At 71.8% G+C, this 115,343-nt stretch carries 100 protein-coding genes and 1 tRNA gene (2 of these 101 only partly in view); 31 read left to right on the top strand and 70 right to left on the bottom strand.

Features of this window, described 5'->3' with window-relative positions; translation table 11 throughout:
- Positions 1 to 764: the 5' portion of a 2-hydroxyacid dehydrogenase gene (locus tag AB0316_RS11500; protein WP_366273147.1), read on the bottom strand. Its footprint begins 193 nt before the window's first position; 764 of the gene's 957 nt are visible here — the first part of the coding sequence; its start codon is at positions 762 to 764; its stop codon lies off the left edge, out of view.
- A gap of 72 nt (positions 765 to 836) precedes the next feature.
- Here AB0316_RS11500 and AB0316_RS11495 point away from each other — a divergent pair, with 72 nt between their 5' ends.
- The gene (locus AB0316_RS11495) at positions 837 to 1,499 is read left to right on the top strand and encodes an MOSC domain-containing protein (RefSeq protein ID WP_366273146.1); all 663 of its coding nucleotides are present in this window, start codon (positions 837 to 839) and stop codon (positions 1,497 to 1,499) included.
- A 55-nt stretch (positions 1,500 to 1,554) separates the two neighbouring features.
- Entirely contained in the window at positions 1,555 to 2,823 is a 1,269-nt protein-coding gene (locus AB0316_RS11490; protein ID WP_366273145.1) for a PQQ-dependent sugar dehydrogenase, read from the top strand.
- Between the two features lie 145 nt (positions 2,824 to 2,968).
- Here the strand turns inward: AB0316_RS11490 and gatB are convergent, their stop codons facing one another.
- From gatB to gatC, 3 genes are all read right to left on the bottom strand, one after another.
- Entirely contained in the window at positions 2,969 to 4,516 is a 1,548-nt protein-coding gene (gene gatB / locus AB0316_RS11485) for an Asp-tRNA(Asn)/Glu-tRNA(Gln) amidotransferase subunit GatB (protein WP_366273144.1), read from the bottom strand.
- 1 nt (position 4,517) lies between these two features.
- Positions 4,518 to 6,059 carry an Asp-tRNA(Asn)/Glu-tRNA(Gln) amidotransferase subunit GatA gene (gene gatA, locus AB0316_RS11480; protein WP_366273344.1) on the bottom strand — a complete coding sequence of 514 codons (1,542 nt, stop codon included), beginning with the start codon at positions 6,057 to 6,059 and terminating at the stop codon, positions 4,518 to 4,520.
- A gap of 120 nt (positions 6,060 to 6,179) precedes the next feature.
- Positions 6,180 to 6,476 carry an Asp-tRNA(Asn)/Glu-tRNA(Gln) amidotransferase subunit GatC gene (gatC, locus tag AB0316_RS11475; protein WP_366273143.1) on the bottom strand — a complete coding sequence of 99 codons (297 nt, stop codon included), beginning with the start codon at positions 6,474 to 6,476 and terminating at the stop codon, positions 6,180 to 6,182.
- A 144-nt stretch (positions 6,477 to 6,620) separates the two neighbouring features.
- Between gatC and AB0316_RS11470 the strand changes: the two genes are divergently transcribed.
- The gene (locus tag AB0316_RS11470) at positions 6,621 to 7,139 is read left to right on the top strand and encodes a hypothetical protein (RefSeq protein ID WP_366273142.1); all 519 of its coding nucleotides are present in this window, start codon (positions 6,621 to 6,623) and stop codon (positions 7,137 to 7,139) included.
- Between the two features lie 39 nt (positions 7,140 to 7,178).
- Here the strand turns inward: AB0316_RS11470 and AB0316_RS11465 are convergent, their stop codons facing one another.
- The 6 genes from AB0316_RS11465 to ligA form a co-directional block, all read right to left on the bottom strand.
- Complete coding sequence (locus AB0316_RS11465) at positions 7,179 to 8,198, bottom strand: branched-chain amino acid ABC transporter permease (RefSeq protein WP_366273141.1); 1,020 nt, start codon at positions 8,196 to 8,198, stop codon at positions 7,179 to 7,181.
- A complete protein-coding gene (locus AB0316_RS11460; protein ID WP_366273140.1) occupies positions 8,195 to 9,064 on the bottom strand; it encodes a branched-chain amino acid ABC transporter permease in 870 nt (289 codons plus the stop codon). The genes AB0316_RS11465 and AB0316_RS11460 overlap by 4 nt, the downstream gene beginning before the upstream one ends.
- Positions 9,065 to 9,187: 123 nt before the next feature.
- Entirely contained in the window at positions 9,188 to 10,432 is a 1,245-nt protein-coding gene (locus AB0316_RS11455; protein ID WP_366273139.1) for an ABC transporter substrate-binding protein, read from the bottom strand.
- Between the two features lie 203 nt (positions 10,433 to 10,635).
- The gene (locus AB0316_RS11450; RefSeq protein WP_366273138.1) at positions 10,636 to 11,403 is read right to left on the bottom strand and encodes an ABC transporter ATP-binding protein; all 768 of its coding nucleotides are present in this window, start codon (positions 11,401 to 11,403) and stop codon (positions 10,636 to 10,638) included.
- On the bottom strand, positions 11,396 to 12,136 hold the full coding sequence (locus AB0316_RS11445) for an ABC transporter ATP-binding protein (RefSeq protein ID WP_366273137.1): 741 nt from the start codon (positions 12,134 to 12,136) through the stop codon (positions 11,396 to 11,398). Before AB0316_RS11445 ends, AB0316_RS11450 begins: the two co-directional genes overlap by 8 nt.
- Before the next feature lie 169 nt (positions 12,137 to 12,305).
- Positions 12,306 to 14,438, bottom strand: a complete 2,133-nt coding sequence (ligA, locus tag AB0316_RS11440) for an NAD-dependent DNA ligase LigA (protein ID WP_366273343.1) — start codon at positions 14,436 to 14,438, stop codon at positions 12,306 to 12,308.
- 199 nt (positions 14,439 to 14,637) lie between these two features.
- Between ligA and AB0316_RS11435 the strand changes: the two genes are divergently transcribed.
- Positions 14,638 to 16,149, top strand: coding sequence for a long-chain fatty acid--CoA ligase (locus tag AB0316_RS11435; RefSeq protein ID WP_366273135.1), 1,512 nt, complete (start codon positions 14,638 to 14,640; stop codon positions 16,147 to 16,149).
- Between the two features lie 157 nt (positions 16,150 to 16,306).
- A complete protein-coding gene (locus AB0316_RS11430; RefSeq protein ID WP_366273134.1) occupies positions 16,307 to 17,545 on the top strand; it encodes an Ig-like domain-containing protein in 1,239 nt (412 codons plus the stop codon).
- Between the two features lie 76 nt (positions 17,546 to 17,621).
- Here the strand turns inward: AB0316_RS11430 and AB0316_RS11425 are convergent, their stop codons facing one another.
- On the bottom strand, positions 17,622 to 18,602 hold the full coding sequence (locus AB0316_RS11425) for a methionine synthase (protein ID WP_366273133.1): 981 nt from the start codon (positions 18,600 to 18,602) through the stop codon (positions 17,622 to 17,624).
- Between the two features lie 54 nt (positions 18,603 to 18,656).
- On the opposite strand from AB0316_RS11425, the gene AB0316_RS11420 reads away from it, so the two are divergent.
- Positions 18,657 to 19,547, top strand: coding sequence for a GNAT family N-acetyltransferase (locus AB0316_RS11420; protein WP_366273132.1), 891 nt, complete (start codon positions 18,657 to 18,659; stop codon positions 19,545 to 19,547).
- Positions 19,548 to 19,555: 8 nt separating this feature from the next.
- Here the strand turns inward: AB0316_RS11420 and mnmA are convergent, their stop codons facing one another.
- The 7 genes from mnmA to AB0316_RS11385 all read right to left on the bottom strand — a co-directional run bounded on the left by mnmA (position 19,556) and on the right by AB0316_RS11385 (position 25,601).
- Positions 19,556 to 20,662: a tRNA 2-thiouridine(34) synthase MnmA gene (gene mnmA, locus AB0316_RS11415; protein ID WP_366273131.1), complete on the bottom strand. Its 1,107-nt coding sequence runs from the start codon at positions 20,660 to 20,662 to the stop codon at positions 19,556 to 19,558.
- Positions 20,659 to 21,849 carry a cysteine desulfurase family protein gene (locus AB0316_RS11410; RefSeq protein WP_366273130.1) on the bottom strand — a complete coding sequence of 397 codons (1,191 nt, stop codon included), beginning with the start codon at positions 21,847 to 21,849 and terminating at the stop codon, positions 20,659 to 20,661. The genes mnmA and AB0316_RS11410 overlap by 4 nt, the downstream gene beginning before the upstream one ends.
- 144 nt (positions 21,850 to 21,993) lie before the next feature.
- Positions 21,994 to 22,950 carry an electron transfer flavoprotein subunit alpha/FixB family protein gene (locus tag AB0316_RS11405; protein ID WP_366273129.1) on the bottom strand — a complete coding sequence of 319 codons (957 nt, stop codon included), beginning with the start codon at positions 22,948 to 22,950 and terminating at the stop codon, positions 21,994 to 21,996.
- Positions 22,951 to 22,992: 42 nt separating this feature from the next.
- Positions 22,993 to 23,775: an electron transfer flavoprotein subunit beta/FixA family protein gene (locus AB0316_RS11400; RefSeq protein WP_366273128.1), complete on the bottom strand. Its 783-nt coding sequence runs from the start codon at positions 23,773 to 23,775 to the stop codon at positions 22,993 to 22,995.
- Between the two features lie 194 nt (positions 23,776 to 23,969).
- Positions 23,970 to 24,302, bottom strand: a complete 333-nt coding sequence (locus AB0316_RS11395; RefSeq protein WP_366273127.1) for a hypothetical protein — start codon at positions 24,300 to 24,302, stop codon at positions 23,970 to 23,972.
- A gap of 7 nt (positions 24,303 to 24,309) precedes the next feature.
- Positions 24,310 to 25,089: an enoyl-CoA hydratase-related protein gene (locus AB0316_RS11390; RefSeq protein WP_366273126.1), complete on the bottom strand. Its 780-nt coding sequence runs from the start codon at positions 25,087 to 25,089 to the stop codon at positions 24,310 to 24,312.
- A complete protein-coding gene (locus AB0316_RS11385) occupies positions 25,089 to 25,601 on the bottom strand; it encodes a hypothetical protein (protein WP_366273125.1) in 513 nt (170 codons plus the stop codon). The genes AB0316_RS11390 and AB0316_RS11385 overlap by 1 nt, the downstream gene beginning before the upstream one ends.
- A 73-nt stretch (positions 25,602 to 25,674) precedes the next feature.
- Between AB0316_RS11385 and glgX the strand changes: the two genes are divergently transcribed.
- On the top strand, positions 25,675 to 27,831 hold the full coding sequence (glgX, locus tag AB0316_RS11380) for a glycogen debranching protein GlgX (RefSeq protein WP_366273124.1): 2,157 nt from the start codon (positions 25,675 to 25,677) through the stop codon (positions 27,829 to 27,831).
- Positions 27,832 to 27,925: 94 nt separating this feature from the next.
- On the opposite strand, the gene glgP is transcribed toward glgX, so the two are convergent.
- Positions 27,926 to 30,514 (bottom strand): alpha-glucan family phosphorylase, encoded by a 2,589-nt coding sequence (gene glgP / locus AB0316_RS11375; RefSeq protein ID WP_366273123.1) that lies wholly within the window; start codon positions 30,512 to 30,514, stop codon positions 27,926 to 27,928.
- A gap of 120 nt (positions 30,515 to 30,634) precedes the next feature.
- Here glgP and AB0316_RS11370 point away from each other — a divergent pair, with 120 nt between their 5' ends.
- Genes AB0316_RS11370 through AB0316_RS11345 form a run of 6 tightly spaced genes read left to right on the top strand, consistent with a single transcriptional unit; the run spans position 30,635 to position 40,486 of the window.
- Positions 30,635 to 32,830: an alpha-1,4-glucan--maltose-1-phosphate maltosyltransferase gene (locus AB0316_RS11370; RefSeq protein ID WP_366273122.1), complete on the top strand. Its 2,196-nt coding sequence runs from the start codon at positions 30,635 to 30,637 to the stop codon at positions 32,828 to 32,830.
- Positions 32,831 to 32,834: 4 nt separating this feature from the next.
- Entirely contained in the window at positions 32,835 to 34,541 is a 1,707-nt protein-coding gene (gene treS / locus AB0316_RS11365) for a maltose alpha-D-glucosyltransferase (RefSeq protein WP_366273121.1), read from the top strand.
- Positions 34,541 to 35,968, top strand: coding sequence for an aminoglycoside phosphotransferase (locus AB0316_RS11360; RefSeq protein WP_366273120.1), 1,428 nt, complete (start codon positions 34,541 to 34,543; stop codon positions 35,966 to 35,968). Before treS ends, AB0316_RS11360 begins: the two co-directional genes overlap by 1 nt.
- Entirely contained in the window at positions 35,965 to 38,340 is a 2,376-nt protein-coding gene (gene glgB / locus AB0316_RS11355; protein WP_366273119.1) for a 1,4-alpha-glucan branching protein GlgB, read from the top strand. Before AB0316_RS11360 ends, glgB begins: the two co-directional genes overlap by 4 nt.
- Complete coding sequence (gene pgm / locus AB0316_RS11350) at positions 38,337 to 39,983, top strand: phosphoglucomutase (alpha-D-glucose-1,6-bisphosphate-dependent) (RefSeq protein WP_366273118.1); 1,647 nt, start codon at positions 38,337 to 38,339, stop codon at positions 39,981 to 39,983. Before glgB ends, pgm begins: the two co-directional genes overlap by 4 nt.
- Positions 39,980 to 40,486, top strand: a complete 507-nt coding sequence (locus AB0316_RS11345) for a hypothetical protein (protein WP_366273117.1) — start codon at positions 39,980 to 39,982, stop codon at positions 40,484 to 40,486. Before pgm ends, AB0316_RS11345 begins: the two co-directional genes overlap by 4 nt.
- A gap of 120 nt (positions 40,487 to 40,606) precedes the next feature.
- Here the strand turns inward: AB0316_RS11345 and AB0316_RS11340 are convergent, their stop codons facing one another.
- From AB0316_RS11340 to AB0316_RS11300, 9 genes are all read right to left on the bottom strand, one after another.
- Positions 40,607 to 41,551 carry a tetratricopeptide repeat protein gene (locus tag AB0316_RS11340; protein ID WP_366273116.1) on the bottom strand — a complete coding sequence of 315 codons (945 nt, stop codon included), beginning with the start codon at positions 41,549 to 41,551 and terminating at the stop codon, positions 40,607 to 40,609.
- 14 nt (positions 41,552 to 41,565) lie between these two features.
- A complete protein-coding gene (locus tag AB0316_RS11335) occupies positions 41,566 to 42,549 on the bottom strand; it encodes a hypothetical protein (RefSeq protein WP_366273115.1) in 984 nt (327 codons plus the stop codon).
- A 225-nt stretch (positions 42,550 to 42,774) separates the two neighbouring features.
- Complete coding sequence (locus AB0316_RS11330; protein WP_366273114.1) at positions 42,775 to 43,530, bottom strand: ATP-binding cassette domain-containing protein; 756 nt, start codon at positions 43,528 to 43,530, stop codon at positions 42,775 to 42,777.
- A complete protein-coding gene (locus AB0316_RS11325) occupies positions 43,527 to 44,429 on the bottom strand; it encodes an ATP-binding cassette domain-containing protein (protein WP_366273113.1) in 903 nt (300 codons plus the stop codon). Before AB0316_RS11325 ends, AB0316_RS11330 begins: the two co-directional genes overlap by 4 nt.
- 38 nt (positions 44,430 to 44,467) lie before the next feature.
- Positions 44,468 to 47,659, bottom strand: coding sequence for an FtsX-like permease family protein (locus AB0316_RS11320; RefSeq protein ID WP_366273112.1), 3,192 nt, complete (start codon positions 47,657 to 47,659; stop codon positions 44,468 to 44,470).
- A gap of 232 nt (positions 47,660 to 47,891) precedes the next feature.
- Positions 47,892 to 48,401: a GNAT family N-acetyltransferase gene (locus AB0316_RS11315; protein WP_366273111.1), complete on the bottom strand. Its 510-nt coding sequence runs from the start codon at positions 48,399 to 48,401 to the stop codon at positions 47,892 to 47,894.
- On the bottom strand, positions 48,394 to 48,708 hold the full coding sequence (locus AB0316_RS11310; protein WP_366273110.1) for a thiamine-binding protein: 315 nt from the start codon (positions 48,706 to 48,708) through the stop codon (positions 48,394 to 48,396). The genes AB0316_RS11315 and AB0316_RS11310 overlap by 8 nt, the downstream gene beginning before the upstream one ends.
- A 185-nt stretch (positions 48,709 to 48,893) precedes the next feature.
- Positions 48,894 to 49,871 (bottom strand): methylmalonyl Co-A mutase-associated GTPase MeaB, encoded by a 978-nt coding sequence (gene meaB, locus AB0316_RS11305; RefSeq protein ID WP_366273109.1) that lies wholly within the window; start codon positions 49,869 to 49,871, stop codon positions 48,894 to 48,896.
- 20 nt (positions 49,872 to 49,891) lie between these two features.
- Positions 49,892 to 51,097, bottom strand: coding sequence for an acetyl-CoA C-acetyltransferase (locus AB0316_RS11300; RefSeq protein WP_366273108.1), 1,206 nt, complete (start codon positions 51,095 to 51,097; stop codon positions 49,892 to 49,894).
- Between the two features lie 138 nt (positions 51,098 to 51,235).
- On the opposite strand from AB0316_RS11300, the gene mce reads away from it, so the two are divergent.
- Positions 51,236 to 51,670, top strand: a complete 435-nt coding sequence (gene mce / locus AB0316_RS11295) for a methylmalonyl-CoA epimerase (RefSeq protein WP_366273107.1) — start codon at positions 51,236 to 51,238, stop codon at positions 51,668 to 51,670.
- On the opposite strand, the gene AB0316_RS11290 is transcribed toward mce, so the two are convergent.
- Complete coding sequence (locus AB0316_RS11290; RefSeq protein ID WP_366273106.1) at positions 51,650 to 52,900, bottom strand: glycoside hydrolase family 15; 1,251 nt, start codon at positions 52,898 to 52,900, stop codon at positions 51,650 to 51,652. The two genes, mce and AB0316_RS11290, sit on opposite strands and share 21 nt — an antisense overlap.
- Before the next feature lie 110 nt (positions 52,901 to 53,010).
- Here AB0316_RS11290 and AB0316_RS11285 point away from each other — a divergent pair, with 110 nt between their 5' ends.
- The gene (locus AB0316_RS11285) at positions 53,011 to 53,826 is read left to right on the top strand and encodes a polysaccharide deacetylase family protein (RefSeq protein WP_366273105.1); all 816 of its coding nucleotides are present in this window, start codon (positions 53,011 to 53,013) and stop codon (positions 53,824 to 53,826) included.
- On the opposite strand, the gene AB0316_RS11280 is transcribed toward AB0316_RS11285, so the two are convergent.
- On the bottom strand, positions 53,754 to 54,068 hold the full coding sequence (locus tag AB0316_RS11280) for a hypothetical protein (protein WP_366273104.1): 315 nt from the start codon (positions 54,066 to 54,068) through the stop codon (positions 53,754 to 53,756). The two genes, AB0316_RS11285 and AB0316_RS11280, sit on opposite strands and share 73 nt — an antisense overlap.
- 605 nt (positions 54,069 to 54,673) lie before the next feature.
- On the opposite strand from AB0316_RS11280, the gene ccrA reads away from it, so the two are divergent.
- The 3 genes from ccrA to AB0316_RS11265 all read left to right on the top strand — a co-directional run bounded on the left by ccrA (position 54,674) and on the right by AB0316_RS11265 (position 58,093).
- On the top strand, positions 54,674 to 56,014 hold the full coding sequence (ccrA, locus tag AB0316_RS11275; RefSeq protein WP_366273103.1) for a crotonyl-CoA carboxylase/reductase: 1,341 nt from the start codon (positions 54,674 to 54,676) through the stop codon (positions 56,012 to 56,014).
- Positions 56,015 to 56,074: 60 nt separating this feature from the next.
- Positions 56,075 to 57,520 (top strand): AI-2E family transporter, encoded by a 1,446-nt coding sequence (locus AB0316_RS11270; protein WP_366273102.1) that lies wholly within the window; start codon positions 56,075 to 56,077, stop codon positions 57,518 to 57,520.
- Between the two features lie 66 nt (positions 57,521 to 57,586).
- Positions 57,587 to 58,093: a DinB family protein gene (locus AB0316_RS11265; protein WP_366273101.1), complete on the top strand. Its 507-nt coding sequence runs from the start codon at positions 57,587 to 57,589 to the stop codon at positions 58,091 to 58,093.
- Here the strand turns inward: AB0316_RS11265 and AB0316_RS11260 are convergent.
- Entirely contained in the window at positions 58,090 to 59,004 is a 915-nt protein-coding gene (locus AB0316_RS11260) for an NAD(P)-dependent oxidoreductase (RefSeq protein WP_366273100.1), read from the bottom strand. The two genes, AB0316_RS11265 and AB0316_RS11260, sit on opposite strands and share 4 nt — an antisense overlap.
- Positions 59,005 to 59,113: 109 nt before the next feature.
- Here AB0316_RS11260 and AB0316_RS11255 point away from each other — a divergent pair, with 109 nt between their 5' ends.
- Positions 59,114 to 59,692 carry a TetR/AcrR family transcriptional regulator gene (locus tag AB0316_RS11255; RefSeq protein WP_366273099.1) on the top strand — a complete coding sequence of 193 codons (579 nt, stop codon included), beginning with the start codon at positions 59,114 to 59,116 and terminating at the stop codon, positions 59,690 to 59,692.
- A gap of 22 nt (positions 59,693 to 59,714) precedes the next feature.
- Here AB0316_RS11255 and AB0316_RS11250 read toward each other — a convergent pair whose 3' ends face one another.
- Both AB0316_RS11250 and AB0316_RS11245 read right to left on the bottom strand, forming a co-directional pair.
- The gene (locus AB0316_RS11250) at positions 59,715 to 60,023 is read right to left on the bottom strand and encodes a hypothetical protein (RefSeq protein WP_366273098.1); all 309 of its coding nucleotides are present in this window, start codon (positions 60,021 to 60,023) and stop codon (positions 59,715 to 59,717) included.
- A 16-nt stretch (positions 60,024 to 60,039) separates the two neighbouring features.
- Positions 60,040 to 61,818, bottom strand: coding sequence for a 3-hydroxybutyryl-CoA dehydrogenase (locus tag AB0316_RS11245; protein ID WP_366273097.1), 1,779 nt, complete (start codon positions 61,816 to 61,818; stop codon positions 60,040 to 60,042).
- Between the two features lie 98 nt (positions 61,819 to 61,916).
- On the opposite strand from AB0316_RS11245, the gene nucS reads away from it, so the two are divergent.
- Positions 61,917 to 62,612, top strand: a complete 696-nt coding sequence (nucS, locus tag AB0316_RS11240; RefSeq protein ID WP_366273096.1) for an endonuclease NucS — start codon at positions 61,917 to 61,919, stop codon at positions 62,610 to 62,612.
- 48 nt (positions 62,613 to 62,660) lie between these two features.
- Here the strand turns inward: nucS and AB0316_RS11235 are convergent, their stop codons facing one another.
- The 4 genes from AB0316_RS11235 to murA all read right to left on the bottom strand — a co-directional run bounded on the left by AB0316_RS11235 (position 62,661) and on the right by murA (position 66,986).
- A complete protein-coding gene (locus AB0316_RS11235) occupies positions 62,661 to 63,008 on the bottom strand; it encodes a hypothetical protein (protein WP_366273095.1) in 348 nt (115 codons plus the stop codon).
- A gap of 20 nt (positions 63,009 to 63,028) precedes the next feature.
- Positions 63,029 to 65,047, bottom strand: coding sequence for a protein meaA (locus AB0316_RS11230; protein ID WP_366273342.1), 2,019 nt, complete (start codon positions 65,045 to 65,047; stop codon positions 63,029 to 63,031).
- A 103-nt stretch (positions 65,048 to 65,150) separates the two neighbouring features.
- Positions 65,151 to 65,531 (bottom strand): STAS domain-containing protein, encoded by a 381-nt coding sequence (locus tag AB0316_RS11225; RefSeq protein WP_366273094.1) that lies wholly within the window; start codon positions 65,529 to 65,531, stop codon positions 65,151 to 65,153.
- Between the two features lie 168 nt (positions 65,532 to 65,699).
- Positions 65,700 to 66,986 carry a UDP-N-acetylglucosamine 1-carboxyvinyltransferase gene (gene murA / locus AB0316_RS11220; RefSeq protein WP_366273093.1) on the bottom strand — a complete coding sequence of 429 codons (1,287 nt, stop codon included), beginning with the start codon at positions 66,984 to 66,986 and terminating at the stop codon, positions 65,700 to 65,702.
- A gap of 87 nt (positions 66,987 to 67,073) precedes the next feature.
- On the opposite strand from murA, the gene AB0316_RS11215 reads away from it, so the two are divergent.
- Positions 67,074 to 67,718 (top strand): cob(I)yrinic acid a,c-diamide adenosyltransferase, encoded by a 645-nt coding sequence (locus AB0316_RS11215; protein ID WP_366273092.1) that lies wholly within the window; start codon positions 67,074 to 67,076, stop codon positions 67,716 to 67,718.
- A 40-nt stretch (positions 67,719 to 67,758) separates the two neighbouring features.
- On the opposite strand, the gene AB0316_RS11210 is transcribed toward AB0316_RS11215, so the two are convergent.
- Together AB0316_RS11210 and AB0316_RS11205 are read right to left on the bottom strand one after the other, a co-directional pair.
- Positions 67,759 to 68,196, bottom strand: coding sequence for a DUF2550 domain-containing protein (locus AB0316_RS11210; RefSeq protein ID WP_366273091.1), 438 nt, complete (start codon positions 68,194 to 68,196; stop codon positions 67,759 to 67,761).
- Between the two features lie 9 nt (positions 68,197 to 68,205).
- Entirely contained in the window at positions 68,206 to 68,481 is a 276-nt protein-coding gene (locus AB0316_RS11205; RefSeq protein ID WP_366273090.1) for a F0F1 ATP synthase subunit epsilon, read from the bottom strand.
- A gap of 118 nt (positions 68,482 to 68,599) precedes the next feature.
- On the opposite strand from AB0316_RS11205, the gene AB0316_RS11200 reads away from it, so the two are divergent.
- Positions 68,600 to 69,037, top strand: coding sequence for a hypothetical protein (locus AB0316_RS11200; protein WP_366273089.1), 438 nt, complete (start codon positions 68,600 to 68,602; stop codon positions 69,035 to 69,037).
- A gap of 67 nt (positions 69,038 to 69,104) precedes the next feature.
- On the opposite strand, the gene AB0316_RS11195 is transcribed toward AB0316_RS11200, so the two are convergent.
- From AB0316_RS11195 to AB0316_RS11135, 13 genes are all read right to left on the bottom strand, one after another.
- A complete protein-coding gene (locus tag AB0316_RS11195) occupies positions 69,105 to 70,463 on the bottom strand; it encodes an NAD(P)/FAD-dependent oxidoreductase (RefSeq protein WP_366273088.1) in 1,359 nt (452 codons plus the stop codon).
- Positions 70,464 to 70,675: 212 nt separating this feature from the next.
- Positions 70,676 to 72,136 carry a F0F1 ATP synthase subunit beta gene (gene atpD / locus AB0316_RS11190; RefSeq protein WP_366273087.1) on the bottom strand — a complete coding sequence of 487 codons (1,461 nt, stop codon included), beginning with the start codon at positions 72,134 to 72,136 and terminating at the stop codon, positions 70,676 to 70,678.
- Between the two features lie 30 nt (positions 72,137 to 72,166).
- A complete protein-coding gene (locus AB0316_RS11185; RefSeq protein WP_366273086.1) occupies positions 72,167 to 73,105 on the bottom strand; it encodes a F0F1 ATP synthase subunit gamma in 939 nt (312 codons plus the stop codon).
- 143 nt (positions 73,106 to 73,248) lie between these two features.
- Positions 73,249 to 74,880 (bottom strand): F0F1 ATP synthase subunit alpha, encoded by a 1,632-nt coding sequence (gene atpA / locus AB0316_RS11180; protein ID WP_366273085.1) that lies wholly within the window; start codon positions 74,878 to 74,880, stop codon positions 73,249 to 73,251.
- 66 nt (positions 74,881 to 74,946) lie between these two features.
- Complete coding sequence (locus AB0316_RS11175) at positions 74,947 to 75,759, bottom strand: F0F1 ATP synthase subunit delta (protein ID WP_366273084.1); 813 nt, start codon at positions 75,757 to 75,759, stop codon at positions 74,947 to 74,949.
- The gene (locus AB0316_RS11170; RefSeq protein WP_366273083.1) at positions 75,759 to 76,337 is read right to left on the bottom strand and encodes a F0F1 ATP synthase subunit B; all 579 of its coding nucleotides are present in this window, start codon (positions 76,335 to 76,337) and stop codon (positions 75,759 to 75,761) included. Before AB0316_RS11170 ends, AB0316_RS11175 begins: the two co-directional genes overlap by 1 nt.
- A gap of 51 nt (positions 76,338 to 76,388) precedes the next feature.
- Complete coding sequence (gene atpE / locus AB0316_RS11165) at positions 76,389 to 76,598, bottom strand: ATP synthase F0 subunit C (RefSeq protein WP_366273082.1); 210 nt, start codon at positions 76,596 to 76,598, stop codon at positions 76,389 to 76,391.
- Positions 76,599 to 76,693: 95 nt separating this feature from the next.
- Positions 76,694 to 77,476, bottom strand: coding sequence for a F0F1 ATP synthase subunit A (atpB, locus tag AB0316_RS11160; protein ID WP_366273081.1), 783 nt, complete (start codon positions 77,474 to 77,476; stop codon positions 76,694 to 76,696).
- 172 nt (positions 77,477 to 77,648) lie between these two features.
- Entirely contained in the window at positions 77,649 to 77,936 is a 288-nt protein-coding gene (locus tag AB0316_RS11155; RefSeq protein WP_366273080.1) for an AtpZ/AtpI family protein, read from the bottom strand.
- A 14-nt stretch (positions 77,937 to 77,950) separates the two neighbouring features.
- Positions 77,951 to 78,424 (bottom strand): hypothetical protein, encoded by a 474-nt coding sequence (locus AB0316_RS11150; RefSeq protein ID WP_366273079.1) that lies wholly within the window; start codon positions 78,422 to 78,424, stop codon positions 77,951 to 77,953.
- 152 nt (positions 78,425 to 78,576) lie between these two features.
- Complete coding sequence (locus AB0316_RS11145; RefSeq protein WP_366273078.1) at positions 78,577 to 79,674, bottom strand: MraY family glycosyltransferase; 1,098 nt, start codon at positions 79,672 to 79,674, stop codon at positions 78,577 to 78,579.
- Positions 79,675 to 79,719: 45 nt separating this feature from the next.
- A complete protein-coding gene (gene glyA, locus AB0316_RS11140; RefSeq protein WP_366273077.1) occupies positions 79,720 to 80,997 on the bottom strand; it encodes a serine hydroxymethyltransferase in 1,278 nt (425 codons plus the stop codon).
- A gap of 48 nt (positions 80,998 to 81,045) precedes the next feature.
- On the bottom strand, positions 81,046 to 81,873 hold the full coding sequence (locus AB0316_RS11135; protein ID WP_366273076.1) for an L-threonylcarbamoyladenylate synthase: 828 nt from the start codon (positions 81,871 to 81,873) through the stop codon (positions 81,046 to 81,048).
- A gap of 136 nt (positions 81,874 to 82,009) precedes the next feature.
- Between AB0316_RS11135 and AB0316_RS11130 the strand changes: the two genes are divergently transcribed.
- On the top strand, positions 82,010 to 82,330 hold the full coding sequence (locus AB0316_RS11130) for a hypothetical protein (RefSeq protein WP_366273075.1): 321 nt from the start codon (positions 82,010 to 82,012) through the stop codon (positions 82,328 to 82,330).
- 29 nt (positions 82,331 to 82,359) lie between these two features.
- On the opposite strand, the gene prmC is transcribed toward AB0316_RS11130, so the two are convergent.
- From prmC to AB0316_RS11065, 13 genes are all read right to left on the bottom strand, one after another.
- Positions 82,360 to 83,244, bottom strand: a complete 885-nt coding sequence (prmC, locus tag AB0316_RS11125) for a peptide chain release factor N(5)-glutamine methyltransferase (RefSeq protein WP_366273074.1) — start codon at positions 83,242 to 83,244, stop codon at positions 82,360 to 82,362.
- Positions 83,241 to 84,329: a peptide chain release factor 1 gene (gene prfA, locus AB0316_RS11120; RefSeq protein ID WP_366273073.1), complete on the bottom strand. Its 1,089-nt coding sequence runs from the start codon at positions 84,327 to 84,329 to the stop codon at positions 83,241 to 83,243. Before prfA ends, prmC begins: the two co-directional genes overlap by 4 nt.
- A 95-nt stretch (positions 84,330 to 84,424) precedes the next feature.
- Positions 84,425 to 84,640, bottom strand: coding sequence for a 50S ribosomal protein L31 (rpmE, locus tag AB0316_RS11115; RefSeq protein ID WP_344058045.1), 216 nt, complete (start codon positions 84,638 to 84,640; stop codon positions 84,425 to 84,427).
- Positions 84,641 to 84,810: 170 nt separating this feature from the next.
- Positions 84,811 to 86,907, bottom strand: a complete 2,097-nt coding sequence (locus AB0316_RS11110; protein WP_366273072.1) for an ATP-binding protein — start codon at positions 86,905 to 86,907, stop codon at positions 84,811 to 84,813.
- Positions 86,904 to 88,352, bottom strand: coding sequence for a glycosyltransferase family 2 protein (locus AB0316_RS11105; RefSeq protein WP_366273071.1), 1,449 nt, complete (start codon positions 88,350 to 88,352; stop codon positions 86,904 to 86,906). Before AB0316_RS11105 ends, AB0316_RS11110 begins: the two co-directional genes overlap by 4 nt.
- Positions 88,349 to 89,407 (bottom strand): HEAT repeat domain-containing protein, encoded by a 1,059-nt coding sequence (locus AB0316_RS11100; protein ID WP_366273070.1) that lies wholly within the window; start codon positions 89,405 to 89,407, stop codon positions 88,349 to 88,351. Before AB0316_RS11100 ends, AB0316_RS11105 begins: the two co-directional genes overlap by 4 nt.
- A 12-nt stretch (positions 89,408 to 89,419) precedes the next feature.
- Entirely contained in the window at positions 89,420 to 89,821 is a 402-nt protein-coding gene (locus AB0316_RS11095; protein WP_366273069.1) for a response regulator, read from the bottom strand.
- Positions 89,822 to 89,952: 131 nt separating this feature from the next.
- Entirely contained in the window at positions 89,953 to 92,145 is a 2,193-nt protein-coding gene (rho, locus tag AB0316_RS11090) for a transcription termination factor Rho (protein ID WP_366273068.1), read from the bottom strand.
- Between the two features lie 238 nt (positions 92,146 to 92,383).
- A complete protein-coding gene (locus AB0316_RS11085; RefSeq protein ID WP_366273067.1) occupies positions 92,384 to 93,367 on the bottom strand; it encodes a homoserine kinase in 984 nt (327 codons plus the stop codon).
- Between the two features lie 4 nt (positions 93,368 to 93,371).
- Complete coding sequence (gene thrC, locus AB0316_RS11080; RefSeq protein ID WP_366273341.1) at positions 93,372 to 94,466, bottom strand: threonine synthase; 1,095 nt, start codon at positions 94,464 to 94,466, stop codon at positions 93,372 to 93,374.
- A complete protein-coding gene (locus AB0316_RS11075; protein WP_366273066.1) occupies positions 94,466 to 95,770 on the bottom strand; it encodes a homoserine dehydrogenase in 1,305 nt (434 codons plus the stop codon). The genes thrC and AB0316_RS11075 overlap by 1 nt, the downstream gene beginning before the upstream one ends.
- A 107-nt stretch (positions 95,771 to 95,877) precedes the next feature.
- Positions 95,878 to 97,296, bottom strand: a complete 1,419-nt coding sequence (gene lysA, locus AB0316_RS11070; RefSeq protein ID WP_366273065.1) for a diaminopimelate decarboxylase — start codon at positions 97,294 to 97,296, stop codon at positions 95,878 to 95,880.
- A gap of 2 nt (positions 97,297 to 97,298) precedes the next feature.
- Positions 97,299 to 98,093 carry a DALR anticodon-binding domain-containing protein gene (locus tag AB0316_RS11065; RefSeq protein WP_366273064.1) on the bottom strand — a complete coding sequence of 265 codons (795 nt, stop codon included), beginning with the start codon at positions 98,091 to 98,093 and terminating at the stop codon, positions 97,299 to 97,301.
- Between the two features lie 124 nt (positions 98,094 to 98,217).
- On the opposite strand from AB0316_RS11065, the gene AB0316_RS11060 reads away from it, so the two are divergent.
- A tRNA-Arg gene (locus AB0316_RS11060) sits at positions 98,218 to 98,289 on the top strand.
- A 241-nt stretch (positions 98,290 to 98,530) separates the two neighbouring features.
- Positions 98,531 to 99,148: an ASCH domain-containing protein gene (locus AB0316_RS11055; RefSeq protein WP_366273063.1), complete on the top strand. Its 618-nt coding sequence runs from the start codon at positions 98,531 to 98,533 to the stop codon at positions 99,146 to 99,148.
- Positions 99,149 to 99,154: 6 nt separating this feature from the next.
- On the opposite strand, the gene AB0316_RS11050 is transcribed toward AB0316_RS11055, so the two are convergent.
- Together AB0316_RS11050 and AB0316_RS11045 are read right to left on the bottom strand one after the other, a co-directional pair.
- Positions 99,155 to 100,192: a hemolysin family protein gene (locus AB0316_RS11050; protein WP_366273062.1), complete on the bottom strand. Its 1,038-nt coding sequence runs from the start codon at positions 100,190 to 100,192 to the stop codon at positions 99,155 to 99,157.
- Complete coding sequence (locus AB0316_RS11045; RefSeq protein ID WP_366273061.1) at positions 100,189 to 101,580, bottom strand: hemolysin family protein; 1,392 nt, start codon at positions 101,578 to 101,580, stop codon at positions 100,189 to 100,191. The genes AB0316_RS11050 and AB0316_RS11045 overlap by 4 nt, the downstream gene beginning before the upstream one ends.
- A gap of 224 nt (positions 101,581 to 101,804) precedes the next feature.
- Between AB0316_RS11045 and AB0316_RS11040 the strand changes: the two genes are divergently transcribed.
- From AB0316_RS11040 to AB0316_RS11020, 5 genes are all read left to right on the top strand, one after another.
- Positions 101,805 to 102,848, top strand: coding sequence for an ABC transporter ATP-binding protein (locus AB0316_RS11040; RefSeq protein ID WP_366273060.1), 1,044 nt, complete (start codon positions 101,805 to 101,807; stop codon positions 102,846 to 102,848).
- Entirely contained in the window at positions 102,845 to 103,648 is an 804-nt protein-coding gene (locus AB0316_RS11035; RefSeq protein WP_366273059.1) for an ABC transporter permease, read from the top strand. Before AB0316_RS11040 ends, AB0316_RS11035 begins: the two co-directional genes overlap by 4 nt.
- 225 nt (positions 103,649 to 103,873) lie before the next feature.
- Complete coding sequence (locus tag AB0316_RS11030; RefSeq protein WP_366273058.1) at positions 103,874 to 107,716, top strand: multifunctional oxoglutarate decarboxylase/oxoglutarate dehydrogenase thiamine pyrophosphate-binding subunit/dihydrolipoyllysine-residue succinyltransferase subunit; 3,843 nt, start codon at positions 103,874 to 103,876, stop codon at positions 107,714 to 107,716.
- 165 nt (positions 107,717 to 107,881) lie between these two features.
- Positions 107,882 to 108,058 (top strand): DUF6104 family protein, encoded by a 177-nt coding sequence (locus AB0316_RS11025; RefSeq protein ID WP_142184561.1) that lies wholly within the window; start codon positions 107,882 to 107,884, stop codon positions 108,056 to 108,058.
- A 4-nt stretch (positions 108,059 to 108,062) separates the two neighbouring features.
- On the top strand, positions 108,063 to 108,908 hold the full coding sequence (locus AB0316_RS11020) for a GDSL-type esterase/lipase family protein (protein WP_366273057.1): 846 nt from the start codon (positions 108,063 to 108,065) through the stop codon (positions 108,906 to 108,908).
- On the opposite strand, the gene AB0316_RS11015 is transcribed toward AB0316_RS11020, so the two are convergent.
- The gene (locus AB0316_RS11015) at positions 108,901 to 109,356 is read right to left on the bottom strand and encodes a hypothetical protein (protein WP_366273056.1); all 456 of its coding nucleotides are present in this window, start codon (positions 109,354 to 109,356) and stop codon (positions 108,901 to 108,903) included. The two genes, AB0316_RS11020 and AB0316_RS11015, sit on opposite strands and share 8 nt — an antisense overlap.
- A gap of 345 nt (positions 109,357 to 109,701) precedes the next feature.
- On the opposite strand from AB0316_RS11015, the gene AB0316_RS11010 reads away from it, so the two are divergent.
- Complete coding sequence (locus AB0316_RS11010) at positions 109,702 to 109,950, top strand: WhiB family transcriptional regulator (RefSeq protein WP_366273055.1); 249 nt, start codon at positions 109,702 to 109,704, stop codon at positions 109,948 to 109,950.
- A gap of 105 nt (positions 109,951 to 110,055) precedes the next feature.
- Here AB0316_RS11010 and AB0316_RS11005 read toward each other — a convergent pair whose 3' ends face one another.
- A complete protein-coding gene (locus tag AB0316_RS11005) occupies positions 110,056 to 111,543 on the bottom strand; it encodes a histidine kinase N-terminal domain-containing protein (protein ID WP_366273054.1) in 1,488 nt (495 codons plus the stop codon).
- A gap of 140 nt (positions 111,544 to 111,683) precedes the next feature.
- Positions 111,684 to 115,343 carry the 3' portion of an NAD-glutamate dehydrogenase gene (locus AB0316_RS11000; RefSeq protein ID WP_366273053.1) on the bottom strand. It continues 1,602 nt past the right edge of the window, so 3,660 of the gene's 5,262 nt are visible here — the last part of the coding sequence; its start codon lies off the right edge, out of view; the stop codon is at positions 111,684 to 111,686.

Below are 115,343 nucleotides of genomic sequence, written 5' to 3'. Positions count from 1 at the left end.
TCGGTGACGTCGAGAGCGGCCCGCAGCCGGCCCGACGCGCATTCCGCGACGAGGGCGTCGGTGTCGACGACCGGTCCGCGGGCCACGTTCACGAGGAGCGCGCCGTCCGGCATACGGCCGAGCATCTCGGCGCCGACCAGCCCGCGCGTGGCGTCGGTGAGCGGAACGATGACCACCACGACGTCCTGGTCCGGCAGCAGCTCGGCCAGCTCGTCGATGCCGTGGACGTGCGGCACCAGCTCGTCACCCTCGCGGGCGTGCGAGGCGACCGCCGTGAGCGTGACCTCGAACGGCGCGAACCGCCGGGCGATGGCGCGGCCGATCTGGCCGTAGCCGAGGACCAGCACCCGCTTGTCCGCGAGGGAGGTGCGCAGCCTCAGCGGCTCCCAACGCGAACGCGCCTGGGACGCAATGAACTCCGGGAGGTCGCGAATGGACGCCAGGGTCAGGGTGAGGGCCAGCTCGGCCGTGGAGGCGTCGTGGACGCCGGCGGCGTTGCACAGGGTCACCCCCTCCGGGAGCTCGTCCACGAACTGCTCGTAGCCCGCGCTCTGGAGCTGGACCACCTCGAGCGAGTCGAGGCCGGGAACGACGTCTGCGAGCCGCAGGCTCGTCATGTAGGGCAGCACGGCCAGGCGGATCTCCGCGCCGCGCGGGTGGGGGCGCTCCATGTCCCAGACCACGACGTCCAGGCCGTCGAGACCGTCGAGCGCCTCCGCGTACTCGGGTTCGGGGACGGAGACGACGAGAGGAGTGGCGCTCATGGCGCCCACGCTAACGACGTGAGGCCGAAAAGGGCGGGGTGGCTCGCGCGGCTCACGGCTAGGCTCGCCGCCGTGACCAGCCACCCGCACGTCCTGTCCCTCGCCTCCGGACGCCGCACACCATCGCCTGGCGGAGGCCGGGCGACGGCCATCGACAAGCAGCCCGTCGACTCCTTCGAGGTGCGCGAGCCGGGACCCAAGCACGGGGGCCTGGGCAGCGGGGTCGTGGGCGACGAGATCGGCAACCCCCGCCACCACGGTGGCTCGCTGCAGGCTGTCTACGCCTACCCCCGCGAGGACCAGCAGTTCTGGTCGGAGCGGATCGGGCGGCCCATCCGTCCCGGCGGGTTCGGCGAGAACATGACGACGGTGGGCGTCGAGATGACGCGTGCGCTCGTGGGCGAGCTGTGGCGCATCGGTGACGTCGTGCTGCGCGTCGAGGGACCGCGCATCCCCTGCCAGACCTTCGCGGCGCACATGGGCGAGCAGCGGTGGGTCAAGCGCTTCACCGAGGAGGGGCGCACCGGCGCCTACCTGTCCGTGGTGACGCCCGGCGTCGTGCACACCGGTGCGGAGGTCGTCGTCGAGCGTCCCGACCACGACATCGACGTGCTGCTCGTCTTCCGCGCCTTCACCGGCGACCTCGCCGCGGCCCGGCGCGTCGTCGCGGCGGAGGCGGTGCACCCGGAGACGCGGGAGGAGCTCGCGGAGTCGCTGCAGCGCCGCGGCGCCTGAGGTGCCGGCGGTCGCGGCACCGGGTGACGGCGCGTCCCGTGGGTCACAATGGGGTATGCCGCGCTCCTCCCGATCGACCTGTCGCGCCCTCGCTGGTGCGGCCGTCGTCGCCGTGCTCGCGTCGGCGTGCTCCTCGGGCACGCCGTCCTCGCCGGCGACGGCGAGCACGTCGGTCGGATCCGACCCGACCACGGCGACGCCGACGGCAGGGGCCACGAGCGTGCCCACGGGCACCGCGCCCGGCCCCTCGACCGGGTCGCCGACCACGGGCACCAGTCCCACATCGGCCCCCGTCACCACGTCGGCGCGGCCCTCGACGGCCACGTCGACCCGTCCACCCGCGCCCGAGCCGGCCGCACCGGTGACGCTGCTCAGCGGCCTCGACATCGCCTGGTCCGTCGCCGTCCTGCCCGACGGCAGCGCGCTGGTGAGCGAGCGCAACACCGGCCGGATCTACCACGTGCCGAAGCCCGGCAGCGGCGGGCAACCGGCCGTCGCCGGCACGCTCCCCATCTCACGCACCGATGGTGAGGGCGGCCTGCTCGGCCTGGCCGTCGCGGCCGACTTCGCCACGCATCCGGTGGTGTACGCGTACTACTCGACCGACAGCGACAACCGCATCGCGGCGCTGCCGTGGCGCGGCGGGACGATCGGCGAGCCGACGGTGGTCTTCTCGGGCATCCCCCGCGGGCGCTTCCACAACGGCGGCCGCATCGCGTTCGGGCCCGACGGCTTCCTCTACGTCGGCACCGGGGAGGGCGGCGACACCTCCCTGTCGCAGAACCTCAGCTCCCTCGGCGGCAAGATCCTGCGGATCACGACCGACGGCGACCCGGCGCCCGGGAACCCGTTCGGCGGCTCCCCCATCTGGACCTACGGCCACCGCAACGTCCAGGGGCTGGCGTGGGACAGCCGGGGCCGGATGTGGGCCAGCGAGTTCGGCCAGGACACCTGGGACGAGCTCAACCTGATCCAGGCCGGCAGGAACTACGGGTGGCCGGTGGTCGAGGGCCGCGCCGGCAACCCCGACTACGCCGACCCCGTTGCGACGTGGCACACCTCCGAGATGTCACCGAGCGGCATCGCCGTCGGGTCGGACGGGGCCGTCTACATGGCGGCGCTGCGCGGCCAGTCGGTGTGGCGGGTTCCGGTCAACGCCGACGGCACGGCGGGCAAGCCGGTCCGCTACCTGCAGGGCACGTACGGCCGCATCCGCGACATCCACTTCGTCGGGGACCGCGTGTGGATCACGACGAGCAACAACGACCACAAGGACCGGCTCATCTCGCTGCCGTTGTCCGACGTCGGCGCCACCCGCCGCTGACGCAACCGTCGAGAGGCCACACTTCGCGGATCCCTGCACGTCGAGAGGCCAGACTTCGCGACCCACGACACGTCGAGAGGCCACGTCCCGCGACGGACGTGGCCCCTCGACTGTCATCGGGCCACAACGAGTGGCCTCTCAACGGTTACTGGAGCTTGGCGAGGATGAGCTCGCGGGCCTTGCCGGCATCGGCCTGGCCCTTCATCTGCTTCATCACCTGGCCGATGAGCGCACCGGCGGCCTGCACCTTGCCGTCGCGGATCTTGGCCGCGACGTCGGGGTTGGCAGCGATGACCGTGTCGACGGCCGCCTCGAGTGCCCCGTCGTCCTGGACGAGCTGGAGCCCGCGGGCGTCGGCCACTGCGGTCGGCGTGCCCTCGCCGGCGAGGACGCCGTCCATGACCTGTCGCGCGAGCGAGTCGTTGAGCCGTCCGGCCACGACCATGCCGTCGAGCTCGGCGATGTGTGCCGGCGTCAGGCCCAGTCCGGCGGCATACGTGACGATGTCCTGACCCTCCGCGTTGGCGCGGCGGGACGGCTCGCCGAGCCACCACTTCCTCGCCGCGGCCGGGCTGGCACCAGCGGCGACCGTCTCCTCGATGAGCTCGACCGCACCGGCGTTGACGACGTCGCGCATCTCGAGATCGCTGTAGCCCCAGTCGGACTGGAGCCGACGACGACGCTGGGCGGGAGGCTCGGGCAGCGTCTCCCGCAGCGCCTCGACCGTCTCACGGGTGGGCGCGACGGGCACGAGGTCGGGCTCCGGGAAGTAGCGGTAGTCCTCGGCGTCGGACTTCACACGGCCCGACGTCGTGATGCCGGTGTCCTCGTGCCAGTGGCGCGTCTCCTGCAGGATCGAGCCGCCGGCGTCGAGGATCGCCGCGTGCCGGGAGATCTCGTAGCGCACGGCGCGCTCGACCGAGCGCAGCGAGTTGACGTTCTTCGTCTCCGTGCGCGTGCCGAGCGGCACGGCGAGCTGCTCCTCGCTCGTCGGCTCGCCGACACGCGGGCGCAGCGACACGTTGGCGTCGCAGCGCATCGAGCCCTGCTCCATGCGGACGTCGCTGACGTCGAGGGCGCGCAGCAGGTCGCGCAGCGCCGAGACGTACGCCTTGGCGACCTCGGGCGCGCGCTCCCCCGCCCCCACCATCGGCTTGGTGACGATCTCGATGAGCGGGATGCCGGCGCGGTTGTAGTCGACGAGCGAGTGGTCGGCACCATGGATGCGACCGGTCGCACCGCCGATGTGCAGCGACTTGCCGGTGTCCTCCTCCATGTGCGCGCGCTCGATCTCGACGCGGTAGGTGCTGCCGTCCTCGAGCTCGACGTCGAGGTAGCCCTCGTAGGCGATCGGCTCGTCGTACTGCGAGGTCTGGAAGTTCTTCGGCATGTCCGGGTAGAAGTAGTTCTTCCGGGCGAAGCGGCACCACTCCGCGATCTCGCAGTTGAGCGCAAGACCGATGCGGATGGCCGACTCGACGGCCTTCTCGTTGACGACGGGCAGCGCACCGGGCAGGCCCAGGCACACCGGGCAGACCTGCGAGTTGGGCTCGGCACCGAACTCGGTCGGGCAGCCGCAGAACATCTTGGTGGCCGTGTGCAGCTCGACGTGCACCTCGAGGCCCATCACCGGGTCGAACTTCGCCATGGCCTCGTCGTAGTCCATGACGGCGTCGGTCGCGACGGTGGTCATCTCAGGCTCCCTTCTCAGCAGAAGCAGCAGCAGCCGCGCCGCCCAGCGAGGGCGCGCGGTCGAGGATCGGACCGCCCCAGCGGTCGACGAGAGCAGCCTCCAGGGCCGCGCCCACGGTGTAGAGCCGCTCGTCCTTCATGGCCGGGGCGAGGATCTGGATGCCCGCGGGCAGGCCGTCCTCGTCGGCGAGGCCCGAGGGGATCGACATGCCGGGCACTCCGGCGAGGTTGGCCGGGATGGTCGCGATGTCGTTGAGGTACATCGCCATCGGGTCGTCGAGCTTGTCGCCGAGCTTGAACGCCGTCGTCGGTGCCGTCGGGCTGATGAGCACGTCGGCCTTCTCGTACGCGTTCGCGAAGTCCTGGGCGATGAGCGTGCGGACCTTCTGGGCCGAGCCGTAGTACGCGTCGTAGTACCCCGAGCTCAGGGCATACGTCCCGAGGATGATGCGGCGCTTGACCTCGTCGCCGAAGCCGGCGTCGCGCGTCGCGGCCATGACCTGCTCGGCGCTCGGGGCATCCACGCCCTCGGGCAGCACCCGCAGGCCGTAGCGCATCGCGTCGAACTTGGCGAGGTTGCTCGAGGCCTCGCTCGGGAGGATGAGGTAGTAGGCCGCGAGGGCGTAGTCGAAGTTCGGGCAGCTGACCTCGACGACCTCGGCGCCGAGCTCCTCGAGCAGGGCGACCGACTCGTCGAAGCGGGCGCGCACGCCGGGCTGGTAGCCCTCGCCGCCGAGCTCCTTGACGACGCCGACCTTCATGCCGCGCACGTCGGCGCGGCGGGCCGCCTCGACGACCGCCGGCACGGGCGCGTCGATCGACGTCGAGTCCATCGGGTCGTGACCGCCCATGACCGCGTGCAGCAGGGCGGTGTCGAGGACGGTGCGGCCGCAGGGACCGGCCTGGTCCAGGGAGCTGGCGAGCGCCACGAGGCCGTAGCGCGAGACCCCGCCGTAGGTCGGCTTGGTGCCGACGGTCGCCGTGACGGCAGCCGGCTGGCGGATCGAGCCGCCGGTGTCGGTGCCGGTCGCGAGCGGCGCCTGGAAGGAGGCGATGACCGCGCTCGAGCCGCCGCCGGAGCCGCCCGGGATGCGCTCGAGGTCCCACGGGTTGCGCGACGGGCCGTAGGCCGAGTGCTCGGTCGAGGAACCCATGGCGAACTCGTCCATGTTCGTCTTGCCGAGGATCGGCAGGCCGGCCTCGCGCAGCTTCGTCACGACGGTCGCGTCGTACGGCGGGACCCAGCCCTCGAGGATCCTGCTGCCGGCGGTCGTGGGGACGCCCTTGGTCGTCATGACGTCCTTGACCGCGATCGGCACGCCGGCCAGCGCGCCGAGGGTCTCCCCGGCCTGTCGGCGCTCGTCGACCGCGCGCGCCTGCGCGAGGGCGCCGTCCGTGTCGACGTGGAGGTAGGAGTGCACCTGCCCGTCCACCTCGGCGATGCGGTCGAGGTGCGCCTGGGTCACCTCGACGGAGCTGATCGTCTTGCTCGCGAGGGCGTCGGCCAGGTCGGCGGCGGTGGCCCTCGTCAGGTCGGTTGGCAGGTCGGTCACGTCGGTGCCTTCGGTTCGTAGCTGCGACAGGAGGTTTCGTCGGTGCCCGTCACGGGCGGGGGCGTATGCCGGGTGCTCGGCGACACGGCATACGCGGGCTTCGTCGGCCGCTCAGTCCTCGTCGAGGATGCGCGGGACGGAGAAGCGCTGCTGCTCGGCCTCGGGGGCGCCGGCGAGGACCGCCTCGGCGCCGAGGCTCGGGCGGACCACGTCGGGACGGGTCACGTTGGTCAGCGGCATCGGGTGCGACATGGGCGCGACGCCGTCGGTGGACGCCTGCTGGACCTTCGCGACGGACTCGAGGATCACGGAGAGCTCACCGACCATGCGGTCGAGCTCGGCCTCGGAGAGGTCGATGCGGGCCAGGCCCGCGAGGTGGGCCACGTCGTCACGGGACAGGGATGACATGCGGGCCAGTCTATGGGGCTGCACGCTCGGGCCTGACCCGGCACCGGAGCCATCCCAGGAACTCGCGTCCCTCGACCCGTGTCCCGCCGCGGGGGTCGCTCGTTGAGCACCGTGGATCCACGAACCGCGCAAGGAGACCCCTCGATGACGAGCCCGGCCACCCCCTCGACCACCACTTCCTCGACCGCCCCCTCGACGGCGCGCTCGTCCGCACCGGCGGGTGAGGCATCGACCCCGGCCGACCAGCCGGTCACCGCCACCGGTGACCGGGCCTCGACCAGGGCCGACGCGTCGGCGAAGGCGCGCCGCTCCCCCGACCTGCGCGCCGGCGCCCGGCGAGCAGCGAGCCTGACGGGTGCCGGCATCCGGCGCCTGCGCACGATGGTCGGTGAGGTCGTCTGGATCATCTGCCTGCTGGCCGCCGCGGCCCTGCTGCTCGGCACGGCACTCGTCGTGGTCGGGGCCAACACCCACAACGCCCTCGTGCAGGGCGTGCTGCACGCGGCCGACTGGGCCGACCTCGGCGTCTTCAGCCGCTCGGCGGGAATCAAGCAGTTCACCGGTGACGGCGCGGCGACGAAGAACGCCCTGATGAACTGGGGCCTGGGTGCGGTCGCCTGGCTCGTCGTCGGCCGCATCGCCCGGCGCATCCTGACGCCGTAGCCGCCTCCGGGCCGGGGCCGGGCCCGAGATCGCCCGGGGTCAGTCCCGCGGCCTGCTCCGTCGCTGGATGACGTAGCGCCGCAGCGCGTTGCGGCCGGTGCCCCAGATGCCGTGCCGGAACAGCAGGACGATGACGACGAAGATCGTGCCGGTGATCAGGCCGATGCCCTCGAAGCCGGAGCTCGCGAGGTAGTCCTCGAGCGTCACGACGACCCCCGCGCCGACGAGCCCACCCCAGAGGGTCCCGATCCCGCCGAGGACGGTGACGAGGACGACCTTGCCCGACGTCGTCCACATCAGCTCCTGCAGCGACGCGAACCGGTGGCTCACGGCATACACCCCTCCGGCCAGCCCGGCGAGGGCCGCGGAGATGACGAACGCCGTGATCTTGTAGCGCTCGACGTCGTAGCCGAGCGCCCGCGCCCGGGCCGGGTTGTCGCGTACGGCCGTGAGGACCCGCCCGAAGGGCGAGTTGACGACCCGCCAGGCGAGCAGCACGCCCAGCAGCACCATGGCCCCGCCGACGTAGTAGAAGTAGAACGGGTCCGTCTCGACCGCCTCGATGCCGAAGAAGCTGCGCGGGATGCCCTGCAGGCCGTTCTCACCGCCGGTGAGGCCGCTCGCCTGGTTGGCGACGAAGTAGAGCATCTGCGCGAAGGCAAGGGTCACCATCGCGAAGTAGATGCCGGTGCGCCGCACCGACAGGTAGCCGATCGGCCAGGCGATGACCATGGAGAACACGACGCCGCCGAGCACCGCCACCGGGAACGGGACGCCCCAGTGGCTGGCGATGAGCCCGGTGCAGTAGGCCGAGCCGCCCCAGAACGCCGCGTGGCCGAAGCTCAGCAGCCCGGTGAAGCCGAGCAGCAGGTCGACGCTGATCGCGAAGAGGCCCCAGCACAGGATGTCCATCGCGACCGGCGGGTAGATCCAGTAGGGCAGCAGCACGGCGACGACGAGGCCGGCCAGCAGCATCACGTAGCGCAGCGGGTTGCGGCGCGAGAGGATCGAGGGCTGCGCCAGGTCGACGTCGACCTTGGCGGTGAGCTGCTCGCTCATGCGACCTCCTCCCGTCCGAAGAGCCCCGAGGGCCGGACGAGGACGACGACTGCCATCAGCACGAAGATGATGACCTGGGCGATCTTGGGCTGGTAGGCGATGCCGTAGGCCTCGACGAGTCCCACGAGGAACCCGGCGACCACCGCCCCGAGGATGGAGCCGAGGCCGCCGATGACGACGACGGCGAAGAGGACGATGATGAAGTTGCTGCCCATCTCGGCGGTGATCGCGCGAGTGGGGGCAGCCAGAACCCCGGCGAGTCCGGCGAGCGCGATGCCGAAGCCGAACACGGGGGTCACCCAGCGCCCGACGTCGATGCCCAGGGCCCGGGTCCGTTCGGCGTCCTCGGTCGCGGCCCGCACGATCATCCCGATCCGGGTCCGCGTCATCAGCAGGCCCACCGCGAGGCAGACGACGACGGAGAGCACGCAGGCGAAGATCGAGTAGGTCGACAGGTTGATGCTGCCGACCGACACCTGGCCGCCCAGGCCGGCGGGCACCTCGTAGGGCAGGCCGGAGACCCCGTAGCGCTGCTTGACCCCCTCGACGAGGATCAGCGTGAGCCCGAAGGTGAGCAGGAAGTTGTAGAGCGGGTCGAGCGCGAGGAGCCAGCGCACGAGGAGCCGCTCCATGAGCACGCCGAAGCCGAACATCAGGATCGGCACGACGACGAGCGCGACCCAGAAGCCGACGTGCAGCTCGGCGAGCAGCACCGCCGACAGGACGGCGCCGAGCATGTAGCAGGCGCCGTGGGAGAAGTTGACGACCCCGAGGACGCCGAAGATCACGGCGAGCCCCAGCGCGGACAGCGCGTAGAAGCCGCCGGCGGCGAGCCCCTGGACGGTGTACTGGATAAATGCGCTCATGTCCCTCGTTCGGTTCGCGATCGATCGGAGTGGGTGGGCACGGAACCGGCGCCTGTGCACCGCGGGCGTATGCCGTCCGGCGCGCTCCACGCGAACGCGACGGACGGCATACCTGCTCGGATCTCAGCCCATCGAGCAGGCGGAGTTGACGTCCCCGTAGGCCTCGGCGGCCGGGATGGTCTTGACGATGTCCTCGTAGTCCCAGTCCTCGGGGGCCGAGCTCTTGACCTTCGCGAGGTAGACGTCGTGGGTCACGGCGTGGTCGCCCTTGCGGATCTCGCCGTTGCGCAGGAAGACGTCGTTGATCTTCTTGCCCTCGAGCTTGGCCACGACGGCGTCGGCGTCGTCGGTGCCGGCCTCCTGGACCGCCTCGAGGTAGTTCATGGCGGCCGAGTAGTTCGCGGCGTGCGCGAAGGACGGGCGGGTGTTCGTCTTCTCCTTGAAGCGGTCGGCCCACTTCTTGTTCTGCGCGTCGAAGTTCCAGTACCACGGGTCGGTGAACTGGGTGCCGGCGAACTGGTCGACGCCGAGCGAGTGGATGTCGGTGATGAACATCAGGCCGACGGCGAGCTGGACCTTGCCCTTCAGCGGGCTCTGGTTGAACTGCTTGACGAAGTTGATGAGGTCGCCGCCGGCGTGCATCGAGCCGATGACCTTGGGGTTGCCCTCGCCCGCCTTGGTGATGAAGGTGGCGAAGTTGTCGCTCGGGAACGGTGAGGCGATCGACTGCCCGACCGTGCCGCCCGCCTTGGTGACCTCGGCCGTGAAGGACTTGTTCATGTCCTGGCCGAAGGCGTAGTCGGGGTAGACGATGTTCCAGCTCGTGCCGCCGGCCTTGGTGATGGCCCCGGCGGTGCCGCGGGCGAGCACGCTCGTGTTGTAGGCCCACTGGAAGGTGTACTTGTTGCACTTGTCGCCGGTCAGCGACATCGAGCCGGCCCCGATGTTGATGTAGAGCTTCTTGTGGTTCTTCGCCTGCGTGGCCACGGCGAGGGCGGCTGCAGAGTTGGGCACGTCGAGGATGATGTCGGCCTTCTGCCGGTCGTACATCTCCTGGGCCTTGGAGTTGGCGATGTCGGCCTTGTTCTGGTGGTCGGCCTGGACGATCTCGATGTCCTTGGCCACGGCCTTCTCGCCGTACTTGGCCTTGTAGTCGTCGATCGCCATCTGGATGGCGACCGCCGAGTTGGGGCCGGACAGGTCCTTGTAGACCCCCGACTGGTCGTTGAGCAGGCCGATGACGACCTTGCCGTCGCTCAGCTTGCTGGAGCCGCCGGACTGGGGGCCGCCGGCTCCTCCGCACGCGGCGAGCGCGAGCGACGCGGTCGCCGCGATGACGACGGTGCCCTGGACTGTCCTGCTACGCATGTCCCCTCCTGGGGTGGTTCCTGGGGTGGTTCCTGGGGTGGTTCCTGGGGTGGTTCCTGGGGTGGTTCCTGGGGTGGTGCCGGATGTGGTGACGGGATGTGACGGTGCGGTGGCTGCGCCGCGGTCCGGGTGTCGTGCTCCGGGCCGTGGCGTGGAGGGCAGGTGGCCCCGGGCGCCGGTCGGCGCGCAGGGGTGGGCCGCGGCTACATGCCGAGGTAGGTGAGCAGCTCGCCCTCGCGGGCGCGGAAGTCGTCGTTGGCGAGGTGCTCGACGACCTTGCCCTCGGCGAGCAGGTAGTGCCGGTCGGCCACGGTGGCGGCGAACGTGACGTTCTGCTCGACGAGCAGCACGCCCACCCCGTGGCCCTTGATCTCGCGGATGATCTCCCCGATGCGCGAGACGATGACGGGAGCCAGGCCCTCGCTGGGCTCGTCGAGCAGCAGCAGCCGCGAGCCCATCCGCAGGACGCGGGCCATGGCGAGCATCTGCTGCTCCCCACCGGAGAGCCTGGTGCCGGGGAAGTCCCGGCGCTCGTGCAACACCGGGAAGAGCTCGTAGACGCGCTCGAGGGGCCAGGCGTCCTGGTGCACGACCGGTGGCAGCAGCAGGTTCTCCTCGACGGTGAGGCTCGAGTAGATGCCCCGGTCGTCCGGCACCCACCCGATGCCGGCGCGGGCGCGGGCGTCCGCCGAGCGCCTGGCCAGGTCGCTGCCGTCGAAGGTCACGGTGCCCTCCGTCTGCCGGTGCAGGCCCATGACCGAGCGCAGCAGGGTGGTCTTGCCGGCGCCGTTGCGTCCGACGAGCGTGACGACCTCACCGGGCGCGACGTCGACGGTGACGTCGGTCAGCACCCGGGCCTCGCCGTACCACGCGGAGAGCGAGGAGACCTCGAGCATGCGCGAGGGGGCTTGTGCCGCAAGCATGCTCGCCTCGATGCTCGGCTGGGCTGTCGTGCGGGTGTCGTCACGCATGGGCTGCTCCGAGGTATGCCGTGATGACGCGCTCGTCGGCGCGCACCTGCTGGTAGGGCCCCTCGGCGAGCACCTGGCCGGCCTGCAGGACGGTGACCCGGTCGGCGAGCGAGCCGACGACGTGCATGTTGTGGTCGACGAAGACGACGGTGCGGCCGACAGCCAGCTGCTTGACGAGGGCGATGGTGCGGTCGATGTCCTCGATGCCCATGCCCGCGGTGGGCTCGTCGAGGAGCAGCAGCTTCGGGTCGAGCGCCATCGCGATGGCCAGCTCCAGCGCGCGCTTCTGACCGTAGGCGAGCGACGAGGCGGGCGCACCGGCGCGGTCGGCGAGACCGACCTGCTCGAGCAGCTCCACGGCGCGGTCCTTGTAGCGGGCCATCCGGGTCACGGAGCGCCACCACTGCCGGCCCAGGCCGGTCGGGGCGGCGAGCGCCAGCTCGAGGTGCTCGCGCAGCGTCATCGCCTCGAACAGGCTGGTGATCTGGAAGGAGCGGGCGATCCCGAGCGGCGCGATCTGCTCGGGCGCCCGGCCGGTGATGTCGCGTCCGTCGAAGAGCACCGTGCCCGAGGTCGGGCTGAGGAAGCCGGTCAGCAGGTTGAAGAGCGTGGTCTTGCCGGCGCCGTTGGGGCCGACGAGGGCGTGCACCGTGCCCTCCGCGACGGTCAGGTCGACGCCCGACACGGCACGGAAGCCCCGGAACTCCTTGGTCAGGGCTCTCGTCTCGAGCATGGGCGTAGCCGCCAAGACCTGCACCTCCTCGTGCGTCGCGCTGCGGTGAGCGTGCCGACCGGCTGGTCGACTACGCAGACTCTAGGGAGACGCGGGTGCGAATTGACGGTGCTGGCTCACACACCTGGGGCGCCCGTGTGGGGCGGGCCCACATGCACCCCGGCGGCGCTCAGTCCGGTGAGCCGGTCTCGAGCAGGCGCCGGAAGCCCGCCTCGTCGAGGATCGTCAGACCGAGCTCCTCCGCCTTGGCGGCCTTCGAGCCGGCGTTGGCCCCGATGACGACGTAGTCGGTCTTCTTCGACACCGAGCCGGACGCCTTGCCGCCGCGGCTGATGATGGCCTCCTTGGTCTCGTCGCGCGAGAAGCCCTCGAGCGACCCGGTGACGACGACCGTCTTGCCCTCGAGGGTGCGCGGCGTGGACGTGTCGACCTCGTCGGCCATCCGCACGCCCGCGTCGGCCCACTTGCGCACGATCTCGCGGTGCCAGTCGACCTCGAACCAGGCGGTCACGGCCTCGGCGATGACGCCTCCGACGCCCTCGGCCTGGGCGAGCTCCTCGGTCGAGGCGGCGCGGATCGCCTCCATCGAGCCGAAGTGAGTGGCCAGAGCGCGGGCGGCCGTGGGTCCGACGTGCCGGATCGACAGGGCGACGAGGACGCGCCACAGCGGCTGCGTCTTGGCCTTCTCCAGCTCGGCCAGGAGCGTCTCGCCGCCGGCGGACAGCACCCGCCCCTCGACGACCTGGTCGACGGGGTCGGTCCTCTTCGCGGCGCGCGTGTAGAGCGGGACCCTCGCCAGCTTCTCGCGGGTGATGCCGTACTCCCCCGCCTGCGGGCTGTCGTCGGGCGGGGCGAAGAGGTCGCCCTCGTCGGTGACGATGCCGGAGTCGAGCAGGGCGATCGAGCCCTCCCAGCCGAGCGCCTCGATGTCGAGACCGCCACGCGAGGCAAGGGCGAAGACCCGCTCGCGCAGCTGGCTCGGGCACGAGCGGGTGTTGGGGCAGCGGATGTCCTTGTCGCCCTCCTTCTCGGGCGCCAGCGGGGTGCCGCAGGCGGGGCACTCGGTCGGCATGACGAACTCGCGCTCGCTGCCGTCGCGCAGGTCGACGACCGGCCCGACGATCTCGGGGATCACGTCGCCGGCCTTGCGCAGCACCACCGTGTCGCCGATGAGCACGCCCTTGCGGGCCACCTCGTACGCGTTGTGCAGGGTCGCCTGCTCGACCGTGGAGCCCGCGACGACGACCGGCTCCATGACGCCGTAGGGCGTCACGCGGCCCGTGCGTCCGACGTTGACGCGGATGTCGAGGAGCTTGGTGTTGACCTCCTCGGGCGGGTACTTGAAGGCGATGGCCCAGCGCGGGGCGCGTGAGGTCGCGCCGAGCTGGCGCTGCAGCGCCACCTCGTCGACCTTCACGACGATGCCGTCGATGTCGTGCGCGCGGTCGTGGCGGTGCTCGCCGTGGTAGGTGACGAACTCCTCGACGGCCGCGATGTCGTCGAGGACGCGCACCTCGTCGGAGGTCGGGAGGCCCCAGGCGCGCAGGACCGCATACGCCTCGCTCTGGCGCTCGATGTCGAAGCCGCGGCGCGCACCGATGCCGTGGACGAGCATCCGCAGCGGCCGGCTGGCCGTGACCTTCGGGTCCTTCTGGCGCAGCGAGCCGGCGGCGGCGTTGCGGGGGTTGGCGAAGGGGGCCTTGCCCGCCTCGACGAGGCCGGCGTTGAGGTCGGCGAACGCGGCGGTCGGGAAGAAGACCTCGCCGCGCACCTCGACGAGCTCGGGCACCGTCTCGCCCGCGAGCCTGCCGGGGATCCCCTCGATGGTGCGGACGTTGTTGGTGACGTCCTCCCCCGTGCGCCCGTCGCCGCGGGTCAGGGCCCGCACGAGGCGCCCCTTCTCGTAGAGCAGGTTGATGGCGAGGCCGTCGATCTTGAGCTCCGTGAGGTAGTGGGCGCCCGTGCCGACCTCGCGCTCGACCCGCTCGGCCCAGGTGCGCAGCTCCTCGAACGAGAAGGCGTTGTCGAGGCTGAGCATGCGCTCGACGTGGTCTACGGTCTCGAAGCCGGTGGCGAACGAGGCCCCGCCGACGTTCTGAGTCGGGCTCTGCGGTGTGCGCAGCGAGGGGTGCGCCTCCTCGAGCGCGTTGAGCCGCCGCATGATCTGGTCGTACTCGGCGTCGCTGATCGTCGGCGCGTCCTTGACGTGGTAGGCGAACTGCGCCGCCGCGGCCTGCTCCGCGAGGGCGGTCCACTCCTGGTGCACCTCGATCGGGACGTCGTCGGTGACGGGCTCGGTCATGGGCTCGGTCACGGGCTCGGTCACGGGCTCTGTCACGGGCTCGGGCGCGGTCGTCTCGCTCACGCGCTCATCCTGCCAGCCACCCCCGACCGTGCGACTGCTCACATCGGCGCGGCACCGGGCCGCACACCTGTTCAGGAGGCGACCCAGCAGTAACAATGGCCCCGAGCCAGCGCCCCACCCCTGCGAAGGAGCAGAGATGACCAACCTCGCCGCCAACCTCGCCGCCACCGCGGCCCGCGTCCCCGACAAGGTGGGCATCCGCCTGGACTCGGCCGAGGTGTCGTGGTCCGCGCTGCACCGGGCGGCCGCGACCGTGGCGGCGCAGCTGCGGGCGGCGGGCCTGCAGGAGGGCGACCGGGTCTCGCTCATCCTCCCGAACGTCCCGGCCTACCCGGTGGCCTTCTACGGCACCCTGCTGGCCGGCGGCATCGTCGTGCCGATGAACCCGCTGCTCAAGGCCGGCGAGATCCAGTACTTCTACGAGGACAGCGGCGCCCGCTTCAGCTTCGTGTGGCCCGACTTCGCCGACGAGGCGGCCAAGGCGGCCGCCGAGACCGGCACCCGCCTGGTCGTCTGCGGGCCGATGGGCCCGGCGGAGGGCCAGTTCGACGCCGGCGAGTCGTCGGGCGCCCCGGTGCTCGAGCCGGTCGAGCGCGCCGACGACGACACGGCGGTGATCCTCTACACGAGCGGCACCACCGGCAAGCCCAAGGGCGCCGAGCTCACCCACTTCAACCTGCACCGAAACGCGCAGCGCTCGGCCGCGGACATCATGCGGATCTCCGAGGACGACGTGATCATGGGCTGCCTGCCGCTCTTCCACGTCTTCGGCCTGACGTGCGGGCTCAACACCTCCGTCCAGCAGGGCTGCACCCTGACGCTCCTGCCGCGCTTCGACCCGGCCAAGGCCATCGAGATGTTCGGCCGCGACCGCGTGACGATCTTCCAGGGCGTGCCGACGATGTATGCCGCGATCCTCAACCACCCGGACGCCGGCAGTGCCGACACGAGCAGCCTGCGCACCTGCGTCTCCGGCGGCTCGGCGATGCCCGAGGCGGTCATGACGGCGTTCGAGAAGAAGTTCTCCTGCCAGATCCTCGAGGGCTACGGCCTCTCCGAGACCTCGCCGGTGGCCTCCTTCAACATGCCGGACAAGCCGACCAAGCCCGGCACCATCGGCCGCGCCATCCCGGGGTGCGAGATGAAGCTCGTCGACGTCGACGGCAACGACGTGCCGGCCGGCGGCATCGGCGAGATCGCGATCCGTGGCGAGAACATCATGAAGGGCTACTGGAACCGCCCCGAGGCCACGAAGGAGGCCATCCCCGACGGCTGGTTCCGCTCCGGCGACCTCGCGACCGTCGACGACGAGGGCTACTTCACGATCGTGGACCGCAAGAAGGACATGATCATCCGTGGAGGCATGAACATCTACCCGCGCGAGGTGGAGGAGGTCCTCTACGCCCACCCGGAGGTGCTCGAGGCCGCCGTCGTCGGGGTCCCGGACGAGCTCATGGGCGAGGAGGTCGGGGCCGCCGTCGTGCTGCGCCCGGGGGCCACCTCGACGCTCGAGGACGTCCAGGCGTACGTCAAGGAGCGGCTGGCCGCCTACAAGTACCCGCGGCGGATCTGGCTGCTCGACGAGCTGCCGAAGGGGCCGACGGGCAAGATCCTGCGCCGCGAGGTGCGGCCGGTCGAGGCCTCCTGAGCGTGCGACACGCCGTGCATTGCACGCGCCGTGGGTTTTGGAGTATTGCCCTGAATCGGTGACACTGGAGCGGGGTCACCACCGACGCGCCGCGCCCTGCCCAACCCCTGTCCCGGCCCGGGGCGTCGGGCGCTGCGTCTGCGAAGGGTTTACACGCGTGAAGTCGAGCATCCGTTCCGCCGCGCTCACGGCGATGGCCGCAATGGCCCTGCTGGGCGTCACGGCCTGCAGCTCCAGCGCCCCCGCCGACAGCGGCAAGCCGGCCACCTCCGCCACGGCCGGCGCGGGCGGCTCCGGCTCGCAGTCGCCCTCCCCCACCCCCACCACGGACCCCGTGGTCTTCAAGACAACGCCGGGTGAGGACGCCAAGGACGTGCCGGTCGACACCCGCGTCACGGCGTCGGCGCAGCAGGGCACGCTGACCAACGCGTCGCTGTCCTACGTCAGCAAGAAGGGCAACCGGGTCCCGGTCGACGGCAAGCTCGACGGCGGCACGTGGACCGCCGGTGACCTGCTCGAGCCCGGGGTCAAGTACACCCTGGCCATGGAGGCCAAGGACGCCGACGGCAAGACCACCGAGACGACGCAGACCTTCCGCACCGTCGACCTCACGCTCGACCAGCAGATCTACGTCGCGGTCTCGCCGCGTGACGGCGGCACCGTCGGCATCGGCATGCCGGTCGTCGTGCGCTTCGACCTGCCGGTCGTCGACAAGGCCGCGTTCGAGAAGCAGATGAAGGTCACCTCGGTGCCCGCCCAGGCCGGCTCCTGGTACTGGCTGAGCCCGCAGGAGGCGCACTGGCGCCCGAAGGCGTACTGGCAGCCGGGCACCAAGGTCCACGTCGACGCGAACCTCAACGGCGTCCCCGCCGGGGGCGGACGCTGGGGCCAGATGTCCCGCACCGCCGACTTCACCATCGGCCGCTCGGTGATCGCCAAGGTCAACCTCAAGACCGACCAGATGGACGTCATGATCAACGGCAAGCTCGCGCGCCGCATCCCCGTCACCGGTGGTCGTCCCGGCTTCATCACCCGCTCGGGCGTCAAGGTGATCATGGACAAGCAGATGAACATCACCATGAAGGCCGAGACGATCGGGCTGAAGAAGAACGACCCGAACTACTACGCCGACACCAAGGTGAAGTACGCCATGCGCGTCACCAACTCCGGCGAGTTCCTGCACTCGGCGCCGTGGTCGGTCGCCGACCAGGGTCACCGCAACGTCAGCCACGGCTGCACCGGCATGAGCGAGCCCAACGCCGGCTGGCTCTACGACAACGTCACCATCGGCGACGTCGTCGAGACCGTCGGCACGAACCGCCCGATGACGATGGGCAACGGCTACGCCGACTGGAACCTCAGCTCCGCCCAGTGGGCCGCCGGCTCGGCGCTCTGACCCGGGCCGAGTCCCCGACAGCCGAGAGGCCGACCACCCCGTGGTGGTCGGCCTCTCGTCGTCCCTGCTGCCGCTCCTAGGCGGCGCTGCGCTGCTCGAGCTCGGTGGCGGTCTCGACGGCCGCGCGCTGGACCGCCCGGGCGACGTCGGGTGCGACCGTGCCGAGGCCGCAGGCCGGGGTGACGACGACGTCGGCCAGACCCGTCGGTGCCAGCCCGGTGCGCTTCCAGACGCCGACGAGCCCGTCCGCGAGCTCCTGCGGGCGCGTGCGGCTCCCGTCCGTCGGCACGACTCCCGCATGGAGCCGTATGCCGTCCTCGACCGCCACGGCGACGCCCTCCCACTCGCGCGGGCGCAGCAGGGAGGTGTCGAGCGAGAGCGCCGACGGCCGCACCCCGCGCAGCAGGGGCAGCGGGGGGTTCGCCGCGCAGCAGTGCACGACGGTGTCGCCGTCGTGGGCGCCGAGGACCGTCTGGAGTCCCGCTGCGGCGACCTGCGGGTCGAGGCTGGGCAGCCGACCGAAGCCCGAGACGGTGGGCAGCCGCCCGGCCAGGACGGTGGGCAGGCTCGGCTCGTCGACCTGCAGGACGACCTGCGCCCCCGGCACGAGTCGGCGCACGGCTGCCACGTGCACGCGTACGCCCTCGGCCAGCGACTCGACGAGGTCACGGCACGCGCCCGGGTCGACGACGACGCGCTCCCCACGGGTGAGCCAGAGGCCCCCGGCGAGCGTCCACGGCCCGACCACCTGCAGCTTGAGCGGGCCCTGGTGACCGTCGAAGGCCTCGGCGAGCTCGTCGAGGTCCTCGCGGAGCAGGGCCGCGGTGCGGGCGGCGTCCCTGCCCGGGCGGTCCACGAGGCGCCAGCCGGCCGGCTGCAGGTCGACGGGCAGCTCGACGAGCAGGCCCGCCGTGCGGCCGACCATGTCGGCGCCCGGGCCGCGGGCCGGCAGCTCCGGCAGGTAGGGCAGGTGCCCGTCGAGCAGCTCGCGCACCTGCGCGAGCGCGTCACGGACGGAGGTGCCGGGCCAGGAGCCGATGCCGGTTGCGAGCGTCACCGCGCCAGCCTAGGCGCCGTCCCGCCCGGGCTCCGCGAGGGTAGCGTGGCGCCCGTGCAGCGCCTCGACTTCGCCGGCCCCCGGGACCTGCGCCACATGCAGGAGCTGGCATCGCGGCTGTGGTCGCCCACCAGCCGCTTCCATCCCGGACAGCTCGCCTGGTCACGCTACTTCCGACCGGTGGACCCCGACCGGCTCGGCGACGCCGAGGCGATCGCCCGGTGGGAGCAGGACGGGCAGACCGTCGGTTTCGGCTGGGCGGAGAGCCCGGACTGGCTCGAGCTGCAGGTGGATCCCGCCCACCCCGAGGCGGCCGTCGAGGTGGTCGAGTGGTTCGAGGAGTGGAGCGACGCCGAGGAGCAGACGGCCATGGTGGTCGAGGGAGACGCCGCCGTGGAGGCCGCGCTCGAGGCCGCCGGGTTCGCCCCGCAGCCGAGCTCGCCGTTCTTCACCCACCACGTCCTCGACCTCCGCGACCTGACCCCGCTGCCCGAGACTCCGGGCTACGCGTTTCGCTCGGTGGGCGCCGACGAGTGGGGCCCGCGAGCCGCCGTGCACGCCGCCGCGTGGTCCGACGACGCCCCCTCCGCGGTCGACCCCTCGTCCTACCGGCAGGTGATGCAGGCCTGGCCCTACCAGCCGGAGCTCGACTGGGTGGCGGTCGACGGCTCGGGGCAGATGGTGGCCTCGGCGCTGGTCTGGCTCGACCCGGGCACGGGTGTCGGCCTCGTCGAGCCGGTGGGCTGCGTCCCGGCGCACCGTGGCCGCGGCCTGGCCGGGGCGGTCACACTCGCCGCCCTGCACGCCCTGCGCGAGAAGGGCGGCACGCTGGCCCAGGTGACCCCGCGCGGCGACGACGACTACCCCGTGCCGCGCCGGATCTACTCCCGGATGGGTTTCGAGCCGACGGCGCGGGTCGTGATGTGGAGCCGATCGCTCGCCTGAACCGACGTTCAGCGAGCCTTGGCGCGGTCGAGGCGCGCGGCGGCGATCGTCGCAGACCCCACGACCCGCGTGCCCTCGTAGAGCACGACCGACTGCCCCGGGGCGACGCCGCGGATGCGCTCGTCGAGCCGCACCTCGACCCGGTCGCCGTCCGCCCACGCGGTCGCGGGGTACTCCTCGCCGTGGGCGCGCACCTGCGCCCCCACACGGACCACGCCTTCCGGAGCGGGGCCGCACCAGCGGGCGTGGTCACCGGTGATGGCGTCGACGCCGAGCAGGTCGGCGGTGCCGACGACCACCTGGTTGGTCTCCGGGCGCACCTCGACGACGTAGCGCGGCTGCCCGTCGGCGGCCGGACGGCCGAGGGCGAGCCCGCGTCGCTGACCGACGGTGTACGCGTACGCCCCCTGGTGCTCACCGACGACGGTCCCGTCGGTGTCGACGATCTCACCCGGTGCTGCGCCGAGCCGGCGGGTCAGCCAGCCGCGGGTGTCGCCGTCGGCGATGAAGCAGACGTCGTGGCTGTCGGGCTTGTTGGCGACGTAGAACCCGCGCTCGGCCGCCTCGCGCCGGATGTCCGGCTTCGTCGTGTCACCGAGCGGGAAGAACGAGCGCGCCAGCTGCTCGGTGTCGAGGACGCCCAGGACGTAGCTCTGGTCCTTGGCCGAGTCGACCGCGCGGTGCAGCTCGCGCTGCACTCCCCCGTCGGCTCCGACCGACTCGACGATGCGCGCGTAGTGGCCGGTGGCGACGGCGTCGAAGCCGAGGGCCAGGGCCTTGTCGAGCAGGGCGGCGAACTTGATCTTCTCGTTGCACCGCAGGCACGGGTTGGGCGTGCGCCCGGCGGCGTACTCGGCGCGGAAGTCCTCGACGACGTCGCGCTGGAAGCGGGCTGCCATGTCCCAGACGTAGAAGGGGATGCCGAGCACGTCGGCGACCCGCCGCGCATCCCCGGCGTCCTCGATGGTGCAGCACCCGCGGGCCGACTCGCGCAGCGTGGCGGCGCTCTGGCTGAGCGCGAGGTGCACCCCGACCACCTCGTGGCCGGCCTCGAGCATCCGGGCGGCGGCCACCGCCGAGTCGACGCCACCACTCATCGCCGCGACGACCCTCACGACGCGGTCGCCTCCCGGGCCCGACGAGCCCGTTCGACGGCCGCCGGCAGCGCCTCGACGAACGCGTCGACGTCGGCCTGCGTGGACGTGTGGCCGAGTGTGACGCGCAGGGCGCCGCGGGCGTCGGCCTCGCCCACGCCCATGGCCAGCAGGACGTGGCTCGGCTGCGGCACGCCCGCCTGGCAGGCGGACCCGGTCGAGCAGGAGATCCCGGCCGCGTCGAGGAGGTAGAGCAGGGAGTCGCCGTCGCACCCCGGCACGAGCAGGTGCACGTTGCCCGGCAGCCGCGAGGAGACATCCCCACGACGCCACACCCCGGAGGGCCGGATGTCCGGTGCGATCGCCATGGCCCGCTCGATCAGGTCGTCACGCAGGGCCACCAGCCTGGCGGCCTCCTCGTCGAGGTGGGCGGTGGCGTCCACGACGGCCGAGGCGAAACCCGCGATGGCCGGGGTGTCGAGCGTGCCGGAGCGCACCTGCCGCTCCTGGCCACCGCCGTGCGTCAGCGGGACGAGGGCGGCATCACGCCGCGCGACGAGGGCCCCGACCCCGATGGGGCCGCCGAGCTTGTGGGCCGTGACCGACATGAGGTCGACCCCGCTCGCCGCGAAGTCGACGGGCACGTGACCGGCGGCCTGCACCGCGTCGGTGTGGACGGGCACGTCGTACTCGTGGGCCACCTCGGCGATCGCCCGCACGTCCTGGATGGCGCCGACCTCGTTGTTGGCCCACATCACCGAGACGAGGGCGACGGAGCCGGGGTCGGCCTCGATGGCGGCGCGCACGGTCGCCGGCTCCACGACGCCGTCGGGGTTGCAGTCGAGCCAGGTCACCTTGGCTCCCTCGTGGGCCACGAGGAACTCGACGGAGTCGAGCACCGCGTGGTGCTCGGTGGCCCCGACGAGCAGGCGCACCCGCGCCGGGTCACGGTCGCGCCGGGCCACGAAGGTGCCCTTGACCGCGAGGTTGTCGGACTCGGTGCCGCCGGAGGTGAAGATGACCTCGGAGGGGCGTGCGCCGAGGCAGCGCGCGATCCTCTCGCGGGACTCCTCCACCACCTGGCGGGCCGCACGTCCGGTGCGGTGCGGCGAGGAGGGGTTGCCGACGACCGCGAGCTGCTCCGTCATCACCGCCAGGGCAGCGGGGAGCATCGGCGTCGTCGCCGCATGGTCGAGGTAGACGGTCACCGGCTGATTCTAGGCGCCACTCCACGTGCCCCCAACCGGCGCCGGGGCCGGTTGGGGGGTACGCGAGCGGCCCCCGACCGCGTGGTCGGGGGCCGCGTGCGCGCGAATGCGGGGCGCCGGCAGGGCGCCGGGCGACGCCGGAGGTCAGTCCTTGGCGGCCTTGATCGCCTCGGTGGCCTGCGGCAGGACGCTGAAGAGGTCACCCACGACGCCGAAGTCGACGAGCTCGAAGATCGGGGCCTCGTTGTCCTTGTTGACGGCCACGATCGTCTTGGAGGTCTGCATGCCGGCCCGGTGCTGGATGGCGCCGGAGATGCCGCACGCGACGTAGAGCTGCGGGCTGACCTGCTTGCCGGTCTGGCCGACCTGCGAGGTGTGCGGGTACCAGCCGGCGTCGACGGCCGCACGGCTCGCGCCGACCGCGGCGCCGAGGCTGTCGGCGAACTCCTCGACCTTGGAGAAGTCACCGGCGGTGCCGCGACCACCGGAGACGACGATCGCCGCCTCGGTGAGCTCCGGTCGACCGCTCGCCTGCTTCGGCTTCGACTCGGTGATGCGGGCGCCCTTGGCGGCCTCGGACGGCGTGAAGTCGAGCACCTCGTCGGCGGCGGCACCCGCAGCCTCCTCCGGGGTGGCCGAGTTCGGCTTGACCGCGATGACGGGCGTGCCCTTCGTGACCGTGGCCGACACGGTGTAGGAGCCGGCGAAGACCGACTGCGTCGTCGCGACGCCACCGTCGGCGGCCTGGACGTCGACGGCGTCGGTGATCAGGCCCGACTCGGTCTTGACGGCGAGGCGGGCGGCGATCTCCTTGCCCTCCGGCGAGGACGGCAGCAGGACGGCGGCCGGGGACTTCTCGGAGACGAGCTGCGCGAGCAGCTCGGCCTGCGGGACGACGAGGTGCTCGAGCACCTCCGGCGACTCGACGCGGTAGACCTTCTCGGCGCCGAAGCGGGCCAGGGTCTCCTTGGCACTGTCGAAGCCGGTCCCGACGAAGACGGCCGACGGCTCGCCGAGGCGGCGGGCGATCGTCAGCAGCTCGGCGGTGGTCTTGCGGACCTTGCCCTCGACGTGGTCGACGAGCACGAGTACTTCAGCCATGGTGCGAATCTCCTTTGCTGGCTGGGAAGGTCAAGGGAAGGCTCAGACGAACTTGCGCTCGGTGAGGAACGCGGCGAGCTTGGCTCCGCCGTCGCCCTCGTCGGGGACGATCTCGCCCTGGGTGCGCGGCGGGCGCGCGGCGAACGAGTCGACCTTCGTCCACGCGGCGTCGAGGCCGACCTGCGAGGCGTCCACGCCGAGGTCGGCGAGGCTCCACGTCTCGACCGGCTTCTTCTTCGCGGCCATGATCCCCTTGAACGAGGGGTAGCGCGGCTCGTTGATCTGGTCGGTGACCGAGACCAGCGCCGGCAGCGTCGCGGTGATCGTCTGGGTCGAGGCGTCGCCGTCGCGCCGGATGGTGGCGGTGCTGCCCTCGACGGTCAGCTCGGAGGCGAAGGTGACGGCGGGGAGGCCGAGGCGCTCGGCGAGCATGGCCGGGACGACGCCCATCGTGCCGTCGGTCGAGGCCATGCCGGTGACGACGAGGTCGACGTCGCCGAGCTTCTTGACCGCCTCGGCGAGCACGAGCGAGGTGGCGACGGCGTCGGAGCCGTGGATGGCCTCGTCGCTGACGTGGACGCCCTTGTCGGCGCCCATCTGCAGGGCCTTCTTGATGGCGTCGGCGGCGGCGTCGGGGCCGACCGTCAGGACGGTCACCTCACCCTCGCCGGCCTCGACGATCTTCAGGGCCTCCTCGACGGCGTACTCGTCGAGCTCGGACAGCAGGCCGTCGACGTTCTCGCGGTCGGTCGTGTTGTCAGATGCGTTGAACGTGCGCTCGGCCTGGGCGTCCGGCACGTACTTGACACAGACGACGATGTTCATGGGTGAACGTCCTCTTCCGTTGCTGGTGGTGGTGCTCGATGGAGCTGCCGGAGGTCGGCCCGGCACTGTCGTCCATCCTCTCACTGAGCGCTCGCTTAGTCCGCATGCCGGGGGCGTGACGCTCACCACCAGCCGAGGGCGTATGCCGTCAGCCGGGCTCTGCCACAAGGCCGTCGGGACGCCCGCGTCGGGACTCAGAGGTCGTCGACGTCTGCGGTCTCGAGGACGTGGAAGGCCGGCTCCTCGTAGGGATGGGCCGCCCGCAGGGCCGCGACGACCCGACGACGGAGGCCGCGGGGGAAGGTGACCTCGACCCGGTGCTCGGGCAGCCGCTTGAGGGCGCCGACGGTGCCGATCGCCGGCTCGGCGCCGGGGCCGGGCCGGAACTGGCCGGCGCCCTCGACGCGCCACGCGCACTCGGTGTAGTCGCCGACCGCGCCGGCCCCGGCGGCGAAGACGGCCGCCAGGACGTCCTCGGTCGACTCGACGGGCGAGTAGAACACGAGGACGTCCAGCGGCTCGCGCACGGTCGGCTCAGCGCCCCTCGAACTGCGCCTTGCCGGGGCCCTGCTCGACGAACGAGGTCATCCCGATCTCACGGTCCTTCGTCGCGAAGAGCGAGGCGAAGAGCATCCGCTCGATCTCCAGGCCGCTCTCGAGGTCGACCTCGAGGCCGCGGTCGATGGCCTCCTTGGCGGCGCGGACGGCATACGACGCGGCGCCGGCGAAGCTCGAGGCCCACTCGCGGGAGGCGGAGTAGACGTCGGCGGCCGGGACGACCTTGTCGGCGAGGCCGATCGCGAGCGCCTCCTGCGCATCGACGAAGCGGCCGCTGAAGATGATCTCCTTGGCCCGGGAGGCGCCGACGAGGCGCGAGAGCCGTTGCGTGCCACCGGCGCCCGGGATGATGCCGAGGAGGATCTCGGGCTGGCCGAGCTTGGCGTCGTCGGCCACGACCCGGAAGTCGCACGCCAGCGCGAGCTCGCACCCGCCACCGAGGGCGTAGCCGGTGATGGCGGCGATGACCGGCTTGGGGATGCGCGCGACGGCGCTGATCGAGCTCGTCAGCGGGCCGGAGCGCTCGACCATGTCGGTGTACGACATGGTCTGCATCTCCTTGATGTCGGCGCCCGCGGCGAAGACCCGCTCACCGCCGTAGACGATGACCGCCTTGACGTCGGTGCGCGCCGACGCCTCGAGCGCGGCCTCGCGGATCTCCTCCTGGACCTGGACGTTGAGGGCGTTCATCTTCGGCCGGTCGAGGCGGATCGTGCCGACGCCGCCCTCGACCTCGAGCCGGACGAACTCGCCCATCAGGCGTCGCCGGGGGTGCCGGCCGGCGCGTCGTCCATGGGCAGCCAGGACTGGAAGAAGAAGCCCACGCTCTGCAGGATGTGGTTGACCGACAGCGGCACGAGGATGTCGAGGTCGGCGTTCGGGGTGATGACGTGCTCGGCGGAGACGACGAGGCTCTCCTGGACGAGCGAGAGCTTGACGAGGTTGAGCTGCATCGTCAGGTCGTTGCAGCGGGCGAGGCGCTCGTTGCGGTCGGGCGAGACGGGCTCGGCGAGCTGCCACTGGCCGAAGAAGCGCACGAGCGCCAGGTCGCCCTCCGCGACGCGGGCGAAGAGCGTCGTGCTCGTGCCCTGGTCGTCGACGATGGCGAACTCGAGGTCGCCGTCGCCGTCGACGCTCGCCTCGATGCCGAGGCCCTTGAGGACGTCGAGGATGCGGTCGCGCACCGGGGTGTCGCTCGTCGGGACGCCGTTCGGAGCGGGGTCGGGGGCGCTCGGCATGAAGTTGGGAAGCGAAGTCGGATCGGTCATGCGTCAACCGTAACCACCCCACTGCGCGAGGTCGATCCGGGCAGGGCGACCGGCCACCCCCTACGCTCGACCCATGCCGCCGTCCCCTCCCGCGATGCCCGATCTGCCGCCGGAGCCGGGAGTGCACCTGACGCCCGAGGGGGCCCAGTTCGCGGTCTACGCCGGGCACGCCACCGGTGCGTACGTGTGCCTCTTCGACGCCGGACCCGACGGCGAGGTGACCGAGCGGCGCGTGCGGCTGCGGCACCACGCGTACGGCACGTGGCACGACGTCGTCCCGGGGGTCGGGCCGGGCCAGCGCTACGCGTTCCGCGTCGAGGGCGAGTGGGACCCCGACCGCTCCCTGCTGCACAACCCCGACAAGCTGCTCCTCGACCCCTACGCCCGCGCGATCGAGGGCGAGGTCCGGCTCGACCCGGCGCTCTACGGGCACCGGGTCGGCGCCGACCTCAGAGGTGACCTCTGGGTGCGCGACGACCGCGACTCGGCGCCCTTCATGCCCCGGTGCGTCGTCGTCGAGGACGATTTCGACTGGGGCGCGGACGTGCTGCCGCGCCGCTCCCTCACCGAGTCCCTCGTCTACGAGGTCCACGTCAAGAACGCGACCAAGCTGCACCCCGGTGTCCCCGAGCGCCTCCGGGGCACGTATGCCGGCCTCGCCCACCCGGCCTTCGTCGCACACCTGCAGGGGCTGGGTGTCACGGCCGTCGAGCTGCTCCCGGTGCACACGTTCACCCACGAGCCGGACCTCGTGCGTCGCGGGCTGCGCAACCACTGGGGCTACAACACCCTCGGCTTCTTCGCGCCGCACGCGGCCTACGCCTCGAGCGGCGAACCCCAGGGCGTCCTCGACGAGTTCAAGTCGATGGTCAAGGACCTGCACGCGGCCGGCATCGAGGTGCTGCTCGACGTCGTCTACAACCACACGGCCGAGAACTCGCGCGAGGACATGACCCTCTCGTGGCGGGGGCTGGACCAGCGGGCGTACTACCGCCTCGACGGGCGCGGGCGCGACGTCGACGTCACCGGCTGCGGCAACACCCTCGACCTGACGCACCCGGTCGTGGCCCGCATGGTGCTCGACTCGCTGCGCTACTGGGTGCAGGAGTGCCACGTCGACGGCTTCCGCTTCGACCTCGCCGTCGCTCTCGGGCGCGGCAAGGACGACGGCTACGACCGCGACCATCCCTTCCTCGTGGCCCTGCGCACCGACCCCGTGCTCTCGCGCGTGAAGCTCGTCGCCGAGCCGTGGGACCTCGGCATCCACGGCTGGCGCACGGGGCAGTTCCCGCCGCCCTTCTCCGAGTGGAACGACCGCTACCGCGACGCGACGCGCACCTTCTGGCTGCGCGACCTCGCCGCCTCGACCGCCGGCGGTGTGGGCCACGGGGTCCGTGAGCTCGCCACCCGGCTGGCCGGCTCCCAGGACCTCTTCGACAGCCACGACCGGGGCACCATCGCGTCGGTCAACTTCGTCACCGCCCACGACGGCTTCACCCTGGCCGACCTCACGGCATACGACAGCAAGCACAACGCCGCCAACGGGCACAGCGGCACCGACGGCTCCAACGACAACCGGTCGTGGAACCACGGCATCGAGGGACCGACCGACGTGCCCGAGGTCGCGGCCGCCCGCCGCCGCTCGATGCGCAACCTGCTCGGGACGCTGCTGCTCTCGACCGGCGTGCCGATGCTGGGTGCCGGCGACGAGATCGGGCGCAGCCAGGGCGGCAACAACAACCCCTACTGCCAGGACAACGAGACGAGCTGGACCTCGTGGGACCTCGAGCCGTGGCAGCAGGACCTCCTCGAGACCACCCGCCACCTCGTGCGCCTGCGCCGCGAGAACCCGGTGCTGCGGCGGCGGGCCTTCTTCTCCGGGCGGCAGGTCGACGCCGACGGCTCGACCGACCTCGCCTGGTTCGCCGCCGACGGCCACCCGGTCGGGCCGCGCTGGGACGGCCCCGGCCTCAACGTGCTCCAGGCTCTCTACAACGGCTCGACCCTCGGTCAGGAGTCGGTGCTGCTCGTCGTCAACGGGTGGGCGTGGCCGGTGGACGTCACCCTCCCCGCGGCGCCGGGCGTCACGGCCTACCGCCTGCTCTGGGACAGCGTCGACGAGCGGCCCACGTGCGCCGCGGAGCTCGCGGAGCCCGGCACGACCGCGCCGATGGCGTCGGCCTCGATGCGGGTGTGGCGCGCCGTCACGGCCGCGGCGCCGCGCGACTGAGGCAGCGAGCTCCCCTGCGCTGCGGGCCTTTAGCGAGTGCATACGCCGAGAGCCCGGACCCACGCGGGTCCGGGCTCTCGGTCGTTGCGTCGTCTCAGGCGTTGCGCGCCAGACCCATCTCGGCCGGGCTCGCCAGGCCCTCGTGCCGGGGCACGACGCGGACGCTGTAGCCGAACGAGCCGGTGCGGCGCAGCGGCTGCGAGCCGGCGAACTGGTGCCGGCCGTCGTCGTAGGACTCGACGAGCTGCAGCGGCGCGACCTCGGTGCCCCAGAGCTCGTCACCCTCGGTGACGTGGCCGTGGACGAGCTGCACCTCGACGTCGTCGGGGGTCAGCCCGTCGAGCGAGACGTAGGCGCGCAGGTCGAGGACGTCACCGATCTGCGGCGAGTCCGACAGGCCCGAGGGCTCGACGTGCTCGACCTTCACCTTGGGCCAGGCCTGACGGACCTCGGCCTTGTAGGCGGCGAGGTCCTTGGCGCCGGCGAAGTCGCGGGCACCCACCGCGCGGCCGGCGCCGGCCGCCGGGCTGTAGAGCTTCGAGGTGTAGTCCTCGACCATGCGGCTGGCGAGCACCTTGGGGCCGAGCGTCTTGAGGGTGTGGGTCATCATCGCGATCCAGCCCTGCGGCAGGCCGGCGGCGTCACGGTCGTAGAACTTCGCCGCGACGTCGTGCTCGATCAGGTCGTAGAGCGCGGCGGCCTCGATGTCGTCGCGCCGGTCGGCGTCCTCGACACCGTCGGCGGTCGGGATGGCCCAGCCGTTGCGGCCGTCGAACCACTCGTCCCACCAGCCGTCGAGGATGGAGAGGTTGAGACCGCCGTTGAGGGCGGCCTTCATGCCCGAGGTGCCGCACGCCTCGAAGGGGCGCAGCGGGTTGTTGAGCCAGACGTCGCAGCCCGGGTAGAGGTGCTGGGCCATGGCGATGTCGTAGTTGGGCAGGAAGACGATGCGGTGGCGCACCTCTGGGTCGTCGGCGAAGCGCACCATCTCCTGGATGAGGCGCTTGCCGGTCTCGTCGGCGGGGTGGGACTTGCCGGCGATGACGAGCTGGACCGGGCGCGTCGGGTGCAGCAGCAGCGCCTTGAGCCGCTGCGGGTCGCGCAGCATCAAGGTGAGGCGCTTGTAGGTGGGCACGCGGCGGGCGAAGCCGATCGTCAGCACGTCGGGGTCGAGCACGTCGTCGACCCAGCCGAGCTCGGGCTCGGTGGCCCCGCGTTTGTGCCACGAGGACCGCACCCGGCGGCGGGCGTCGTGGACGAGCTTCTCGCGCATCTCGCGCTTGGTCGACCAGATGGCGTCGGCCGGCACCTCGTCGATGCGGTCCCAGGCGTTCTGGCCGGCGATGTCGGCGGTGCCGAGGTGCTTGAGGGCGACGTCGTAGACCGCGCGGTCGACCCACGTCGGGGCGTGGACGCCGTTGGTGATGCTCGAGATCGGCACCTCGTCGTCGTCGAAGCCCGGCCACAGCCCGTCGAACATCTCGCGGCTGACGACGCCGTGCAGCTGCGAGACGCCGTTGGCGCGCTGCGCGAGGCGCAGGCCCATGACGGCCATGTTGAAGATGCCGGGCTGGCCGCCCTCGTAGTCCTCGGCACCGAGGGCGAGCAGGCGCTCGACCGGCACGCCGGGGATGGCGTTGGCGCCGCCGAAGAAGAGGTTGATCTTGGCGGCGTCGAAGCGGTCGATGCCGGCCGGGACGGGCGTGTGCGTGGTGAACACCGTTGCGGCCCGGACCGCCTCGAGCGCCTCGTCGAAGGTCAGGCCGTGGTCGCGGACGAGCTCGGTGATGCGCTCGACACCGAGGAAGCCGGCGTGCCCCTCGTTGGTGTGGTAGACCTCGGGCGTCGGGGCCCCGGACAGGCGCGACCACAGGCGCAGCGCGCGCACGCCGCCGATGCCCAGCAGCAGCTCCTGCTCGAGACGGGTGTCACCGCCGCCGCCGTAGAGTGACTCGGTGACCCTGCGGGTCTGCTCGTCGTTGCCCGGCACGTCGGAGTCGAGCAGCAGCAGCGGGACGCGTCCGACCTGGGCCTTCCACACGTGGGCGTGCAGCTGGCGGCCCGCCGGCAGGTTGACGGTGACGACCGCGGGCGTGCCGTCGTCCTCGCGCAGCAGCGCCAGGGGCAGCCCGTCGGGGTCGAGCACCGGGTAGGTCTCGACCTGCCAGCCGTCGCGGTTGAGGGACTGCTTGAAGTAGCCGGTCTTGTAGAAGAGGCCGACGCCGACGATGGGCACGCCGAGGTCGGAGGCCGACTTGAGGTGGTCGCCCGCGAGGATGCCGAGGCCGCCGGAGTACTGCGGCAGCACGGAGGTGATGCCGAACTCGGGGCTGAAGTAGGCGATGGCCGCCGGGGCCGCCTTGCCGGCCGCCTCCTGCTCACGGCTCCACGACTGGTACCAGCGCTCGTCGGTGAGGTAGTGGTGGAGGTCCTCGTTGGCGCGCACGACGCTGCTGACGAACTCGTCGTCGGCGGCGAGCGCGGCGAGCTCGTCCGACGACAGCCGCGAGAGCAGCTTGACGGGGTCCTCCCCCGCCTGGGCCCACTTGCGGGGGCTGATGCTCTCGAACAGGTCGCGGGTCGGCGGGTGCCACGACCAGCGCAGGTTGCTCGCGAGGACGCCGAGCCCCTCGATGCGGCTCGGCAGGACGGTACGGACGCTGAAGCGTCGGATGGCCTTCACAAGGGGACAGCATAGAGGCCTCTGATGTCGGTTTCTTGCAGACCTTGCAACCGTGTTTCACCCGGTCTGTGCCGTGGTCGCCGGGTACGCCCGATCGCCCAACTTGGGTACGGTCGACGCGTGACCGGCTCAGCGAAGAAGTCTCGTCCCAGCAGGCCAGCCCGCGTGCGCACCACCGTCCCCAAGCGGGCGGATGCCACCCCGACAGCAGACACCGCGTTCGTCGACGACACCGAGGCCGGGGCCGTGCACCTGGCTCCCGCCCACATCGTGAGCACCCCGCCCACGGTGGAGGGTATGCCGGGTGGCGCGCTGCCGATGGGCCGCATCCCCGTCAGCGACGTGCGCCCGCTCGTCGACTGCGGCAGGCGCCCCGCCAAGTCCGTCGTGGGCGAGGAGTTCACGGTGCGGGCCAAGGTCTTCCGCGAGGGCCACGACGCCGTCAACGCGACCGCCGTGCTCACCGACCCCGACGGCGGCGACCACTACTTCGCGATGCACAGCGTCAACCCGGGGCTGTCCGAGTGGGCCACGACCGTGTCCGCGGACCGCGAGGGCTGGTGGACCTACCGCGTCGAGGGCTGGTCCGACCCCTACGCGACGTGGGTGCACGACGCCGGCATCAAGATCGAGGCCGGCGTCGACGAGGACCTGATGTGCGCCGAGGGCGTCCGGGTGCTCGAGCGGTTCGCCGAGTCCGTGCGCGGCCTCGGCATCGACGCGAGCGAGATCGACAAGGGCATCGTGGCCCTGGGCGACACCCGGATGCCGGCCGCGCACCGCTTCGGCGCCGCCACCTCCCCCGAGATCCAGGGACTCGCCGCGCTGGTCCCGCTGCGCGAGTTCGTGTCGAGCTCGCCGGCATACTCCCTCCACGTCGAGCGCGAGCGCGCGCTCTACGGCGCGTGGTACGAGATCTTCCCGCGGTCAGAGGGCGCGCACCGCGACGAGGAGACCGGCGAATGGGTGTCGGGCACCTTCCGCACGGCGGCCCAGCGGCTGCCCGCGATCGCCGCCATGGGCTTCGACGTCGTCTACCTCACGCCGATCCACCCGATCGGCACGACGGCACGCAAGGGCCGCAACAACTCCCTCGCCGCGCAACCCGGCGACCCCGGATCTCCCTACGCCATCGGCTCGCCCGACGGCGGGCACGACGCGATCCACCCCGACCTCGGCACCTTCGAGGACTTCGACCACTTCGTCGCCGAGGCCCGCAGCAACGGCCTCGAGGTCGCCCTCGACATCGCGCTGCAGGCCTCCCCCGACCACCCGTGGGTGCACACGCACCCGGAGCTGTTCACGACGCGCGCCGACGGCTCCATCGCCTACGCAGAGAACCCGCCCAAGAAGTACCAGGACATCTACCCCCTGAACTTCGACAACGACCCGGCCGCGGCGTACGCCGAGGTGCGCCGGGTCATCCAGGTCTGGCTCGACCACGGCATCCGCATCTTCCGTGTCGACAACCCCCACACCAAGCCGGTCGCCTTCTGGCAGTGGCTGATCGCCGACGTCGCCCTGGAGTACCCCGAGACGATCTGGCTGTCCGAGGCGTTCACCAAGCCGGCGATGATGCACGAGCTGGCCAAGGCCGGCTTCCAGCAGAGCTACACCTACTACGCCTGGCGCAACGCCCGGTGGGAGCTCGAGGAGTACGGCCGCGAGCTGGCCGGCGACGACACGGGTGCCGCCTACATGCGCCCGTCGTTCTGGCCCACGACGCACGACATCCTCACGCCCTACATGCAGTACGGCGGGCCGACGGCCTGGAAGCTGCGCGCAGCGGTGGCCGCGACGATGTCGCCCACCTACGGCATCTACGCCGGCTACGAGCTCATGGAGCACGTCGCGCGGCCCGGCGCCGAGGAGCAGCTCGACAACGAGAAGTACGAGTACAAGGACCGCCAGTGGTACCTCTACGAGCCGGGCGGCCCCCTCGAGAGCCGCTCGCTGGCGTGGTACCTCAAGCGGCTCAACGACATCCGCGGCTGGCACCCGGCACTGCGGTGGCTGCGCAACCTGCGCTTCCACTCCGCCGACGACGAGAACGTCCTCGTCTTCAGCAAGTCCCGCGTCATCGACCCGGCCACCGGCGAGCGCGACACCGTGCTCGTCGTCGCCAACCTCGACCCCCACGCCAGCCGTGAGACGTGGGTGCACCTCGACATGGAGGCGCTGGGTATGGCGACATGGTCCACCTTCGACGCCCACGACCACATCACCAACCAGACGTGGGAGTGGCGCCAGGACAACTTCGTCCGCCTCGGGCCGGACTCCGAACCCGTCCACATCATCCACGTGAGGAGCCACTGACCGCATGCAGGGACTCAACCTCTCCCAGCCGGGGCTGAAGCACGACCCGCAGTGGTTCAAGAAGGCCGTCTTCTACGAGGTGCTCGTCCGCGCCTTCGCCGACTCCAAGGGGGTGGGCGCCGGCGACTTCACCGGGCTCATCCAGCGCCTCGACTACCTCCAGTGGCTCGGCGTCGACTGCCTGTGGCTGCCGCCCTTCTACGCCTCGCCGCTGCGCGACGGCGGCTACGACATCTCCGACTACAAGGCCGTGCTGCCCGAGTTCGGCACGCTGCCCGAGTTCACCGAGCTCGTCTCGCAGGCGCACGCCCGCGGCATCCGGATCGTCACCGACCTCGTCATGAACCACACGAGCGACCAGCACCCGTGGTTCCAGGCCAGCCGCGCCGAGCCGGACGGGCCCTACGGCGACTTCTACGTCTGGTCCGACACCGACGACGGCTACGACGACGCGCGCATCATCTTCGTCGACACCGAGGTCTCCAACTGGACCTTCGACCCGGTGCGCCGGCAGTTCTTCTGGCACCGCTTCTTCAGCCACCAGCCCGACCTCAACTTCGAGAACCCGGCCGTGCGCGAGGCGATGTTCGACATCGTGCGGTTCTGGATGGACCTCGGCATCGACGGCTTCCGCCTCGACGCGGTGCCCTACCTCTTCGAGGAGGAGGGCACCAACTGCGAGAACCTCCCGCGCACCCACGAGTTCCTCGCAGAGCTGCGCGCCATGGTCGACGCGGAGTACCCCGGACGCATCCTGCTCGCCGAGGCCAACCAGCCCCCGGCCGAGGTCGTCGACTACTTCGGCACCGAGGAGGCGCCGGAGTGCCAGATGTGCTTCCACTTCCCGGTGATGCCGCGGCTCTACTACTCCCTCCGCGAGGAGAAGGCGCACCCGATCATCGACGTGCTCGCCGACACCCCGGAGATCCCCAAGGGCACGCAGTGGGGCACCTTCCTGCGCAACCACGACGAGCTGACGCTCGAGATGGTGACGCCCGAGGAGCGCGCCGCGATGTACGGCTGGTACGCGCCCGACCCGCGCATGCGGGCCAACGTCGGCATCCGCCGACGCCTCGCGCCGCTGCTCGACAACTCCCGGCCCGAGATCGAGCTGATCCACGCGCTGGTGCTCTCGCTGCCCGGATCGCCCTGCCTCTACTACGGCGACGAGATCGGCATGGGCGACAACATCTGGCTCAACGACCGCGACGCGGTGCGCACGCCGATGCAGTGGACCCCCGACCGCAACGCGGGCTTCTCGAGCGTCGACCCCGGCAAGCTCTACCTGCCGGTCATCAGCAGCCTCGTCTACCACTACAACAACGTGAACGTCGAGGCGCAGATGGCCTCCTCGGCCTCGCTCCTGCACTGGGTCCGCGGCATGCTCCAGATCCGCAGCCGCCACCCCGTCTTCGGGCTCGGCGACTTCGAGGTGGTCCAGGCCGACAACGACGCGATCCTCGCGTTCACCCGCGTGCTCTCCGGCGACCCCGACAACCCGGACGAGGCGGTGCTCTGCGTCAACAACCTCTCGAGCCGTCCGCAGGCCGCGACGATCCAGCTGCCGGAGCACCTCTCCGGGCGCCAGCTCATCGACCTCTTCGGCGGCCAGGGCTTCCCGTGGGTCGCCAACGACGGCCGCGTCACGCTCACGCTCGGCTCGCGTGACTTCTTCTGGCTGCAGGTGCGCGGCGGGGAGGACAACCGCTGATGGCGATCGTGCACAAGGGCGCGACCATCGTGCCGACGAAGACCGAGATGGTCGCCGAGTGGATGCCGGCCCAGCGCTGGTACCACGGCAAGGGACACGTCCCGCAGCTGCGCCGGGTCGGCGGCTTCCGCTTCGAGGACCCCGAGGGTGAGGTGGGCTGCGAGACCCTCCTGCTCGCCGACGAGGCCGTCTCCCCCGCCGTCGTCTACCAGGTGCCGCTCACCTACCGGTCGGCGCCGCTCGACGGCGCCGAGAACGCACTGCTCGGCACGATGGAGCACAGCGTCCTCGGCACGCGGTGGGTCTACGACGCCCCGCACGACCCCGTCTACGTCGCGCAGCTGGTCGAGACGATCCTCGGCGCCGGCGTGTCCGACGAGGCGCAGGCCTCCGTCGGCAGCAACGCCCTCGCGACCGGCTCGTCGACCCACCGCGTCGACGGGGTGGTGTCGTCGTCCAACGTGCTGAGCGGTGAGCAGTCCAACACCTCGATCATCTGCCGCATGGCGGCCCGGGACGCCGGCCCGGCCGAGCCGCTGATCGTCAAGGTCTTCCGCACCCTGCAGGACGGCGACAACCCCGACGTCGTCGTGCAGTCGGCGCTCACCGAGGAGGGCTCGGACCGCGTCCCCATGGCCCTCGGGCACCTGTCCGGCGCGTGGGACTCCCCCGCCGGTGACGCACCGATGCACGGGCACCTCGCGTTCGCGCAGGAGTTCATCCCGGGGGTCGAGGACGCCTGGCGCGTGGCGCTCGTCGCCGCCGCGTCGGGCGCCGACTTCACCGCGCGGGCACGTGACCTCGGGGTCGTCACGGCGCAGATCCACACGGCCCTCGCCCACGCGCTCGGCACCCACGAGGTCACGCCCGAGGCGCGCGAGGCGCTGGCCGTGTCGATGCGGGAGCGGTATGCCGCCGCGGTGGCGCTCGTGCCCGAGCTGGCCTCCTGCTCCGCCGCCGTCGACCGCGTCGTGGCACGGGTCGGCGAGGTCCACTGGCCGCCCCTTCAGCGCATCCACGGCGACTACCACCTGGGCCAGGTGCTCGACGTGCCGGAGCGGGGCTGGGTCGCCCTCGACTTCGAGGGTGAGCCGCTGCGCCCGCTCGCCGAACGCGTACGCCCCGACCTGACGGCGCGGGACGTCGCCGGCATGCTGCGCTCCTTCGACTACGCCGCCGGCTCGGTCGCCCTGGCCGACCCGCCCGTCGACGCGACGGACTGGGCCGCCGCCTGCCGCACCGCGTTCCTCGAGGGCTACGCCTCCGTGGCCGGTGAGCCCGACGCCGACGCCCGGACGCTGACCCGCGCCCTCGAGCTCGACAAGGCGCTCTACGAGGTCGTCTACGAGGCCCGCAACCGGCCCACCTGGCTGCCCATCCCGCTCGGCGCCGTCGAGCGGCTCACCACCGAGGAAGGCACCCCATGACCACCGACACGAGCCAGGGCCCCTCGCTCGACGAGGCGGCGATCTCGGCGTTCCTCAGCGGTCGCAACGCGCAGCCGCACGACCTGCTGGGGCAGCACGTCGGGCCGGGCGGCCTGACCATCACGGCGTTCCGGCCGTATGCCACGCACGTCGGCGCGCGCCTCGACACCGGCGACCGGGTCGAGCTGCGGCACGTCCGCGACGGCATCTGGTCGATGACCTCGCCGGACTTCACCTCGACGCACGACTACCGCCTGCTCGTCGAGTACGGCGACGGCGTCGAGCACGTCCAGGACGATCCCTACCGCTTCGCGCCGACGCTCGGCGAGATGGACCGGCACCTCATCAACGAGGGCCGGCACGAGCAGCTGTGGACCGTCCTCGGCTCGCACGTGCGCCACTACCCCGGGCCCCTCGGCGAGGTCTGGGGCGTCTCGTTCGCCGTCTGGGCACCGCGCGCCAAGGCGGTCCACGTCATCGGCGACTTCAACGACTGGGACCGTCGCACGCACCCGATGCGCGCGCTCGGCGAGAGCGGCATCTGGGAGCTCTTCCTCCCCGGCGCCCGCGAGGGGATGAACTACCAGTTCGCCGTGCGCGGTCCCGACGAGCTCGTCCGGCTCAAGAGCGACCCGATGGCGCGCATGACCGAGGTGGCGCCGAAGCAGGCGGCCATCGTCACCGAGACGCACTACGAGTGGCGCGACCACGACTGGATGGAGGCGCGCCGCACCCGCAACTCCCACCAGGGCCCGATGAGCACCTACGAGGTCCACCTCGGCTCGTGGCGCCAGGACCTGGGCTACCGCGGCCTCGCCGAGCACCTCGTCAACTACGTGCGCGACCTCGGCTTCACCCACGTCGAGTTCCTGCCCGTCATGGAGCACCCGTACGTCCCGTCGTGGGGCTACCACGTCACCGGCTACTACGCGCCGAGCTCGCGCTGGGGCACTCCGGACGACTTCCGCTACCTCGTCGACGAGCTGCACCGGGCCGGCATCGGGGTCATCCTCGACTGGGTGCCCGGGCACTTCGCCACCGACGAGTGGGCGCTCGCCCGCTTCGACGGCCTGCCCCTCTACGAGCACCCGGACCCCCGGCGCGGCTGGCACCCCGAGTGGGGCTCCAACATCTTCGACTACGGCCGCAACGAGGTTCGCAACTTCCTCGTCGCCAACGCCCTCTACTGGCTCGAGGAGTTCCACGTCGACGGCCTGCGCGTCGACGGCGTCGCCTCGATGCTCTACCTCGACTACGCGCGTGGCGCCGGCGAGTGGCTCCCCAACTCGGAGGGCGGCCGCGAGAACCTCGAGGCGGTCCGCCTGCTCAAGGAGACCAACGGCACCGCGTACAAGCGGGCCGGCGGCATCGTCACGATCGCCGAGGAGTCGACGACGTGGCCGGGCGTGACCCGTCCCACCAACCAGGGCGGCCTCGGCTTCGGGTTCAAGTGGAACATGGGCTGGATGAACGACTCGCTGAAGTACCTCGGCGAGGAGCCCATCTACCGCAAGTACCACCACGGCAAGCTGACGTTCTCGCTGATGTACGCGTTCGACGAGAACTTCGTGCTGCCGATCAGCCACGACGAGGTCGTCCACGGCAAGGGCTCGCTCCTGCGCAAGTCGCGCGGCACCCGCGAGGAGCAGGTCGCGACGCTGCGCGCCTTCCTCGCCTACCTGTGGTGCCACCCGGGCAAGCAGCTGCTCTTCATGGGCTGCGAGTTCGGCCAGGAGTCGGAGTGGTCCGAGGGCCGCAGCCTCGACTGGTGGCTGCTCGAGCAGCCGCTGCACTACCGCGTGCACAACCTCGTCAAGGACCTCAACGCCATCTACAAGGGCAACCGCGCCCTGTGGGAGCTCGACGCCGACCCTGCGGGCTTCGAGTGGCTCGAGGCCGACGACGCGGCGCACAACACGTTCTCGTGGCTGCGCTTCGGCAAGGGTGACCGGAGCGCGGACGCACCGGTGGTCGCGTGCGTCATGAACTTCAGCGGTCAGACGCAGGAGTCATACCGGATCGGGCTGCCCCGTGGCGGGCGCTGGCAGGTCGTGCTCGACACGGCCGGCTACCACCCCGACGCCCCCAGCAGCGCCGGCATCGTCCTCGACGCGCGCCGTGAGGACTGGCACCACCAGCCGTATGCCGTCGACGTGACGGTCCCCCGGCTCTCCACCGTCTGGCTCGTCCCGGTCGAGGAGGCGCAGCCGGAGATGATCGTCGGCACCGCCGAGGAGGTCTCGCCTCCGGTCAGCGCCGAGGTCATCGCGGAGTCCATGGCCGAGGCGCTGGAGGATCCGGCCGTGGACACGTCGTCGGCCGCGGCGGACGCTGCAGCTCTTCCTTCGACCCCGAACGGAGACCTCTCATGACGCACCCCCGTGCCGGCCAGCGGGCCCAGGCAGAGGACCTCGTCGACGTCGACGCGCTCATCAGTGCCTACTACGACCGTCACCCCGACGTCGACGACCCCGACCAGCAGGTCGCCTTCGGCACCTCCGGGCACCGCGGCTCGAGCCTGCGCACGGCCTTCAACGAGGACCACATCCTCGCCACCACGCAGGCCATCGTCGACTACCGCGTCTCGCAGGGCTTCGATGGTCCCCTCTTCATCGGGCGCGACACCCACGGCCTGTCCGAACCGGCCTGGCGCTCGGCCCTCGAGGTCCTCGTGGCCAACGGCGTGCAGGTCCTCGTCGACGACCGCGACGGGTTCACGCCCACCCCCGCCGTCTCGCACGCGATCCTGCGTGCCAACCGCGGAAAGGGCTCCGGCGCAAGCGGTCTCGCGGACGGCATCGTGGTCACGCCCTCGCACAACCCGCCGGCCGACGGTGGCTTCAAGTACAACCCGCCGCACGGCGGACCCGCCGACACCGATGCCACGTCCGTCATCGCCAAGCGCGCCAACGACCTCATCCGCGGTGGCCTCCGCGAGGTGCGGCGCGTGGCGTTCGAGCAGGCCCGGGGCGAGGCAGGCGCGTACGACTTCCTCGGCACCTACGTCGACGACCTGCCCAACGTCGTGGACCTGGCCCGCATCCGCGACGCCGGCGTGCGCATCGGCGCGGACCCCCTCGGCGGTGCCTCGGTCGCCTACTGGGGCGAGATCGCCGAGCGCCACGGGCTCGACCTCACCGTGGTGAACCCGCGTGTCGACCCGCAGTGGGCGTTCATGACGCTGGACTGGGACGGCAAGATCCGGATGGACTGCAGCTCCCCGTCGGCCATGGCATCGCTCATCCGCAACAAGGACGCCTACGACCTCTCCACCGGCAACGACGCCGACGCCGACCGGCACGGGATCGTGACGCCGGACGCCGGGCTGATGAACCCCAACCACTACCTGGCCGTCGCGATCCAGTACCTCTACGGCGGTGCGCGTCCGGGCTGGCCGGCCACGACGGCCATCGGCAAGACTCTCGTCTCGTCCTCGATGATCGACCGCGTCGCACAGGAGCTGGGCCGCACGCTGCTCGAGGTGCCCGTCGGCTTCAAGTGGTTCGTGCCCGGGCTGCTCGACGGCTCGGTCGGCTTCGGCGGCGAGGAGTCCGCCGGAGCCAGCTTCCTGCTCCAGGACGGCACGGTCTGGTCCACCGACAAGGACGGGATCCTGCTCGCGCTCCTCGCCTCCGAGATCCTCGCGGCGACCGGCAAGACACCCAGCCAGCACTACGCCGAGCTGACGGCGAGACACGGCGACCCGGCATACGCCCGCATCGACGCCGCGGCGTCGCGCGAGGAGAAGGCCAAGCTCGCGGCCCTCTCCCCCGACGACGTGACGGCCGAGACCCTCGCCGGGGAGCCGATCACCGGCAAGCTCACCGAGGCACCGGGCAACGGCGCGAAGATCGGCGGGCTCAAGGTGACCACCGAGACGGCGTGGTTCGCAGCTCGTCCCTCGGGCACCGAGGACGTCTACAAGATCTACGCCGAGTCGTTCCAGGGGCCGGAGCACCTCGCCCGGGTGCAGGCCGAGGCCAAGGACGTCGTCACCGCGGCCCTCGGCGGATGACGTCGGCCGAACCGCCCGGCGCGCGCGGTCGCCTCGTCCTCGTGACGGGCGCCGACGCGTCGGCTCTCGGGCAGCTGGCCCGGGCGGTGGGCGAGCTCCTCGGCGACGCCCTCGTCGTCGACGGCCAGGTGCTCGAGTCGATGCTGGTCGGTGCCGCCTCGCCCGCGCCGAGGCCTGACGACGGGGTGGCGCTCGTGCGGCGCCAGCTGCTGCGGTGGTCGGCCGGGCTCGCGCTGGCCGAGACCTATCTCATCGAGGGTCACGACGTCGTCGTCGCCGACCGTGTCGAGGGCGACCGGCTCGAGGACTACCTCGACCTGGCCGCCCCCGAGCCGGTGCACCTCGTCGTCGTGGAGGCCGGCATCGACCCCTCGACCCCGGCGTGGGGACTCTGGGTCACGACGCAGCCGGGGACCGGTGCTCCGGCGGACATGGCAGACATGGCGGCCGAGGTGGTCGAGCGGCTCGCGGAGTCGCTCGTCGACACCGCGGCCTCCGACTGAGGCCACCCTCCGAGCACCAAGCCGTCCCGAGAGCAGCGAGCCACCGCGCACGGGTGGCTCGCTGCTGCAACCGTGGCTCGGTGCCGCCGAGGTGGCTCGTCGCGGGTCGAGTGCCCGGTGCTAGAAGAGGGCGCTCATCAAGGACTTGCGGGCCTTGACGACGCGCTCGTCCGTGACCCCGACGACCTCGAAGAGCTCCACGAGGTGCTCGCGGGCCTTGTTGCGGTCGGCGTCGGCCGTCACCCGCACCGTGTCGACGAGTCGCAGGAACGCGTCCTCGACATGGCCACCGAGCAGGTCGAGGTCGGCCACGAGGATCTGCGCGTCGACGTCGGTCGGGGCGGCGGCGGCAGCCGCGCGGGCCGCCTGCAGGTCTACCCCCTGGGTGCGCTGCAGCAGACCCACCTGGGCCAGACCGAGCTTCGCGTCGGTGTCGGCCGGGCTCTGGGCGAGCGCCTCCCGGTACGCGGCTGCGGCCCCGTCGAGGTCGCCGGCCTCGATCGCGTCGAAGGCCTTCTGGTGCAGCGGCGGCAGCGGCGGCTCGGCCACCTCGTCCTCGGGCGCCTCGGCGCCGTCACCGGCGGCCACAGTGCCGGTGACCCCGTGCTGCGAGGCGAGCTGCAGCACCTGGTCGATGACGGCGGTGATCTGGGCCTCGGGCTGCGCGCCCTCGAAGAGCGGCACCGGCTGACGCTGCACGAAGGCGAAGCTGACGGGCACGGCCTGCACCTGGAACGCCTGCAGGATGCCGGGGTTGGCGTCGACGTCGACCGTCACGAGCTGGAAGCGGCCGGCGTAGCGCCGGGCCACCGACCCGAAGGTCGTGAGGAAGTCGGCGGACTCCTTCAGTCGTGGCGACCACAGCACCATGACCACGGGGTGGGTCGCCGACGCCTCGACGACGTCGCGGAAGGAGGCGTCAGTGCCTTCGATGACGAGGCCAGCACCGTCCGCGGAGGTGGAGCCCGCGCCGGAGGCGGGGCCAGCCTGCGGGGCCGGACGCTTGAGCGATGACAGGTCGACGGCACCGCGCAGTGCTGCTGCGGTGAATGGCTGGTGACTCATAGATCAATCCTGCCTCACCTGCCCGAGCCGGCGACGAGCTGGTCGGACGCCGCGACGATGCGGGCCTGCCCGGACGCGGGGATGACGATGGCCACGATCTCGTTGGAGGTCAGGTTGGCCTCCGTCGTGATCTGCTTGATGCCGGTCAGCAGGGTCAGCTCCTTGGCCGGCGTGAGCTTGACCGGGGTACGCATGGCAATGGCGTCGTTGCGCACCAGGTGGGCGAAGACGATCGCGCCGTTGCCGCCCTTGAGCCGCAGGCCGCCGAGGACGCCCTTGGGCTGGTGCTCCTGGGTGAAGGCACCCTGGTTGTTGAGGGCCTGCGACTGGGCGCGCGCCGACTGGCGCAGCTGCTCCGAGAGCGGGTCGTCGGCCAGGACCTTGGTGGGCGTCGGGTCGGGGAACTTCACCGACGCCGCGAAGGCGTTCATGGCATCGGAGGGGCTGGTGGCCAGCCCCTTGCCGTCGCCGATCGCGGCGGAGCCGCCGGTCGGGGCGTCGAGGGCGTCTAGCTTGGCGTCGGGGAGCATCGGCGTGACGGCGGCCGCCTTGAACTGGTCGCCCGCCCCGTCACCGACGAGCAGCACGAGCACCGCGGCGCCGGTCTTCTTCAGGGTGGTCTGCGCGAGGATCTGCCGGGGCTTGTCGCCGCTGCGGGAGACGCCCAGCACCTTGACACCCGTCGTGGCGAGCTCGGCGTCGGCCTTCTCTGCGGCGGTGCGGCCGGGAAGCGTCTTGGCGTACGCGTTGGCCGACTCCAGCGCGGCACCGACGAAGGCCTTCTGCCGCGCGGCGACCCCGGCCGGCGTCGCGTCGAGCGAGGAGCTCGCCGCGGCGGCCACTGCGGAGGCGGCGGTGGTCTGGGCGGTGTCCGCCGCGACGGCAGCGCTGCCCGAGCCCGTGTCGCCGTCGTCCGTGTTGCCGGTGCAGGCGGAGAGCATGGCCGCACAGGCGAGCGCGGCAACAAGACCTCGTCGGCGGATCGCGGGGCGGGGCATGGAGAAGCCTTTCGATGACACAGGGGAGGGATGGCCGAACGCACGGCCGCCCACCACGATACGCAGGGTGGCGCCCGCAACCCCAATCCGGTAAAGCGGCCTGCCATGCACAAATCCGGACGTTCCGGACGCCGCTTCCCTGGTGTGACCGCCCTGATGTCGGGCAGGTCACCCGAGGAGCGCCCGGCGGAGGTGGACGGCCCCGCGCCGCGCGGCCCCGGCCAGTCAGGCCTCGGACGTCGCCCGGCCCTCGTCGAGCACGACGTGCCGTGTGGCGCCGGCGGCTGCCTCGAGGTCGTGCGTCGCCATGACCACGGCCGCGCCCTGTGCCGCGAGCTCCGACAGCAGGGCCAGCACCAGCTCGCGGTTGGCGTGGTCGAGCTCGGAGGTCGGCTCGTCGGCGAGCAGGATGCGCGGCCGTGCCGCGAGGGCACGGGCCACGGCGACACGTTGCTGCTGCCCTCCAGACAGCTCCTCGACGAGGTGGTCCCCGGAGTCCTCGAGGCCGACGGCGGCCAGCGCCTCCCGGGTGCGCTCGATCGCCTCCGGCGCCCGGACTCCCGCCTCGAGGAGCGGCACGAGGACGTTCTCGGTGGCGGTCAGCACGGTGGCCAGCCCGTTGCCCTGTGGCACGACCGAGACCCCGAGGGCCACCGTGGCCTCCCGGGCGTCGCAGGGCCGCACCGGTGAGCCGGCGACGACGACGCGTCCCGTCACCCCGGCGGCAGGGTCGAGCGCCCCGGCCAGCGACGAGAGCAGCGTGGACTTGCCGGCGCCGGACGGCCCGCTGACGGCGACCAGCTCGCCGGGCGCGACCTCGAGCGTCACGTCGTCGAGCGCCACGACCTCGCCGAACCGCACCCCGAGGCCGTATGCCGCGAGCGCCGTCCGCGCCTCGCCTCCCTCGGTGCTGTCGTCCACGGGAGAGGGGCCGGCGGGCTGGTTGGGCGCCACCCCGCCGCGTCCGCGTCGCAGCCTCATCCGATCTCCGTCCCCGGCAGGGCAGCGCCCCCCGCGTCGACAGCCGTGTCCGTCTCGTCCTCGCCCTCCAGGCGCCACCCGGCACCGTCGTGGCGCAGCCGCACGAGCGACCCCGGCGGGAAGTCGTCGAGGGCGGCGCCCGAGAGGGGCAGGGACCCGTCGGCCGACACGACGGCATACTCCTCCCCGAGCCGGCCCTCGGCGCCCACCCGCCCGTCGCGGATGGTGACGGTGCGGGGCAGCCTGGCCGCGACCTGCGGGTCGTGCGTGACGACGACGATGGTCGAGCCGAGCTGCTCGTTGATGTGGGTGAGCGCGTCGAGCACCCGGTCGCGGGACTCGTGGTCGAGCTGGCTGGTCGGCTCGTCGCCGAGCAGGAGCCCCGGGAAGCAGGCCATGCCCACGGCGATGGCGGTCAGCTGGAGCTGCCCGGGCGTCAGGCCCTGAAGCGGCCGGTGGCCGAGGTCCTCGATGCCGAGCAGGCCGAGCACATCCCGGACGTCGGGGACCTGCCGCCCCAGCCGCCGCGCTCCGGCCTGCGCGAACGCGACGTTGTCCGCGGGAGTGAGGTACGGCAGCAGGTTGCGGGCCGCTCCCTGCAGCACGAGCCCGACGTCGCCGGCCCGGAAGCGGTCGAGCGCGGCGTCGGTCATCGACTTCATCTCGTGGTGCCCGACGTGGACCCGGCCGGCACTGGGCTCGAGCAGCCCTCCGAAGACGGTCAGGAGGGTCGACTTGCCGGCGCCGCTGGGCCCGAGCAGGCCGACGACCTCCCCGGCCGAGACACGCAGGTCCACCCCGGACAGCGCAGCGACGTCGTGCCCCTCCGAGCGGTAGATGACCACGAGACCGCGGGTCGTGACGTCGAGCCCGCGACGGGCCTCCGGGGCGGCGAGCACGCCTGTGCCGGAAGAGGTTCGCCGTGCTGTGCGTACCCTCACGCCTGCTCCCGCACTCTCGTGACCGTGGCCCGCCGCGCCAGCCACACCCCGAGCCCGGCCGCCACGAGGGCGAGCCACAGCAGGGTCAGCGCCGCCGCCGTGACCATCGCGGCAGGGGCGGGATCGAGGTCGCGCACGAACGTCGCGGAGGGGGTGGTGAAGAAGGGCACGAGACCGAGCGACAGTCGGCCGCCCACCGCGCCGCACACTGCGCCGACGAGCGCCGCGATCGTGATGACGACGACCTGCTCGGCCACGGCGACCTGCCGCAGGCGTCGGGGAGGCACCCCGGCGAGGCGCAGTGCGGCGAGGTCCTTGGACCTGGTCCGCCACGAGGTCACGGTCACGAGCAGCAGGACGAGGGCGCCGAGCACGAGGGCCACGATGCCGATGACGATCGCCAGCTGCAGGGACCAGGCGGAGGCGGACCGGTCGTAGGACCGGCGCAGGTCGGCGAGGTCGGAACGCGAGAGCACCGTGACGCCGGCCCCCTCGAGGGCTCGCTGCACGGACGCAGCCCGGGTCGCGTCCCCGACCCAGACCTCGATGGAGCCGCTGGCATAGAGCCGGCTCGCCTGCGCCGCGAGCGCGTCGAAGTCGACCAGTGCCACGTTCGTCGCATTGCCGGGCGCGACCGCCACGCGCGCCACCTCGCGGGTCGCGACGCTGGATCCGCTGAACCCGACGATCGACGAAGCGGGTGAGCCGCTGTCGCCGTCGGGCGACGGTGCCACGACGACCGGCAGGGCCGGTGGCCCGGTCGAGAGCGTCACGATCCCTCCCGTGGAGGCGAACGTCAGCCGTATGCCGTCGGCCCCCACGCTCTCGACCGTCGCGAAGCCGGGTCGGTCGGGTTGCAGGTCGCGGAGCGGGAACGGCGTGCCGACCTCGGCCCAGGGCAGGTCGCCGAGCCGGATCGCTGACGAGGCATCGGTGGTCAGCGACCCCACGCGGACGTGCCCGGCGATGAGCCTCGTCTCGGTTTCGGCGCGGTCGACCGAGATGCCGGTCAGGGTGCACGAGGACGCGCACGGGATGCGTCCGGTAAGCCGGACCTCGCCGGTGCGGGTGAACGGCACGGCACCGAGCGGGACGTTCACGTCGGCTCCCGTGCCGTCGCGCAGCTCCAGCCGGAACGGCAGGGTGTCCGGGCCGTGGGGCGACGGTGGTCCGTCGCCCGCGGCCAGGTCCGCGCCCGGCACCACCTTGTCGATGCCGAGACCGTCGAGCGTCACGGTCGCGCGGGTTCCTCGCAGCTCGGTCGATGCGCCGGCCGAGGCCGAGAGCTTCGACCAGTCGATGCGGGTGGCCGTGGCGCCGCCGGGGTCCAGTGCCACCCGGTGCATCGCGGCTGGCACGACGGCCATGGTGGCGAGCGAGCCGGTGTTGCCCGCGTAGAGGGTCGCGACCGGGGCCGTGAAGCGCGAGCCCGGGTCGAGCCGGCGCAGCACGTCCCGGACGAGCCGGGGCTCCTTGGCGTCCGTCCGGAGCACCACCTGCGCGCCGGCTTCGAGCGTCGCGCGCTGTTGCCGGTTGCGGTCGGCGACGAGGTAGGCGTCGGTGGCGAAGACGAGCAGGGCCGTGGCGACGGTGACGATGGCGACGAGCCGCCGGACCGCGGGCCGGCGGGCCAGCTGGACGGCGGTGAGGCCGCTCGCCACGTGACCCCGGCGCAGCAGCAGGTGGCCGAGGCGGCTCGCGACGGGCACCACGACGAGCGCGAGCAGCAGGCCGACGGCGAAGGCCAGCAGCGCGGGGGTCGCCATCGCCAGCGGACCGCTGACGTTGCCGCTGACGATGGTCACGACGCCCGCTCCGGCGACGGTGATGACCACGGCGTCGAGCAGGCCGACAGCCAGCGACCGTGGCCGCGGCGGCACCCGGCGGAGCAGGGACGGGATGGGCTCGCGCACGACGCGGCGGGAGGTGAGGAGGACGGCGCCGAGGGCGGCGGCGAGCGCGACGACGGCGGCGGCATACGCCCCCCGTGGCACGTCGAACGGCACGCCCTCGGGCAGCCAGAGGCGCGCGGCCACGACGTCGACGAGGCCGGCCAGCACGACGCCGACCGGCACGCCGAGCGCGACGAGGGTGCCGAGCTCGGTCACGACGAGCCGCCGCGCCCCGCGGACGCCCTCGCCCCGCAGCCGGGCCAGCGCGATCTCGGGCCGGCGCTGCTCGACCGCAGCCGAGGCGGCGAGGCCGAGCACGATGACGGCGAGGAGGGCCAGCTGTCCCATCAGCAGAGGCACCAGCAGCGCCGCCTGCTGCTGCCCGAGGACCACGGTGTGCCCGAGCTCGTCGAGGCCGCTGCGCAGGACCGGGGTGCTCGGGCCGTCGACACTGATGTCCTGTGCCACCCGGAGGCTGTCCAGGAGCCCCGGCAGTTCGTCGACGCCGAGGGCGTCCCGTCGCAGGGCATAGCTGAAGGTGGTCGTCGTGCCCTCGGGTGTCTGGGCGAAGAAGGCCGGCGCGACGACGGGCGCGTCCACCTTCGGCACCGAGGCAAGCCCCTGCATCGACCTCGTCCCGGCGCGGCCGGTGAGCCGCAGCCCGAACCAGGCCGTGTCGTCGAGCACCTGGTCGTAGGTCCCGACGACCACCGCGCGCTGGGGCGCACCGCGGCCGGGCGACCCGTCCGGGGCCGCGACCAGGCCGACGACGTCACCGACGTGCCACCCCTCGAAGGCGGCCTCGGCGGTGGAGACCATGACCTGCCCGGCCTCGCTCGGGCACGCCCCGGAGGTGACCCGCAGGTGCGCGCACCCGGACAGCGGGGCGTAGGCGGTCGTCAGCACGTCAGCCCCGGCGTGGCGGTCCGACTGGCGCAGCAGCACCTGCCCCGAGACCATCGCCACGGGCGCCGCGTAGGCGGTGCGCACCGATGCCGGCAGGGCCGCGGCGACTGTGCTCGCCGCAGGCACGCTCCGCCCGTCCGACTGCGCCTCGGCCACGGCGGCGGTGGCCATCACCGTGCTGCGGGCCAGCGCGTCCCGCAGCAGCCCGTGCTCGACCGACCTGGCGTAGAGCGGGCCGAACACGGCCGACGCGGTCACCAGCGCCGACAGCAGCAGGAGCGACAGGGCCTGCCCAGGACGGTGCCGCGTGGTGGCGACGAAGGTGCCCAGCCGCCCGACGCCAGGTCCGGTGGCGGGGAGGCTGGCACGGCGCCGCCGTCGGCTCGTCATGCTGCCCCCTGCTCGCCTCGGCGCTCGCGCGCACTCCCCTGCCGTCCCTCCGCTGGGCGCGCTCGCCCGGCGGCGGTGTGAGTCTGCACCCGCGCGCCGGGTGGCGGGCCGGTGGTGTCGACGATCATCGCGATCGTGACCTCTTCGCAACCGAAGACGGTCGGCGGGTCGTCGGCAGCGCCGGTCAGCGCGGCCGGTCCAGCAGGCCCGGCCCGGTGGTCAGGGGTCTCGGTCAGCGCCCGACGCGGCGGATCAGGCGGATCTCCGGGGTGCCGGTCGCCGGGTGCTCGGAGCGGCCGCCCTCGTCGACGAAACCGCGCCGGGCGTAGAAGGCGCGGGCGCGGGCGTTGTCCTCGACGACCCACAGCGTCGCGTCCCGGTCGCCGACGAGCTCGTCGAGCAGGCGGTCGGCCACGCCGGTGCCGCGGGCGTGCGGCAGCAGGTTGACGACGTAGAGCTCCCAGTCGGTCGGAGCGTCCTCGTCCCGGCTGGGACCCGCGCCCGCGAAGCCCGCGAGCGCTCCCGACGGATCGACGACGAGCAGCGTCTGGCCCTCGCGCCATTCGGGCGCCGACAGCTGCCTGCGCCAGTTCTCGGCCGAGCGCTCGTCGCTGAGGCCCGCGAGGTAGTCGGCGGGCATGATGCCGGCGTACGCGTCACGCCAGACGGCCATGTGCACCCGGCCGAGCTCGTCGCAGTCCTCGAGGGTCGGGGGCCGCAGCCGCCAGCCGTCCTCAGCCATCGCCCTGGCGGTCGAGCGCCTGCTCGAGCCGCTCGAGCTTGCCGTCGAGCTCACCGCTGAACCCCGGGCGGATATCCGCCTTGAGCACGAGCCCGACGCGGGGCGAGCTCGCGGCGATGACGTCGCAGCACTGCTTGACCACGGCCATGCACTCGTCCCACTCCCCCTCGATCGTGGTGAACATGGCGTCGGTGCGGTGCGGCAGGCCGGAGTCGCGCACGACCCGGATGGCCCGGGCGACCGCGTCGGACACCGAGCCGGTGTCGTCGGCCGCGACGGTGGGGGCGACGGAGAAGGCGATCAGCATGCCCACACCGTATGCCGCCCGCATCCTCGCGCGGTCGCCTGCCCTCCCGTCTCGCCGAGCCCGACAGACCGGGACGGATGACGGAGCTTCCTCGCGCCGGGGGTGCCCGCCGTGCTCACGACGGCGGGTGCCGAGCGTGAACCTCCGACATCGTTCCCGGACGCCACGTCAGGGACGGGCAGGCGTCAGGCGCCGAGCTGCTCGCCCAGCTCGAGCACGAGACGGTCGGCGGCGGCATACGGGTCGAGGTGGCCGGTGAGCACCTCGCGCGCCAGCGTGACGACTCCCGCGTGTCCCGCGACGTGCGCGAAGCGGGCCCGGAGTGCCGCGAGCGCGATGGTCTCGATCTCGTCGGCGGCCCGCCGCTCGCGCCGGCGGGTGAGCTCGCCGTTCTCCTCGACGAAGGCGCGGTGCTTGTCGAGCGCCTCCATGACCTCGTCGATGCCGACCTTCTGGGCGGCGACGGCCTTGACGACGGGCGGGCGCCACAGCCCCGGCTCGGTGCGGTCGCCGAGGGAGATCATGTGGCGCAGGTCGCGCACCGTGGCGTCGGCGCCGTCGCGGTCGGCCTTGTTGACGACGAAGACGTCGCCGATCTCGAGGATGCCGGCCTTGGCCGCCTGGATGCCGTCGCCCATGCCGGGGGCGAGCAGCACGACGGAGGTGTCGGCGAGTCCCGCGATCTCGACCTCGCTCTGCCCGACGCCCACCGTCTCGACGAGCACGACGTCGCAGCCCGCGGCGTCGAGCACGCGGATCGCCTGCGGCGTCGTGAACGAGAGGCCGCCGAGGTGGCCGCGGGAGGCCATCGACCGGATGTAGACCTCGGGGTCGAGCGCGTGGTCCTGCATGCGGACCCGGTCACCGAGCAGCGCGCCGCCCGAGAACGGCGAGCTCGGGTCGACGGCGAGCACGCCGACGCGCAGCCGCCGCTCCCGGAAGGCGCCCACGAGCGCGGTCGTCGTCGTCGACTTGCCCACGCCGGGCGAGCCGGTGAGGCCGATGACGTACGCGTTGCCGGCGTGGGGTGCGAGCGCCGCCATCACCTCGCGCAGCGACTCGTGCCCGTCCTCGACGAGGGAGATGAGCCTGGCGACGGCGCGCGGCGAACCCGCCCTGGCCGACTCGACCAGGGCGGGGACGTCGACGGATCTGCGCGCCACGCGGCGGGGTGCCTCGTCGCTCAGGCGGACGTGGGGACGCGGACGATGAGGGCGTCGCCCTGGCCGCCACCACCACAGAGGGCGGCCGCGCCGACGCCGCCACCGCGGCGCTTCAGCTCGAGGGCCAGGTGCAGGGCGATGCGGGCACCGGACATGCCGATCGGGTGGCCGAGGGCGATGGCGCCGCCGTTGACGTTGACCTGGTCGAGGTCGAGGCCGAGCTCCTTGGCGGAGGCCAGGCCGACCGCGGCGAACGCCTCGTTGATCTCGACGAGGTCGAGGTCGGCGGGCGTGATGCCCTCCTTCTCGCAGGCGCGGGCGATGGCACGCGCGGGCTGCTGCTGGAGCGTGGAGTCCGGGCCGGCGACCATGCCGTGGGCGCCGATCTCGGCGAGCCAGGTCAGGCCCAGCTCCTCGGCCTTGGCCTTGCTCATCACGACGACCGCGGCGGCGCCGTCGGAGATCTGCGAGGCCGAGCCGGCCGTGATCGTGCCGTCCTTGCTGAAGGCCGGGCGCAGTCCGCTGAGGGACGCCGTGGTCGTGTCGGGACGGATGCCCTCGTCGCTCTTGAAGACGATCGGCTCGCCCTTGCGCTGCGGGATGTTCACGGCGACGACCTCGTCGTCGAAGATGCCGTCCTTCCAGCCCTTGGCGGCCAGCTGGTGGCTGCGGGCCGAGAACTCGTCCTGCTGCTCACGGGTGAAGGCCTGCTCACCCTGGTTGGCCTGCTCGGTCAGGGCGCCCATGGCCTGGTCGGTGAAGGCGTCCCACAGGCCGTCGTAGGCCATGTGGTCGCGCATCGTGACGTCGCCGTACTTGTAGCCCTCGCGCGACTTCGTCATGAGGTGCGGCGCGTTGGTCATCGACTCCTGGCCGCCGGCGACGACGACGTCCACCTCGCCGGCGCGGATCAGCTGGTCGGCCATGGCGATCGCGTTGATGCCCGAGAGGCAGACCTTGTTGATGGTCAGGGCGGGGACGGTCATCGGGATGCCCGCGGCGTGGGCGGCCTGGCGGGCCGGGATCTGGCCGGCGCCGGCTTGCAGCACCTGGCCCATGATGACGTACTCGACCTGCTCGGGCGCGACGCCCGCCTTCTCGAGGGCGCCCTGAATGGCGATGCCACCGAGGTCCGATCCGGAGAAGTCCTTGAGCGAGCCGAGCAGCCGACCCATGGGGGTGCGGGCGCCGGCGACGATCACGGAGGTGGGACGGTCAGCAGTCATGGTTCGTGGCCTCTTCCGACGTCTTCATTGGTGTCCCGACCACAATAGACGCGCTGTCCGAGACGTCCGTCCCGAGCGAGACCTACCGCACACGGCATACGGCGTCCGTATGCCGTGTGCGGGCAATACCTTGGCGCCATGACGGATGCGCTCTTCACCCACATCGACCACGTCGGTATCGCCGTGCCCGACCTCGACGCCGCCATCTCCTTCTACGAGGAGAAGTACGGCATGACGATGCTCCACGAGGAGACGAACGAGGAGCAGGGCGTGCGCGAGGCGATGATGGGCGTCGGCGACTCCGGCTCGTGCATCCAGCTGCTCGCGCCCCTCACGCCCGAGTCGACGATCGCCAAGTTCCTGGACCGCAGTGGGCCCGGCATCCAGCAGCTCGCCTACCGGGTCGAGGACATCGACGCCGTCTGCACGACCCTTCGTGAGCGCGGGCTACGCCTGCTCTACGACACCCCCAAGCGCGGCACGAGCGACAGCCGGGTCAACTTCATCCACCCCAAGGACGCCGGCGGCGTCCTCGTCGAGCTCGTCGAGCCCTCAGCCGACGGCGGTCACTGAGGTCCCTACGCCAGATCGGTGCGACGCGAGCTCGCCCTCGGTGAGCACGACCAGCGCGGCCGTCCAGGCGAGGGGTGCGGGCCCGGCCGGCCTGCCGTCGGGGAGCACCTTCTCGGGCAGGCTGCCCCAGGAGGTGCAGTGGTGCTCCAGCCAGGCCATCCACCGCTCGGCCTGCGCAGCCTGGCCGGAGGCCGCAGCCGTGTAGGCGACCAGGGCGGTCTCGGGCGTCCACGACACCCCGTCCTGCTTCCACTCCACCCCGGGAGCGAGGCCGCCGCCGCCTCGCAGAGCCAGGACGGGGTAGCGCTGCCATGCCCGCTCGGCCGCCGCGTCGTCGAGGAGGGCGAAGGGCGGCATGAGCATGGCCACCGCAGCGTCGAGGCCGCCGCTGCGCCCGTGACGCTGGTAGTCGGGTCCGAACCGGGCTCGAATCAGTGCATGCAGGCGCCGCGACGCGCGGGCGGCTTCGGTGGCCCTCCGGCCATCGCCCTCCGCCCCATACATCCGCTCGGCGGCCTCGAGCCCGGCCGCGAGCGGCGCGGCGGTGCCCAGCGTGACCCGGCGCTCGGGGACCTCCCAGTAGTCCGGGGAGACCTCGGGGAGCCGGGAGCCCGCGTCGGTCTCGTCGAGCACGAAGGCGACGGACCTGTCGCGCAGGGCTCGCAGGGAGGTCGGCAGGATCCCGTCCCGGCGGGCAACGCGCAGCTGGTCGAGTGACCACAGCACCCACCCGGCACCGTCGCTCTGGCGGGGACGGTCGTCAGGCGGACCCGAACCGTCGAGTCGGTAGCGCGCCTCGAAGCCGCCGTCGGCGTGCTGCACGCGGGCGAGGAAGCCGAACACCCGGAGGGCGTCGTCGGCGTGACCCGTTTTGGCGTATGCCGCCGCCACGAAGGCCGAGTCCCTCGGCCACGCGTAGGCCCACGGACCATCGGGCCCGGCCGCGACGGCGCCGTTCGGTCGGGTCAGCGCGTGCAGGTCCAGCAGGGCCTGGGCCACCACCTCGCCTCGCTCTCCCTCGGCCGGGACGCTCCCGTAGGCCAACCAGACCGCCTCGGCCGGAGGGTCGAGCAGACGGCTGCCGAGGGAGGCGGGGGCGAACGCCCAGCTGGAGCGCCAGGCGGCGCCGTTGCGCAGCACGGGTGGCGGCTCGTCGGATTTGAGCAGAGGAGCGAGGCTGAGGGCGGCCGCTGCGACCGCGGCGAGCACGCCGACCAGGGCACGACGCACGGCAGCCTCCCCTCGTTCCTCCCGCCGATCGGGCGACAGTGTGGCACGCGGAGGCCGGGCTCCGCCGCAGATCCGAACGGTCGCGCAGACTGGCCGTAGCATCCCCTGCCATGGAGGTCACTCGCCGTCAGGCCCTCACGGCCGTCGCCGGCGCGGCGGTCGGCGCGGCCGGGGCTGTCGGGGCCGTGCGCCTGGTCGAGCACCTCGACGAGAGCACTCCCCTACCGTTCTACGGCAGCCCGGTCAGCGCGGTGCGCCCCGACCGCTCTCCCCCGTCGGCCCGCGCCGCATCGGTGGTCTGGGGCGGGACAGGCGAGGAGCGGCGGGTCGCGCTGACCTTCGACGACGGACCGCACCCGAAGTGGACGCCGCGAGTGCTCGCTGCCCTCGAGGCGGAGGGCGTGCCGGCCACCTTCTTCTGCCTCGGGCGCAACGTGCGCGACCACGGGGCCCTGCACCACGACAGCGTCGGCCACCACGAGCTGGCCAACCACACCTTCGACCACCCCGACCTCGGCCGACACGACTGGGCGGGATGTCGCGACCAGATCACCCGCACCAGCAGGATCATGGAGCAGACCTACGGGGCGACTCCGACACTCTTCCGGCCGCCCTATGGCCACGTCGGCGGCGCGGCGGTTCTCGCCGCGGCCGAGCTCGGCCTCACGACGGTGCTGTGGTCCGCCCAAGCCCGCGAAGACCTCGTGGCTGCGCATCCCGACGGCATCGTCGACGACATTGCCTCCCAGGTGCGCCCGGGGTCGATCGTGCTGGCGCACGACACCGGCGGCGACGACCGGCTCGTGACGATCGACCGCCTCCGGGCCGTCATCGCCCGGCTGCGGGAGGAGGGCTACGCCTTCGTGACCGTGTCGGCGCTGCTCGCCGGCAGCAGCGCGACTGCCACGGCGGCGAGCCACGCGTAAGCGGGCCAGAGGGCGAGCCGCTCGAGGCCGCCCACCCCGCTGTCCGCCCCGAGGCGCAGCCCGAATGCGGCCGCGGCCAGGAGGGTCACCAGGCCCACGACGAGGCCCGAGTCGGCGACGCTGCGCGGGGCGCCGTCCACCTGCCGCAGCGCCCACGCCGTGGCGAGGACGGCGAGTGGCTGCAGGACGAACACGGGCAGCGCCGCCACGACGTGCCACGACGGCTGCTGGTCGACGGGCACGAGCCCCACCGCGGCGGCCGCCCGAGACCACCCAGAGCGCCACGGCGGTCCTTGCCCACGCGCTCCGGCCGATCCGCGGCCGCAGCAGCACGGCACCGGCAGCACGCAGCACGCCGTACACGACGAAGGCCGTGTCGAGCACCGTGTGCCCCGGCGAGCAGACGGCGACGGGCGAACCGCCGTGCCCGGGCGCGCACGTCAGCATCCCGAGCGCACTGATCGTGTCGTCTCGCACCGAGTACGTGGCCGAGGCGCCGGCCGCGACGAGGAGCTCGACAAGCACGTAGGTCGGCTGCACGAGCCAGCACGCTGCTCCCAGGACCCGTCGTCGCACGCGCCCGACCGTACCCCGCCTTCAGACCAGTCCGACCGGACGGGCGGACCGCCACGACGACGGCGCCCGAGCCCGCGCGCGCTGGGCCGCCACACGGCATACGGACTCGTGGCGGTCCGTCGGCTCGCCCATCGACCCGCCAGCCCCGATCGTGAGCCAGGTCACCTGTGGTGGCCGTCTCAGAACCGGCTACCGGCCAGTCACCTCTCGCTACGTTCGCAGGCAAGGCACGGCTCAGACCACCAATGACGCTGCGACGTAAGGACCTTCAATGCAGGCCATCCGCGACGCCATCCTCTCCGGCGACCGCACGCAGGAGACCTACGCGAACATCGAGATCCCCGCGACCTACCGCGGGGCCACCGTCCACAAGGACGAGGTGGACATGTTCGAGGGGATCGCCACCCGTGACAAGGACCCCCGCAAGTCCCTGCACATCGACGAGGTGCCGGTGCCGGAGCTCGCACCCGGTGAGGCGCTCGTCGCCGTCATGGCGAGCGCCATCAACTACAACACCGTGTGGACCTCGATCTTCGAGCCGGTCTCGACCTTCGGCTTCCTCGAGCGCTACGGCCGCACCTCGGAGTTCGCCAAGCGCCACGACCTGCCGTACCACATCGTCGGCTCGGACCTCGCCGGCGTCATCCTGCGCACCGGGCCGGGGGTCACCAAGTGGAAGCCGGGCATCGAGGTCGTCGCCCACTGCCTGTCCGTCGAGCTCGAGGACGCCGAGGGCCACGACGACACGATGATGGACCCGCAACAGCGGATCTGGGGCTTCGAGACGAACTTCGGCGGCCTCGCCGAGCTCGCGATCGTCAAGGCGAACCAGCTGATGCCCAAGCCGGCGCACCTGACGTGGGAGGAGGCCGCCTCCCCCGGCCTGGTCAACTCCACGGCATACCGGCAGCTGATCTCCAAGCACGGCGCCGCCATGAAGCTCGGCGACCGCGTGCTCATCTGGGGGGCCTCGGGCGGTCTGGGCTCGTACGCGACGCAGATGGCGCTCGCCGGCGGCGCCACCCCGATCTGCGTCGTCTCCTCCCCCGAGAAAGCGCAGATCTGCCGCGACATGGGCGCGGAGCTCATCATCGACCGCAACGCCGAGGACTACCGCTTCTGGAACGACGAGGGCACCGCCCAGAACCCGGCCGAGTGGAAGCGCCTCGGCAAGCGCATCCGCGAGCTCACCGGCGGCTACGACGTCGACATCGTCTTCGAGCACCCCGGCCGCGAGACGTTCGGCGCGAGCGTCTACGTCGCACGCAAGGGCGGCACCATCGTCACCTGCGCCTCGACGTCGGGCTACCTGCACGAGTACGACAACCGCTACCTCTGGATGAACCTCAAGCGGATCGTCAGCTCGCACTTCGCCAACTACCGCGAGGCGTGGGAGGCCAACGAGCTGATCAACCGGGGGCTGATCCACCCGACCCTGAGCAAGACCTACCCGCTCGCCGACGTCGGCCAGGCGGCCCTCGACGTCCACCGCAACGCCCACCAGGGCAAGGTCGGGGTGCTGACGCTCTCCCCCGAGCCGGGCCTCGGGGTCAGCGACCCGGAGAAGCGGGCGGGTTTCGAGAAGGCGATCAACCGCTTCTGCAACCAGTAGCCGTATGCCGCGTCGTGGCGTCGCGAGCCGCCACGCGCGGGCTGTCGTAGGCTCGCGCCCGTGAGCATCTGGGGACGCTGGACGCGCTACCGCCGTGCCCAGCGGGCGCGGATGGACGAGTTCCGGGCCCGCGACCTCGGCTTCGACGACGAGGCCCGGGCAGCGGCGTACCGGCGGTCCGCCACGACGTCCGCAGACGCGCCCGGCGACGGACCGGCCGACGCGGACGCGCGGCTAGAGGCCCTGGTGCCCGCCCTCCCGCTGGGCGCGGCCTCCGACGGAACGGCCACGGCGGACGGGACCGACGGCTCGGGCGCCGGGGGCGGTGACCACGCCGGCCGAGCCGGTGAGGCGGCCGCCGCCGGTGGGGCTGGCGCGCCGGGTGCCGCAGACGAGGGCCGACCGGACACGTCCGACGGGCGCCGCCCCAAGGGCCAGCGGCGTGACTTCGGCCCGAGCGGCACTCCGTTCAACCGCCAGTCGCCCTTCTACGTCGGCTTCGTCGGCGCCGTGGGCGTGCTCACCGCCTACGCCGTCGTGCAGGCCGTCGGTCGCCTCGGCACCGTCATCACGCTCCTCGTCGTCTCCTTCTTCCTCACCCTGGCCCTCAACCCGCTCGTCGAGGCGCTGACCCGTCGCCGGGTCCGGCGCGGCTGGGCCGTGACCATCGTGTTCCTCGGCGTGCTCGCGGTCTTCACGCTCGTGGGGTGGCTCGTCATCCCGCCCGTGGTCCAGCAGGGCACCGACCTGACGACGAACGCGCCCCGGATGTTCGACAACCTGCTGGCGAACCCGTGGGTGCAGGACGTCGACCACCGCTACCAGCTCGTCCAGCGCATCCAGGAGGAGGTCAACAAGCGGGTCGCCGACGGCAACCTGTGGGCCGGCGTCTTCGGCGGGGTGCTCGACGCCGGCAAGGTGATCGCCTCCGGAGTCTTCAGCGGCCTGACGGTCCTCGTCCTCACCCTCTACTTCCTGGCCTCGCTCCCGGCGGTCAAGCAGGCGGCGTACGCCCTCGTCCCGGCCAGCCGCCGCCCGCGCACTGTGTCGCTGGCCGAGGAGGTCATGCGCCGCGTCGGGTCGTACGCGATCGGCCAGGTCGCCGTGGCCGCGATCAACGCGTTCTGCTCGTGGATCATGATGACGCTCATCGGCCTGAAGTTCGCCGCGGTGCTCGCCGTCGCCGTCGGGTTCCTCGGTCTCATCCCGATGGTCGGCGCGACCCTCGGGGCCTCCGTGGTGGCGATCGTGGCCTTCTTCGACGAGCCGAAGAAGGCCCTCATCGTCATCATCTACTTCATCGTCTACCAGCAGATCGAGAACTACGCCGTCATGCCGCGGATCATGCAGCGCACGGTGGCCGTGCCCGGCGCGGTCACGGTCGTCGCAGCCCTTGCCGGCGGTGCCCTGCTCGGGATCCTCGGGGCGCTGCTCGCCATCCCGTTCGCGGCAGGTGCCCTGCTGCTCTACGAGGAGGTCCTCGTCCCGCGCCAACGGCGCCACTAGGGCGGCCGGGAGCCACACCCGCGGGCTCGGCTGCGGCACCGGGGCGGCTCGTGGCAGGCTCTGCCCATGCACGTGCCACCGACGCTCGCCGAAGACGTCCTCGACGCGCCGCTCCGCGTCCAGTTCGAGGCCTTCCTCGCCGAGCACCGGGCCGGCATCCGGGCCGCGCTGGACGGGCTGAGCGAGGAGGAGGCCAGGCGCTCGCTTGTGCCGTCGGCGACCACCCTGCTCGGCCTGGTCAAGCACGCGACGTTCGTCGAGAAGGTGTGGTTCGACGAGGCGGTGACGTGCCGCTCTCGCGCCGAGATCGGCATCCCGGCCACGCCGCACGAGTCCTTCCTGCTCGACGAGGCCGATACCGTCGAGTCGGTTCGCCTGGCTCACGAGCAGGCCTGCGAGGCCTCGCGCCGGGCGACGGCCTCGCTCGGGCTCGACGACGTCCTGCGGGGCAACCGACGCGGTCCGCTGCCCCTTCGCTGGGTCTACCTCCACATGCTGCGCGAGCTCGCCCAGCACTGCGGCCACGCCGACATCCTGCGCGAGCAGGTCCTCGCGGAGAGGCAGCGGTCCTAGACGCTCCCCCCGGCCGCCGCCGCGTGCCGCGTGGCGACGATCCCGTCCCGGCTCTCGAGGGCGGTCACGACCGCTGCCATGTCGAGCGCTCCAGCCCCGGACTGCTCGGTCTCGCGGAACAGCTCACGCGTTAGGTCGAGCAGGGGGCTGACCGCGCCGACCGAGCGTGCGGCCTCGGCCACGAGCTCGGTGTTGCGATGCACGTCACGGATCGCCGCCTGCACGGCGAAGTCCCGCTCGACGAGCTTGGCGAGCTTGAGGGTCGACACGGCGCTCGCCATCGGTCCGAGGTCGAGGGCCTGCTGGAAGGCGGACAGGTCCAGGTCGAGCCCGCTCGCGAGGTGGTAGGCCTCGGCGAGGCCGGCGACCATGGTGCAGAGGTAGAGGTTGACGGCCAGCTTGGTCCCGAGGCCACCGGGCACCGCTCCGCAGCGCACGACGGCGCGGCAGGTCGTCTCGAGCAGCGGCGCAACGTCAACCACGGCGTCATCGCTGCCGGCGAGGAGTCCCACGAGCTCCCGTCGCTCCGCCGGCACCCGTGATCCCGACACCGGGGCCTCCACGTAGCGACCGCCGGCCGCGATCACGTCGCGCTCGAGATCGACGGAGAACGCGGCCGACGTGGTGCCACAAGGCACGACGGTGCGCCCCGCGACCATGGCGGCGAACTCGGGGGTTCCACGCCGGAGCACCTCGTCCACAGCCTGCTCGTTGGCCAGCATGAGCAGCACGATGTCGCTCGCGGCGAAGACGGCGGCCGGCGAGGGAAGCGCCCGCGCTCCCTCCCGTGCCACCGCCTCGAGCGCCTGCCGCGACCGGTTCCAGACCGCCAACGGGACACCAGCCCGCAGCAGGTTGGTCGCCATGGGACGGCCCATGATGCCGAGCCCGATGAACCCCACTCGTGCCACCGGTCCTCCTCGCGCCCGCACATTCACATGACGAGTGTCATAGTCGTGGTGTCATCATGACACGTGTCATAGTGCAGCGACAGGCCCTGGCGGACGCAGGAGGAACGAGATGCGAGCAGCACCACGCGGGCATCGCGAGCGCATCGTCTACGAGACGGCGCAGCAGCTGCGCCGGGCCGGCGTCACCGCGACGGGCCTGCGACACGTCGTGGCCCTGGCGGATGCGCCGCGGGGATCGCTCCAGCACTACTTCCCCGGAGGCAAGGACCAGCTCGTCGCGGAAGCCCTCCAGTGGTCCGGCACCTGGGCGGCCGACCGCGTGCGGCACCACCTGGAGGGCATGTGGCAGCCCCGCCCCAGCCGACTCTTCGCAGCCATGGTCGACGACTGGTCCGCCGACCTGCGCACCCGCGACTTCGAGCGCGGCTGTCCGGTCGCGGGAGCGGTCGTCGACTGCGCCGACACGAACGAGGCAGTCCGCGAGGCCGCCGCTGACGCGCTCGACACCTGGCGCGAGCCGATCACCGAGGCCCTCGTCGGGATGGGCCGGACACGGCGACGGGCCGAGACGCTCTCGACCCTCATGCTCTGCGGCCTCGAGGGCGCGCTCGTCCTCGCTCGCGCCGAAAGGGACACCGCGCCGCTGCGCCTCGTCGCCCGCGAGCTGGCCCCAGTCCTCGACGCCTGACCCGGCCCCTCCGCCGGGTCGGTCAGCGGTAGGCGTTGCCCGGCGGGCGCGCGTCGCGGCGCTGCCAGCAGGCGGTGTGCCAGTGCCGCCGGTCCCCGAGTCCGCCGACCCCTTCGGCCGGCCACACCACGACGTGCGGTGTGCCGGGCACGACGTCCTGCTGGCACCCGGGGCACAGGTACGCCCGGGTGGCGGACGCCCCACTCACGCTGCGCACCGTCCAGCGCGTGCCGGCATACGACTCCTCGCGGGTGCTGCCGCCCTGGATCCGCGTCACGTCGAGCGGGATGTGCTCGCGCGCGTGCTTGCTGGGACGACGGCGCGAGGGCATGCCTCCAGCGTAGGTGTCAGGCGTAGGTGCGGAAGCCGCGGCCCGTCTTGCGGCCGAGGTAGCCGGCGGTCACGAGGTGCTCGAGCAGCGGCGCCGGGGCGTAGCCGCGCTCGCGGAACTCGAGGTAGAGCTCGCGCTCGATGGCCAGCGACACGTCGAGGCCGACGACGTCGAGCAGCTCGAAGGGTCCCATCGGCAGCCCGCAGCCGGTCTTCATCGCCGTGTCGATGTCGTCGGCCGTCGAGTAGTTGGCCTCGAGCATCTTCACGGCGTCGTTGAGGTAGGGGAAGAGCAGCGCGTTGACGATGAAGCCGGCCCGGTCGCCGCAGGTGACCGGGTGCTTGCCGATGGTGCGGCACACCTGCTGGACCGTGGCGACGACGTCGTCGGCCGTCGAGACCGTGTGCACCACCTCGACGAGCTTCATGACCTGCGCCGGGTTGAAGAAGTGCATGCCGATCACGTCCTGCGGCCGCTTGGTGGCGGCGGCACACTCGACGACCGGCAGCGAGCTCGTCGTCGTGGCGAGGATCGCGCCGGGGCGGCAGATCTCGTCGAGGTTCTCGAAGAGGGCGCGCTTGACGGTCAGGTCCTCGACGACCGCCTCGATGACGAGGTCGGCCTGGGCGAGGTCCTCGAGGCGGACGCTGCCGCGCACGCGGGCGAGCGCGGCGTCGCGCTCCTCCTCGGTGGCCTTGCCGCGCTGGACGGCCTTCTCGAGGCTCGTGGCGAGGGCGGCCTGCACGGCAGAGACCCGCGCCTCGGTCCGCGCCACGAAGGTGACATCGAGGCCGGCCTTGGCGAAGACCTCGACCATGCCGGTGGCCATGGTCCCGGAGCCGACGACCCCGACGGAACGCACAGGACGGGTCGGGACCGGCGCGGCGCCGTTGCCCGCCGGCGTCAGCGCGTCGTCGACGACCTTGGAGCTGCCCGGCTCGGCGTACGTGTAGAAGCCCCGTCCGCTCTTGCGGCCCTTGAGACCGGCGCTGACCATCTGCTTGATGATCGGCGTCGGCGCGTGCAGGCGGTCGCGGCCCTGCTTGTACATCGTGTCGAGGATCTCGTAGGCCGTGTCCAGGCCGATGAGGTCCATCAGCGCGAGCGGGCCCATCGGGTAGCCGCAGCCGAGCTTCATCGCGGCGTCGATGTCCTCACGGGAGGCGTACTTGCTCTCGTACATCGCGACCGCGTGGTTCAGGTAGCCGAAGAGCAGGGCGTTGGCGATGAAGCCGGCCTTGTCGCCGACGACGACCGGCTTCTTGCCCAGGCGCTCGGCGAGGGCCTTGACGTCCTCGAAGGTCTCGTCGCTCGTGATGACCGTCTTGATGACCTCGACGAACTGCAGCACCGGCGCCGGGTTGAAGAAGTGCATGCCGACGACGCGCTTCGGGTTGATCGTCGCGACGGCGATCTCGGTGACCGGCAGCGAGCTCGTGTTGGTGGCGAGGATCGCGTCGTCGGCCACGATCGCGTCGAGCCGGGCGAAGATCTCCTTCTTGAGGTCGAGGTGCTCGGGCACTGCCTCGACGACGAGCTGGCACTCCTTGAGGTCGGCCATGTCGCTCGTGAACTGCACGCGGCTGTGCAGCGCGTCGCGGTCCGGCTCGCTCAGCTTGCCGCGGGAGACGGCGCGGTCGGTCGAGTGCTTCAGCACGCCGCGGCCCTTCTCGACCGCCTCGTCGCTGACCTCGACCGCGACGACGTCGATGCCGTTGCGGGCGAAGACCTCGACGATGCCGGCACCCATGGTGCCGAGTCCGATGACGCCGACCTTGCTGAACTCACGAGCCATGGGTGCGAGTCTCGCAGAGCCCCCGGGTGGCCCACACCCGCCCCGAGCGTGACACTGCCCACGCGAGCGCCTCTCGGGACCTGCCCTAGGGTGGTCCGGTGCGTCTCGTCATAGCCCGCTGCAGCGTCGACTACGACGGTCGGCTGACCGCCCACCTGCCCCTCGCGACCCGGCTGCTCGTCGTCAAGGCCGACGGCTCCGTGCTCGTGCACAGCGACGGCGGCTCCTACAAGCCGCTCAACTGGATGTCCCCGCCGTGCTCGATGGCCGAGGTCGAGCCCGACGAGTCGCTCGCCGCCGACGGGGTCATCGCGGTCTGGCGCGTGCAGCACGCCAAGAGCGAGGACCGGCTGACCGTCCACATCCACGAGGTGCTGCACGACTCGGCGCACGAGCTCGGCGTCGACCCCGGACTGGTCAAGGACGGCGTCGAGGCCCACCTGCAGAAGCTGCTCGCCGAGCACATCCACACCCTCGGCCACGGCTGGTCGCTGGTGCGGCGCGAGTACATGACCGCCATCGGCCCCGTCGACATCCTCGCCAAGGACTCCGCGGGCACCAGCGTCGCCGTCGAGATCAAGCGGCGTGGCGAGATCGACGGCGTCGAGCAGCTGACCCGCTACCTCGAGCTGATGAACCGCGACCCGCACCTCGCGCCGGTCACCGGGGTCTTCGCCGCCCAGCAGATCAAGCCGCAGGCCCGCACCCTCGCCGAGGACCGCGGCATCCGGTGCGTCGTGCTCGACTACGACGCCCTCAAGGGCATCGACGACGCCGAGTCCCGCCTGTTCTGACGTCCGGGCGCACGCCGGAGCACGTATGCCGTGACGCGGGTCCGCGCCTCAGGTCAGTCCCTGGATGGGCTGACGTGACACGCCGTCCGCGTCGACGAGGAGCATGACCGGCTCGCTCGCATCGCCCCCGCGGACGACGACGACCGTCTCGCCGCGGTGCCGGTCGACGAGCTCCTCCAGCCCCGACGAGCCGTCGTGGAGGTCGCCGTGGCCCAGGTGCGACGGGACCCCGAGGTCGTCGGCCAGCGACTCGACCGGGCCGGTGTCGGGGACGTCGTCGGCGGCATACACCGCCTGGACCCGCTCGAGGTGGATCGCCGAGGCGAGCCAGGCCACGTCGACCAGCGCCGGAGGGTTGACGACGATGAGACGGGCGGCGCACTGCAGGTCGCTCATACGGGCGACGCTACCCCCGCTCAGGCAGGTGCGGACTCGAGCGCGGGGAGCCCCCGTGCGGCACGGATCACACCGACCATCTCGCCCATGATGTCGTTGAGCCCGAAGTCCTTGGGCGTGAAGACCATGGCGACCCCGGCCGCTCGCAGGGCCGCGGCGTCGGACTCGGGGATGATGCCGCCGACGATGACGGGCACGTCGCCGGCACCGGCCTCGCGCAAGCCGCGCAGCACCTCCGGGACGAGCTCCATGTGCGAGCCGCTGAGGATCGAGAGGCCGACGAGGTGGACGTCCTCGGCCACGGCCGCAGCGACGATCTGCTCGGGCGTCAGGCGGATTCCCTGGTAGACGACCTCGAAGCCGGCATCGCGTGCCCGCACCGCCACCTGCTCGGCACCGTTGCTGTGCCCGTCCAGGCCCGGCTTGCCGACGAGGATGCGCAGCTTCTCGCCGAGCTCCTCCCCCGTGCGGGCGACGAGGTCCCGGACGCGCGCGAGAGCGTCACCCGGCTCGCTGGGACCGACGCCCACGGAGCCGGAAACCCCTGTGGGAGCGCGGTACTCGCCGAACTGCTCGCGCAGGGCGGCAGCCCACTCCCCCGTCGTCACGTCGGCGCGCGCACACACGAGCGTCGCAGCCATGAGGTTGGTCGAGGACGCCGCGTCCGCGCGGAGGCGGTCGAGGGCGGCCTGGGCCCGGGCCCGCCGCTCGGGGTCGGCGTCTCGCTGCTCCCGCCACGCGCGTGCGGCCTCGGCGGCGTGGCGCTCGACGTCGTGGTCGACGGTCTGGATCGCCGTCTCGAGGTCGGCCGTCAGCGGGTTGGGCTCGGTGGTCTCGAAGCGGTTGAGGCCCACGACGACCGACTCGCCGGACTCGATGCGGCGACGGCGCTCGGCGTGCGAGGCGACGAGTGCGGCCTTCATGTAGCCGGACTCGACCGCGGCGACCGCGCCGCCCAGCTCCTCGACACGCGCCATCTCGGCCCGGGCGCCCTCGACGAGCTCGGCCACCTTGGCCTCGACGACGTGCGAGCCGGTGAAGAGGTCGTCGTACTCGAGCAGGTCCGACTCGTAGGCGAGGACCTGCTGCATGCGCAGGCTCCACTGCTGGTCCCACGGCCGCGGGAGCCCGAGCGCCTCGTTCCACGCCGGCAGCTGGATCGCGCGGGCGCGGGCATCCTTCGACAGCGTCACCCCGAGCATCTCGAGGACGATGCGCTGGACGTTGTTCTCGGGCTGCGCCTCGGTCAGCCCGAGGCTGTTGACCTGGACGCCGTAGCGGAACCGCCGGGCCCTGGCGTCGGTGACGCCGTAGCGCTCCTGCGTGAGCTCGTCCCACAGCTGCACGAACGCGCGCATCTTGCACAGCTCCTCGACGAACCGCACGCCCGCGTTGACGAAGAAGGAGATCCGGGCCACGACGCTCGCGAACTCCTCGGGCGGCACCTGGCCGGAGTCGCGCACCGCGTCGAGCACGGCGATCGCCGTCGACATCGCGTAGGCGATCTCCTGCACCGGCGTGGCCCCCGCCTCCTGCAGGTGGTAGCTGCAGATGTTGATGGGGTTCCACTTCGGGATCTCGCGCACCGTGTAGGCCACCAGGTCGGTGATGAGCCGCAGCGACGGGCCGGGCGGGAAGACGTAGGTCCCGCGCGAGAGGTACTCCTTGATGATGTCGTTCTGGGTGGTGCCGGCGAGGGCGTGCACCCACTCGGCAGGGTCCTCGCCCGCTGCCTCGGCCTGGCGCTCGGCGGTGACCTGGTAGAGCGCGAGCAGCCACATCGCCGTCGCGTTGATCGTCATCGAGGTGTTCATCTCGCGCAGCGGGATGCCATCGAAGAGGGCCGCCATGTCACCGACGTGGCTGATCGGCACGCCGACCTTGCCGACCTCGCCCCGCGAGAGCACGTGGTCGGGGTCGTAGCCGGTCTGCGTCGGCAGGTCGAACGCGACGGACAGGCCCGTCTGGCCCTTCGAGAGGTTGCGGCGGTAGAGCGCGTTGCTGGCAGCGGCGCTGGAGTGGCCGGCATACGTCCGCATGACCCACGGACGGTCGGGCGTCGCCCGGGGACTGGGGGCCGGGATGCTCTCCGTCGAAGACATGGCTCGACGGTAGCGGCGGGCCCCCGCGGCGAGGAGTCGCTCAGGCGGTGAGAGGCGCCACAGTGGCGCCGAGGTGGGCGCCGAGGTGACCGGAGTGGCGCGAGACGAGGATGCGGTCGAGCCGGCACCCGCGCAGCAGCCGGGTCGTGCGGTCGCTCGCGTCGACGAGCAGCAGCCGGCGCTCGGCGCGGGTCGCCCGTCGGTGGAGGTGGACCAGGACGCCGAGCCCGGTGGCGTCGCCGATCTCGGCGTCGCGCACGTGCAGGCGCAGGTCGCCGGAGCCCTGGCTGATGACTGCGTGGATCGCGTCGCGGATGTCCGGGACGGTGTGGACGTCGAGCCGTCCCTCGATGATCACGTCGTGGCCGTCGGGCGCCTCGAGCACTCGGACCGCGCCCCTGCAGTGGGTGTTCAGCGTCATGTGGACCCCTTCCAAACGCTGTGACGTCACTCATGATGACGGCTCGACCAGCCGATTCGTTGCCCCTAGGAGTCAAGAACTGGTCAAGAAAATACGAACGGCGTGTGAGCAGTTGCTGCACATGCCACCATCCGGGGCAATCCCGGCAGATCCGTCACAACGGTCAGATCAGACGAAGGGGGACTCCTCCTCCGGCTCCCGGCTCACGTCCGCTCCGAGGGCGCGCAGCGCCTCCTCGAAGCGGGGGTATCCACGGTCGATGTGGTGCACGCCGCTGACGAGGGTCTCGCCGTCGGCCACCAGCCCGGCGAGCACGAGGGCGGCGCCGGAGCGGATGTCGCTGCTCTCCACCGGTGCGCCGGAGAGCAGCTCGACCCCGTGCGTCATGACGTGGTGGCCGTCCACCTGCGTGTCCGCCCCGAGACGGGCGAGCTCCTGCACGGTGCGGAACCGCGCCTCGAAGAGGTTCTCGGTCACCATGGCCGAGCCGTCGGCCACCGCGTTGTAGGTCAGGGCGAAGGGCTGCAGGTCGGTCGGGAAGCCCGGGTAGGGCAGCGTGGCGACGTCGAAGGCGCGCGGCCGGCGCGCGCGGGCGCTCACCCGGAACCCGCGCTCGGTCGCCGTGACGTCGCACCCGGCCTGCTCGAGCGCGCCGAGCGGGACGCGTAGGTGCTCGGCGACGCCGCCGACGACCTCGATGTCGCCCCGGGTCGTCGCGGCCGCGAACGCCCAGGTGCCTGCCGCGATCCGGTCGGGCACGACGGCGTGCGCGGTGGGCCGGAGGCCCTCGACCCCGTGCACGGTGATGCGGGACGTGCCGGCGCCCTCGACCCGGGCGCCCATCGACAGGAGCATCTGGGCGATGTCGACGATCTCGGGCTCCCTCGCGACGTTGTCGATCGTCGTCGTGCCGCGGGCGAGCACCGCCGCTGTCAGGATGTTCTCGGTCGCGCCGACGCTCGGGAAGTCGAGACGGATCTCTGCGCCGCGCAGCCCGTGCGGAGCGGTGGCCACGAGGTAGCCGTGCGTCACGTGGACCTCGGCCCCGAGCGCCTCGAGCCCGGCGGCGTGCAGGTCCAGCCCCCTCGATCCGATCGCGTCGCCGCCCGGGACGGCGACGTCGGCCTCACCGACCCGCGCCACCAGGGGGCCCAGCACCGAGATCGATGCCCGCAGCGCCCGGACGAGCTCGTAGTCGGCCCGGTGCCCGATGCGTTCCGGAACGTCGAGCTCGACGACGCCCGCGGCCGGGTCGTAGTCGACCTCGACGCCGAGGCGCCGCAGCAGCTCGGCCATGATCGTCACGTCCGCGATGGCCGGCACGTTGGTCAAGGTGGTGCGGCCGACGGCGAGCAGCGCGACGGCCATGAGCTTGAGGGCGCTGTTCTTGGCGCCGACCACGGTGGCCTGCCCGACGAGGTGGGCACCGCCGACGACCCGGAATCGCTCTCTCACCCGAGAACCCTACCGAGGACCCTGACGGGGGCCGCCGCGGCGTCGGCCGGTCATGGCAGGGCGCGGCCGGGGTGAGAGAGTGACCCCATGGTCAACCTGACGCGGATCTACACCCGAACCGGCGACGACGGCACGACGAGCCTCGGCGACTTCTCGAGGGTCAGCAAGAACGACGCCAGGCTGCACGCATACGCAGACTCCAACGAGGCCAACGCGGCGATCGGCATCGCCGTCGCGTGCGGCGACCTCCCGGACGAGGTCACCTCGACCCTCCGCCGGGTCCAGAACGAGCTCTTCGACGTGGGCGCCGACCTGTCCACGCCGCTGCGCCACTCCTACGACTACCCGCCGCTGCGCGTCGAGCAGCCGTGGATCGACGACCTCGAGCGCGACTGCGACCACTACCTCGAGCAGGTCGAGAAGCTGCGGTCGTTCATCCTGCCCGGCGGGACTGCGGGCTCGGCCCACCTGCACCTCGCCACGACCATCGTGCGGCGCGCCGAGCGCTCCGCCTGGGCCGCCGTCGAGCAGCACGGCACCGGGCCGGCTCCCGAGGAAACCGAGGCTCGCGGGGTGGGAGGCGTCAACGTGCTGACGGCCAAGTACCTCAACCGGCTCTCCGACCTGCTCTTCATCCTCGCGCGCATCGCCAACAAGCCGATCGGCGGCGACGTGCTGTGGCAGCCGGGCGGCGGACGCGTCGAGAAGCCCGAGCGCGCCAGGAAGCACTGAGGGGCGGCGTCAGCCGTCGAGAAGGCGGCGTGCGGGCGGTTCAGGCGACGTTGACGTTGTAGCCGGGGGGTGAGGCCTCCTGCCACGACCGCAGCGCGGTGTAGGCAGGGCCCTGCAGGGCGAGCTCGAAGCGCTGGTCACCGTCGCTGCACGGCACGCGACTCGCCCCGGGCAGCAGCGGCAACGCGTCGGCGCCCTGGAGCAGCTCGGGTGCCTCGAGCAGCAGGCGCTGGCGCAGCCACCGGCCCCGAGGGCGCAGGGAGACGCCCCCGAGGGTGTACCACTCGAGGGCGTTGTCACCGAACCGGATGAGGCCCAGGCGCCAGCGGTCGGTGTCGGACCGTCGCAGGCCGCACAGGGTCAGCGGCAGGCCCTTGGCGATGTAGCGGCGGCGCAGGTAGGTCGTCGCGAGGACGACCACCGCGACCACCAGCAGCGTGCCGATCACGATCTCGGTGGAGATGAGAGCGGATGGCACGCGGCGGCCTCAGTTGGTCTGCAGAGACGAGGCGTCGACGTGCTCGGCGACGATCGTCACCACGTCGGAGTCGACCGAGAGGAAGCCTCCGTCGACCATCACCGTGCGGCGCTCGCCCTCGAGCGACTCGATGGTCACCTCGCCCTCGACGAGGACACCCAGCAGCGGGGTGTGGCCGGGCAGGATGCCGAGCTCACCGGAGATGGACCGGGCACGGACGAACTTGGCCTCGCCCTCCCAGACCTTCCGGTCGGCGGCAACCATCTCAACCTTGAGCGAACTCACGTTTCCTCCGGATCGTGGGGGTGTGAACCCGAGTCTATTGCCTCTGGCAGGATGCTCCGAACGCGAGGGGGCGCTGCCCGCTCACGACCCGTCCCACCCTCCACAGGAGCCCACCACCATGACCACAGCTGTGTCCGACGCCCTGCTCGAGCCCTCCCGCCGACCGGTCGCCGTCGCCACCCTCACCGACGTCATCGACGCGGAGGTCGCCGACAAGTCCGGCCTCGGCGGCGCGGCCGTCAAGGCCGGCTACGCGGCCGCCAAGCGGCTCGGCGGCGGCTTCGTCCAGAGCGCGACCGACCGCCTGCTCCCGCAGTTCGCCACGGCCCTCGACCCCTTCTGGGCCACCAAGGGCGCGCAGCCCTTCGGCGAGCACCTCGCCGCGCAGTCCGACGCGGCCGCCGACGCCCTGCTGTCGGTCACCGACGCCAAGGCGGCCCAGACCTCGCACGCCGCGGCGGCGAAGGTCTACGGCTCCCTCCGCGGCAAGGCCAAGGAGCACGTCGTGGCGGCCCTGCCGCGCCTCGGCGCAGCTGTCGAGCGTCTCGTGCGCTGACGTCCCCGAGCACGTATGCCGCCGGGCCGGGTCGCGTGACCCGGCCCGGCGGCATACGTGGTGCTTCTCAGTCGACGCGGGGCGGCAGCTCGGGGCTGAACTCCTCCCCCAGGTCGGAGATGGCCTGTCTGGCGAAGACCTGCTGCTCGGTGACCACGCGCTCCGAGCGACCGCGCCCGATGAACGTGACCACCCAGTGCAGCAGCGTGGTGATGCGGCTCTTGAAGCCGATGATGTAGACGAGGTGCACCGCGAGCCACAGCACCCAGGCGAAGAAGCCGCTGAACTGGGCCCTGCCCACCGACGCGACAGCCGAGAACCGTGAGACCGTCGCCATCGAGCCCTTGTCGAAGTAGTGGAACGGGCCCTGCGGCTCGCGCCCCTCGAGGCGCCGCACGATCTGGTCGGCGGCGTAGCGCCCACCCTGGATGGCGACCTGCGCCACACCGGGCAGGTGGTCGAGCGACATCATGTCGCCGACGACGAACACCTCGGGGTGGCCCGGCAGCGTCAGGTCCGGCTGGACCGCGATGCGGCCGGCCCGGTCGAGCTGTGCGCCCGTCTGCTCGGCGAGCTGGCGCCCGAGCGGCGAGGCGCTGACGCCCGCGGCCCACACCTTGCACACCGACTCGATGCGCTCCCGCCTGCCGTCCGGGTGCTCGACCTCGATGCCGGTGGAGTCGACGTCGACGACCTTCGCGTTGAGGCGCACCTCGACCCCCATGTCGGTCAGGCGCTTCACGGCCCGGCCACCGAGCTTCTCGCCGAACGAGCCCAGGACCGCCGGGGCCGCGTCGAGGAGGATGACGCGTGCCTTCGTCGGGTCGATGCGCCGGAAGTCACGACGGAGCGTGCGCTTGGCCAGCTCTGAGATCTGCCCCGCCATCTCGACCCCGGTGGGTCCCGCGCCGACGACGACGAACGTCATGAGGCGGTCGACCTCCTCCTGGGTGGAGGCCAGCTCGGCGAGCTCGAACGAGCCGAAGATGCGGCCACGCAGCTCGAGGGCGTCGTCGATGGACTTCATGCCCGGGGCGTACCGGGCGAACTGGTCGTTGCCGAACCACGACTGGCCGGCGCCGGCGGCGACGATGAGCGAGTCGTACGGGGTGACCGTCTCGCGGCCCACCGCGGTGTGCGTGACGGTGCGAGCCTCGACGTCGATCTCGGTGACCTCGCCGAGCAGCACCTCGGCGTTCTCCTGCCCGTGCAGCACCTCGCGCGTGGCCGGGGCGATCTCCCCCTCGGACAGGATGCCGGTGGCCACCTGGTAGAGCAGCGGCTGGAAGAGGTGGTGCGTGGTGCGGGCGATGAGGGTCACGTCGACGTCGGCGTGCTTGAGCTTCTGCGTGCTGAAGAGCCCGCCGAAGCCCGAGCCGATGACCACGACCCGGTGGCGGGGTGCCTGCTGGGTGGAGGTGCTCACGGTTCTCCTAGGGCTGTGGTGGAGGTTGCTGGTCCCGTCGGCGCTGACGCGTTACACATGTGTCAACACTGTGAGACGTACCCGCATGCCCGCGAGCGACTCCTGCCGCGGTCGCGAGACGCCCTACGGCGACCCCTCCGACGACCCCTACGACGAACGGGGAGGCGCCCGGCGTGGGCACCTCCCCGTTGGTCACGTGGGTCGAGCTGGGATCAGAGGTTCTTCTGGATGTCCGCCCACTGGCGCTCGACGTCGTCGAGGCCACCGCACATGAAGAAGGCCTGCTCGGCGACGTGGTCGTACTCGCCGTCGGCGATCTTCGTGAACGCCTCGATGGTGTCGGACAGCGGGACCGTCGAACCCTCGATGCCGGTGAACTGCTTGGCGACGTAGGTGTTCTGCGACAGGAAGCGCTGGATGCGACGCGCCCGGTTGACGAGGATCTTGTCCTCTTCCGAGAGCTCGTCGATACCGAGGATCGCGATGATGTCCTGCAGCTCCTTGTTGCGCTGCAGGATCGAGCGGATCCGCACCGCGGTGCTGTAGTGCTCCTGCGTCACGTAGCGCGGGTCGAGGATTCGCGAGGTCGAGGTCAGCGGGTCGACGGCGGGGTAGATACCCATCGACGCGATGTCACGGGAGAGCTCGGTCGTCGCGTCGAGGTGCGCGAACGTCGTGGCCGGGGCCGGGTCGGTGTAGTCGTCGGCCGGCACGTAGATCGCCTGCATCGAGGTGATCGAGTGACCACGCGTCGAGGTGATGCGCTCCTGGAGCGTGCCCATCTCGTCGGCGAGGTTGGGCTGGTAGCCCACGGCGGACGGCATACGGCCGAGGAGGGTCGAGACCTCCGAGCCGGCCTGCGTGAAGCGGAAGATGTTGTCGATGAAGAGGAGCACGTCCTGCTTCTGGACGTCGCGGAAGTACTCCGCCATCGTCAGCGCCGACAGGGCGACGCGAAGGCGCGTGCCCGGCGGCTCGTCCATCTGGCCGAAGACGAGGGCGGTCTGTCCGAGGACGCCCGCCTCCTCCATCTCGACCATGAGGTCGTTGCCCTCACGGGTGCGCTCGCCGACACCGGCGAACACCGACACACCACCGTGGTCACGGGCGACACGGGCGATCATCTCCTGGATGAGCACCGTCTTGCCGACACCGGCACCACCGAAGAGGCCGATCTTGCCACCCTGGACGTACGGGGTGAGCAGGTCGATGACCTTGATGCCCGTCTCGAACATCGTGGTCTTGGACTCGAGCTGGTCGAAGGCCGGGGCCTTGCGGTGGATCCCCCAGCGCTCGGAGACCTCGAGCTTCTCGCCCTCCTCGAGGTTGAGGCAGTCACCGGTCGCGTTGAAGACCTTGCCGAGGGTCACGTTGCCCACGGGGACGCTGATCGGGCCACCGGTGTCCTGCACGGCCGAGCCGCGCACCAGGCCGTCGGTCGGCTGGAGCGAGATGGCACGGACCATGTTGTCGCCGATGTGCTGGGCGACCTCGAGGTTGAGGTTCTTCGTCTCGCCCGAGAGGGTCACCTCGGCCGTGAGCAGGTTGTACTGCTCGGGCATGGCGTCGACGGGGAACTCCACGTCGACGACGGGGCCGATGATCCGGGAGATGCGGCCGACGCCGCCCGCGGCCTCGGCAGCCACCGCGTTGTCACTGACGGTTGCAGTCATGGTTGTTGACTTCCTTACCTTCTGGGCGGGTTACTTCTGGGCGTCGGCGAGGGCGTTGGCGCCGCCCACGATTTCGCTGATCTCTTGGGTGATGCCGGCCTGGCGTGCCTGGTTGGCGAGGCGCTCGTACTTCTTGATGAGCTCGGTCGCGTTGTCGGTGGCCGACTTCATGGCGCGCTGGCGGGCCGCGAGCTCGGAGGCGGCCGAGCTGAGCAGGGCCGTGTAGATCCGGTTGCGGACGTACTTCGGCAGGAGCAGGTCGAGCACCTCGGCGGCGCTCGGCTCGAACGAGTACTCGGGCGCGAGCTGCCCCTCCTCGTAGTGCCGGACGCTGAAGTCGAGGCTCTCGTCCTCGGCGGCCGCGTCGGCGTCGACGACCTCGAGCGGCAGCAGGCGCAGCACGTGGGGCTCCTGGCGGACCATCGAGCGGAACCGGGTGAAGACGACGTGGATCTCGTCGTGGCCGCCCTGCTCGTAGTCCTTGAGGAAGTCCTCGGTGATGCGGTCGGCGATCTCCTTGGCGTTCTCGAACGTCGGGGCGTCGGAGAAGCCCGTCCACTCGGCCGCGTAGGGACGCTTGCGGAACTTGTAGTAGCTCACGGCCTTGCGACCGACGAGGTAGGGCACGACCTCCTTACCCTCGGCGGTCAGGCGCGAGATGAGCTCCGCGCTCTCCTTGATCGCCGCGACGGAGTAGGCACCGGCAAGTCCGCGGTCCGCCGTGATGAGAACGACGCCAGCCCGCTTGGCCGTCTCCTTCGCCGTCGTCAGCGGATGGTCCTCGTTCGTGTTGGTCGCCACCGCGGACACGGCGCGGGTCAGCGCAGTCGTGTACGGCATCGCCTCGGTGGCCCGCTGGCGTGCCTTGACGACGCGGGCGGCGGCGATCAGCTCCATCGCGTTGGTGATCTTCTTGATGGAGTTGACGGACTTGATGCGCTGGCGGTAGATCCGCATCTGCGCTCCCATGAGCTCCGCCTCTCTTGGTCTCGTGAGTCTGTGTGACGTGTCGTGCTGGGCACGGCCTGCGTATGCCGTGTGGTCCCCCCGAGCCGCCCGCCCGGTCAGGCGGGCGGCTCAGGGGGAACCCGGGGGCTGCGCGCCCCCGGGGTTCACTTCTGCTTGACGATCTGCGCCTGCGTGATCTGGTCGTCGGCGATCTCGTCGAACTCCTCGCTGCCGGCCTCGAGGCCGTCGCGACCGGTGCCACGGAAGGTGAACTTCACCTCGTCGACGACCTTGGCCAGGGCAGCCTCGGTGTCGTCGTCGAGCTTCAGCGTCTCGCGGATGGTCTGGAGGATCTTGCCCTCGCGGCGCAGCGTCTCGAGCAGCTCCTGCTCGAAGGTGCGCACGTCCTCGACGGCGACGTCGTCGAGGCGGCCGGTCGTGCCGGTCCAGATCGAGACGACCTGCTCCTCGACGGGGTACGGCGAGCTCTGCGGCTGCTTGAGCAGCTCGACCAGACGCGCACCGCGAGCGAGCTGCGCACGCGAGGCGGGGTCGAGGTCGGAGGCGAACATCGCGAAGGCCTCCATGGCGCGGAACTGCGCGAGGTCGAGCTTGAGTCGACCGGCGACCGACTTCATCGCCTTGATCTGCGCGGCACCGCCGACTCGGGAGACCGAGACACCCACGTCGATGGCCGGACGCACGTTGGCGTTGAACAGGTCGGCCTGCAGGTAGATCTGGCCGTCGGTGATCGAGATGACGTTGGTCGGGATGTACGCGGAGACGTCACCGGCCTTGGTCTCGATGATCGGCAGGCCCGTCATGGAGCCGTGACCGAGGTCGTCCGAGAGCTTCGCGCAGCGCTCGAGCAGGCGCGAGTGCAGGTAGAACACGTCGCCCGGGTAGGCCTCGCGGCCCGGCGGACGGCGCAGCAGCAGCGACACGGCGCGGTAGGCCTCGGCCTGCTTGGACAGGTCGTCGAAGACGATGAGGACGTGCTTGCCCTGGTACATCCAGTGCTGGCCGATGGCCGAGCCGGTGTAGGGGGCGAGGTACTTGAAGCCCGCCGAGTCGGACGCGGGGGCCGCGACGATCGTGGTGTACTCGAGGGCGCCGGCCTCCTCGAGGGTGCCGCGCACCGACGCGATGGTCGAGCCCTTCTGGCCGATCGCGACGTAGATGCAGCGGACCTGGGCGTCGGGGTCGCCGGACTCCCAGTTGCGCTTCTGGTTGATGATCGTGTCGATCGCGACCGTGGTCTTGCCGGTCTGGCGGTCGCCGATGATGAGCTGGCGCTGGCCACGGCCGATCGGCGTCATGGCGTCGATCGACTTGATGCCGGTCTGCAGCGGCTCGTGCACCGACTTGCGCTGCACGACGGTCGGCGCCTGCAGCTCGAGCGCGCGGCGCTCGCTGCTCTGGATGTCGCCGAGGCCGTCGATCGGGTTGCCGAGCGGGTCGACGACCCGGCCGAGGAACGCGTCGCCCACCGGGACGGAGAGGACCTCGCCCGTGCGCTTGACGGTCTGGCCCTCCTCGATGCCGGCGAAGTCACCGAGGACGACGACGCCGATCTCGTGGACGTCGAGGTTGAGGGCGAGGCCGAGCGTGCCGTCCTCGAACTGGAGCAGCTCGTTGGTCATGGCCGAGGGCAGGCCCTCGACGTGAGCGATGCCGTCACCGGCGTCGGTGACGCGGCCGACCTCTTCGCGGGAGGCCGCGCCGGGCTCGTAGGACTGGACGAACGAGTCCAGTGCGTCCCGGATCTCCTCCGGACGGATCGAAAGCTCCGTCATGTCAGATCTTCTCCTCGGTTTCGACCCGCAAGGGCCGGTGGTTGTTCACAGCTGGTGGTAGACGCCTCAGGCGCCCATGGCCCGGCGGGCCGCGTCGAGCTTGCGGATGACGGTCCCGTCGATGACCTCGTCACCGATCTCGACCTTGACCCCGCCCAGGACCCGCGGGTCGACGACGGTGTTGACGTGGACCGTGCCGCCGTAGAGGGCGGCGAGACCCGCGGCGAGGCGGGCCCGGTCGTCGTCGGTGAGCGGGACGGCCGAGGTCACGACGGCCGTCTGCTGCTCGCGGCGGCTCGAGGCCGTCTCGAGGTACTGCTCCACGACCCGGTCGAAACGACGGCCGCGGGGAGCGACCACCGCCTGACGGGCCAGCACGAGGGTCTCGGGCGTCACCTTGTCGCGCAGCAGCGACGAGACCAGGTCGGCCCGGCGGTCCGCCGGCGCCTGCGTGTCGGACAGGGCCGCACGCAGTGCGGGGTCGGCCGCGACGATCCGCTCGAAGCGGAACAGCTCGTCCTCGAGCCGGTCGGCACGGCGGGCGGACTCCGCCTGGCCGATGACGGCCTCGACGGCATACGACTCGAGGGTGTCGGAGAGGTCACGCTCCGAGCTCCACCGCTGCGTGAAGACGCCCTTGAGCACGACGAGCGTCTCGGCACTGACCTTGCCCGAGAAGAGCCGCTCGGCGAGCTGTGCCTTGTCCGAGCCCTCGCGCGACGGGTCGGCGACGGCGCGACGCAGGGTCGCGCTGCCGTCGATCACGTCGACGACCGCGAAGAGCTCATCAGCCAGCCGCGCCCGGTCGGCACCGGCCGCGAGGGCGCCCGTGAACGCCTCGCGGCTCGCCGCCGCGGCTGCGCGTGAGGGACCCTGCATCAGCGATCCCCGACCTTCTCACGCACGACGTCGCCGGACTCGAGCTCGGCGAGGAAGCGCTCGACGATGCCCTTCTGACGGGTCTCGTCGTGCAGCGACTCGCCGACGATGCGGCTGGCGAGGTCGGTCGAGATGCGGCCCACGTCGCTGCGGAGCGAGACGACCGCCTGCTGGCGCTCGGCCTCGATCTGCTTGTGCGCGGTCTCGGTGATCCGTGCCGCCTCGGCCGCGGCGTGCTCACGCATCTCGGCGAGGATCTGCGCGCCCTGGGCCTTGGCGTCCTCACGGATGCGGGCAGCCTCGGAGCGAGCCTCGATGAGCTGGGCCTGGTACTGCTCGAGGGCAGCCTGGGCCTGCGCCTGGGCCTCCTCCGCCTTGTTCATCCCGCCCTCGATGGCAGCGGTGCGCTCGGCGTAGATCTGCTCGAGGCGCGGCACGACCTTGCTCTTCACGATGAAGTAGAGGATCGCGAAGACCACGAGGCCGAAGATGAACTCCAGCGGGTGCGGGATGATCGGTGCCGCGGTGGCCCAGAAGCCGCTGTCGCCGCTCTCGGCGGTCACGGTCACTGCTTGCATGCGGGTCTCCTAGAGAGAAACGAACGGTGCTTCGGGGTGGCCCGGCTGGCGTCAGGACTTGAAGACGAACGCGAGGGCGATACCGAAGATGGCGAGCGCCTCGGTGATGGCCATGCCGAGGAAGGCGATCGGCTGGAGCATGCCGCGGGCCTCGGGCTGACGCGCCACGCCGTTGATGTAGGCGGCGAAGATCAGGCCGACACCGATACCGGGGCCGATGGCGGAGAGGCCGTAACCGAGGATGGCGATGTTGCCGGTCATGTTGATTCCATTTCCTTCTGGTCGGTCCCGCTGGCGGTTACCAGCGGGGCTGGGTGAAGCGTGGGGTGGAACGGGTGGTGCAGCTGGTGCGGCCGTCAGTGCTCGTCGGCCAGGGCGCCGCCGATGTAGAGCGCGGCGAGGAGGGTGAAGACGTAGGCCTGCAGGAACTCGACCAGCAGCTCGAAGAGCGTCATCACGAAGGCGAAGATCCAGGTGACGCCACCGGCGACGACGAGGATGCCGCCGTTGGTGAGCATGTACCAGCCACCGGTGATGAACAGCACGATGAGGATGTGGCCGGCGAACATGTTGCCGAAGAGTCGCAGGGCGAGCGTGACCGGCCGGGTGAACAGGTCGGTGATCAGCTCGAGGATGAAGATCGGCGCGATCATCGCCTTCGGCAGGCCCGCGGGCACGAGCGACTTCCAGTAGCCGAAGAAGCCGTGCTTCCGCATGCCGACGACGTGGAAGATGATCCACACGAGCAGCGAGAGGGCGATCGGGAAGCCGATGCGGCTCATCGTCGGGTAGCTGAACGGCGGCAGGACGCCGAAGACGTTGTTCACGAGGATGACCATGAACAGCGAGAACAGCAGCGGGACGAACTTGAGGAACTCCTTGGACCCGATGAGGTCCTTGGCGATGCCGTTGCGCACCATGCCGTAGACGGCCTCGGTGGCCATCTGGCCGCGGCTGGGGACGAGCGCCTTCTTGCGGGTGGTGGCCAGCAGGTACCACGCGAGGAGGATGGCCGAGGCCACCATGAGCAGCATCGGGCGGGTGATGGCCCACGCGCCGCTGGTGCCGAACAGCGGCTGCCAGAACTCGCTGACTCCAGGGGCCTCGAAGTCCGTCGGTGCGGCGGCAACGATGCTCACGGATTACTCCTTCGTACGTTCTGGGCGCTGGGGCCGGCGGGCGGCATCAGCAGTTCAGGGGCAGTGCAGGGGGCTGGGCAAGGCGGTGGGCCGGTGATCGCCAGCTCGGCGGGCGATGCGCTGGTCGGCGGCACGGTGCTCGGCCGCACGCAGGCCAGGATCGACAGTTGGCTCAATGGGTACCGTATCGGAACCAGATGAGGTACAGCGACAAGGCCATCCCGCCCACGATCCCGGCTCCGACCAGCCACGACGTGCCCAGCCAGTGGTCCGCGAGGGCACCGAGCCCGCCGTAGATCAGCGGTCCGGTCAGCAGGTAGGCCACCGCGCGCCATGCCGAGTCCTGCTCGCGGCGGTTGAACGCCTGCAGCTGCTCCTGGCGCTCCTCCTCCGTGGGCTCCTGGGCGTGGGCCCTGTCGGGGCCGTCGGCATCCGGCGCGGGAGGGGTGGGGGTGCTCATGTCGGTCTCCGCTCTCACGGCTCATCACGCGGCTCCGGCCTCGGCGGGCGGTCGAGCGAGGCCTCACCGTCGGGGTCGTACGCGAAGATCCGCAGACGCTTGTAGGCGCGCATCTCGAAGAAGAGCCACACCACGGCGCACACCGTGATCGACACCCCGATGGCGTAGCCGGAGGCCCACGTGACGTCGCGCAGCGCAAACATCACGACGCCGAGGACCAGCACCTTGAGGGTGTAGGTGGCCATCACGACCATCATGGTGGTCGTGGGCGCCAGGTCGGCCGTGCGCTTCATGACCAGCAGCGTCAGGCTGAAGAAGAAGATGACGAGCGCCGCACCGAGCGCAGCGGACCAGGCGGCCTTGGGGCTCGAGAAGAGGCCGACGACGACGCAGCCGAGGCCGGTGACGGCCGTCGGGAGCAGCGAGCCCCGGAGGAGCTGCGCGAACGCATCGGACTGTGATGCGTTGCGGGCCGGTGTGGCGCTCAAGGAGGACCTGCCTGGGTGCGTCGGGAGGCGTGGTGCACGGTCGCAGTCGGCTCTGGGAGGACGTGCGACCCGGGGCGGAAAGGGTATGGAGCGGGGTGTTCGAGCACCGTCGGCGGCCTTCTCAGACTGCCCTCAGGTGCTTGTGAATGCTATCACAAGCGCTCAGAAGGCCTCCACCGCGGAAGCCAGACCGTGAGCACGAGACCCATGGCTGCCGCAGCCCCCACGACGGCGAGTGGCCGCAGCCCGTCCCAGATGACGAAGGACACCGATCCGAGCGCCACGATGGCGGCCCAGAGGTAGAGGATCAGCACGGCCCGGCGGTGACCGTGGCCGATGCGCAGCATCCGGTGGTGCAGGTGCATGGCGTCCGGGTGCCAGGGCCGCTGCCCGGCCCGGGTGCGGCGCACGACGGCCAGCAGCATGTCGAGCAGGGGCAGCAGCAGCACGGCGAGCGGAACGAGGATCGGCAGGAAGGCCGCCGACACGTCGTTGGAGCTCACCTCAGCCGGGTCGACGTTGCCGGTCAGGGTGATCGTGGCCGCCGAGAGCAGCAGCCCCAGGGTCAGCGCCCCGGAGTCGCCCATGAAGAGGCGGGCGGGATGGAAGTTGTGCGGCAGGAAGCCCGCGCAGCAGCCGACGAGGGCAGCGCTGATGAAGGTGGCGGTCGAGAACACGTTGGCCGGAACGAAGGAGCGCGACACGAGGTAGCTGTAGATGAAGAAGGCGAAGGCGGCGATGCCCACGACGCCGGCCGCCAGCCCGTCGAGGCCGTCGATGAAGTTCACGGCGTTGGTGGAGGCGATGACGACGAGCACCGTGAAGAGCACCAGCACCGGGGTCGGCAGGATCGTCGTGCCGAAGATCGGCAGCGACAGCAGCTGAACCCCGGTGTAGGCCATCAGGCCCGCCGCGAGCATCTGCCCCGCGAGCTTGGTCAGCCAGTCGAGCTCCCGGATGTCGTCGAAGGCGCCGACCAGGCAGACGATGCCCCCGGCGGCGACCACGCCGATGATCTGCTTCGTCGAGAAGAGCGTGCCGAGGTAGGGCAGGGCTCGCGCGACGAGCGCGGCCGCCACGAAGCCGATGTAGATGCCCACGCCCCCGAGCCGCGGGATGGGCGTCTTGTGGACGTCACGCTCGCGGACGGCCGTGAAGGCGCCCGTCGCGACGGCCAGGCTGCGCACGAAGGGTGTGGCGAGGTACGTGACCGCCGCGGCCACGATGAGGACGAGGACGTACTCGTGCACCTACCGACCTTCGCTCGGGTGCCGTCGCCGGACGCCGACGCCGACTCAGCGAGGGTATGCCGGGAAGCGCGTCACGAGGTCGGTGACCTCCGCACGCACCTCCTTGCTCACCGCGTGGTCCGGGTCGGCGTCGCCCTCGGTCACGGCTCGGTGGATGAGCGAGGCGATCTGCTTCATCTCCTCGAGGCCCATGCCCTGGGTCGTCACGGACGGCGTGCCCACACGGATGCCGGAGGCGATGTTGGGCTTCTGCGGGTCGAACGGGATGGCGTTCTTGTTGAGGACGATGCCGGCGGCGTCGGCGCGCTCCTCGGCCTCCTTGCCGGTGACCCCGACGCCCTGCAGGTCGAGCAGCGACAGGTGCGTGTCGGTGCCGCCCGTGGTCGGGCGGATGCCCAGCTCGAGCAGGCTGGCGGCCAGCTGCTGGCTGTTGGCGATGACGTCCTTGGCGTACTGGGCGTACTCCGGGGTCGCCGCCTCCTTGAAGTTGACCGCCTTGGCCGCGATGGTGTGCATCTGCGGGCCGCCCTGCATCATCGGGAAGATCGCCTTGTCGAGGGCGGCGGCGTGCTCGGCCTTGCAGACCAGGGCACCGGAGCGCGGACCGCGCAGCACCTTGTGGGTCGTGAAGGTCACGACGTCGGCATACGGCACGGGCGATGGGATGGCCTTGCCCGCCACGAGCCCGATGAAGTGGGCCGCGTCGACCCAGAGGATCGCGCCGACCTCGTCGGCGATCGCGCGGAAGCGCTCGAAGTCGATGAGGCGCGGGATGGCGGATCCGCCGGCGCAGATGACCTTGGGGCGGTGCTCCTTCGCGAGCGCCTCGACCTGGTCGTAGTCGATGTCCTCGGACTCCTTGTCGACGCCGTAGTGCACGGCGTCGAACCACTTGCCGGAGAAGGAGACCTTCGTGCCGTGCGTCAGGTGCCCGCCCATCGGCAGGGCCATCGCGAGGATCGTGTCGCCGGGCGACATGAAGGCGCCGTAGACGGCCTGGTTGGCGCTGGCGCCGGAGTGGGCCTGGACGTTGGCGTGGTCGGCGCCGAAGAGCTCCTTGGCCCGGTCGATGGCGATCTGCTCGGCCTTGTCGACCTCGGAGCAGCCGCCGTAGTAGCGGCGGCCCGGGTAGCCCTCGGCGTACTTGTTGGACAGCGTCGATCCCAGTGCGGTGAGCACGGCCGGCGAGCTGATGTTCTCGCTCGCGATCAGCTGCAGGCCTCCGCGGATGCGGTCGAGCTCCGAGAGGAGCACGCCGGCGATGTCCGGGTCGAAGGACTGCAGGGCGCCGAAGTCGGAACCGTAGAACGTGTCGTCAGCCATGGGGAGTCTCCGGGTCGGTCGGGAGTGGGGCGCGAGCGCGGGCCAACTCTATTGGGTCGGGCCCTGGGCGTCCGCCGGGCGCTCACCGGTGGACACGGGAAGGTCGGTGCCGGCAGGGCTGTCGCCGGCGACGTCAGCGACGTCGGCAGGCTCGTCGGCGGGGACGTCGGGCTGCTGGGCGTCAGGGGCGACTGCCGCATCGGCCGGCGGCCCGGCCTCGGGGGCCGGCGCCTCGAGCGGCGGCTCCGGCTCCAGGGCGGCGTCGATGTCGGCCTGCGACAGGGCGCCGAGGCGAAGGGTCACCGGCGTCTCGCCCGTGCAGTCGATGATGGTGGAGGGCAGGCCCTCCCCCGCGGCTCCGCCCTCGAGGTAGACGGCCACGGACTCCCCGAGCATCGCCATGGCCTCGTCGGCCGTGCGCGCTGCGGGGTCGCCGGTGGTGTTGGCGCTCGTGACGGCCATCGGACCGATGTCGCCGAGCAGCTCGAGGGTGATCTCGTTGGCGGGCACGCGCAGCGCCACGGTGCCGTTGGTGTCGCCGAGGTCCCAGTGCAGTGACGTCTGCGCCTTGAGCACGAGCGTCAGCGGCCCGGGCCAGAACTTCTCCATCAGCCGCTGCGCGTAGTCCGGGACCTGAGTCGCCAGGCCCTGCGCCGTGCGGGCCGTGGGGATGAGCACAGGCGGGGGCATGTCGCGCCCGCGGCCCTTGGCGGCCAGGACGGAGGCCACGGCGGTGGCGTCGAAGGCGTCACACCCGACGCCGTAGACCGTGTCGGTGGGGAGCACGACGATCTCGCCACGTCGGACGGCGGCCGCGGCCGCCGGGATGCCCTCGGCTCGGCCGGCGGGTTCGGTGCAGTCGTAGCGTTCGCTCACGCACCCGAGCCTACTGGGACGTCCTCATGGGAGAGCCGCAGGCTGTCCGGCCGCGGTCGCCCGTTCTCACAGCGGGCTCACAGAGGGAACCGGTACGAATCGCCCACACGACGCCGTGCCACCAGGAGGAGCACCGATGGGTCCGATCAAGTCGCTGTGGGCGAGCGTGCAGGCAGACCCCGTCTTCATGCGCAAGGTCAACGGCTGGCTCGCCATCTTCTGGATCGTCATGATCCCGGTGTCCATGGTCTTCGGCTGGCTCAACTCGGTGGTCTACGTCTCCGCCCTCTCACTCTGGGCGCTCGTGTCCGGTCACTGGTCGGCATGGCAGGCGGCCAGGGTGGAGGTCGCGCAGCAGCAGGAGGCGCAGCAGACCCGCAAGCAGGACGTGCCTGGCGAGGTCGTCGACCTACTGATCCGCAAGACGGACATCGAGCCGGATCCCGCGACGACGTGACCGCGCCCCCGGCCCGGTCGGGTCACGCCCTACCCGGCTCGGCGAGCGGCCGTCACCCTGGGCCTGCCGGCGAGGTCCTCGTGGTCGGCGACCTCGGTCCACTCCCCCGTGCGCTGCAACCGAGCGGGCAGGCTCTCGCCCTGCGAGTCGGCGTGCTCGACGAGGACCAGGCCGCCGGGCCGCAGCAGGCCGGCCGCGGCCCGCACCACCGCCAGCGGGATCGCCAGCCCGTCCTCGCTTCCGCCGTAGAGCGCGATGTCGGGGTCGTGGTCGCGCACCTCGGGGTCGAGGGGGACGGCGCCGACGGGGATGTAGGGCGGGTTCACCGTGACGACGTCCACGCTCCCGCGCCAGTCCTTAAAGCACGGCTGCGTGGCATCGCCCTGGCGCAGGTCGACGTCCAGGCCCAGCCGGTCACGGTTGGCGACCGCCCACGCGTACGCGTCGGGCGACAGCTCGAGGCCACGGACCTCCGCGTCCGGCCGCTCGTCCTTCACCGACAACGCGATCGCGCCGGAGCCGGAGCAGAGGTCGACGACCCGCACAGTCAGGTCGCCGTGCTCCGCGGCGACCCGGTCGATCTCAGCCAGCGCGAGGTCGACGAGGACCTCGGTCTCGGGCCGCGGCACGAAGACGCCCGGACCGACCGAGAGGGTGAGCCGGCGGAAGTGGGCACGGCCGGTGAGGTGCTGGAGCGGGACCCGGCGGGCGCGGTCGTCGACGAGGGCGGCATACGTGCTCGGCAGCGTGCCGCCCCCGAGGACCATGAGCCGGCGCACCTCGGGAGCCTCGACACCCAGCACGTGGGCGGCCAGCTCGACGGCGTCGACGTCGGCCGACGCCACGCCGGCCTCGCGCAGGCGTGCGGCGCCAGCACGTATGCCGTCACGCAGGTCGGTGGCCCCGTCCGTCACGCGCCCGACCCGTCACCGGCGAGCGCGGCGAGCTTCGCGGCCTCGTCGGCGTCGAGCGCCGACTGCACGACGGGGTCGAGGTCCCCGTCGAGCACGGCGTCGAGGTTGTAGGACTTGTAGCCGGTGCGGTGGTCGGAGATGCGGTTCTCCGGGAAGTTGTAGGTGCGGATGCGCTCGGAGCGGTCGACGGTGCGCACCTGGGAGCGGCGGGCGGCGCTCGCCTCGGCGTCCGCCTCGTCCTTGGCCATCTGGTGCAGGCGGGCGCGGAGGACACGCATGGCGGCCTCCTTGTTCTGCAGCTGCGACTTCTCGTTCTGGCACGAGACGACGAGGCCGGTGGGGACGTGCGTGATGCGCACGGCGGAGTCGGTCGTGTTGACGCTCTGGCCACCGGGGCCGCTGCTGCGGTAGACGTCGATGCGCAGGTCGCCCGGGTCGATGGTCACCTCGACCTCCTCGGCCTCGGGCATGACCAGGACGCCGGCGGCCGAGGTGTGGATGCGGCCTTGGCTCTCGGTGACGGGCACGCGCTGGACGCGGTGCACCCCGCCCTCGTACTTCAGGCGCGCCCACGGCCCCTCCCCCAGGCCCGGGGTGCCCTTGGACCGGACGGAGACGCGGACGTCCTTGTAGCCGCCGAGGTCGCTCTCGGTGGCGTCCTCGATGGCCGTGCGCCAGCCACGCTGCTCGGCGTAGCGCAGGTACATCCGCAGCAGGTCGCCGGCGAAGAGCGCCGACTCGTCGCCGCCCTCCCCCGCCTTGACCTCGAGGATGACGTCGCGGTCGTCGTCGGGGTCGCGGGGCACGAGCATGCGACGCAGGTGCTCCTCGGCCGCGGCCAGGCGCGCCTCGAGCGAGGGCACCTCCTCGGCGAATGACTCGTCGTCGGCCGCCAGCTCGTGGGCCGCCGCGAGGTCGTCGCCGGCGGCCCGCCACTCACGGGCGGCGGCCACGGTGGGTGCCAGGGCGGCATACCGCTTGTTCAGCGTGCGCACGAGGTCTTGGTCGCCGTGCACGGCGGGGTCGGCGAGCTGCTGCTCGAGCTCGGCGTACTCGTCGAGGATCGACTGGACGGATTCGAGCACTGGGGGCCCTTCGGCTCGGGTCAAGCAGGACGGGGCAGGTATGACGAACGCCGGCCCCCGACGACCGAAGTCGTGGGAGCCGGCGTGCGGGAGACCTACTTGGCGGCCTTCTTGCCGTAACGGGCCTCGAACCGGGCCACGCGGCCACCGGTGTCGAGGATCTTCTGCTTGCCCGTGTAGAACGGGTGGCACTGGGAGCACACGTCTGCCGAGATCTTGCCGGACGTCTCGGTGCTGCGCGTGGTGAACGTGTTGCCACAGGTGCAGGTCACCGTGGTCTCGACGTACTGGGGGTGAAGGTCCTTCTTCAACGTTGTCTCCTCGAGGTAGTCGGCCGGGTCGGTGTCGTCGCTGCTCACGCTGTGGAGCTGCTCTCCCGTGAACCGGTCCGAAGGAAGAGTGTGCCAGACAGGCGCACCTCCTCCCAAACGCGCGGTGCCGCTCCCGCATTCCCCCGCGCAGGCAGGGGGAACCGGCCGCGTCAGGCGTCGGCGAGCACCCCGACGGAGGCGCGCCTCGCGACCGGGAGGACGACCTGCATCGTCGTGCCCTCACCCTCGACCGAGGCGATGACCAGCTCTCCGCCGTGTCCCTCGACGATGGCCCGCACGATGGCGAGGCCGAGGCCGGTGCCGGGGATCGCCGCGGCGGTTGCGTTGCCGGCCCGGAAGAAGCGCTCGGACAGCCGCGCGAGGTCACCGGCCGGGATGCCGATGCCGGTGTCGTGAACGGAGATGACGGTCGAGTCGTCGCCGGACCGCTCCGCGGACAGCTCGACCCGGCCACCTTCCGGCGTGAACTTCACGGCGTTGGAGCCGAGGTTGATCAGCGCCCGCTCGAGCTGGCCGCGGTCGACGCGCACCATCAGGTCGTCGGGCACCTCGGTGCAGACCAGGTGCACTCCGCTGTTGGCCGCGACGGGACCCATCGTCTCGGTCACGGCACGCAGCAGGTCACGAACGGCGACCTCCTCCGAGACCGCCTGCAGGCCGCTGATCTCGATCTTGTTGAGCACCAGCAGGTCCTCGATCAGGCCGCGCAGCCGGGTCGCATTGCGCCCGATGATGTCGAGGGCGACGTGCTGCCCGTCGGTGACCTCGCCGAAGTCACCGTCGACGAGCAGCTCGAGGTAGCCGCTGATCGAGGTCAGTGGGGTGCGCAGCTCGTGGCTGACCGTCGCCATGAAGTCGGTCTTCTGGCGGTCGAGCTCGGTGAGGCGGCGCACCTGCTCGTCCTGCATCTGCGACAGGCGCAGGGCCACGATCGACTGGGCCGCGATGGCCGAGCACTGCAGCGAGGCCTGGATCTCGTGCCGGTGCCAGCGTCGGGGGGCGCTGACCATCATCACCGACAGGATGCCCAGGCCACGGCCACCGGTGCCCACCGGGAGCATGAGCAGGGAGCGGGTGCCGGTCGCCCGGTGGAAGGCGCGGATGCGCTCGTCGTCGTAGACGTCGCAGGCCAGCAGGTCGGGCAGGTGGAAGAAGCCCACGTCACGTCGCAGCTCGTCGTTGACCACACCTACCTGCTGCGCGAGCGACCGTGGCAGCGGCGGCAGGTCGGGCAGGTCGTCGGTGTGCCACTGCAGGCGGTCCTCGATGGTCTGGCCGTCCTCGGCCATCGTGTAGAGCAGCACCCGGTCGGCGCCGAGACCGACGCCGAGCTTGGTGGTGACCTGCCGCAGGGCCTCGCTCACGTCGCCGGCCGCACGCGCGCCGCGTCCCACGTCGAGGACCAGCTCCTGCATCTCGAGCACGGCCGCCTGCTGGTCGACGAGGCGGGCGTTGGCCCGGGTGAGGTCGTTGAAGTCGCGGGCGAGCATGCGCACCTCGAGGGCGCCCTCCTCCTGGTTGGCCATGGCGATGACGTCGTCCTCGACCTGAAGCCGCACCACTTCGCGCAGCCGCGCCAAGGGCCGCCCGATGGCCCGGTGCATGCCCAAGCCGGCGGCCACGAGCACGAGCACCACGGCGACGTCCACGGCCACGATGACGCCCGAGGTGATCGCGGTGGCCTCGCGCGAGTCCACGCGCGCGGCGTCGCGTCGGGCCTGGATGTCCGTGCCCAGCCGCTGGTTGAACGACTGGAAGTCGGAGTATGCCGTCGCGGCCCTCCCACGCAGCTGCTCGCTCGCCCGCGCGCCGGGTGACAGCCCGTGCAGCGACGCGCGAGCTGCGACGAACCACGAGTCGACCGCCGCACGCTGCTGTCGCACGAGCTCGCCGTAGCGGGCGCGGTCACCGGCGGAGAGCTCGGTGCTCTCCACGGCGTGCTCGAGCGCGTCGAGCTGCGACGCGACCGACGCCTGCAGCCCGAGCGCGTCGACCTTCGGGGCGAGCCCGGCGGTCTGCTGTGTCCACGCCGCCTCGGCCCGTGTCATGGTGAGGAGCACCCCGCCGTTGGCCTCTCGGGCGGGTCCGAGCGCGAGCGTCAGGGCCCGCACCGCGGCGCCCTGGGTGTGGATGGTGGCCACCGACACGACGGCGCCGACGGGGACGAGCACGAGCAGGATGCCGATCAGCCACCGGATCTGGCTGCCCACCGAGCGCCTCGAGATGGCGGTGGGGCGCGCCGTCATGCAGCGTCCTCGTCGAAGCCGGTCCTGGTCATGACGCCCCAGACCTGCTTGCGGCCGCGCAGGCTGGCCCACCAGCCCTCGAGACGCCACCACACGGTGGCCTGCCGGTAGCCGATGTTCTCGAGGATCGAGGCGCCGATCGTCTGGGAGATCGCGCGCCAGCGGTCGTGCTTGTGGAAGGCCCACTCGTCGACGACCATCGCCGAGAGGGTCACGAGCACGGCATACCCGTAGGCGAGCGCCAGGAAGAGAAGCGCGAAGGGCACGTCGACGACCCCCAGCAGCAGCGCGAGCGGGACGATCACGATGCCGAAGAGCTCGAGCAGCGGCGCGACGAGCTCGAAGAGCCAGTAGTACGGCAGGGCGAGCGAGCCGATGCGGCCGTAGCGCGGGCGGAAGAGCATGGAGCGGTAGGCCCACAGCGTCTCCCAGAGGCCGCGGTGCCAGCGGCGCCGCTGGTTGCGCAGCACCGTGGCGGTGACCGGCACCTCCGTCCAGCAGACCGGCTCGGGCACGAACTCGATGCGGTAGTCGCGACCCTCGTCACGCAGGTGCTTGTGGATGCGCATGACCAGCTCGAAGTCCTCGCCGATGCTGTCGGGGTCGAGACCGCCGACCTCGACGACGACGTCGCGCCGGAAGAGTCCGAAGGCGCCGCTGATGAGGATGAGGCCGCCCAGCTTGGACCAGCCGGTGCGGCCGAGCAGGAAGGCACGGAGGTACTCGACGAGCTGGATGCGCGGGATCCAGGTCTGGGGCATCTCGACGCGCACGATGCGGCCCGAGACGACACGGCTGCCGTTGACCGGGCGGATCGCCCCACCGGTTGCCACCATGCGGGTCGGGTCGTCGGCGAAGGGACGGGTCACGTGGAGCAGACCGTCCGGCTCGAGGATGGAGTCGCCGTCGATGATCGCGATGAGGGGCTCGCTGGCGGCGTTGATCCCGACGTTGATGGCCTCGGAGCGCCCGGAGTTCTCCTTGCGGACGACGACGAGGCGGGTGCGTCCGTCGCGGGGCACGTAGGTGTCGAAGACCTGGGCCCGGATCGGGACCTCGCGGGGCAGCTCGCGCGGCACGCGGACGAGGTCGAACGCCTCGTCGAGCCGGGCGAACGTGCGGTCGGTGCTGCCGTCGTCGATGACCACCACCTCGTGGCGGGGATAGCGCAGCGTCAGGAAGGACTTGACGGCCGTGACGATGCCGACCTCTTCGTTGTAGGCGGGCACCAGCAGGGAGACCCCCGGCGCCAGACCGGCGCCCTGCCACGACAGCGCGGTCGCCCGACGACGCTCCTGCGCCCGGAACTCGAGGTAGGCCAGGACGATGAGGAGCAGCAGCGAGGAGTTGATGAGGAAGAAGTAGACGAGGATCGGCACGCTCGAGACGTCCATCAGCCACACCACGGCAGCGCGCAGTGCCGAGACCCCGCCGTCCCAGCTCATGCCGACGCCCGCTGCAGGCTCGCGACCAGCTGTGCCGACTGCACGGCAGGGTCGTCCGCGTGCCCCACGAGGGCCTCGCGCCCGTCGGCACCGAGGCCCAGCAACCCGGCGGCGGCCAGCTCGGCCAGACGGGGGTCGGGATCGTCGAGCAGGGCGGCGAGGGCCGGCACCGCCGCCGGCTGACCGAGCTCGCCCAGGGCTGCGACGCAGGCGCGTCGCAGCGCGAGGGGCTCGCCGGCACCGGTGTGTCGGGCCAGCACCTCGACGTCGTCTCCGCGGCCCAGGCGGCCGATGGCGTGTGCGCACGTCTCGCGCACCGTGAGATCGCCGTCCTCCTCGAGCAGGCGGCGCAGGTCGGGCAGGCAGCGGGTGAAGCTGCGCTCGCCGCTGAGATGGGCCGCCACCATGCGCGTACGGGGGTGGTCGTCGTCCAGCGCCTCGCGCAGGACCTCGGAGATCCCGACCCCCATCGACTGCAGCGCCTCGGCCGCGGTCGCCGCGGGAAGCCCCCGCTCGGGGTGCCCGATGGCCGAGAGGACGGGCCCTGCTGCGGCGGCGTCACCGATCAGCCCCAGTGCGTATGCGGCGCTGTTGCGGACCTCCACGGCCTCGTCCTCGAGCGCGTTCACGAGCAGGGGCACCGCTCCTCCGGCGCGGGCCAGCCCCAGCAGCTGTGCCGCCCTGGCCCGGCGCACGGCGGAGCGACTCGTCAGGTCTCGTGCCGCCGCCTCGACCGCGCCGTGGGCCTCGAGCACCTCGACGAGCTGCTCGGCAGGGACGCCGCGGATCTTGGTGAGCAGCTCGACGATGTTGCGGTCGAGCACCGTGCGCGAGGCGTCGGTGGCGCCGGTCAGCTGGCGCACAGCAACACCTTCGTCGTCCTCGCCGGCAGCGACCTCGATGAGGTGCGGCCGCAGCGGCGAGAGGAGCATCTCCTCACGGCGTTGACGGCGGTGACGGCGAGCGCGGACCGCCACGACGAGCAGCACGAGCAGCACGCAGACGCCGAGCACGGCGATGGTGGCGCCGGCGATCAGCGCTCCCCCGATGACCACTACGGTGTCCGCTCAGCGAGCCCGGGCGAGCATGCCGTTGACGCGGTGCAGCAGCTCGCGAGGACTGAACGGCTTGATGACGTAGTCGTCGGCGCCGACGGCGAATCCGGTGTCGACATCGGAGTCGCGGGACTTCGCGCTGAGGAGGAGCACCGGCACGGAGGCGAACTCGCTCTCGCGGATCTTGCGCAGCACGTCGATGCCCGACAGCCCCGGCATCATCACGTCGAGGACGGCCAGCTGGGGCGGGTCGGCGACGAACGCCTCCCAGGCGCCGATGCCGTCGGCGACGGCCTGCACGGCATACCCGGCCTGCGTGAGCTTGAACTCGACGAGGTCTCGGATGTCGGCGTCATCGTCGGCCACCAGGACGCGGACGGGGCTGGCATCAGGGTCGCCGGCGGGCGCAGACATGGCTCTCCATCGTGGATCGGTCGGAAGGACCATTTTAGGCCAATTCACTTGTTTCTCACCCGAAAACGCCGAAAGGGGACGACGCGTGTGGCGTCGTCCCCTTCTGCCGGCGGCAGGACCGGGATGCCTGGTCAGGCGTCGTCGTCGAGCCGGGAGCCGCTCGTGTGCTGGACCTGCGTCAGGAACTCGTAGTTGGTGCGGGTCTTCTTGAGGCGGTCGATGAGCAGCTCGATGGCCTGCTGCGCGTCGAGACCGCCGAGGACCCGGCGCAGCTTCCACATGATCTTCAGCTCCTCGCTCGCGAGGAGGATCTCCTCACGGCGCGTGCCCGAGCTGTTGATGTCGACGGCCGGGAAGATCCGCCGGTTGGCCAGGTCACGGCTGAGGCGCAGCTCCATGTTGCCGGTGCCCTTGAACTCCTCGAAGATCACCTCGTCCATCTTCGAGCCGGTCTCGACCAGCGCGGTCGCGAGGATCGTGAGCGAGCCGCCGTTCTCGATGTTGCGCGCCGCCCCGAAGAACTTCTTCGGCGGGTAGAGCGCGGCGGAGTCGACACCACCGGAGAGGATGCGGCCGCTGGCCGGGGCAGCGAGGTTGTACGCGCGGCCCAGCTTGGTGATCGAGTCGAGCAGCACGACGACGTCGTGACCGAGCTCCACGAGGCGCTTGGCACGCTCGATGGCGAGCTCGGCGACCGTCGTGTGGTCCTCGGCCGGCCGGTCGAAGGTCGAGGAGATGACCTCGCCCTTGACGGCGCGCTGCATGTCGGTGACCTCCTCCGGACGCTCGTCGACCAGGACGACCATGAGGTGGCACTCGGGGTTGTTCGTCGTGATCGCGTTGGCGATGGTCTGCATGATCATCGTCTTGCCGGCCTTGGCCGGGGCGACGATGAGGCCGCGCTGGCCCTTGCCGATCGGGGCGACCAGGTCGATGATCCGCGTCGTGAGCACGTGCGGCTCGGTCTCGAGCCGCAGGCGCTGCTGCGGGTAGAGCGGAGTCAGCTTGCCGAACTCCACGCGCTTGGCGGCCTCGTCGGGCGACTGGCCGTTGACGGTGTCGAGGCGCACGAGCGCGTTGAACTTCTGCCGGCCGACGTTGCCCGACGGCTGCTCCCCCTCGCGCAGGGCCTTGACCGCACCGGTGACCGCGTCACCCTTGCGCAGCCCGTGCTTCTTGACCATGCCCAGCGGCACGTAGACGTCGCTCGAGCCGGCGAGGTAGCCGGAGGTGCGGACGAAGGCGTAGTTGTCGAGCACGTCGAGGATGCCGCCGACCGGCACGAGGACGTCGTCGTCGCCGATCTGCAGGTCGGTGTCGGCCCACTCCTGCCCGCCGTCGCGCCCGCGGCCGCGCTTGCGGTCGCGGCTGCGCTGGCGGTTGCGGCTGCGGCGGCTCCCACGCTCGTCGTCGTCGTAACCAGACTGCTGCCCGCGGTTGTGGTCAGCGGACTCGTCCTGGTGGCGGTCGTGCTGACGGTCCTGCCGGTCCTGCCGGTCCTGCCGCGGCTGGCGGTCGCCGCGGTCGTTCTGCTGGCGGTCGCCGCGGTCGTTCTGCTGGCGCTCGCCGCGGTCGTTCTGCTGGCGCTCGCCGCGGTCGTTCTGCTGGCGCTCGCCGCGGTCGTTCTGCTGGCGCTCGCCGCGGTCGTTCTGCTGGCGCTCGCCGCGGTCGTTCTGCTGGCGGTCGCCGCGGTCGTTCTGCTGGCGGTCGTTCTGCTGACGGTCGTTCTGCTGACGGTCGCCCTGCTGACGGTCCCCGCGGTCGCCGTGCTGACGGTCCTCACGCGGCTCGAGCGTCTCGCGCACCGCGCGCTCGGCGCGCTCGGCACGGTCGCTGCGGTCGCCACGGTCGTTGCGGTCACGACGCTCTCCGCGGACCGCACGCTCACGCGCCGGTGCTCCGGAGGTCTCGTCGGCACCGACCTGCGCGGCGGTCTCGGGGCGCGCGGCGGAGTCGGCCTGCGACTGCGGAGCCGCAGCCGCGGCGTCGGAGGCGTCGGAGACCGCTGCGGAACCGGCGGGGCGGCTGACCCGGCGCGACCCCCGGGTGCGAGCAGGAGCACCCTCGGTGGCTGCCGGTGCCGCCTCGGCGGAGGTCGCGGCGGAGGTCGCGGCGGGGGCCTCGCTGGAGGCGGCCGGAGTGGGCTGACCAGATGCTGCGGGGGCCGATGAGCCACCCGACTGACGAGCCTTGATCGCCTCGACGAGGTCGCTCTTGCGCATCTTCGTCGTCCCGGTGATCCCCATCGACGACGCGACGCCCTTGAGCTCGTCCAGCTTCATCGCGGACAGGCCGGAGACTGGACGGGTGGTTGTTTCTGACACGAAGGATCCTTCCCCCTCGTTTGCGACCCGGGAGATTCCAGCGGGCCGGACCTGGGCCAGGTGACCTGGCCGTCTGAGAGTCCACGTCGGCGCAGAACGCGCCCAGAGGCAGGTGACGTCGCCTCAGTGTGGGGGTGGCGCACCAGCCTGCGTTGTCGCGGCATGAGGTGCGTCGCAAGGATAACATCCGGGCAACGCGTGCATGCCCAACAGCACGCAGGTGTCGCCGGGTCGCGGGTCAGCGAGCCTGCACGACGGCGCCGTGTGCGGGAACCCCCGGAAGCAGCCTGCTCCAGTGGGACGAGAGGCAGCCCGCGTCCACCTGCGCCACCGAGTCACGCGTGCAGAGCACGAGCACGCTCGGGCCGGCTCCCGACACGACGGCGGCCTGGCCCTGCCCGCGCAGCAGGTCGACGAGGTGCATGGTCTCGGGGTAGGAGGCACGGCGGGCCTCCTGGTGCAGCCAGTCCCGGGTGGCCGCGTGCAGGTGCGAGGGGTCCGAGGTGAGCGCGTGCACGAGCAACGCGGCCCGGCCTGCGTCGGCAGCCGCCGCCGCGAGGGGAACCGTCGGGGGCAGCACGGCGCGCGCGGTGCGGGTGGCGAGCTGCGTGTCGGGGACGAAGACGACCACCTCGACATCGGGGTGCGGAGTGATGCGTGCGGTCACGGTGCGGTCGCCGCGGTCGAGCCCCGTGTCGTCGGGCATCCAGCTGACCGTCAGTCCCCCGTACACGCTGGCGGACGCGTTGTCGGGGTGGCCCTCGAGCAGGCTCGATACGTGCGCCGCCAGCCCGAGCTCGACCGGCACCGGCTCCCCGGGAGTCGGCCACCCGGCATACGGCAGGGAGGTGGGCGCGACGCCGGACGAAAGAGCTTGCGCCGCAACGACTCCCGCCACGATCGCCGTGGCGGACGAGCCCAGCCCTCGGCTGTGCGGCACTCCGTTGGTGGCCTCGATGAGCAAGCCGTCGGGGGCCTCGACCCCTAGCGTCCCCCACGTGTGCCGCATCGTGGCGTGGACGAGGTGGCGCTCGTCGGTGGGCACCTCACCGGCGCCCTCTCCGCTGACCCGGACGGACAGGCCGCCGCGGTCCGATGTCGACACGACGTAGCGGTCCCACAGGCCCAGGGCCAGACCCACCGAGTCGAAACCGGGGCCGAGGTTGGCGCTGCTCGCGGGCACGCGCACCTCGACGGAGCGTCCCGGGGGCACCCGGCTCACGCGGTCAGCCCTCGAGCCCGAGGGCCTGCGCCGCGGAGACCGCGTCCACGGAGACCCGGGTCGGCACGACGTCTCCCCCGTCGGCGGTGCGCAGGGCCCACTGCGGGTCCTTGAGCCCGTGCCCGGTGACGGTGCACACGATGCGCGCGCCCGGCGGCACGAAGCCCGCCTCGTGGCTGGCGAGCAGTCCGGCCACCGACGCCGCCGAGCCGGGCTCGACGAAGACCCCCTCCTGCGACGACAGGTAGCGGTGGGCCTCGAGGATCTGCTCGTCGGTCACGGACTCGATGCGCCCACCCGACTCGTCGCGGGCCGCGACGGCTTGCTCCCACGAGGCGGGGTTGCCGATGCGGATGGCGGTCGCGATGGTCTCGGGGTGGTCCACCGGGTGGCCGAGGACGATCGGCGCGGCACCGGCGGCCTGAAAGCCCCACATCTGGGGCAGGTGGGTCGCCGGGCCGCCCGGCGCGTCGGTCACCGGGTCGGCGAGGTACTCCCGGTAGCCGCGCCAGTAGGCGGTGATGTTGCCGGCGTTGCCAACGGGGAGGCAGTGGATGTCCGGGGCGTCGCCGAGGGCGTCGACGACCTCGAAGCTCGCCGTCTTCTGGCCCTCGATGCGAGCCGGGTTCACCGAGTTCACGAGCTCGACCGGGTAGGCCTCCGCGAGCTTGCGCGCCAGGGTGAGGCAGTCGTCGAAGTTGCCGTCGACCTGCAGGAGCGTGGCCCCGTGCGCGATCGCCTGGCTGAGCTTGCCCATCGCGATCTTGCCGTCGGGAACGAGGACGCCGCACGTCATGCCGGCCTTCGTGGCGTATGCCGCCGCCGACGCACTCGTGTTGCCCGTGCTCGCGCAGATGACCGCCTTCGCACCCTTGCGCGCGGCGACGCTGATCGCCGTCGTCATGCCGCGGTCCTTGAACGACCCGGTGGGGTTGAGGCCTTCGTACTTGAGGTACACCTCGGCGCCGATGCGCGCGGACAGCTTCTCGGCGTGGATGAGCGGTGTGCCGCCCTCGTGCAGGGTGACGACCGGCGCTCCCTCGAGCATCGGCAGCCGGTCGGCGTACTCGCGGATCACGCCGCGCCACTGGTGGGCCATCATGAACCTTCCACGCGCATGACGGAGTTGACGCCCCGGACGACGCCGAGCGTGCGCAGGCGCTCGACGGTGGACGACAGGGCCGCGTCACTGGCGGAGTGCGTGACGATGATGAGGTTGGCGCGGGCCGCCTGCCCGTCGCCGGCGGGGACGAGCTGCTGGCGCACCGTCTCGATCGACACGTCGTGGTCCGCGAAGACGGCGGCGACCTGCGCGAGCACGCCCGACCGGTCCTCGACGTCGAGGCTGATGTGATACCTCGTCTGCGCATCGCCCATGGTCAGGATCGGCAGGTCGGCGTAGCTCGACTCGCCCGGCCCGAGGCCACCGCCGACGCGGTGGCGGGCGACCGCGACGAGGTCACCGAGCACGGCGGAGGCGGTCGGGTCGCCGCCGGCACCCTTGCCATAGAACATCAGCTCGCCGGCGGCGTCGGCCTCGACGAAGACGGCGTTGAACGCCTCGCGGACACCCGCGAGCGGGTGGGTGCGCGGGATCATCGCGGGGTGCACGCGCACGCTGACGCCCTTGTCGCTGCGCTCGCAGATGGCGAGCAGCTTGACGACAGAGTCCATCTCGCGGGCCGCCGAGACGTCGGCCGCCGACACCTCGGTGATGCCCTCGCGGTAGACGTCGGCGCCGGAGACGCGGGTGTGGAAGGCCAGCGAGGCCAGGATCGCGGCTTTGGCCGCGGCGTCGAACCCCTCGACGTCCGCCGTCGGGTCGGCCTCCGCATAGCCGAGCGCCTGGGCCTGCTCCACGGCGTCGTCGAAGCCCGCGCCGGTCGTGTCCATCTTGTCCAGGACGTAGTTGGTGGTCCCGTTGACGATGCCGAGGACCCGGCGCACCTCGTCGCCGGCGAGGGACTCGCGGAGCGGGCGCAGCAGCGGGATGGCCCCGGCGACGGCCGCCTCGAAGTAGAGGTCGACGCCGTGCTCGGCGGCCGCCGCGTAGAGGGCCGGTCCGTCCTCGGCCAGCAGCGCCTTGTTGGCCGTGACGACCGAGGCGCCGTGCTGCATCGCCCGCAGGATGAGGGAGCGGGCCGGCTCGATGCCACCGATGACCTCGACGACGACATCGGCCCGGGTGACGAGTTCGGCGGCGTCCGTGGTGAACAGACCCGGGTCGACCCCTAGCGCTCCGCGGTCGCGGCCGCCGCGGCGCACGGCGATGCCGACGATCTCGAGGGGCGCCCCGACCCGGGCGGCCATGTCGTCCGCGTGCTCGGTGAGCAGGCGGGCCACGGCGCCGCCCACGACCCCGGCACCGAGCAGGGCGACGCGCAACGGCCTGGCTTCAGTCACGGTGCTCTCCACGCTGCGAATCCTGCCGTCTGTCCGACAGGTGGACGCCGTTGTTTCGCGATCCGGACAGCAACGGAGCAAGATCTGCGGCCGGCATCAGCGTGCCATCAGAGATCGAGCGCCAGCAGGTCGTCGATCGTCTCGCGCCGGACGATGACGCGAGCGCGCCCGTCCCGCACGGCCACGACCGGCGGCCGCGGCGTGTGGTTGTACTGGCTCGAGAGCGAGCGGCAGTAGGCGCCGGTGCCGGGCACCGCGATCAGGTCACCGGGTCCGACGTCGGCCGGGAGGAACTCGTCCTTGACGACGATGTCGCCGCTCTCGCAGTGGCGACCGACGACGCGGGCGAGCACGGGGTCCGCGTCCGAGGCGCGACCGGCGAGGGTGCAGGAGTAGTTGGCGTCGTAGAGCGCGGTGCGCACGTTGTCGCTCATGCCGCCGTCGACGGAGACGTAGACGCGCTGGGCGCCGCCGTCGAGGTCGACGGGCTTGACGGTGCCCACCTCGTAGAGGGTGAAGGTCGTCGGCCCGGCGATGGCGCGTCCCGGCTCGATCGAGATGCGCGGGACGGCAACCCCGTCGGCGCGGCACTCCCGCTCGATGATCTCGGCCATGCCGGCGGCCAGCCGCCGGGGCGGGAGCGGGTCGTGCTCGGTGGTGTAGGCGATGCCGAAGCCGCCGCCGAGGTCGAGCTCGGGCAGCTCGACGCCGAGCTCCCGGGCGATCCGCGTGTGCAGGCCGACGATGCGCCGTGCCGAGACCTCGAAGCCGGCAGTGTCGAAGATCTGTGAGCCGATGTGGCTGTGCAGCCCGAGCAGGCGCAGGGTCTCGGGGCGGTCGAGGATGCGACGGGCCGCCTCGAACGCCTGACCGCCGGAGAGCGAGAGCCCGAACTTCTGGTCCTCGTGGGCCGTGGCGATGAACTCGTGCGTGTGCGCCTCGACGCCGACCGTCACCCGGATGAGCACCGGGGCGACGACGCCGAGCTCGGCGGCGACACCGGCCACCCGGTCGATCTCCTCGAGCGAGTCGATGACGATGCGGCCGACGCCGTAGTCGAGGGCGTCGCGGATCTCGGCGACGGACTTGTTATTGCCGTGGAAGCCGACCCGCTCGCCGGGCATCCCGGCCCGCTTGGCCACCGCCAGCTCGCCCCCGGTGCACACGTCGAGGTGCAGGCCCTCATCGCGGACCCAGCGCGCGACCTCGGTGCAGAGGAAGGCCTTGCCGGCGTAGTAGACGTCGGCGCCGCCCGACAGACCGTCGAACACCTCGGCATACGTCTGCTTGAAAGCCCGTGCGCGCGAACGGAAGTCGTCCTCGTCGACGATGTATGCGGGTGTGCCGAACTCGCGCGCCAGCTCGGTCACGCTCACGCCCCCGACACGGAGGACACCGTCGGGGCCGCGGTCGACGGAGGATGCCCAGAGGGAGGGGACGAGGGCGTTGACGTCGACGGGGGTCTGGAGCCACGCGGGACCCCGGTAGCCCTCGGCGTGCAACGCTCCGGCTTCGTGTGCGCGCATGGCTACATCCTTTCCGGGGCCGCAGCACCCAGGCGCGTGAGTCCATTGCGCAAGACGATGCGAGCTGCGTCGGCGAGCAGCAGACGCGCCGCGTGGACCGGCTCCGGACGCGAGCCGACCAGCTCGGGGCGCACGGGGTGGTCCCAGGCGTCGGCGAGCGCCGCGAGGTCGGTGACGGCGCGCTGCTGCTGCAACGCGTCGCCGGTGTGCTTGTCGAGTCGTTGGGGCAGGTCGGCGAGGGCCACGAGGAGCTGCCGTTCGGTGACGTGCGTCAGCTCGGTGAGGCGGGCGGAGGAGCGGCGCTCGACCCCGACCGCCTCGGCGTTGCGGATGATGCGGCACAACCGGGCGTGGGCCAGCTGGGCCGTGCGGACGGGGTCGTCCACGGCTCGGGCGCCGGGCACCTCGGTGACGGGGCAGAACACCTCGCCCTCGGCCAGGGCGTAGGTCTCCTGCTGCTCGCGCACCAGCGGCACGATGTCGGAGCGCGCCGCGTCCTCGAGCGTCAGGGCGATCAGTCCGCTGGGCGCGACCTCGACCGCGGCGACCGGCTTCTGCAGGGTCAGCCCCTGGGCGAGCACCCGGGCCAGCTCCCGGGGCTCGAGGCCGAGTCCGGGCGACCAGCGCTGGGCGACGGGTGTGACCCAGTCGGCCACGACACCGGCGACCCGTGGATCCGTCGGGCGGAAGAGCGGACCCTCCGGAGGCCCCTGCGTCGCAGCGGTCGGCAGCTCTGCGGACGCGACGGCCTCGGCCACGACCTGCGCCAGGAGGGCGCGCAGCTGCTCCGGGGTCATGCGGGCGAGTCTACGAGGGGGCCCGCCGAGAGCCTGACGGGGCCGGATGCGGCTCGAGGGGCGGGTGATTGAGTGTTCGTCGCGCACTGCTGCTAATCTCACCGAGCGCATGAAAGTGCGTGTCGCCCCCGTAGCTCAGGGGATAGAGCACCGCCCTCCGGAGGCGGGAGCGCAGGTTCGAATCCTGCCGGGGGCACAGACGAAACGAAGGGCCGACCTGATGGCGCGGAGCGCCGCTCAGGTCGGCCCTTCGTCGTCGTGCCCCCGAGGGCTTCGGGGAGGTTGCTTCCGAGGAACGAGGAAGGAACCGGAGTCCTGCCGGGGGCACCAACGAACGAAGGCCGTCTTGTCGAGCGCGAAGCGCCGAGAAGACGGCCTTCGTCTCACGCCCGCGATCGGAGCCCTGCCGGGGGGGCAGCGTCTGCGACAGTGATGCCGTGCTCATCTCGAAGCCAATCGCCGAGGGCATCCGCGACGGCACCGTCACCCAGGCCTTCCGCCGCTGGGACGCCCCACGCGTCAAGGTGGGCGGCCTGCAGCTGACCCCGGCCGGCCTTGTTCGCTTCGACTCCGTCAGCCGGGTGCGCGACCCGGATCGCCTCACCGAGCGCGACGCCCGAACCGCCGGCGCCAAGGACCTCGCCGCCCTGCGGCGCGCGCTGGCGCCCAAGACGGCCAAGCCGTCGGCCCGCGGTGGCCGTGGCGGCGACACGGTCTACCGGATCCGGCTCAGCTGGGCGGGTGAGGACCCGCGGCTCGAGCTGCGCGCCAGCATCCCCGACGAGGACGAGCTGGCCGGCATCGCGGCACGCCTCGCCCGCCTCGATGCCAGGCCGACGGGTCCGTGGACGCGGGAGATCCTCGAGTGGATCCGCGACAACCCGCACGTGGTCTCCAAGGAACTGGCGACCCTGCGCGGCGTCGACCTGCTGCCGATGAAGGCCGACATCCGCAAGCTGAAGGCCTTGGGCCTGACCATCAGCCACGACGTCGGCTACGAGCTGTCACCGCGCGGGGCGGCATACCTTCGCTGGCTGCACAGCCACCCCGGCTGACGGACGTCAGCGCTGGGTCGTGTCGGTGACCTCGCCCACGAGCTCCTCGAGGACGTCCTCGAGGAACACGACGCCGCTCACGACGGCGTCCCCGTCGACGACACGGGCCAGGTGGGCACCGGTCAGCTGCATCGTGGCGAGGACGTCCTCGATCTCGTCGTCGGCGCGCACCGTCGCGAGGCGCCGCACCCGCTTGGGTGGGACGGGCAGCTCGTGCCGCTCGTCGTCGGCGTAGAGCACGTCCTTGAGGTGGATGTAGCCGGCGATCTCGCCCGCGGCGTCGAGGACGGGATAGCGGGAGAAGCCGTGCTTGGCGACGAGCCGCTCGATGTCGGCCGGGGTCGCCCCGAGGGTGACGGTCTTGAGCGACGCGACGTCGACGGCCACGTCCCGGGCGAGCTTGTCGGAGAACTCCAGCGTCTTGGCCACCAGGCCGTGGCGCTCCTCCTCGATGAGGCCCTCGCGGCGGGACTCACCGACGATGTGCGCCACCTCCTCCACGGTGAACGCCGAGGTCAGCTCGTCCTTGGGCTCGACGCGGAAGAGCCGGACCAGCCACTTGGCCACGGCCTCCATGGCGTGCACGAGCGGCCGCAGCGCCCGCGCGATGAAGAAGAGCGGGGGCACGAGCAGGAGGGCGGCACGGTCGGGCCCCGCGATGGCGAGGTTCTTCGGGATCATCTCACCGACGACGACGTGCAGGTAGGACACGATGAGCAGCGCCAGCGCGAGCGCCACCCCGCTCGCCCAGGCGTCGGACAGCGACCACGCGTGGAAGATCGGCTCGAAGAGGTGGTGCAGCGCCGCCTCGGCGAGGGCGCCGAGGCCGACCGAGCACACCGTGATGCCGAGCTGGGCGGTCGCCAGCATCGACCCGAGCCGTTCGAGGGCGAGCAGACACGACTGCGCCCGCTTGCTGCCACCGTCGGCGAGCGGCTCGAGCGTCGAGCGGCGCACCGCCATGGCCGCGAACTCGGCCCCGACGAAGAAGGCGTTGCCGAAGAGCAGCAGGACGGACACGAGGTAGACCCACGGGCCGCTCACGAGCGCTCCCCCGCCTTCCCGGCCGAGGGCGTACGCGTGCCGCTCGGCTCGTCGTGTCCGTCACCGGTCGCGTCGCCCTCCGCGGGCAGCGAGTCGGGGTCGGGCACGAAGCGCAGCCGGTCGACCCGCCGGCCCTCCATGCCGACGACGTGGATGCGCCAGCCGGGCACGGTGACCTCGTCACCGACGACCGGCACCCGGCCGAGGCTGGTCATGACGAAGCCGCCCATCGTCTCGTAGGTGGAGCCGTCGGGCACGTCGGCGTCGAACGCGTCGCGCACCTCGTCGGGCCGCCACAGGCCGGGCACCGTCCAGGACCCGTCGACGAGCTCGCGGCCGCCCTGGCGGCTGCGGTCGTGCTCGTCGGAGACCTCGCCGACGATCTCCTCGACGACGTCCTCGAGCGTGACGATGCCGGAGGTGCCGCCGTACTCGTCGACGACGACGGCCATCTGGAAGCCGCCCTCACGCAGCTGGCGCAGCAGCGGGTCGAGCCGGATCGTCTCGGGCACGACGAGACGGTCGGACATCAGGGCCGAGACGGGCACGTCCTTGCGGCGGTCGTGCGGCACGGCCATCGCCTTCTTGACGTGCACCACCCCGTCGACGTCGTCCCAGTCGTCGCCGAGCACGGGGAACCGGGAGTGCCCGGTGCGGCGTGAGAGGCGCAGGACGTCGTCGGCCGACTCGTCGCGGTGGATGCCGATCGAGCGCACGCGCGGCGTCATGACATCGTCGGCGGTGCGTTCGCCGAAACCGAGCGAACGGGTCAGCATGCGCGCAGTCGTGACGTCGAGCGTGCCGGCCTCGGCCGAGCGCTGCACGAGGCTGGCGAGCTCCTGGGGGGTGCGCGCCCCCGACAGCTCCTCCTGCGGCTCGATGCCGAGCGAGCGCAGGAAGCGGTTGGCCGAGCCGTTGAGCAGGACGATGAGGGGCTTGGCGATCACGGCGAACACGCGCACCGGCAGGGCCACCACCTTGGCGGTCGCCAGTGGGGCGGAGATGCCGAGGAACTGCGGGAGCAGCTCGCCGAACACCATCGAGAAGACCGTCGCGATGGCCAGGGCCAGGGCGCTGGAGACCGCCTCCACCGCGCCCGCCCCGAGGCCCAGGGCCGCGAGGGGGCCCGAGAGCAGTGCGCCGATGGAGGGCTGCGCCAGGTAGCCGACGACGAGGGTCGTGATCGTGATGCCGACCTGCGCCGCCGACAGCTGCGTGGACAGCTGCTTGATCGACTGCAGCACGACGCGGGCTCGGGAGTCGCCCTCGTCGATGGCGCGCTGCACGGTCGGGCGATCGATGGCCACGAGCGAGAACTCGGCGGCCACGAAGAGGGCGGTGCCGGCCGTGAGCACCACGGCCCCGAGGACGAGGAGCCACTCCGTCACCGGCGGACCTCCGGTCGGGTCGGGCTGGGGTGGCCGCAGCGGGCCGGGCCCTGGTCGCGAAGCGAGGTCATGGTCAGCCCACTATAGGGATCGCGGGTGACACCGGCGCGTCCCGCCGTGCCACATGCACCTGCATGGAGGCTGGGTATGCCGTGTGGTTGAGTTGGGCGCGCAACGACGCCGGCCCGCCGGGTGGGCCGACGGACCTTGACGGAGGGATCACGGTGGCGGCTGGACGACCGGAGGTGGCCGGGCGCATCGAGGTGCGCGGGCTGACGAAGCGCTTCGGCTCGCTCACGGCCGTCGACCACCTCGACCTCGACGTCGAGCCGGGCCGGATCACCGGCTTCCTGGGCCCCAACGGCAGCGGCAAGACGACGACCCTGCGCATGCTCCTCGGTCTCGTCCGGCCGACCGCGGGATCGGCCACCATCGACGGCCACCGCTACGTCGACATCCCCAACCCCCTCACCGTGGTCGGGTCGGCCCTCGAGGCGACGAACTTCCATCCCGGACGCACCGGGCGCGACCACCTGCGCGTCCAGGCCGCCGTCGCGGGCGTCCCGGACCGACGGGTCGACGAGCTGCTCGAGCTCGTCGGCATCCCGGCCGCCGCGCGCAAGCGCGCCGGCGGCTACTCGCTCGGCATGCGCCAACGGCTCGGCCTGGCCGCCGCCCTCGTGGGCGACCCGCGCGTCATCATCCTCGACGAGCCCGCCAACGGCCTCGACCCCGAGGGGATCCGCTGGCTCCGCGGCTTCCTGCGCCACCTCGCCGACGAGGGCCGCACCCTGCTGATCTCCAGCCACATGCTCTCCGAGGTCGAGCAGACGGTCGACGACGTCGTCATCATCGCCAACGGCAAGCGCGTCGCGCAGGGCACCGTCGCCGAGCTGCGTGGCGAGCCCACGGCCTACGTGCGCACCTCCGACCCGGAACGGCTCACGGAGTCGCTGCGGCAGCGCGGCCTCGCCGTCACCCCCAGCGGACGCGGCCTGCGCGTGACCACCGAGGACCTCGCCGTCGTCGGCGACGTGGCGCACGCGAGCGACGTCGCCATCCACGAGCTGCGCGCCGAGCAGACGCACCTCGAGGAGCTCTTCTTCAACCTCACCGAGCGCGACGAGCACCGCAACCGCAACCTCGGTCAGCCGCCGACCGGTGCGCCGGTCGACCTGCCACCCCCGAGCGGTGCGCCCATCGACCCGGCCCTGCTCGCCGACCCGACGCCGCCGCAGGGCGACGACCACGAAGGAGGCGTCCGATGAGGGCCGCCGTCCACGCCGAGCTGCGCAAGCTCTTCACCACGCGCCTGTGGTGGGGCATGGCCATCGCCGTCCTCGTCAGCGGCGCCGCCTTCGCCCTGCTCTTCGCGTTCTTCTTCACCAGCTCCGCCGCGCGGGGGCCTCAGGCCGGGGCCGTGCCGCGGACCGACGCGGCGCTCGCCAAGGCGGTCTTCACCGGCGGCCTTCAGGTCGGCTACCTGCTGACGCTCGCCATCGGCGTGCTCACCATCGGCTCGGAGTACCGCCACCAGACCATCACGGCGACCTTCCTCGCGATCCCCCGCCGCGGGCGCGTGATGGCCGCCAAGGTGGTCTCGCTGCTCGTCATCGGCGTGCTCTACGGCCTGCTGTCCCTCGCCGGTGCGGTGGGGGCCGGCACTCTCGTGCTCACCTCCAAAGGCGTCTCCCCTTTCGCCGACCCCTCCATCTGGCGAACGCTCGCCCTGTCGCTGCTCGTGCTCGGCCTCTGGGCGCTCATCGGCCTCGGGGCCGGCATCCTCATCCCCAACCAGGTCGCCGCGCTGCTCATCTCGGTGGCGGTCGCCTGGATCGTGGAGCCGCTGCTCGGTCTGGTGCTGACGCTGACCGACTGGGGCAAGAACGTCGCCCCCTACCTGCCGAGCCGCGCCACGAGCGCGATGCTCGAGTCGTCGAGCGGCGGCTTCGACAACCAGCCGCTGCACCAGCTGAGCTGGTGGGCGGGGGCCCTCGTGCTGACCGCGTACGCCGCCGTGATGGCCGGGCTGGGCACCTGGCGCACGCTGCGCTCCGACATCAGCTGACGGCATACGCCCTCTCCCCGGCAGGGTCGCCTCGGCCTGGATCACCCGGCCCCCAAGGGCGCCCGTCCGGGTGGTCGGCGACCCCTGCGAGCGGCGTGACGAACGCCTCGGCGCAGGCCGCTCTCGACCTGCGAGCCCCGGGTGGGTAACGCGATGTTCAGGGCTAGGCTTGACCCCTGTATAGGCAGCAGACGCACCCAAGCCAACGAAAGAGGCGCATTCGCCGTGTCCGATCAGTCCACGTCCGGTGACCCGATTGCAGCATTCGGGCCGAACGAATGGCTCGTCGACGAGCTCTACCAGCAGTTCCTGACCGACCGGACGTCGGTCGACAAGGCGTGGTGGGGATTCTTCGAGGACTACCGGCCGGGTGAGTCCGACACCAGCGCGGCCCCGCGCCGCAGCGCGACGGCGACCGCGAGCAAGCCGCAGCCGACGCCCGCCGCCCCGACCCCTGCTCCCAACGGCTCCGCCAACGGGTCTGCCAACGGCTCGGCCGTCACGGCCCCCGCCCCGGCGAAGGCCGCCGAGGCCAAGACAGCGCCGAAGACCGAGAGCAAGACCGAGACCAAGCCGGAGCCGAAGGCCGAGCCGGCCGCCGAGGCCCCTAAGCCGCGTGACATCCCCGCGGTCAAGGGCCGGGGCCCGGTGAGCGAGGACCAGGTCGTCCCGCTGCGCGGCGCGCCCTCGCGCGTCGTCAGCAACATGGAGGTCTCCCTCACCGTCCCGACGGCGACGAGCGTGCGTGCCGTCCCCGCCAAGCTGCTCATCGACAACCGCGTCGTCATCAACAACCACCTCGCCCGCTCCCGCGGCGGCAAGGTCAGCTTCACCCACCTCATCGGCTACGCCATGGTCAAGGCCCTGGCGATCATGCCCGAGATGAACAACGGCTTCACGGAGGAGAACGGCAAGCCGGCCCTCGTGCGGCCGGCCCACGTCAACTTCGGCCTCGCCATCGACCTGCAGAAGGACGACGGCAGCCGCACGCTCGTCGTCCCCTCCATCAAGGCCGCCGAGGAGATGGACTTCGTCCACTTCTGGACCGCCTACGAGGACATCGTGCGCAAGGCCCGCGGCAACAAGCTGACGGTCGAGGACTTCCAGGGCACGACGATCTCGCTGACCAACCCGGGCGGCATCGGCACGGTGCACTCGGTGCCGCGCCTGATGAAGGGCCAGGGCGCCATCATCGGCGTCGGTGCCCTCGACTACCCCGCCGAGTGGCAGGGCGCGAGCAACGAGACGCTGAACAAGAACGCCGTGAGCAAGATCCTCACGCTGACCTCGACGTACGACCACCGCATCATCCAGGGCGCCCAGAGCGGCGACTTCCTGCGGATCATCCACCAGCTGCTCCTCGGCCAGAACCACTTCTACGACGAGATCTTCGAGTCGCTGCGCATCCCCTACGAGCCGGTCCGCTGGATCCAGGACATCGACTCCTCGCACGACGACGACATCAACAAGGTCGCCCGCGTGCAGGAGCTCATCCACGCGTACCGCGTGCGCGGCCACCTCATGGCCGACACCGACCCGCTCGAGTACAAGCAGCGTCGCCACCACGACCTCGACGTCACCACCCACGGCCTGACGCTGTGGGACCTCGACCGCACCTTCGCCACCGGCGGCTTCGGCGGCTACCCGTTCCTGAAGCTGCGCAAGATCCTCGGGATCCTGCGGGACTCGTACTGCCGCACCGTCGGCATCGAGTACATGCACATCCAGGACCCCGAGCAGCGCAAGTGGATCCAGGACAAGGTCGAGCGGCCCTACGAGAAGGCCAACCGCGACGAGCAGATGCGCATCATGCGCCGCCTCAACGCCGCCGAGGCCTTCGAGACGTTCCTGCAGACGAAGTTCGTCGGCCAGAAGCGCTTCTCCCTCGAAGGCGGCGAGTCGGTCATCGCGCTGCTCGACCGCATCCTGTGCCGCGCCGCCGGCGACCAGCTCGACGAGGTCTGCATCGGCATGCCGCACCGCGGCCGGCTCAACGTGCTGGCCAACATCGCCGGCAAGTCCTACGGCCAGATCTTCCGCGAGTTCGAGGGCACCCAGGACCCGAAGTCGGTCCAGGGCTCCGGCGACGTGAAGTACCACCTCGGCACCGAGGGCGAGTTCGTGACCGAGGACGGCAGCAAGACGAAGGTCTACCTCGCGGCCAACCCCTCGCACCTCGAGGCGGTCAACCCGGTGCTCGAGGGCATCGTCCGGGCCAAGCAGGACCGGCTCAACCTCGCGGGCGAGTCCTTCCCCGTCCTGCCGGTGCTCATGCACGGCGACGCGGCCTTCGCCGGCCAGGGCGTCGTGGCGGAGACGCTCAACCTCTCGCAGCTGCGCGGCTACCGCACGGGCGGCACGATCCACGTCGTCATCAACAACCAGGTGGGCTTCACCACCTCGCCGAGCAGCTCGCGCTCCTCGGTCTACTCCACCGACGTGGCGCGGATGATCCAGGCGCCGATCTTCCACGTCAACGGCGACGACCCCGAGGCGTGCGTCCGGGTGGCCGAGCTGGCCTACGAGTTCCGGCAGGAGTTCAACAAGGACGTCGTCATCGACATGGTGTGCTACCGCCGCCGCGGTCACAACGAGGGCGACGACCCGTCGATGACGCAGCCGCTGATGTACAACCTCATCGAGGCCAAGCGCTCGGTGCGCAAGCTCTACACCGAGTCGCTCATCGGCCGCGGCGACATCAGCGTCGAGGACGCCGAGGCCGCGCTGCGCGACTACCAGCAGCAGCTCGAGCGGGTCTTCGTCGAGACGCGTGAGGCCAAGAAGGCCCAGGCCGCGGCCCCGGCGCCGGCCGGTGACCGCGAGTCGGACGCCCCCGACAACGCCGGCCTCGAGCGTCCGACTGCCCAGGTCCAGGACGACGTCACGCCGGTGCGCTCGGCCACCGAGACGGGCGTCCCGGCCAGCGAGATCGTGCACATCGGCGAGACGTTCGCCAACCCGCCCGAGGGCTTCACGATCCACCCGAAGCTCAAGCAGCTGATGGACAGGCGCGCCGCGATGGTCCACGACGGCGGCATCGACTGGCCGATGGCCGAGCTGCTCGCCTTCGGCACCCTGCTCAAGGAGGGCACCCCGGTGCGCCTCGCCGGGCAGGACAGCCGTCGCGGCACGTTCGTCCAGCGCCACGCGGTGCTCATCGACAAGAACACCGCGGAGGAGTGGACGCCGCTGCTCTACCTCGGTGAGGGCCAGGCCCGCTTCTGGGTCTACGACTCCCTGCTGTCCGAGTACGCCGCGATGGGCTTCGAGTACGGCTACTCCGTCGAGCGCCCGGACGCCCTCGTCCTCTGGGAGGCCCAGTTCGGCGACTTCGCCAACGGCGCCCAGACGATCGTCGACGAGTTCATCTCCAGCTCCGAGCAGAAGTGGGGCCAGCGCAGCTCGGTCGTGCTGCTCCTCCCCCACGGCTACGAGGGCCAGGGTCCCGACCACAGCTCGGCGCGCATCGAGCGCTACCTGCAGCTGTGCGCCGAGAACAACATGACGGTCGCCTACCCCTCGACCGCGGCGAGCTACTTCCACCTGCTGCGTCGCCAGGCCTACGCCCGCCCGCGCACGCCGCTCGTCGTCTTCACCCCGAAGTCGATGCTGCGCAGCAAGGCGGCGGCCAGCTCGGTCGAGGCCTTCACCCAGGGCGGCTTCCAGCCGGTGCTCGCGGACCATGAGGGCGCCACGCAGGACGTGACCCGCGTCCTCTTCGCGAGCGGCAAGGTCGTGCACGAGCTCGACGCCGAGCGGGCCAAGCGCGGCGACACCTCGACGGCGATCATCCGCGTCGAGCAGCTCTACCCGATCCCCGAGAAGGAGATCGTCGAGGCGGCCTCGCGCTACCCCGGCGCCGAGCTGGTCTGGGTGCAGGACGAGCCGCGCAACCAGGGCGCCTGGCCGCTCATGGCCCAGTGGCTGCACGAGGACCTCTGCGACCTCGGCGAGACCCGCCCGTGGCGCGTCGTGGCCCGCAAGGCCTCGGCCTCCCCGGCGACCGGCTCGTCCAAGAAGCACGCGGTCGAGCAGGCCGAGCTGATGGAGCGCGCCTTCGGCCGCTGAGCCCGTCGGCACCGCGCCGAGACGCAGGAGGGACCCCGCCCCAGCGGCGGGGTCCCTCCGTGCGTTCCGGGCGGGACGGCATACGGCGGCTCTCTCACGGCCTCGGGGCAGGCGCTCCCGGCTGGCCTCCGACGGGCCGGGACCGGCACGCGATAACCTCCCATCGTGTACTTCACCGACAGGGGCATCGAGGAGCTGGCGGCCCGGCGCGGCGAGGAGGAGGTCACCTTCGAGTGGCTCGCCGAGCAGCTGCGCACCTTCGTCGACCTCAACCCCGAGTTCGAGGTGCCCGTCGAGCGACTCGCGACGTGGCTGGCCCGGCTGGACGACGACGAGGACTGAGCACGTGACCGACCGCACCGACACCGGCGGGATCCCCGCCGACACCCCTCGAGAGTCCTACGGCGTGGGCCCGGCCTACCCCTCGTCCCACACGCAGTTCACCAGCGACGCCCCGGGCCGGTATGCCGCGGCGCCGGCCCCCGAGCCCGCCGCACCGTCCGCGTCCGACGCCTCCCACACCGGCACCTCGGCGGCGCCCGCGGCGCCCGCCGACGAGCCGTACTACACGCCGAGCGCCGAGCAGACGGTGGCCGACGGCGTCCGGGACGTCGGGATGGTCTTCATGGGCTCGTCGATGGCCGCCGGCTACGGCGACCCCAAGGGACTGGGCTGGGTCGGCCGGGTCGTCGCCCGCACGCAGCACCCCGACCTCGACCTGACGGCCTACAACCTCGGGGTGCGGGGCGACACCTCCGGCGACGTCGTGGCGCGCTGGGGCGCCGAGTGCCACCCCCGCTGGAAGGGGCGCGCCGAGCGCCGCCTCGTGCTCAGCGTGGGCACCAACGACGTCGTCACGGGCATGACGATGGCCCGCTCGCGGCTCAACCTCGCCAACATCCTCGACGAGGCGACCAACGCCGGCATCGGGGTGTTCGTCGTGGGCCTGACGCCCACGCTCGACGACGATCTCAACCGACGGATCGAGGCCCTCGCCGAGGCCCAGGCCGACGTGTGCTCACGCCGCGGCATCACCTACGTCGACTGCTTCCGTCCCCTCGTGACGCACGACCAGTGGATGGCCGACCTCGCCGCCAGCCCCGACCGGGCCCATCCCGGGCAGGCCGGCTACGGCCTCATCGCCTGGCTCGTGCTGCACAACGGCTGGAACGACTGGCTCTCGCTCAGCTGAGGCCGTCGCGGCGACGGCCCCCGTCCGACCGGGCTCCCGCACCGTCGGCCTCGTCGTCGCCGCCACGGCGTCGGCCCGGGGTGGCAACCGCAGCCGCGATGCTGGCCACCGACACCACGCCGACCGCCAGCGCGACGGGCGTGCGGTCCGACTCGTGCAGTGACCAAGCGACGGGCAGCAGCAGCGCGTTCCAGAGCACCGTCGGCGTGCGAGCCCACTCCGCGGCCCGGCTCCAGCCGCGAGCCAGCACCAGCAGGGCCACGCCGAAGACCAGGATGAGGACCCCCGAGGTGGCCGCACGCGCCAGGTCGTCTGTGGCGCCGGTCACCATCTCGTAGGCGTAGAAGACGGCGAAGCCGAGCACGACGAGCGCCTCGATCAGAGTGAGCAGCCCTGCTACGCGGTGCGATCCGCGAGCCTCTCGGATGGCGGGCGTCGGTTCGGTCACCCGATCAGCCTAGCGAGACCCCGTCGCGGACGGCTGCACGGTGGCCGCCACGCCCGCCGCGAGGCCCGGGAGTCTGGAACTGGCGGCCGTTGGCCGATAGAGTAGGACCTTGGTGTGGTCGGCGCCCGTGCGTTCAGCAGGGGAGATGGGCACTGCACGCACCGGGTCATGGACCACGACGCGTACGGAACATCTTCGTGCGCGTTTCCGTTGGTCAGGGGGATCCCCCGCACGACGACACCATGACAGGCTCCGACAACGACGCTGGCGCCCGATCACATGCACCACGACCGACACCCGGGCGTCGGTGCTCGAACACGACATACATGAAGGAGCACGATCCACATGGATTGGCGCGACCGCGCTGCCTGCTTGGAGGCCGACCCGGAGCTGTTCTTCCCCATCGGTAACACCGGACCCGCCATCCTCCAGATCGAGGAGGCGAAGGCCGTGTGCCGGACCTGCCCCGTCATCGACACCTGCCTCAAGTGGGCCATCGAGACCGGCCAGGACGCCGGCGTCTGGGGTGGACTCTCCGAGGACGAGCGCCGCGCCCTCAAGCGCCGCAACGCTCGGGCCCGCCGCGCCGGCTGACGCGAGCGGGACCCTGCCGCACGAGGCCTGAACGACCACCGTCCGCGAGCCCGGTGACCACACGGTCGCCGGGCTTTTGGCTGCCTGCGTATGCCGTGGCGCCGCTCAGGTGACCGGGCGCAGGCTCGCGGTGAAGCGGGCCCTCGTGCCGTGCGGCACGACGCCCTCCCAGCTGATCCGCCCCTGCAGGTCGGCCACGAGCGACTGGACGATCTGGGTGCCGAGGCCCGACCCCGGTCGTCGAGCAGGGTCGATGCCCTTGCCGTCGTCCTCCACGGAGACCGCGAGCATCGGCTGGCCACGGTCGTCGGCCAGGCGCTCGATCGCGATGCGCACCTCTCCCCCGGCGTCGCCGAGCCCGTGCTCGATGGCGTTCTGCACCAGTTCGCTGAGGATCATCGCGAGCGAGGTGGCATCCTCGGCCCGAAGGCGTCCGAAGGAGCCGTGGGTCACGGTGTGCACCGGTGCACCGTTGGCGGAGACCTCCACGACGGCCCCCAGTCCGCGCTGGGCGATCGGGTCGAAGTCGACGGTCTCGTCGAAGCCCTGGCTCAGCTGGTCGTGGACCATTGCGATCGTGCCCACGCGCCGCTCGGCCTCGGCGAGCGCCGCCCGGGCGTCGCCCTCGGGCAGGCGACGGGCCTGCAGGCGCAGCAGCGCCGCGACCGACTGCAGGTTGTTCTTGACGCGGTGGTGGATCTCGCGGATCGTCGCGTCCTTGGTCATCAGCTCCCGCTCGCGCCGGCGCAGCTCACCGACGTCGCGCATCAGCACGATGGCGCCGAAGCGCTGGCCGGCCTCGGTCAGGGGGATCGCCCGCATCGACACGGTGGTCCCGCCCGCGACGACCTCGGTGCGCCAGGGCTGGCGGCCGGTCACCACGAGGGGCAGCCCCTCGTCGACGGGGTAGGACTCGCGCACGTTGTCGGTGACGATCTGGGCCAGGCTGGCCCCGACGACCTCGCCGAGGTGCCCCAGACGGTGCAGGGCGGAGACGGCGTTCGGGCTGGCGTAGGTGACGATCCCGTCGACGTCGAGCCGGATGACGCCGTCGCCGACGCGTGGGGCTCCGCGCCGCAGCCCGGTTGGGGCCCCACTGTGCGGGAACTCGCCCCCGGTGACCATGCGGCAGAGGGCATCGGCGGTGGCCAGGTAGGTCAGCTCCAGCCGGCTGGGTGTGCGAGTGGTCCAGAGGTTGGTGTGTCGCGTCATGACCGCGACGACGTGGCCGCCGCGCACCACGGGGATGTACTCCTCGCGCACCGACTGGTCGGGTGCCTGCTCGTGCGTCACGACGACGTGGCGTACGCGCAGGATCCGCTGCTCGTCGGCGGCCTCGGAGAGCAGGTCGCGCGTGCGTCCCTCGTCCGCGACCCGACCGACCTGGTCCTCGACGAAGACGAGCTGACCGGTGGTCGGGCGCACGTGGGCGACCGCCTCCCACCGCTCGCTCGTGGAGCGCACCCAGAGCACGAGGTCGGCGAAGGACAGGTCGGCGACGAGCTGCCAGTCCCCGACGAGCAGCTGCAGCCACTCGATGTCGTGGTCGGGCAGCGTCGTGCGCCCGCGCAGGAGCTCGCTCAGGGTTGCCACGCCCCGAGCCTAGTGAAGGCCGCTCCCCCGCCCGGGACCGCACCCGGGCCGGGCACGGGAGCGCCCCGCGACCTCCGACGGACGGAGGCGGCGGGGCGCTCGACGACGTGCCCGGTGAGGAGGTGCCGGGCGACCCGAGGTCAGCTGTGCGACTCGGCCGCGATGCGCGCGGCCGACTCCCGCGCCGCCTGCTTCGTCTCCGGCGTCACCGCCTCGGACCCGTTGCCGCCTGCGGTGGGGACGGCTGCGGCCTCGCCCCGGCCGTCGGCGGCGACGTCGTCGTCGTCGGCGGGGTCCACCGGAGCGCTGCTGCGGCCCTTGGCCGCCGTGGCCGGCGGCTTGCCCGTTGCCTTGCCCGTTGCCTTGCCCGATGCCTTGCCCGATCCCTTCGGGGACGCCTTCGTCGCTGCTCCTCGCGGACGCGTGCCCGTGGTGACGGCACCGTTGGGGCTCGCCTCGAGTTCCACGGCCGCGGGCTGCCCGGAGGCTGCCGGCTTCGTCACGGTGCGCAGCGTGCGCAGCGCGACGGACAGGGCGGCGATGCCCGCGTGGCTCATCCGCTCGATGCCACCGAGCGCGCTACGGGCGCGGCCGAGGGCGTCGGCGTTGAGGTCGGACCACTCGGCGAGGCGAGCGGCGGCGTCGTGGCGCCGGTTGCTCACCTCGAGCACCGAGCGCGTCAGGGTCTCGAGGACGGCATACAGGTCGTCGCGCAGGGCCCCGCGGGCCATGGCGTCCCACCGGTCGTCGCGCGGCAGGGCCGTGACCCGGCCGAGCATGGCGTCGATCGAGAAGGTGTCGGATGTCAGGAAGTAGACGTGCACGACGTCCTCGAGCTTCTCGCCCGTGTCCTCGGCGATCTCGATGCAGTCGAGCAGCGAGTAGCAGTCGAGCAGGGAGGCTGCGACGGTCGCCAGCTCCTCGGGCACCCCCTTGCCCTCGAGCTCGTGGACGCGACGCTCGAGACGGGTCCGCTCGCTGCCCTGGAGCAGCTCGGCGATCCGGCCGGCGAAGGCCTGCACGCCCGGACGGAAGCGCGCCACCTCGGCCGCGATGTCGAGCTCGGCCGGCCGCGAGGACAGGAACCACCGCACCGAGCGGTCGACGAGGCGGCGGAACTCGAGGTAGAGCGCCGTCTGGGCCGTCGTGCTGACGAGGTTGTCGGTGGCCTCGACACGGCGCACGAAGCCCGCCAGGTCGAACACCTCACGGCAGACGACGTACGCGCGCGCGACCTGCTCGGGGGTCGCGCCGGTCTCCTCACCGGCCCGGTACGCGAACGTGATGCCGCCGCGGTTGACCATCGAGTTGGCGACCGCGTTGGTGATGATCTCGCGACGCAGTGGGTGGGCCGCGATCTGCTCGGCGTACTTGCCCCGCAGCGGCTTGGGGAAGTACTCGGCGAGCGTCGTCTCGAACCACGGGTCGTCGGGCAGCGAGGTCGTGATGAGCTGGTTCTTCAGGTAGAGCTTCGCGTAGGCGACGAGCACCGAGAACTCCGGGGAGGACAGGCCCAGGCCGGTCTTCTGGCGTCGCGCGATCTCCGAGTCGCTCGGCAGGAACTCCAGCGAGCGGTCGAGGTCGCCGTGGGCCTCGAGGAACTGGATGAGCCGCTCGTGCACGCCGAGCATCTCGTGCTGCTGGGCGCGGGCGTTGCCGAGCAGGACGTTCTGCTCGTAGTTGTCGCGCAGCACCTGCTCGGCGACCTCGTCGGTCATCGAGGCGAGCAGGTTGTTGCGGCGCTTCATCGTCAGCTCGCCCGAGCGGGTCAGCTCCGTGAGCAGGATCTTGATGTTGACCTCGTGGTCGGAGGTGTCGACGCCGGCGCTGTTGTCGATGGCGTCGGTGTTGATCCGCACCCCGGCCAGGGCCGCCTCGATGCGACCGAGCTGGCTGGCGCCGAGGTTGCCACCCTCGCCGACCACCCGGCAGCGCAGGTCGCTGCCGTTGACGCGGATCGCGTCGTTGGCGCGGTCGCCGATCTCGGAGTTGGTCTCGGCGGTGGCCTTGACGTAGGTGCCGATGCCGCCGTTCCAGAGCAGGTCGACCGGCGCCAGCAGGATCGCCTTCATCAGCTCGGCCGGCGTCATGCTCTTCGTGCCGTGGCGCAGGCCGAGGGCGCTGGCCATCTGCAGGCTGACCGGCACCGACTTGGCCGAGCGCGCGAAGACGCCGCCGCCCTTGCTGATCAGCTTCTCGTCGTAGTCGGCCCACGACGAGCCCGGCAGCTCGAACATCCGCCGGCGCTCGGCGTAGGACGTCGCGGCGTCGGGGTCGGGGTCGACGAAGATGTGGCGGTGGTCGAAGGCCGCGACGAGGCGGATGTGCTCCGACAGGAGCATCCCGTTGCCGAAGACGTCGCCGCTCATGTCACCGACGCCGACGACGGTGAACTCCTGCGTCTGCGTGTCCAGGTCGAGCTCGCGGAAGTGCCTCTTGACCGACTCCCACGCGCCCCGGGCGGTGATGCCCATGCCCTTGTGGTCGTAGCCCGCGGACCCGCCTGAGGCGAACGCGTCGTCGAGCCAGAAGCCGTAGTCGGCCGACAGCCCGTTGGCGATGTCGGAGAACTTCGCGGTGCCCTTGTCGGCGGCGACGACGAGGTAGGTGTCGTCCTCGTCGTGGCGCACGACGCGGTGCGGCGGCACGGCCTCGCCCGCCACGAGGTTGTCGGTCAGGTCGAGCAGGCCGGAGATGAACAGCTTGTACGAGGCGATGCCCTCGTCCATCCAGGCCGCGCGGTCGAGCGCCGGGTCGGGCAGCTGCTTGGCGTAGAAGCCGCCCTTGCTGCCGGTCGGCACGATGACGGCGTTCTTGACCATCTGGGCCTTGACCAGGCCGAGGATCTCGGTGCGGAAGTCCTCGCGCCGGTCGGACCAGCGCAGGCCACCGCGGGCGACCTTGCCGAAGCGCAGGTGCACGCCCTCGACGCGGGGGCTGTAGACCCAGATCTCGTACATCGGGCGGGGCGCCGGCAGGTCCGGCACCTTCTTCGGGTTGAGCTTGAGCGAGACGTACGGCTTGTCCTGGCCGTTCGCGTCGGGCTGGTAGAAGTTGGTGCGGAGGCTGGCCAGGATCACGCCGAGCAGGGCCCGGACGATGCGGTCGTGGTCGAGGCTGGCGACCTCGTCGAGGGCCTCGGTGATGCGCCCGACGACCTTCTTCTGTCGCACGGCGCGCTTGTCGCGGCCGGCGTCGGTGTCGGGAAAGGCGTCGGGGTCGAAGCGTGCCTCGAAGAGCTCGACGAGGCTGCGGGCGATGCCGGTGTTGGCTGCCAGGGCCGACTCGACGTAGTCCTGCGAGAAGGTCGAGCCGGTCTGCCGGAGGTACTTGGCCACGGTGCGCAGGATGACCACCTGGCGCCAGGTCAGGCCCGCGGCCAGCACGAGCGCGTTGAAGCCGTCGGACTCGGCGCGGCCGTCCCAGACGGCGCGGAAGGCCTCCTCGAAGCGGCTGCGGACGTCGTCCTCGGTGGCCGGGTCGCCCGAGCCCCACGCGCTGGCGTCGGCGCACAGGCCGAAGTCGAAGATGTGCAGCGTGCGGCCGACCGGACCGCGGACCTCGTAGGGCCGCTCGTCGGTGACCTCGACCCCGAGGTGGGTGAAGAGCGGCAGCACCTGGGTCAGCGACAGGTCGGCGCGCCGGTAGAGCTTGAACCGCCGCTCGCGCGGGTTGTCGGAGGCGGGGTCGTCGTAGAGGTGCAGCCCGGTGGTGAGGTCGCCGTCGCCGAGCGCGTCGATGCGGTCGAGGTCGTCGACGGCCGTGGCGACGTCGAAGTCCTCCTTGTACGCCTCGGGCAG

The organism is Terrabacter sp. NPDC080008, from assembly GCF_040702505.1.
In the GTDB taxonomy this organism is placed as follows: Bacteria; Actinomycetota; Actinomycetes; order Actinomycetales; family Dermatophilaceae; genus Terrabacter.
Note: the sequence above shows the minus strand (reverse complement) of the source record. Positions and strands in the feature narration are given on the sequence as shown.

Excerpts from the sequence above, each read along its gene's own strand:
- AB0316_RS11490 (WP_366273145.1), top strand. The coding sequence starts at position 1,555 with ATGCCGCGCTCCTCCCGATCGACCTGTCGCGCCCTCGCTGGTGCGGCC.
- gatB (WP_366273144.1), bottom strand. The coding sequence starts at position 4,516 with ATGACCACCGTCGCGACCGACGCCGTCATGGACTACGACGAGGCCATG.
- gatC (WP_366273143.1), bottom strand. The coding sequence starts at position 6,476 with ATGTCATCCCTGTCCCGTGACGACGTGGCCCACCTCGCGGGCCTGGCC.
- AB0316_RS11470 (WP_366273142.1), top strand. The coding sequence starts at position 6,621 with ATGACGAGCCCGGCCACCCCCTCGACCACCACTTCCTCGACCGCCCCC.
- AB0316_RS11465 (WP_366273141.1), bottom strand. The coding sequence starts at position 8,198 with ATGAGCGAGCAGCTCACCGCCAAGGTCGACGTCGACCTGGCGCAGCCC.
- AB0316_RS11460 (WP_366273140.1), bottom strand. The coding sequence starts at position 9,064 with ATGAGCGCATTTATCCAGTACACCGTCCAGGGGCTCGCCGCCGGCGGC.
- AB0316_RS11455 (WP_366273139.1), bottom strand. The coding sequence starts at position 10,432 with ATGCGTAGCAGGACAGTCCAGGGCACCGTCGTCATCGCGGCGACCGCG.
- AB0316_RS11450 (WP_366273138.1), bottom strand. The coding sequence starts at position 11,403 with ATGCGTGACGACACCCGCACGACAGCCCAGCCGAGCATCGAGGCGAGC.
- AB0316_RS11445 (WP_366273137.1), bottom strand. The coding sequence starts at position 12,136 with ATGCTCGAGACGAGAGCCCTGACCAAGGAGTTCCGGGGCTTCCGTGCC.
- ligA (WP_366273343.1), bottom strand. The coding sequence starts at position 14,438 with ATGACCGAGCCCGTCACCGACGACGTCCCGATCGAGGTGCACCAGGAG.
- AB0316_RS11435 (WP_366273135.1), top strand. The coding sequence starts at position 14,638 with ATGACCAACCTCGCCGCCAACCTCGCCGCCACCGCGGCCCGCGTCCCC.
- AB0316_RS11405 (WP_366273129.1), bottom strand. The coding sequence starts at position 22,950 with ATGGCTGAAGTACTCGTGCTCGTCGACCACGTCGAGGGCAAGGTCCGC.
- AB0316_RS11400 (WP_366273128.1), bottom strand. The coding sequence starts at position 23,775 with ATGAACATCGTCGTCTGTGTCAAGTACGTGCCGGACGCCCAGGCCGAG.
- AB0316_RS11390 (WP_366273126.1), bottom strand. The coding sequence starts at position 25,089 with ATGGGCGAGTTCGTCCGGCTCGAGGTCGAGGGCGGCGTCGGCACGATC.
- AB0316_RS11385 (WP_366273125.1), bottom strand. The coding sequence starts at position 25,601 with ATGACCGATCCGACTTCGCTTCCCAACTTCATGCCGAGCGCCCCCGAC.
- glgX (WP_366273124.1), top strand. The coding sequence starts at position 25,675 with ATGCCGCCGTCCCCTCCCGCGATGCCCGATCTGCCGCCGGAGCCGGGA.
- treS (WP_366273121.1), top strand. The coding sequence starts at position 32,835 with ATGCAGGGACTCAACCTCTCCCAGCCGGGGCTGAAGCACGACCCGCAG.
- AB0316_RS11360 (WP_366273120.1), top strand. The coding sequence starts at position 34,541 with ATGGCGATCGTGCACAAGGGCGCGACCATCGTGCCGACGAAGACCGAG.
- glgB (WP_366273119.1), top strand. The coding sequence starts at position 35,965 with ATGACCACCGACACGAGCCAGGGCCCCTCGCTCGACGAGGCGGCGATC.
- pgm (WP_366273118.1), top strand. The coding sequence starts at position 38,337 with ATGACGCACCCCCGTGCCGGCCAGCGGGCCCAGGCAGAGGACCTCGTC.
- AB0316_RS11345 (WP_366273117.1), top strand. The coding sequence starts at position 39,980 with ATGACGTCGGCCGAACCGCCCGGCGCGCGCGGTCGCCTCGTCCTCGTG.
- AB0316_RS11340 (WP_366273116.1), bottom strand. The coding sequence starts at position 41,551 with ATGAGTCACCAGCCATTCACCGCAGCAGCACTGCGCGGTGCCGTCGAC.
- AB0316_RS11335 (WP_366273115.1), bottom strand. The coding sequence starts at position 42,549 with ATGCCCCGCCCCGCGATCCGCCGACGAGGTCTTGTTGCCGCGCTCGCC.
- AB0316_RS11330 (WP_366273114.1), bottom strand. The coding sequence starts at position 43,530 with ATGAGGCTGCGACGCGGACGCGGCGGGGTGGCGCCCAACCAGCCCGCC.
- AB0316_RS11320 (WP_366273112.1), bottom strand. The coding sequence starts at position 47,659 with ATGACGAGCCGACGGCGGCGCCGTGCCAGCCTCCCCGCCACCGGACCT.
- AB0316_RS11315 (WP_366273111.1), bottom strand. The coding sequence starts at position 48,401 with ATGGCTGAGGACGGCTGGCGGCTGCGGCCCCCGACCCTCGAGGACTGC.
- AB0316_RS11310 (WP_366273110.1), bottom strand. The coding sequence starts at position 48,708 with ATGCTGATCGCCTTCTCCGTCGCCCCCACCGTCGCGGCCGACGACACC.
- AB0316_RS11300 (WP_366273108.1), bottom strand. The coding sequence starts at position 51,097 with ATGACTGCTGACCGTCCCACCTCCGTGATCGTCGCCGGCGCCCGCACC.
- mce (WP_366273107.1), top strand. The coding sequence starts at position 51,236 with ATGACGGATGCGCTCTTCACCCACATCGACCACGTCGGTATCGCCGTG.
- AB0316_RS11285 (WP_366273105.1), top strand. The coding sequence starts at position 53,011 with ATGGAGGTCACTCGCCGTCAGGCCCTCACGGCCGTCGCCGGCGCGGCG.
- ccrA (WP_366273103.1), top strand. The coding sequence starts at position 54,674 with ATGCAGGCCATCCGCGACGCCATCCTCTCCGGCGACCGCACGCAGGAG.
- AB0316_RS11265 (WP_366273101.1), top strand. The coding sequence starts at position 57,587 with ATGCACGTGCCACCGACGCTCGCCGAAGACGTCCTCGACGCGCCGCTC.
- AB0316_RS11255 (WP_366273099.1), top strand. The coding sequence starts at position 59,114 with ATGCGAGCAGCACCACGCGGGCATCGCGAGCGCATCGTCTACGAGACG.
- AB0316_RS11250 (WP_366273098.1), bottom strand. The coding sequence starts at position 60,023 with ATGCCCTCGCGCCGTCGTCCCAGCAAGCACGCGCGCGAGCACATCCCG.
- AB0316_RS11245 (WP_366273097.1), bottom strand. The coding sequence starts at position 61,818 with ATGGCTCGTGAGTTCAGCAAGGTCGGCGTCATCGGACTCGGCACCATG.
- AB0316_RS11235 (WP_366273095.1), bottom strand. The coding sequence starts at position 63,008 with ATGAGCGACCTGCAGTGCGCCGCCCGTCTCATCGTCGTCAACCCTCCG.
- AB0316_RS11230 (WP_366273342.1), bottom strand. The coding sequence starts at position 65,047 with ATGCGGACGTATGCCGGCCACTCCAGCGCCGCTGCCAGCAACGCGCTC.
- AB0316_RS11225 (WP_366273094.1), bottom strand. The coding sequence starts at position 65,531 with ATGACGCTGAACACCCACTGCAGGGGCGCGGTCCGAGTGCTCGAGGCG.
- AB0316_RS11215 (WP_366273092.1), top strand. The coding sequence starts at position 67,074 with ATGGTCAACCTGACGCGGATCTACACCCGAACCGGCGACGACGGCACG.
- AB0316_RS11200 (WP_366273089.1), top strand. The coding sequence starts at position 68,600 with ATGACCACAGCTGTGTCCGACGCCCTGCTCGAGCCCTCCCGCCGACCG.
- atpD (WP_366273087.1), bottom strand. The coding sequence starts at position 72,136 with ATGACTGCAACCGTCAGTGACAACGCGGTGGCTGCCGAGGCCGCGGGC.
- AB0316_RS11185 (WP_366273086.1), bottom strand. The coding sequence starts at position 73,105 with ATGGGAGCGCAGATGCGGATCTACCGCCAGCGCATCAAGTCCGTCAAC.
- atpA (WP_366273085.1), bottom strand. The coding sequence starts at position 74,880 with ATGACGGAGCTTTCGATCCGTCCGGAGGAGATCCGGGACGCACTGGAC.
- AB0316_RS11175 (WP_366273084.1), bottom strand. The coding sequence starts at position 75,759 with ATGCAGGGTCCCTCACGCGCAGCCGCGGCGGCGAGCCGCGAGGCGTTC.
- AB0316_RS11170 (WP_366273083.1), bottom strand. The coding sequence starts at position 76,337 with ATGCAAGCAGTGACCGTGACCGCCGAGAGCGGCGACAGCGGCTTCTGG.
- atpE (WP_366273082.1), bottom strand. The coding sequence starts at position 76,598 with ATGACCGGCAACATCGCCATCCTCGGTTACGGCCTCTCCGCCATCGGC.
- AB0316_RS11155 (WP_366273080.1), bottom strand. The coding sequence starts at position 77,936 with ATGAGCACCCCCACCCCTCCCGCGCCGGATGCCGACGGCCCCGACAGG.
- glyA (WP_366273077.1), bottom strand. The coding sequence starts at position 80,997 with ATGGCTGACGACACGTTCTACGGTTCCGACTTCGGCGCCCTGCAGTCC.
- AB0316_RS11130 (WP_366273075.1), top strand. The coding sequence starts at position 82,010 with ATGGGTCCGATCAAGTCGCTGTGGGCGAGCGTGCAGGCAGACCCCGTC.
- AB0316_RS11110 (WP_366273072.1), bottom strand. The coding sequence starts at position 86,907 with ATGACGGCGCGCCCCACCGCCATCTCGAGGCGCTCGGTGGGCAGCCAG.
- AB0316_RS11105 (WP_366273071.1), bottom strand. The coding sequence starts at position 88,352 with ATGAGCTGGGACGGCGGGGTCTCGGCACTGCGCGCTGCCGTGGTGTGG.
- AB0316_RS11095 (WP_366273069.1), bottom strand. The coding sequence starts at position 89,821 with ATGTCTGCGCCCGCCGGCGACCCTGATGCCAGCCCCGTCCGCGTCCTG.
- thrC (WP_366273341.1), bottom strand. The coding sequence starts at position 94,466 with ATGGCCCACCAGTGGCGCGGCGTGATCCGCGAGTACGCCGACCGGCTG.
- lysA (WP_366273065.1), bottom strand. The coding sequence starts at position 97,296 with ATGCGCGCACACGAAGCCGGAGCGTTGCACGCCGAGGGCTACCGGGGT.
- AB0316_RS11065 (WP_366273064.1), bottom strand. The coding sequence starts at position 98,093 with ATGACCCCGGAGCAGCTGCGCGCCCTCCTGGCGCAGGTCGTGGCCGAG.
- AB0316_RS11035 (WP_366273059.1), top strand. The coding sequence starts at position 102,845 with ATGAGGGCCGCCGTCCACGCCGAGCTGCGCAAGCTCTTCACCACGCGC.
- AB0316_RS11010 (WP_366273055.1), top strand. The coding sequence starts at position 109,702 with ATGGATTGGCGCGACCGCGCTGCCTGCTTGGAGGCCGACCCGGAGCTG.